This is a genomic window from Streptomyces sp. NBC_01016 (assembly GCF_026341035.1).
Taxonomy (GTDB): Bacteria; Actinomycetota; Actinomycetes; order Streptomycetales; family Streptomycetaceae; genus Streptomyces.
The window spans coordinates 1140947-1253065 of the sequence record NZ_JAPEOQ010000002.1; the positions used below are offsets into that span (position 1 = coordinate 1140947).

105 protein-coding genes, 3 rRNA genes, 3 pseudogenes and 1 riboswitch (2 of these 112 only partly in view) are annotated in these 112119 nt (G+C 70.4%); of the genes and pseudogenes, 61 read left to right on the forward strand and 50 right to left on the reverse strand.

Features of this window, described 5'->3' with window-relative positions:
• On the forward strand, positions 1 to 740 hold the 3' portion of the coding sequence (locus OG746_RS31860) for a pectinesterase family protein (protein WP_266725562.1). 292 nt of this gene lie to the left of the window's left edge; 740 of the gene's 1032 nt are visible here — the last part of the coding sequence; its start codon lies beyond the left edge, outside the window; it ends in the stop codon at positions 738 to 740.
• Entirely contained in the window at positions 733 to 1902 is a 1170-nt protein-coding gene (locus tag OG746_RS31865; RefSeq protein ID WP_266720997.1) for a dienelactone hydrolase family protein, read from the forward strand. The genes OG746_RS31860 and OG746_RS31865 overlap by 8 nt, the downstream gene beginning before the upstream one ends.
• A 34-nt stretch (positions 1903 to 1936) precedes the next feature.
• Here the strand turns inward: OG746_RS31865 and OG746_RS31870 are convergent, their stop codons facing one another.
• Positions 1937 to 2167 carry a hypothetical protein gene (locus OG746_RS31870; protein ID WP_266720999.1) on the reverse strand — a complete coding sequence of 77 codons (231 nt, stop codon included), beginning with the start codon at positions 2165 to 2167 and terminating at the stop codon, positions 1937 to 1939.
• Between the two features lie 250 nt (positions 2168 to 2417).
• Here OG746_RS31870 and OG746_RS31875 point away from each other — a divergent pair, with 250 nt between their 5' ends.
• Positions 2418 to 3212 carry an HAD family acid phosphatase gene (locus tag OG746_RS31875; protein WP_266721001.1) on the forward strand — a complete coding sequence of 265 codons (795 nt, stop codon included), beginning with the start codon at positions 2418 to 2420 and terminating at the stop codon, positions 3210 to 3212.
• Positions 3213 to 3271: 59 nt separating this feature from the next.
• Here the strand turns inward: OG746_RS31875 and OG746_RS31880 are convergent, their stop codons facing one another.
• The 6 genes from OG746_RS31880 to OG746_RS31905 form a co-directional block, all read right to left on the reverse strand.
• The gene (locus tag OG746_RS31880) at positions 3272 to 4099 is read right to left on the reverse strand and encodes a pectate lyase (protein WP_266721003.1); all 828 of its coding nucleotides are present in this window, start codon (positions 4097 to 4099) and stop codon (positions 3272 to 3274) included.
• Between the two features lie 94 nt (positions 4100 to 4193).
• Positions 4194 to 4883, reverse strand: a complete 690-nt coding sequence (locus tag OG746_RS31885; RefSeq protein WP_266721005.1) for a hypothetical protein — start codon at positions 4881 to 4883, stop codon at positions 4194 to 4196.
• Entirely contained in the window at positions 4880 to 5467 is a 588-nt protein-coding gene (locus OG746_RS31890) for a SigE family RNA polymerase sigma factor (RefSeq protein WP_266721007.1), read from the reverse strand. The genes OG746_RS31885 and OG746_RS31890 overlap by 4 nt, the downstream gene beginning before the upstream one ends.
• Before the next feature lie 124 nt (positions 5468 to 5591).
• Complete coding sequence (locus OG746_RS31895) at positions 5592 to 7052, reverse strand: peptidoglycan D,D-transpeptidase FtsI family protein (protein WP_266721009.1); 1461 nt, start codon at positions 7050 to 7052, stop codon at positions 5592 to 5594.
• A gap of 153 nt (positions 7053 to 7205) precedes the next feature.
• The gene (locus OG746_RS31900; protein ID WP_266721011.1) at positions 7206 to 7670 is read right to left on the reverse strand and encodes a GNAT family N-acetyltransferase; all 465 of its coding nucleotides are present in this window, start codon (positions 7668 to 7670) and stop codon (positions 7206 to 7208) included.
• Complete coding sequence (locus tag OG746_RS31905; protein ID WP_266721012.1) at positions 7670 to 8452, reverse strand: IclR family transcriptional regulator; 783 nt, start codon at positions 8450 to 8452, stop codon at positions 7670 to 7672. The genes OG746_RS31900 and OG746_RS31905 overlap by 1 nt, the downstream gene beginning before the upstream one ends.
• A gap of 131 nt (positions 8453 to 8583) precedes the next feature.
• Here OG746_RS31905 and OG746_RS31910 point away from each other — a divergent pair, with 131 nt between their 5' ends.
• The 7 genes from OG746_RS31910 to OG746_RS31940 all read left to right on the forward strand — a co-directional run bounded on the left by OG746_RS31910 (position 8584) and on the right by OG746_RS31940 (position 17437).
• Positions 8584 to 10116: an aldehyde dehydrogenase (NADP(+)) gene (locus OG746_RS31910; protein WP_266721013.1), complete on the forward strand. Its 1533-nt coding sequence runs from the start codon at positions 8584 to 8586 to the stop codon at positions 10114 to 10116.
• A gap of 45 nt (positions 10117 to 10161) precedes the next feature.
• Entirely contained in the window at positions 10162 to 10770 is a 609-nt protein-coding gene (locus tag OG746_RS31915; protein ID WP_266721014.1) for a DUF1349 domain-containing protein, read from the forward strand.
• 2122 nt (positions 10771 to 12892) lie between these two features.
• Positions 12893 to 13366, forward strand: coding sequence for a GNAT family N-acetyltransferase (locus tag OG746_RS31920; RefSeq protein ID WP_266721015.1), 474 nt, complete (start codon positions 12893 to 12895; stop codon positions 13364 to 13366).
• A 178-nt stretch (positions 13367 to 13544) separates the two neighbouring features.
• A complete protein-coding gene (locus OG746_RS31925; RefSeq protein ID WP_266721017.1) occupies positions 13545 to 14261 on the forward strand; it encodes a DsbA family oxidoreductase in 717 nt (238 codons plus the stop codon).
• Positions 14262 to 14382: 121 nt separating this feature from the next.
• Complete coding sequence (locus OG746_RS31930) at positions 14383 to 15525, forward strand: aminotransferase class V-fold PLP-dependent enzyme (RefSeq protein WP_266721018.1); 1143 nt, start codon at positions 14383 to 14385, stop codon at positions 15523 to 15525.
• Between the two features lie 113 nt (positions 15526 to 15638).
• On the forward strand, positions 15639 to 16271 hold the full coding sequence (locus OG746_RS31935) for an RNA polymerase sigma factor (RefSeq protein WP_524540503.1): 633 nt from the start codon (positions 15639 to 15641) through the stop codon (positions 16269 to 16271).
• A complete protein-coding gene (locus OG746_RS31940; protein ID WP_266721021.1) occupies positions 16271 to 17437 on the forward strand; it encodes a maleylpyruvate isomerase family mycothiol-dependent enzyme in 1167 nt (388 codons plus the stop codon). Before OG746_RS31935 ends, OG746_RS31940 begins: the two co-directional genes overlap by 1 nt.
• 93 nt (positions 17438 to 17530) lie before the next feature.
• Here OG746_RS31940 and OG746_RS31945 read toward each other — a convergent pair whose 3' ends face one another.
• Entirely contained in the window at positions 17531 to 18025 is a 495-nt protein-coding gene (locus OG746_RS31945; RefSeq protein WP_266721023.1) for a MarR family winged helix-turn-helix transcriptional regulator, read from the reverse strand.
• A gap of 166 nt (positions 18026 to 18191) precedes the next feature.
• Between OG746_RS31945 and OG746_RS31950 the strand changes: the two genes are divergently transcribed.
• Entirely contained in the window at positions 18192 to 19256 is a 1065-nt protein-coding gene (locus OG746_RS31950; RefSeq protein ID WP_266721025.1) for an alkene reductase, read from the forward strand.
• A 65-nt stretch (positions 19257 to 19321) separates the two neighbouring features.
• On the opposite strand, the gene thpD is transcribed toward OG746_RS31950, so the two are convergent.
• The 5 genes from thpD to OG746_RS31975 all read right to left on the reverse strand — a co-directional run bounded on the left by thpD (position 19322) and on the right by OG746_RS31975 (position 24046).
• Positions 19322 to 20218, reverse strand: coding sequence for an ectoine hydroxylase (gene thpD, locus OG746_RS31955; RefSeq protein ID WP_266721027.1), 897 nt, complete (start codon positions 20216 to 20218; stop codon positions 19322 to 19324).
• Between the two features lie 5 nt (positions 20219 to 20223).
• Entirely contained in the window at positions 20224 to 20628 is a 405-nt protein-coding gene (locus OG746_RS31960; protein ID WP_266721029.1) for an ectoine synthase, read from the reverse strand.
• Between the two features lie 39 nt (positions 20629 to 20667).
• Positions 20668 to 21939, reverse strand: a complete 1272-nt coding sequence (gene ectB / locus OG746_RS31965; RefSeq protein ID WP_266721030.1) for a diaminobutyrate--2-oxoglutarate transaminase — start codon at positions 21937 to 21939, stop codon at positions 20668 to 20670.
• Positions 21940 to 22003: 64 nt separating this feature from the next.
• On the reverse strand, positions 22004 to 22546 hold the full coding sequence (gene ectA / locus OG746_RS31970) for a diaminobutyrate acetyltransferase (protein WP_266721032.1): 543 nt from the start codon (positions 22544 to 22546) through the stop codon (positions 22004 to 22006).
• A 399-nt stretch (positions 22547 to 22945) separates the two neighbouring features.
• The gene (locus OG746_RS31975) at positions 22946 to 24046 is read right to left on the reverse strand and encodes a pyridoxal-phosphate-dependent aminotransferase family protein (protein ID WP_266721034.1); all 1101 of its coding nucleotides are present in this window, start codon (positions 24044 to 24046) and stop codon (positions 22946 to 22948) included.
• Between the two features lie 75 nt (positions 24047 to 24121).
• Between OG746_RS31975 and OG746_RS31980 the strand changes: the two genes are divergently transcribed.
• Positions 24122 to 25216 carry an amidohydrolase family protein gene (locus tag OG746_RS31980; RefSeq protein ID WP_266721036.1) on the forward strand — a complete coding sequence of 365 codons (1095 nt, stop codon included), beginning with the start codon at positions 24122 to 24124 and terminating at the stop codon, positions 25214 to 25216.
• A 303-nt stretch (positions 25217 to 25519) separates the two neighbouring features.
• The gene (locus OG746_RS31985; protein ID WP_266721037.1) at positions 25520 to 26476 is read left to right on the forward strand and encodes an SCO1860 family LAETG-anchored protein; all 957 of its coding nucleotides are present in this window, start codon (positions 25520 to 25522) and stop codon (positions 26474 to 26476) included.
• A 125-nt stretch (positions 26477 to 26601) separates the two neighbouring features.
• Here the strand turns inward: OG746_RS31985 and cobC are convergent, their stop codons facing one another.
• Both cobC and OG746_RS32000 read right to left on the reverse strand, forming a co-directional pair.
• Positions 26602 to 28101: an Rv2231c family histidinol phosphate aminotransferase CobC gene (gene cobC, locus OG746_RS31990; protein WP_524540504.1), complete on the reverse strand. Its 1500-nt coding sequence runs from the start codon at positions 28099 to 28101 to the stop codon at positions 26602 to 26604.
• Positions 28102 to 28171: 70 nt separating this feature from the next.
• Positions 28172 to 28585: pseudogene (locus OG746_RS32000) on the reverse strand (cobalamin biosynthesis protein); the annotation flags it as partial.
• Between the two features lie 6 nt (positions 28586 to 28591).
• Here OG746_RS32000 and OG746_RS32005 point away from each other — a divergent pair.
• Positions 28592 to 29326, forward strand: coding sequence for a ZIP family metal transporter (locus OG746_RS32005; protein WP_266721039.1), 735 nt, complete (start codon positions 28592 to 28594; stop codon positions 29324 to 29326).
• A gap of 5 nt (positions 29327 to 29331) precedes the next feature.
• Here OG746_RS32005 and OG746_RS32010 read toward each other — a convergent pair whose 3' ends face one another.
• The 8 genes from OG746_RS32010 to OG746_RS32045 all read right to left on the reverse strand — a co-directional run bounded on the left by OG746_RS32010 (position 29332) and on the right by OG746_RS32045 (position 38755).
• Entirely contained in the window at positions 29332 to 30684 is a 1353-nt protein-coding gene (locus OG746_RS32010; RefSeq protein WP_266721041.1) for a cobyrinic acid a,c-diamide synthase CobB, read from the reverse strand.
• Positions 30678 to 31277 (reverse strand): cob(I)yrinic acid a,c-diamide adenosyltransferase, encoded by a 600-nt coding sequence (gene cobO / locus OG746_RS32015; protein WP_266721043.1) that lies wholly within the window; start codon positions 31275 to 31277, stop codon positions 30678 to 30680. The genes OG746_RS32010 and cobO overlap by 7 nt, the downstream gene beginning before the upstream one ends.
• Positions 31278 to 33365, reverse strand: a complete 2088-nt coding sequence (locus OG746_RS32020) for a putative cobaltochelatase (protein ID WP_266721045.1) — start codon at positions 33363 to 33365, stop codon at positions 31278 to 31280. It lies immediately after the preceding gene.
• 135 nt (positions 33366 to 33500) lie between these two features.
• Complete coding sequence (locus OG746_RS32025; RefSeq protein ID WP_266721047.1) at positions 33501 to 35048, reverse strand: cobyric acid synthase; 1548 nt, start codon at positions 35046 to 35048, stop codon at positions 33501 to 33503.
• Positions 35045 to 36025, reverse strand: coding sequence for a cobalamin biosynthesis protein (locus OG746_RS32030; protein WP_266721049.1), 981 nt, complete (start codon positions 36023 to 36025; stop codon positions 35045 to 35047). Before OG746_RS32030 ends, OG746_RS32025 begins: the two co-directional genes overlap by 4 nt.
• Before the next feature lie 58 nt (positions 36026 to 36083).
• Positions 36084 to 36157, reverse strand: a riboswitch (cobalamin riboswitch).
• Between the two features lie 124 nt (positions 36158 to 36281).
• The gene (locus OG746_RS32035; RefSeq protein WP_266721051.1) at positions 36282 to 36503 is read right to left on the reverse strand and encodes a hypothetical protein; all 222 of its coding nucleotides are present in this window, start codon (positions 36501 to 36503) and stop codon (positions 36282 to 36284) included.
• 22 nt (positions 36504 to 36525) lie between these two features.
• Positions 36526 to 37800: an inorganic phosphate transporter gene (locus OG746_RS32040; protein ID WP_266721053.1), complete on the reverse strand. Its 1275-nt coding sequence runs from the start codon at positions 37798 to 37800 to the stop codon at positions 36526 to 36528.
• Between the two features lie 205 nt (positions 37801 to 38005).
• Complete coding sequence (locus OG746_RS32045; RefSeq protein WP_266721054.1) at positions 38006 to 38755, reverse strand: lysozyme; 750 nt, start codon at positions 38753 to 38755, stop codon at positions 38006 to 38008.
• Positions 38756 to 38955: 200 nt separating this feature from the next.
• On the opposite strand from OG746_RS32045, the gene OG746_RS32050 reads away from it, so the two are divergent.
• From OG746_RS32050 to OG746_RS32060, 3 genes are all read left to right on the forward strand, one after another.
• The gene (locus tag OG746_RS32050) at positions 38956 to 39627 is read left to right on the forward strand and encodes a class II aldolase/adducin family protein (RefSeq protein WP_266721055.1); all 672 of its coding nucleotides are present in this window, start codon (positions 38956 to 38958) and stop codon (positions 39625 to 39627) included.
• Positions 39628 to 39703: 76 nt separating this feature from the next.
• Positions 39704 to 40831 carry an alpha/beta hydrolase gene (locus OG746_RS32055; RefSeq protein ID WP_266721057.1) on the forward strand — a complete coding sequence of 376 codons (1128 nt, stop codon included), beginning with the start codon at positions 39704 to 39706 and terminating at the stop codon, positions 40829 to 40831.
• Between the two features lie 57 nt (positions 40832 to 40888).
• Complete coding sequence (locus OG746_RS32060) at positions 40889 to 42331, forward strand: hypothetical protein (protein WP_266721058.1); 1443 nt, start codon at positions 40889 to 40891, stop codon at positions 42329 to 42331.
• Between the two features lie 18 nt (positions 42332 to 42349).
• Here the strand turns inward: OG746_RS32060 and ypfJ are convergent, their stop codons facing one another.
• A complete protein-coding gene (gene ypfJ / locus OG746_RS32065) occupies positions 42350 to 43237 on the reverse strand; it encodes a KPN_02809 family neutral zinc metallopeptidase (RefSeq protein WP_266725566.1) in 888 nt (295 codons plus the stop codon).
• A 223-nt stretch (positions 43238 to 43460) separates the two neighbouring features.
• On the opposite strand from ypfJ, the gene OG746_RS32070 reads away from it, so the two are divergent.
• The 3 genes from OG746_RS32070 (at position 43461) to OG746_RS32080 (ending at position 46617) form a co-directional block, all read left to right on the forward strand.
• Positions 43461 to 45059: an ABC-F family ATP-binding cassette domain-containing protein gene (locus OG746_RS32070; protein ID WP_266721060.1), complete on the forward strand. Its 1599-nt coding sequence runs from the start codon at positions 43461 to 43463 to the stop codon at positions 45057 to 45059.
• Positions 45060 to 45463: 404 nt separating this feature from the next.
• Positions 45464 to 45688, forward strand: a complete 225-nt coding sequence (locus tag OG746_RS32075) for a helix-turn-helix domain-containing protein (RefSeq protein ID WP_266721062.1) — start codon at positions 45464 to 45466, stop codon at positions 45686 to 45688.
• Between the two features lie 137 nt (positions 45689 to 45825).
• Positions 45826 to 46617, forward strand: coding sequence for an enoyl-CoA hydratase/isomerase family protein (locus OG746_RS32080; RefSeq protein ID WP_266721064.1), 792 nt, complete (start codon positions 45826 to 45828; stop codon positions 46615 to 46617).
• Between the two features lie 157 nt (positions 46618 to 46774).
• Here OG746_RS32080 and OG746_RS32085 read toward each other — a convergent pair whose 3' ends face one another.
• Positions 46775 to 47515: a flagellar biosynthesis protein FlhF gene (locus OG746_RS32085; RefSeq protein ID WP_266721066.1), complete on the reverse strand. Its 741-nt coding sequence runs from the start codon at positions 47513 to 47515 to the stop codon at positions 46775 to 46777.
• A gap of 107 nt (positions 47516 to 47622) precedes the next feature.
• Here OG746_RS32085 and OG746_RS32090 point away from each other — a divergent pair, with 107 nt between their 5' ends.
• Genes OG746_RS32090 through amaP form a run of 5 tightly spaced genes read left to right on the forward strand, consistent with a single transcriptional unit; the run spans position 47623 to position 49904 of the window.
• Positions 47623 to 48093, forward strand: a complete 471-nt coding sequence (locus tag OG746_RS32090) for an Asp23/Gls24 family envelope stress response protein (RefSeq protein ID WP_266721068.1) — start codon at positions 47623 to 47625, stop codon at positions 48091 to 48093.
• 43 nt (positions 48094 to 48136) lie between these two features.
• Positions 48137 to 48322, forward strand: a complete 186-nt coding sequence (locus OG746_RS32095) for a hypothetical protein (protein ID WP_266721070.1) — start codon at positions 48137 to 48139, stop codon at positions 48320 to 48322.
• Between the two features lie 3 nt (positions 48323 to 48325).
• A complete protein-coding gene (locus OG746_RS32100; protein WP_266721072.1) occupies positions 48326 to 48670 on the forward strand; it encodes an Asp23/Gls24 family envelope stress response protein in 345 nt (114 codons plus the stop codon).
• Positions 48667 to 49320: a DUF6286 domain-containing protein gene (locus OG746_RS32105; RefSeq protein ID WP_266721074.1), complete on the forward strand. Its 654-nt coding sequence runs from the start codon at positions 48667 to 48669 to the stop codon at positions 49318 to 49320. Before OG746_RS32100 ends, OG746_RS32105 begins: the two co-directional genes overlap by 4 nt.
• A gap of 5 nt (positions 49321 to 49325) precedes the next feature.
• Positions 49326 to 49904 carry an alkaline shock response membrane anchor protein AmaP gene (gene amaP, locus OG746_RS32110; RefSeq protein WP_266721076.1) on the forward strand — a complete coding sequence of 193 codons (579 nt, stop codon included), beginning with the start codon at positions 49326 to 49328 and terminating at the stop codon, positions 49902 to 49904.
• 85 nt (positions 49905 to 49989) lie between these two features.
• On the opposite strand, the gene OG746_RS32115 is transcribed toward amaP, so the two are convergent.
• The 6 genes from OG746_RS32115 to OG746_RS32140 all read right to left on the reverse strand — a co-directional run bounded on the left by OG746_RS32115 (position 49990) and on the right by OG746_RS32140 (position 55540).
• Positions 49990 to 50745 (reverse strand): SDR family oxidoreductase, encoded by a 756-nt coding sequence (locus OG746_RS32115; protein WP_266721078.1) that lies wholly within the window; start codon positions 50743 to 50745, stop codon positions 49990 to 49992.
• A 4-nt stretch (positions 50746 to 50749) separates the two neighbouring features.
• Positions 50750 to 52543, reverse strand: coding sequence for a glycoside hydrolase family 15 protein (locus OG746_RS32120; protein ID WP_266721080.1), 1794 nt, complete (start codon positions 52541 to 52543; stop codon positions 50750 to 50752).
• Between the two features lie 83 nt (positions 52544 to 52626).
• A complete protein-coding gene (locus OG746_RS32125; RefSeq protein WP_266721082.1) occupies positions 52627 to 53421 on the reverse strand; it encodes an SURF1 family cytochrome oxidase biogenesis protein in 795 nt (264 codons plus the stop codon).
• 77 nt (positions 53422 to 53498) lie between these two features.
• Positions 53499 to 53732 (reverse strand): metallothionein, encoded by a 234-nt coding sequence (locus tag OG746_RS32130; RefSeq protein ID WP_266721084.1) that lies wholly within the window; start codon positions 53730 to 53732, stop codon positions 53499 to 53501.
• Between the two features lie 115 nt (positions 53733 to 53847).
• Positions 53848 to 54834 (reverse strand): DEDDh family exonuclease, encoded by a 987-nt coding sequence (locus tag OG746_RS32135; protein ID WP_266721086.1) that lies wholly within the window; start codon positions 54832 to 54834, stop codon positions 53848 to 53850.
• A 79-nt stretch (positions 54835 to 54913) separates the two neighbouring features.
• Entirely contained in the window at positions 54914 to 55540 is a 627-nt protein-coding gene (locus tag OG746_RS32140) for a TetR/AcrR family transcriptional regulator (protein ID WP_266721088.1), read from the reverse strand.
• 153 nt (positions 55541 to 55693) lie between these two features.
• Between OG746_RS32140 and OG746_RS32145 the strand changes: the two genes are divergently transcribed.
• The 8 genes and pseudogenes from OG746_RS32145 (at position 55694) to OG746_RS32180 (ending at position 62845) form a co-directional block, all read left to right on the forward strand.
• The gene (locus tag OG746_RS32145) at positions 55694 to 56491 is read left to right on the forward strand and encodes an acetoacetate decarboxylase family protein (protein WP_266721090.1); all 798 of its coding nucleotides are present in this window, start codon (positions 55694 to 55696) and stop codon (positions 56489 to 56491) included.
• 1 nt (position 56492) lies between these two features.
• Positions 56493 to 57377: an SDR family NAD(P)-dependent oxidoreductase gene (locus OG746_RS32150; protein WP_266721092.1), complete on the forward strand. Its 885-nt coding sequence runs from the start codon at positions 56493 to 56495 to the stop codon at positions 57375 to 57377.
• Between the two features lie 52 nt (positions 57378 to 57429).
• Complete coding sequence (locus OG746_RS32155) at positions 57430 to 58722, forward strand: amidohydrolase family protein (protein ID WP_266721094.1); 1293 nt, start codon at positions 57430 to 57432, stop codon at positions 58720 to 58722.
• Positions 58719 to 59963 (forward strand): amidohydrolase family protein, encoded by a 1245-nt coding sequence (locus tag OG746_RS32160; RefSeq protein ID WP_266721096.1) that lies wholly within the window; start codon positions 58719 to 58721, stop codon positions 59961 to 59963. The genes OG746_RS32155 and OG746_RS32160 overlap by 4 nt, the downstream gene beginning before the upstream one ends.
• A gap of 24 nt (positions 59964 to 59987) precedes the next feature.
• A pseudogene (locus OG746_RS32165) lies at positions 59988 to 60125 on the forward strand (VIT1/CCC1 transporter family protein); the annotation flags it as partial.
• 79 nt (positions 60126 to 60204) lie between these two features.
• On the forward strand, positions 60205 to 61089 hold the full coding sequence (locus OG746_RS32170; protein ID WP_266721098.1) for a sterol desaturase family protein: 885 nt from the start codon (positions 60205 to 60207) through the stop codon (positions 61087 to 61089).
• Between the two features lie 14 nt (positions 61090 to 61103).
• On the forward strand, positions 61104 to 61763 hold the full coding sequence (locus OG746_RS32175; RefSeq protein ID WP_266725568.1) for a lysoplasmalogenase: 660 nt from the start codon (positions 61104 to 61106) through the stop codon (positions 61761 to 61763).
• 38 nt (positions 61764 to 61801) lie between these two features.
• A complete protein-coding gene (locus tag OG746_RS32180) occupies positions 61802 to 62845 on the forward strand; it encodes a zinc-dependent alcohol dehydrogenase family protein (RefSeq protein WP_266721100.1) in 1044 nt (347 codons plus the stop codon).
• A gap of 34 nt (positions 62846 to 62879) precedes the next feature.
• Here the strand turns inward: OG746_RS32180 and OG746_RS32185 are convergent, their stop codons facing one another.
• From OG746_RS32185 to OG746_RS32195, 3 genes are all read right to left on the reverse strand, one after another.
• Entirely contained in the window at positions 62880 to 63899 is a 1020-nt protein-coding gene (locus OG746_RS32185; protein ID WP_524540505.1) for a CopD family protein, read from the reverse strand.
• A gap of 145 nt (positions 63900 to 64044) precedes the next feature.
• On the reverse strand, positions 64045 to 65463 hold the full coding sequence (locus OG746_RS32190; RefSeq protein ID WP_266721102.1) for a CoA transferase: 1419 nt from the start codon (positions 65461 to 65463) through the stop codon (positions 64045 to 64047).
• A 111-nt stretch (positions 65464 to 65574) separates the two neighbouring features.
• Entirely contained in the window at positions 65575 to 67131 is a 1557-nt protein-coding gene (locus tag OG746_RS32195; RefSeq protein ID WP_266721103.1) for a S8 family serine peptidase, read from the reverse strand.
• A gap of 270 nt (positions 67132 to 67401) precedes the next feature.
• Between OG746_RS32195 and OG746_RS32200 the strand changes: the two genes are divergently transcribed.
• The 3 genes from OG746_RS32200 to moaA all read left to right on the forward strand — a co-directional run bounded on the left by OG746_RS32200 (position 67402) and on the right by moaA (position 70534).
• Positions 67402 to 67770 carry a DUF485 domain-containing protein gene (locus OG746_RS32200; RefSeq protein ID WP_266721105.1) on the forward strand — a complete coding sequence of 123 codons (369 nt, stop codon included), beginning with the start codon at positions 67402 to 67404 and terminating at the stop codon, positions 67768 to 67770.
• Positions 67767 to 69392, forward strand: coding sequence for a monocarboxylic acid transporter (locus OG746_RS32205; protein ID WP_266721107.1), 1626 nt, complete (start codon positions 67767 to 67769; stop codon positions 69390 to 69392). The genes OG746_RS32200 and OG746_RS32205 overlap by 4 nt, the downstream gene beginning before the upstream one ends.
• Positions 69393 to 69544: 152 nt before the next feature.
• The gene (gene moaA, locus OG746_RS32210; protein ID WP_266721109.1) at positions 69545 to 70534 is read left to right on the forward strand and encodes a GTP 3',8-cyclase MoaA; all 990 of its coding nucleotides are present in this window, start codon (positions 69545 to 69547) and stop codon (positions 70532 to 70534) included.
• Between the two features lie 22 nt (positions 70535 to 70556).
• On the opposite strand, the gene OG746_RS32215 is transcribed toward moaA, so the two are convergent.
• Together OG746_RS32215 and OG746_RS32220 are read right to left on the reverse strand one after the other, a co-directional pair.
• The gene (locus OG746_RS32215) at positions 70557 to 70826 is read right to left on the reverse strand and encodes a hypothetical protein (RefSeq protein WP_266721111.1); all 270 of its coding nucleotides are present in this window, start codon (positions 70824 to 70826) and stop codon (positions 70557 to 70559) included.
• A gap of 251 nt (positions 70827 to 71077) precedes the next feature.
• Entirely contained in the window at positions 71078 to 71428 is a 351-nt protein-coding gene (locus OG746_RS32220; protein ID WP_266721113.1) for a DUF3099 domain-containing protein, read from the reverse strand.
• Between the two features lie 225 nt (positions 71429 to 71653).
• Between OG746_RS32220 and OG746_RS32225 the strand changes: the two genes are divergently transcribed.
• Positions 71654 to 71929 carry a GlsB/YeaQ/YmgE family stress response membrane protein gene (locus OG746_RS32225; protein WP_266721115.1) on the forward strand — a complete coding sequence of 92 codons (276 nt, stop codon included), beginning with the start codon at positions 71654 to 71656 and terminating at the stop codon, positions 71927 to 71929.
• 48 nt (positions 71930 to 71977) lie between these two features.
• Here OG746_RS32225 and tyrS read toward each other — a convergent pair whose 3' ends face one another.
• The 3 genes from tyrS to OG746_RS32240 form a co-directional block, all read right to left on the reverse strand.
• Positions 71978 to 73255: a tyrosine--tRNA ligase gene (tyrS, locus tag OG746_RS32230; protein ID WP_266721117.1), complete on the reverse strand. Its 1278-nt coding sequence runs from the start codon at positions 73253 to 73255 to the stop codon at positions 71978 to 71980.
• Between the two features lie 89 nt (positions 73256 to 73344).
• Complete coding sequence (locus OG746_RS32235) at positions 73345 to 74745, reverse strand: metallopeptidase TldD-related protein (RefSeq protein ID WP_266721119.1); 1401 nt, start codon at positions 74743 to 74745, stop codon at positions 73345 to 73347.
• Positions 74742 to 76265 (reverse strand): TldD/PmbA family protein, encoded by a 1524-nt coding sequence (locus OG746_RS32240; RefSeq protein WP_266721120.1) that lies wholly within the window; start codon positions 76263 to 76265, stop codon positions 74742 to 74744. The genes OG746_RS32235 and OG746_RS32240 overlap by 4 nt, the downstream gene beginning before the upstream one ends.
• A 175-nt stretch (positions 76266 to 76440) precedes the next feature.
• Here OG746_RS32240 and fabG point away from each other — a divergent pair, with 175 nt between their 5' ends.
• From fabG to OG746_RS32255, 3 genes are all read left to right on the forward strand, one after another.
• Positions 76441 to 77160 carry a 3-oxoacyl-[acyl-carrier-protein] reductase gene (gene fabG / locus OG746_RS32245; RefSeq protein WP_266721122.1) on the forward strand — a complete coding sequence of 240 codons (720 nt, stop codon included), beginning with the start codon at positions 76441 to 76443 and terminating at the stop codon, positions 77158 to 77160.
• A gap of 4 nt (positions 77161 to 77164) precedes the next feature.
• Positions 77165 to 77941 (forward strand): enoyl-ACP reductase FabI, encoded by a 777-nt coding sequence (fabI, locus tag OG746_RS32250; protein ID WP_266721124.1) that lies wholly within the window; start codon positions 77165 to 77167, stop codon positions 77939 to 77941.
• Positions 77942 to 78020: 79 nt separating this feature from the next.
• Positions 78021 to 78392: a hypothetical protein gene (locus OG746_RS32255; RefSeq protein ID WP_266721126.1), complete on the forward strand. Its 372-nt coding sequence runs from the start codon at positions 78021 to 78023 to the stop codon at positions 78390 to 78392.
• Here OG746_RS32255 and OG746_RS32260 read toward each other — a convergent pair.
• Entirely contained in the window at positions 78367 to 79062 is a 696-nt protein-coding gene (locus OG746_RS32260; RefSeq protein WP_266721128.1) for a FadR/GntR family transcriptional regulator, read from the reverse strand. The genes OG746_RS32255 and OG746_RS32260 overlap by 26 nt on opposite strands.
• Before the next feature lie 82 nt (positions 79063 to 79144).
• On the opposite strand from OG746_RS32260, the gene OG746_RS32265 reads away from it, so the two are divergent.
• From OG746_RS32265 to OG746_RS32280, 4 genes are all read left to right on the forward strand, one after another.
• Positions 79145 to 80461 carry a CynX/NimT family MFS transporter gene (locus OG746_RS32265; RefSeq protein ID WP_266721130.1) on the forward strand — a complete coding sequence of 439 codons (1317 nt, stop codon included), beginning with the start codon at positions 79145 to 79147 and terminating at the stop codon, positions 80459 to 80461.
• Between the two features lie 38 nt (positions 80462 to 80499).
• A complete protein-coding gene (locus tag OG746_RS32270; protein WP_266725572.1) occupies positions 80500 to 80610 on the forward strand; it encodes an SGM_5486 family transporter-associated protein in 111 nt (36 codons plus the stop codon).
• Positions 80611 to 80802: 192 nt separating this feature from the next.
• Entirely contained in the window at positions 80803 to 81009 is a 207-nt protein-coding gene (locus OG746_RS32275) for a hypothetical protein (RefSeq protein ID WP_266721132.1), read from the forward strand.
• A 111-nt stretch (positions 81010 to 81120) separates the two neighbouring features.
• Entirely contained in the window at positions 81121 to 81639 is a 519-nt protein-coding gene (locus OG746_RS32280) for a SixA phosphatase family protein (RefSeq protein WP_266721134.1), read from the forward strand.
• A gap of 86 nt (positions 81640 to 81725) precedes the next feature.
• Here OG746_RS32280 and serB read toward each other — a convergent pair whose 3' ends face one another.
• Positions 81726 to 82967 carry a phosphoserine phosphatase SerB gene (serB, locus tag OG746_RS32285; RefSeq protein ID WP_266721136.1) on the reverse strand — a complete coding sequence of 414 codons (1242 nt, stop codon included), beginning with the start codon at positions 82965 to 82967 and terminating at the stop codon, positions 81726 to 81728.
• Positions 82968 to 83107: 140 nt separating this feature from the next.
• Positions 83108 to 84580: a streptophobe family protein gene (locus OG746_RS32290; RefSeq protein ID WP_266721138.1), complete on the reverse strand. Its 1473-nt coding sequence runs from the start codon at positions 84578 to 84580 to the stop codon at positions 83108 to 83110.
• A 272-nt stretch (positions 84581 to 84852) separates the two neighbouring features.
• Here OG746_RS32290 and OG746_RS32295 point away from each other — a divergent pair, with 272 nt between their 5' ends.
• Positions 84853 to 87384, forward strand: a complete 2532-nt coding sequence (locus OG746_RS32295) for an ABC transporter ATP-binding protein/permease (protein WP_524540506.1) — start codon at positions 84853 to 84855, stop codon at positions 87382 to 87384.
• 102 nt (positions 87385 to 87486) lie between these two features.
• Here the strand turns inward: OG746_RS32295 and OG746_RS32300 are convergent, their stop codons facing one another.
• The 3 genes from OG746_RS32300 to OG746_RS32310 form a co-directional block, all read right to left on the reverse strand.
• Positions 87487 to 88230 (reverse strand): transglycosylase SLT domain-containing protein, encoded by a 744-nt coding sequence (locus OG746_RS32300; RefSeq protein ID WP_266721140.1) that lies wholly within the window; start codon positions 88228 to 88230, stop codon positions 87487 to 87489.
• A gap of 319 nt (positions 88231 to 88549) precedes the next feature.
• The gene (locus tag OG746_RS32305) at positions 88550 to 89632 is read right to left on the reverse strand and encodes an S-adenosylmethionine:tRNA ribosyltransferase-isomerase (protein WP_266721141.1); all 1083 of its coding nucleotides are present in this window, start codon (positions 89630 to 89632) and stop codon (positions 88550 to 88552) included.
• Positions 89632 to 90327, reverse strand: a complete 696-nt coding sequence (locus tag OG746_RS32310) for an SDR family NAD(P)-dependent oxidoreductase (protein WP_266721142.1) — start codon at positions 90325 to 90327, stop codon at positions 89632 to 89634. The genes OG746_RS32305 and OG746_RS32310 overlap by 1 nt, the downstream gene beginning before the upstream one ends.
• A 184-nt stretch (positions 90328 to 90511) precedes the next feature.
• Between OG746_RS32310 and OG746_RS32315 the strand changes: the two genes are divergently transcribed.
• The 4 genes from OG746_RS32315 (at position 90512) to OG746_RS32330 (ending at position 93204) form a co-directional block, all read left to right on the forward strand.
• Entirely contained in the window at positions 90512 to 91657 is a 1146-nt protein-coding gene (locus OG746_RS32315; RefSeq protein WP_266721143.1) for a GAF domain-containing sensor histidine kinase, read from the forward strand.
• Positions 91650 to 92291, forward strand: a complete 642-nt coding sequence (locus tag OG746_RS32320; protein WP_266721144.1) for a response regulator — start codon at positions 91650 to 91652, stop codon at positions 92289 to 92291. Before OG746_RS32315 ends, OG746_RS32320 begins: the two co-directional genes overlap by 8 nt.
• Before the next feature lie 205 nt (positions 92292 to 92496).
• On the forward strand, positions 92497 to 92742 hold the full coding sequence (locus tag OG746_RS32325) for a chaplin (RefSeq protein ID WP_266721145.1): 246 nt from the start codon (positions 92497 to 92499) through the stop codon (positions 92740 to 92742).
• Between the two features lie 222 nt (positions 92743 to 92964).
• A complete protein-coding gene (locus OG746_RS32330) occupies positions 92965 to 93204 on the forward strand; it encodes a chaplin (RefSeq protein WP_266721146.1) in 240 nt (79 codons plus the stop codon).
• A 78-nt stretch (positions 93205 to 93282) separates the two neighbouring features.
• Here the strand turns inward: OG746_RS32330 and OG746_RS32335 are convergent, their stop codons facing one another.
• Positions 93283 to 94065, reverse strand: coding sequence for an Rv1486c family protein (locus OG746_RS32335; protein ID WP_266721147.1), 783 nt, complete (start codon positions 94063 to 94065; stop codon positions 93283 to 93285).
• 165 nt (positions 94066 to 94230) lie between these two features.
• Between OG746_RS32335 and OG746_RS32340 the strand changes: the two are divergent.
• The 3 genes and pseudogenes from OG746_RS32340 to OG746_RS32350 all read left to right on the forward strand — a co-directional run.
• Positions 94231 to 94761 (forward strand): annotated as a pseudogene (locus OG746_RS32340) (ABC transporter ATP-binding protein); the annotation flags it as partial.
• 335 nt (positions 94762 to 95096) lie between these two features.
• Entirely contained in the window at positions 95097 to 95531 is a 435-nt protein-coding gene (locus OG746_RS32345) for an NfeD family protein (protein ID WP_266721149.1), read from the forward strand.
• A gap of 136 nt (positions 95532 to 95667) precedes the next feature.
• Positions 95668 to 96627 (forward strand): SPFH domain-containing protein, encoded by a 960-nt coding sequence (locus tag OG746_RS32350; protein ID WP_266721150.1) that lies wholly within the window; start codon positions 95668 to 95670, stop codon positions 96625 to 96627.
• A gap of 71 nt (positions 96628 to 96698) precedes the next feature.
• Here OG746_RS32350 and OG746_RS32355 read toward each other — a convergent pair whose 3' ends face one another.
• From OG746_RS32355 to OG746_RS32365, 3 genes are all read right to left on the reverse strand, one after another.
• Positions 96699 to 97205, reverse strand: coding sequence for an HNH endonuclease (locus OG746_RS32355; RefSeq protein ID WP_266721151.1), 507 nt, complete (start codon positions 97203 to 97205; stop codon positions 96699 to 96701).
• 180 nt (positions 97206 to 97385) lie between these two features.
• A complete protein-coding gene (locus tag OG746_RS32360) occupies positions 97386 to 97928 on the reverse strand; it encodes a YbhB/YbcL family Raf kinase inhibitor-like protein (RefSeq protein ID WP_266721152.1) in 543 nt (180 codons plus the stop codon).
• A gap of 66 nt (positions 97929 to 97994) precedes the next feature.
• Complete coding sequence (locus OG746_RS32365; RefSeq protein ID WP_266721153.1) at positions 97995 to 98777, reverse strand: sporulation protein; 783 nt, start codon at positions 98775 to 98777, stop codon at positions 97995 to 97997.
• Between the two features lie 114 nt (positions 98778 to 98891).
• Between OG746_RS32365 and OG746_RS32370 the strand changes: the two genes are divergently transcribed.
• The 6 genes from OG746_RS32370 to OG746_RS32395 all read left to right on the forward strand — a co-directional run bounded on the left by OG746_RS32370 (position 98892) and on the right by OG746_RS32395 (position 107380).
• Positions 98892 to 99533: a DNA-3-methyladenine glycosylase gene (locus tag OG746_RS32370; RefSeq protein WP_266721154.1), complete on the forward strand. Its 642-nt coding sequence runs from the start codon at positions 98892 to 98894 to the stop codon at positions 99531 to 99533.
• A 554-nt stretch (positions 99534 to 100087) separates the two neighbouring features.
• Positions 100088 to 101613 (forward strand): 16S ribosomal RNA (locus OG746_RS32375).
• Between the two features lie 314 nt (positions 101614 to 101927).
• Positions 101928 to 105050, forward strand: a 23S ribosomal RNA gene (locus OG746_RS32380).
• 134 nt (positions 105051 to 105184) lie between these two features.
• A 5S ribosomal RNA gene (rrf, locus tag OG746_RS32385) occupies positions 105185 to 105301 on the forward strand.
• The 16S, 23S and 5S rRNA genes sit together here, the layout of an rRNA operon.
• 289 nt (positions 105302 to 105590) lie before the next feature.
• Positions 105591 to 106700 carry a hypothetical protein gene (locus OG746_RS32390; RefSeq protein WP_266725574.1) on the forward strand — a complete coding sequence of 370 codons (1110 nt, stop codon included), beginning with the start codon at positions 105591 to 105593 and terminating at the stop codon, positions 106698 to 106700.
• Positions 106601 to 107380: a tetratricopeptide repeat protein gene (locus OG746_RS32395; RefSeq protein WP_266725576.1), complete on the forward strand. Its 780-nt coding sequence runs from the start codon at positions 106601 to 106603 to the stop codon at positions 107378 to 107380. The genes OG746_RS32390 and OG746_RS32395 overlap by 100 nt, the downstream gene beginning before the upstream one ends.
• A 68-nt stretch (positions 107381 to 107448) precedes the next feature.
• Here OG746_RS32395 and OG746_RS32400 read toward each other — a convergent pair whose 3' ends face one another.
• The gene (locus OG746_RS32400; protein WP_266721156.1) at positions 107449 to 108750 is read right to left on the reverse strand and encodes a DUF1015 family protein; all 1302 of its coding nucleotides are present in this window, start codon (positions 108748 to 108750) and stop codon (positions 107449 to 107451) included.
• Between the two features lie 72 nt (positions 108751 to 108822).
• Between OG746_RS32400 and OG746_RS32405 the strand changes: the two genes are divergently transcribed.
• The 3 genes from OG746_RS32405 to OG746_RS32415 all read left to right on the forward strand — a co-directional run.
• The gene (locus OG746_RS32405; protein ID WP_266721158.1) at positions 108823 to 109890 is read left to right on the forward strand and encodes an HAD hydrolase-like protein; all 1068 of its coding nucleotides are present in this window, start codon (positions 108823 to 108825) and stop codon (positions 109888 to 109890) included.
• A 204-nt stretch (positions 109891 to 110094) separates the two neighbouring features.
• Positions 110095 to 111141 carry a FecCD family ABC transporter permease gene (locus OG746_RS32410; RefSeq protein ID WP_266721160.1) on the forward strand — a complete coding sequence of 349 codons (1047 nt, stop codon included), beginning with the start codon at positions 110095 to 110097 and terminating at the stop codon, positions 111139 to 111141.
• Positions 111138 to 112119: the 5' portion of a FecCD family ABC transporter permease gene (locus OG746_RS32415; RefSeq protein ID WP_266721162.1), read on the forward strand. 98 nt of this gene lie beyond the right edge of the window; the window shows 982 of its 1080 coding nt (coding positions 1-982); its start codon is at positions 111138 to 111140; its stop codon lies off the right edge, out of view. The genes OG746_RS32410 and OG746_RS32415 overlap by 4 nt, the downstream gene beginning before the upstream one ends.

Below are 112119 nucleotides of genomic sequence, written 5' to 3' on the forward strand. Positions count from 1 at the left end.
AGCCCGACGGCTCCGGAACCTACGGCACGGCCGGCTCCGCCACCTTCAGTTCCGCCGCGCCCGGCCTCACCGTCCGCGGCCTCACCCTCGCCAACGACTGGCTGCGCGCCGACCACCCGGAGATCACGGGCACCCAGGCCGTCGCCGCGTATGTGACGGGCGACCGGACCCTCTTCGAGGACGTGCGCCTCCTCGGCCACCAGGACACGCTCTTCGCCGACACCACCACGCTGGATGCCTTCGACCGGCAGTACTTTCGCGACTGCTACGTCGAAGGAGACGTCGACTTCGTCTTCGGGCGCGGCACGGCCGTCTTCGAGCGCTGCCACTTCCGCACCCTCGCGCGCGACGTCGACTTCACCCCGAAGGGCATGGTCTTCGCCCCGGCCACGGCCCGCGCCAACCCGCACGGATTCCTGGCCGTGAGCTGCCGCTTCACCTCCGGCGCCGAGGACGCCGCGTACAAACTGGCGAGGCCGTGGGTGCCCTCGTACGAGACGACGGCCCGGCCCTCCCTCGTCGTACGGGACTCGTGGCTCGGCCCCGGCATCGACCCGGCCGCGCCGTACACCAACATGCGGGACGCGTATCCCTGGCAGAGCATGCGGTTCGCCGAGTACGCCAACTCCGGTCCGGGCGCCGCGATCTCGGTTCCGGAGAACCGCCCGCAGCTCACCGCGGGGCAGGCCGCCTCGCACACCCGGAAGACCTACCTCGGTGACTGGAGGCCGTATGCGTGAGGTTCCGATGGGGCGCCGCCGGTTCGTGACCGGGGCCGCGGCGGCGACGCTCGCCACCACCGCAGGGGCGGGCGGAGCCGGCGAGGCGCAGGCCGCCGAACTCGTCGGCGGCAACCTGCCGGACTTCCACCCACTCCTCAAGCGCGAGCTCGACTACCCATTGGCGTGGGGGAATTCACCGGTCCGGGACTTCGGAGCATGGCGGCGGGCCGCACGCGCCAAGGTCGAGGAACTGCTCCTCGTCGACCGGCAGGACGACGTTCCGTACGCGCCGCGCTTCGGCGAGGCCTCCCAAGGCGACGGATTCACCCGCCAGTTGGTCGACGTCTCCCTCACCCGCTACGAGCGGGTGCGGGGCGCCCTGCTCACCCCGGCCGGCCGGGGTCCCTTCCCGGCCGTGCTGCTCCTGCACGACCACGGCGCCAAGTTCGACATCGGAAGGGAGAAGTTCGTCCGCCCCTGGTACGACGACACCCGCCTCGCCTCCGCGCGGGCCTGGGCCGAGAAGTACTTCACCGGCCGCTTCGTCGGCGACGAACTCGCGCGCCGCGGCTACGTCGTGCTCTGCCTCGACGCGTACGGCTGGGGCGACCGCGGACCCGTCACGTACGAGGAACAGCAGGCCCTGGCCAGTAACTTCTACAACCTCGGCTCGTCACTGGCCGGGCTCGTGGCCCGCGAGGACGCCCGCGCCGCCGCCTTCCTCTCCGGGCTCGACCGCGTCGACAGGCACCGCGTGGCCGCCGTCGGATTCTCCATGGGCGGCTACCGCGCCTGGCAGACGGCCGCGCTCAGCGACGCCGTCGCGGCCGCCGTGAGCGTGTGCTGGATGACCGGCCTGAAGGAAATGATGGTGCCCGGCAACAACACCCTGCGCGGTCAGTCCTCGTACTACATGCTCCACCCGGGGCTCGCCCGGCACCTCGACATCCCCGACGTCGCGAGCATCGCCGCGCCCCGGCCGATGTACTTCCTCGACGGCGCGGACGACACGCTGTTCACCGCCGAGGGCGTCGAGGCGGCGTACGACGGGATGCGCGCGGTGTGGCGCTCCCGGAACGCGGACGACCGGTTGCGGACGGAGACGTGGCCGGGGCTCGGGCATGTCTTCGTGGAGCCGATGCAGGAGGCGGTCTTCGGCTGGCTCGACGACGTGCTGTAGCCGCCCGTCGGCCGAGGTGCCACAACGCGCAGGTTCAGCCCAGATGCCACAACGCGTAGGTGACGAACAGCAGCACCAGACCCGCGAGGGTCAACGCGGCGCCCAGGACGCGGAGGTAGCCCACCGGGGCCAGGCCGCGGACGTCGAACGCCCAGCTCAGACCGGCCGCCATGGCGATGAGGCCGCCCACGGCGAAGAGGCCGAGGAGCACCGGTGAGGTGGCGCGGTCGCCGGCGGCGAGGGGGAGGAGACTCGTCGGGGTCACGGTCACGGTGGGAGCCCGCATTCTGTGGGTCGAAGCGCTTCCTCCGACCCTAGAAGGGCCCCCTTCAAGGCACGGTCAACAAGGCGCCATGCAGGAGCAATGGTGCGGCCATATCGGCGTCGGGTATCGATCGGGTAAAGCCGGTCGCGGGACTCATGTGATGCGCGTAGACATGCATTCACCTGCACGGAGTCCCCCCGACCCCGACGGTTGCCACAGCCGTCACGGCCAGAATTGGATCACGTCACCGATGCGTAAGCGCCATCTCGCCGCCGCCACAGCGACGGTCGCTTCCCTCGTACTCGCCGGCGTCGTCACCGCCGGCTCCGCCGACGCGGGCGGAGCGAACGACAAGTCCACCGCGGAGCCGCACAACATCGGCCTCCTCACCAAGGAGATCGACTCCTACTACGGCGCGCAGCAGGACGCCGACGGCGTCTGGCAGGCCTCGCCCGACAGCCCGTACGCCCAGGACCTCGCCCGCATCGAGAAGGGCGCGAAGCGGCAGATCGCCGCGGCGGCGAAGAAGCACCACGGCAAGGGCGACAGGCCCGCGATCGTCTTCGACATCGACGACACGCTGCTGCTCAGCCTCGACTACGAGAAGAAGACCAACTACGTCTACAACGACGCCAGTTGGAAGGAATACGTGGGCAAGGCGAACCGCCCCGCCGTCTTCGGCACGCCCGCGCTCATCCGCTACGCCGAGTCCAAGGGCGTCGAGGTCTTCTACAACTCGGGGCTCGGTGAGACGCAGCGCTCCGCCGCCGTGGAGAACCTGAAGAAGGTCGGCATCGACGTCAACCTCGACGCGGACCACGTCTTCCTCAAGGACAAGGCCGACCCGCCCGCGTACCTGGCCGACTGCGCCACGGCCGCCGCCTGGAACTGCACGACGGTGCAGTACAAGGCGGGGACGCGGAAGCACATCGAGTCCCGTGGCTACGACATCGTCGGCAACTTCGGCGACCAGTACTCGGACCTGGAGGGCGGCTACGCGGACAGGACGTACAAGCTCCCGAACCCGACGTACTACGTGGACTGACGTCGGTGGGGCCGTGGGACGTGGCCGCCGCCGGGCGGCCACGTCCCACGGACGCTCGGTCAGTCGTACGTCAGGTCGGAGGCCGTGTACCGGCAGTACGTGCCGTCGGGGCCGCTGCCCAGCTCCTTGGGCTCGGCGCCGGTGTTGTTGCCCTCGTACCGGACGCACGGCTTGATCTTCTTGCTGCTGTCGCCGTGGATGCGCACGTTGCGCAGGGCCGCCGTGTCGCCGTAGTTCGAGTTGATGCCGACGAGCGACTTGCCCGGCGCCGTCACGTCGACGTCGTTGATGGTGATGTTGCGGTTCTTGTACTGCGTCGAGCAGTTGCCGCAGGAGCGGACCAGCTTGCCGAAGTCGGAGACCTGGAACTTGGTGACGACGAGCTTGCCCGCGCCGTTGAACTGGAACACCTTGTCGTCGGCCTTCTTCGCGCCGCCGCCGTACACCGTGTAGACGGAGCCGGACGACGAGCCCTTGAAGGTGGCCGCGTCCTCGCCGACGTCCTCCCACCACACGTTCTGGAGCGTGCAACTGCCCGCACAGTGCACGCCGTCGGCGGCCGGGGAGCCGATGATCACGTTCTTGAGGGTGGCGCCGTCCTTCAGGTTGAAGATCGGGTCCTGGCCCTCTTCCTGCCCGTCGCCGCCGAGGTCCCCGGAGCCGTAGTGGCGCTTGAGCCCGCCGTCGTACGTGCCCGAGACGGAGATCGAGCTGCTGACGGCCTTGGTGCCGGTGGCCGTCGGCCAGGCAGAGGCGGCCCCCGCCGTACCGAGCATGCCGCTCGCCATGAGAGCGCCCCCGGTGAGCGTGAGCGCACCGAGCCCTCCGAGCAGGGCTCTGCGACGGGTGGTGCGGCGGCGATGAGTGTGTCCTGATGTGTTGGTCATGCCCTTCAGTGGTCACCGACCGAAAAAGGGTTGCCGCGCAATGTCAGCCCCGCCGGCGTTTGAGGCGCGGGGTCCGGGGCGGAGCCCCGAGTCGTCACCCCCGGCGTCCCGAAACCGGAGCGAAGTCCCCATCCACGGAGACCCGTTGGCCTCCACCCGTCCGCCCGGTCACCACATAGTCGTCGTCCCCCGCGTCCCGCCCGCCCTCGGCGTGGTTGTACTGACCGGCGAACACATGCTCACCCACCGGCACGGAACGCCCCGGCCTCAGCACCCACCGGTACACGAGGAACCCGTCCCGCTCGGTGACGGACTCCGTGAAGTCGCCGGCGGGCAGGGAGCTCCAGTGGCCCGTGCTGTTGACCTTCCCGGTCTGCGCCACCCGCAACTCGACCGTAAGACCGGCGAGTTGGCTCTTTGTCTTGAACGTGACGTTGGACTGGGCCCAGTAGGCGTTGGAGCCGGGGTCCACCGAACCGTCCGCCCACAGCGGGTTGCCGCCGCGGGGCGTCTGCGTCGGTGACACGGCGACCTGCTGCTGCCGCGGCGCCGGATCGGGGCGCAGCGCCGAGCCGACCGCGAAGCCGCCCACGGCGAGCGCCCCCACGACACCCGCGGTGATCCCGGCGACCCGCACCCAGCCCACCGCGGGCCGCCGCTCGGGCTCGTCCGTGGCGGATTGCTCGTGCATGCCGCGCTCGACGCGGGCGAGCATCCGCGCACGGTCGGGCCGGTGCGCGTCGGCGGCCTCGCGCAGCTGCTGCCGAAGGTGCTCCTCGCTCATCCACGCCCTCCTTCCGTGGCATCGAGTGCGGCGCCGACCGAGCGTACGTGCCCGGGCGTCCGGCCGTTCAGTTCGCCGTGTCCCAGTCGTCGTTCCAGCTCGGCCATGCCCTTCGAGGTCTGGCTCTTCACCGTACCGACCGAGACGCCGAGCGTGAGCGCGGTGTCCTTCTCCGAGAGGTCGAAGGCGTGCCGGAGCACCACGCAGGCCCGCTTGCGGAACGGGAGTTCGCGCAGTGCGTCCTGCATGTCGACGACCGCCGGCACGTCGGGCCCCTCGGTGCGGTCCTGTCGGCCGGACCAGAAGAGGGCCACGCGCCGCCGCTCGCGCACCGCGCTGCGGATCCGGGTGCGCGCGAGGTTGGCGACGACGCCGCGCGCGTACGCGACCGGGTGCTCGGCGTCCCGCACCCGGTCCCAGCGGTGCCAGAGCGCGAGCAGGGCGTCCGCCGCGAGGTCGTCCGCGGCATCCGCCTCTCCCGTCAACAGGTGGGCGAGGCGGGCGAGTTCACGGTGGTGCCGTTCGAAGAAGGCATGAAACTCGGCGGAAGCGGAATCGTCCCGGGTGTCCACAACCGTGCTCACGCGATCCCTCCCTCACAGTGGCGGCCCGATGGGGGAGGCGTGAGCGTACCAGCGTTGTGTACGAAGCACCGAAGGGTGTCCGTGATACCGGACACCCTTCGGTGGAACTGTGATTGATGAGTCGTCAGTTCTTCAGTGCCGCCTCCATCATCGCCTTGGCGACAGGACCCGCGAGGCCACTGCCGCTGACCTCGGAGCGGGCCGCGTCCGACTGCTCGACGAGCACCGCCACGGCGACCTGCTTGCCGGTCGAGTCGTCCTTCGCGTAGGAGGTGAACCAGGCGTACGGGGTCTCGCTGTTGTTCTCGCCGTGCTGCGCCGTACCGGTCTTGCCGCCGACCGTCGCGCCGTCCATCTGCGCGACCGTGGCGGTGCCCTTGGAGACCACGGTCTGCATCGCGGACTGCAGCTGCGAGGCGGTCGACTCGCTGATCACGCGGGTGTCGTCGCCGTCCTCGAAGGACTTGACCGCGTCGCCGTCGGCGTCCGTCACCTGCGACACCATGTGCGGGGACGCCTGCTCGCCACCGTTGGCGATGGTCGCGGAGACCATCGCGATCTGGAGCGGCGTGGCCGTCACGTCGAACTGGCCGATGCCGGACAGAGCCGTCTGAGCGTCGTCCATCTTCGACGGATAGTTGCTCTTGGCGGCCCGCACAGGAACGTCCGTCTTCTCGTCGTTGAAGCCGAACTTCTCGGCCATCGCCTTGACCTTGTCCTGGCCCAGTTCGTCGGCGAGCTTTCCGAAGACGGTGTTGCAGGAGTACTGCAGCGCCGTGCGGACCGAGGCGTTCTCGCAGGGCATCGAGGTGGTCTCGTTCTTCAGGTACGTAGCTGTACCCGGCAGCTTGTACGGGTTCGGCGTGTTCGTCTTCTGGTCGATCGACGAGACCAGGCCGTCCTCGAGCGCCGCCGCGGCGACCACCAGCTTGAACGTCGAGCCGGGCGGCAGCGCCTGCTTGAGCGCCCGGTTCGTGGTCGGCGTTTCCTTGTCCTTGGCGAGCTTCTTCCACGCCGCGGCGTCCGAGGAACCGGAACCGCTGATCTTCGACGGGTCGAAGGACGGCGTCGACACCATGCCGAGGACCTTGCCGGAGTCCGGGTCGATGGCGACGGCGGCGCCCTTCTTGTCGCCGAGCGCGCTGTACGCGGCCTTCTGCACGCCCGGGTCGATCGTCGTGATCACGTCACCCGGGTCGCTGCTCTTGCCGGTGAGCGTGTCCAGCGGACTCTTCAGCTGCGTGTCGGTGCCGTCGAGCACGCCCTGGTAGATCCCCTCGAGCTGGGTGGCTCCGTACACCTGTGAGGTGTAGCCGGTCACCGCCGAGTACAGCGAACCGTCCGTGTAGGTCCGCTTGTACTTCAGGTCGCTGGATTCGCCCGTCTTCTTCGAGCCGGTCACCGCCTTTCCGCCCACGATGATGTCGCCGAGCGGATTCGCGTACTGCGAGATCGTCTTCCGTCGGTTGTCGTCGCTGTTGGCGAGGGCCTGGCCGTCGTAGAACTGCACCCAGGTCGCCCTGATCAACAGGGCGAACACGAGGAGCAGCGTGAAGACGGAGGCGCGCCTGATCGTCTTGTTCATTGCGTACGAAAAGACGAGTGGCCCGGCGCAATTCGTTCCTGACCGTGCGATTTCTCACCGTACGTTCATGTGGAGAACCGGCCGGCCGGGCCGGTCATGTGGGGAACGGGGGGGGGCGGGCCAGTCATGTGGGGAACCGGACGGCCGGCCCGGTCAGTCGAGCCGCAGCACGACCTCTTCGATCTCCTCGCCCCGCGCGTGCGCGAAGCCCCGGTCGTGCCCGGTGACGACGAACCCGCACTTCTCCAGGACGCGGATCGAGCCCTTGTTGTCGGCGGCGGCACGGGCGTGCAGGGGACGCTCGGTGACCTCCGCGAGCAGCGCCCGCAGCGCCGCCGTCGCCACGCCGCGACCCCAGTGCGCGCGGTCGATCCAGTACGTGATCTCCAGCTCGCCGGGTTCGCCGTAGACCGCCGCGCTGCCGGCCACGGCGCCGTCGAGCAGCACGGTCCGTACGACGTACTGCTCGCGGATCCGGTGCCAGTGCGCTTCGAACAGGTCCCGGTCCGCCGACTTCGGCGAGACGAACGCGGCCGTGCGCATCGACTCGGGGTCGTTGTGCTGACGGAAGAGGGCCGGCAGGTCGCCGGGGAGGACAGGGCGCAGGGCCAGGTCCATCAGAGCCTCCGCGTCGCCAGGGTCAGCCGGTCGCGGGCGTCGAACAGCGCGTCCTTGACCATCTGCTCGTGGGCGGGCGTGAGGCGCGCCACCGGGACCGAGCAGGAGATCGCGTCACGGGCCGGGGTGCGGTACGGGATCGCCACGCCGAAGCAGCGCAGGCCCAGCGTGTTCTCCTCGCGGTCGACCGCGAAGCCCTGCTCCCGGATCTGGTGCAGCTCCTCGATGAGCTTCTCGCGGTCGGTGATCGTGTGCTCGGTCAGCGACGGGAGCGTCTCCGGGAGCAGCTTGCGGACCTGCTCGTCGGTGTGGGTGGCGAGCAGCGCCTTGCCGAGCGACGTGGAGTGCGCGGGCAGCCGGCGGCCGACGCGGGTGAAGGGGCGAAGGTAGTGCTGCGACTGGCGGGTGGCGAGGTAGACGACGTTCGTGCCGTCGAGCCGGGCCAGGTGGATGGTCTCCGTCGTGTCGTCGGAGAGGCGGTCGAGGGTGGGGCGGGCCGACGCCACGACCTCGTCTCCGTCGATGTACGAGGTGCCGACGAGGAGGGCGCGGACGCCGATGCCGTACCGCGTGCCGGTCGCGTCCGTCTCCACCCAGCCGAGGTCGACGAGCGTGCGCAGCAGCATGTAGAGGCTGGACTTCGGGTACCCGACGGCCTCCTGGACCGCGGCAAGGGAGTGCATCCCGGGGCGGCCCGCGAAGTACTCGAGCAATTCCACGGTCCGCACCGCGGACTTGACCTGTCCGCCGCCTGCCGCGGCCCCCGTCTCGTCTGCCGACATCGCCCTTGACCCCTTCGTTCGACGAGAAATAGTCTCGGTGAGTAGTTCATCATCAGAGACAGCGTTCAGTATATCGAACGATCCTCGTTGCTCACCCTGGTGCGCGGCGAGAAAAGCTGGAGGAATGTGCCGTGGCAGCAACACCAGTCTGGAGTGTCGACCCCCGAACCGGGAAGCAGCGGGAGCAGGTCGCGGACGAGGCCACGGCGCAGGAAGTGGACGAGGCGGTGCGCGCCGCGCAGGCCGCCCGTGCCGCCCTCGCCGACCGTGCCGTCCGCGCCGCGTTCCTGCGCACCGCGGCCGACCGCCTGGAAGAGGCCAAGGACCACCTCGTCGAGGCGGCGGACGCGGAGACCGCGCTCGGCCCGGTCCGGCTCACCGGTGAACTCACCCGCAGCTGCTTCCAGTTGAGGAAGTTCGCGGAGATCGTCGACGAGGGCGCCTTCCTCGGCGTCGTCATCGACCACCCGGACGACACGGCGACGCCGCCCATCCCGGACCTGCGTCGCTACAAGATCCCGCTGGGCGTCGTTGCGGTCTACGCCGCCTCGAACTTCCCGTTCGCCTTCTCCGTGCCCGGCGGCGACACGTCGAGCGCCCTCGCGGCCGGCTGCCCGGTCGTCGTCAAGGCGCACCCCGACCACCCGGCCACCTCCGAGCTGGTCGCCTCCATCATCCGCCGGGCCGCCGCCGAGCACGGCATCCCGGAGGGCGTGCTCGGCCTCGTGCACGGCTTCGACGCGGGCGTCGAGCTGGTCAAGCACCCGCTGGTGTCCGCGGCCGGCTTCACCGGTTCCGTACGCGGTGGGCGCGCGCTCTTCGACGCCGCTTCCTCGCGTCCGGTGCCGATCCCGTTCCACGGTGAGCTGGGCTCGCTGAACCCGGTCGTGATCACCGAGGCCGCGGCCGCCGAGCGCGCCGACCAGATCGGCACGGGGCTCGCCGGTTCGATGACGCTGGGCGTCGGCCAGTTCTGCGTGAAGCCGGGCCTCGTCTTCGCGCCGAAGGGCGAGGCGGGCGACACGCTCGTCAAGTCCCTCACGGCCGCCGTCAGTGACACCGCCTCCGGCGTGCTGCTCGACCACCGCATGCGCGACAACTTCATCGCCGGTGTCGCCGAGCGGGCCGAACTCCCGGACGTGGACGCCCCGGTGACCCCCGGCGCGGGCAGCGAGCACACGGTGGCGCCCGGCTTCCTCACGGTTCCGGCCACGCGCCTCGCGACCGAGGGCGGCGCGCACGACCTCCTCCTGGAGGAGTGCTTCGGCCCGGTCACGGTCGTCGCCCGCTACGAGACGGCCGACGAGATCACGGCGGTCCTGAACCGTCTCCCCGGCAACCTGACGGCCACCGTCCAGCTGTCCTCGTCCGAGGCCGCCGGCGAGGGCCGCGGCGCGGAGATCCTCGCCGAGCTGACGCCCATCGCGGGCCGTGTCCTCGTCAACGGCTGGCCGACCGGTGTCGCGGTCGCGCCCGCGCAGCACCACGGCGGCCCGTACCCGGCGACGACGTCGACGTCCACGTCGGTGGGCGGCACCGCGATCGAGCGCTGGCTGCGCCCGGTCTCGTACCAGACGACGCCGGAGGCGCTCCTGCCGCAGGAGCTGCGCGACGACAACCCGCTGGGGCTGCCGCGCCGCTTCAACGGCCGCCTGGAGAACTGAGGCTCCGACCGGACGGGGCCCGCGGGCCCCTGCGAGACTGGCGGCATGGATCTCGAAATACCGCCCCTGCCCTTCCCGTTGCGCACGTACGGACCCGACGGCCACTGGTCGTACGAGGACGGGGTGCTCACCGGGTGGGCGGGGCCCCGCCAGGACCGCTTCGTGCCGCCGACGGGGTCCTCGCTCGAACCGGCGTCGGACGCGCCGCGCCTCCTCGGGGCTCCCGACGGGGACTTCCAGCTGATCGCCCGCGTCACGGTCGGCTTCGCCGCGGCCTTCGACGCGGGGGTGCTCTACGTTCATGTGGGCGACCGGGAGTGGGCGAAGCTCTGCTTCGAGCGGTCCCCGGACGAGCCCACCATCTGTACGGTCGTCACCCGCGGCCACTCCGACGACTCGAACGCGTTCGTGGTGCCGGGCTCCTCGGTCTGGCTCCGCGTCAGCCGCACGGGCTCGGCGTTCGCGTTCCACGCCTCGACCGACGGTTCGACGTGGACGTTCATCCGCATCTTCTCCCTGGGCGACGAGAAGTCCGCGTCGGCGGCCCTGATCGGCTTCCTGGCCCAGTCCCCGGTGGGCGAGGGCTGCGTGGTCACGTACGACCACATCGAGTTCCGCCCGACGTGGCCGAGGGGCCTCCGCGACGGGTCCTGACCGGGGGGTTCGGCGGGGTGGGGGTGTCCGGTGGGGGGCCTCGGTCGGTTACCTGTTTGGGGTGGCTGTGGCTGTTGGCCTCGGTCGGCTACCTGTTTGGGGTGGCTGAGGCTGTTGGCCTCGACCGGTGACCCGCTTGATGTGGCTGATGCCCCCGGCCTGGTGCGGCTACCCGCTTGAGGTAGCCAACGGCCTCGGCCCGCTCGACCTGCGCCGTGGCCCAGCCCCGTTCCTCGCCTACCTCCCACCCTCCCGCCCCCTCCGGGGGCTTCGGCCCGGATGCGTTCGGCCCGGGTGGGCGCGGTCCGGTTGGTCCGGGCCGGGGCCTGGCGCGGACGCCGTTCCAGATGGGCGACGGCGCCGACTGACCGCTCCGGAGACGACTGTCGGCCCCGACCGGTCAACTGCCTCTCGGCTCGCGTGGCCTGCGGCTTGGCTTGGCCTGGTCCCGTTCCTTGCTCATCTCCGACCCACCCGTCCCCTTCGGGGGCTTCGGCCCGGATGCGTTCGGGGCCCGGGGGTCCGGAGGTCCGGGTGGTGAGGGTGGTCCGGGCCGAGGTCTGGCGCGGACGCCGTTCCAGGTGGGCAGTCGCCCCGGCCGTCCGCCCCGGGGCGACTGCCCACCCCGACCGGTCAACCGCCTCTCGGCTTGTGTGGCCTGCGACTTGGCTAGGCCGGCTTCCGTTCCTCGCTCATCTCCCATCCACCCGCCCCCTTAGGGGCCCGGGTGGCACCGCCCGGTTGGCCCGGTCCGGATGGGGCCGTCCGGGGGCCATGCCGGAGTCTGGCTCGGCCCCCGTTTCAGAAAAGCGACGGTGCCGGTAGGCCGCCCCGGGGACGGCTGTCGGCCCCGACCGGTCACCCGCTTCTCGGCTTCGCGTGGGCTGCGGCTTGGCTTGGCCTGGTCCCGTTCGTTACTCATCTCCGACCCACCCGTCCCCTTCGGGGGCTTCGGTCCGGGTGGCCTCGCCGGAGTCTGGGCCGGCCCCCGTTGCAGAAGGGCGACGGCGTCGGCAGGCCACCCGGGGACGGCTGTCGGCCCCGACCGGTCATCCGCCTCTCGGCTTCGCGTGGCCTGGCTTGGCTCGGCCCGACTCCCGTTCCGCGCTCACCTCTCACCCACCCGCCCCTCCGGGGGTTTCGGCCCTACGGGCTCGCCGTGGATGGGGGCTGAGGCGGACGGGGACGGGCCCGGTTGGTCCGGGCCGTTGCCTGCTGTGGCTGCCCGCTCGATGTGGCCGACGGTCCCGGCCTCGCGAGGCCGGACGCCACGGGCAACTGTCCACCCCGCCCGGTCACGCCCTTGGGCGGGGCTGTGGATCGGCCGGTTCCCCTCCTCGCTCAGGGGCTTCGGTCCTGCCGCGGAGTGCCCGCTCCTGATAGTCGGCGTCCCTTGCCGCGCGTGCCTGCGGTGTGGGCGCCAGGCGGGGGAGCGCGTTGGGCTTCGGCCCGGGGGCGCCGGGCCCGCGCACTCCGACCGACGCCCCCGGAGGGGGCGGGTGGGTGGGAGATGGGCGAGGAAGGGAGCGGAGGACTGACGGGGTGCACGACCGGGGCGGCTCGCACGGTGCCGTGAGGCGTCTGCCGCCGCTACCGCTGGCCGACCGTTCCCGTTCCCGTCCCCGTCCCCGTCCCCGTCCCCGTTCCCGTCCCCGTTCCCGTCCCCGGTCCCGGTCCCGTTCCGGGAAACCGGCCGCGCGGGGAGGTTGGGGTGCTCCCGACCTGGGCGGTTTGCACGGTGCCGTGGGGGCGCCTGCCGGTCGGTACCGCTTGCCGACCGTGGCGGCTGGCCCTACGCGGGCAACAAGCTGCAGCCCTACCTGGGCGATGGCCCCCGCCCGGCCTGCGCGACAGACCGCCGCCCGCCGCCTGCGCAACAGCCCGCTGCCCGGCGCCTGGGCAAACAGGCCCCGCCCCACCTGGGCAACAACCCCCACCTGGGCAACAACACGGACGCCCCCTTGGGACGTAAAGGCGCTCCCCGGGGCTGGTCAGGCACTACCTCTAGCGCTATCCCCCAAGGGCCGGACGGCCCCCGTCGTCCCACCCACCCGTACAAAAACACGCCGCCCAACCCCACCCCGGTGAAACCCGGAGGTCATCGCCCCGCGTCCTTCGGAGCATGATCCGTACCGCCGTCGCCGCCGACGCCCCCGTTCTCGCCGCCCTGCACCGCAGAGCCCGTGCCACGTACTACCGGGAAGGGTTCCCGGACGAGGGGGACCCGAGCGCGTGGGTCGAGCGGTGGGCGGTGGCCATAGCCCGGCCGCACGGGCACGTACTCGTCTGTGTCAGGGACGGCGTCGTCGTCGGGCTCGCCTCCTTCCGGCGGCCCGACGAGGCCCCGGCCGACACGGCCGTGCTGTACCAGTTCCAGGTGGACCCCGACCACTGGAGCCGCGGCATCGGCACGGAGCTGCACGCCGCCTGCGTCGAGCAGTGGCGGGTCGACGACGTCGCCGAGGTCCATCTCATCGTGCACGGGGACAACACCCGCGCCCAGGCCTTCTACGCCCGGCACGGCTGGGTCGACGAGGGGCCGGAGGGCAGCGGGAGCACACACCGCCGGATGCGGCTCACGCCCGGCAGGGAATGACCGGAGGGACCATCCGGTTATAGCGGAACGCAGGGACACACTCCTGCGCAGCCGTAAGCAGCCGTAAGCAGCCGTAAGCAGCCGTAAGCAGCCGTAACCCGTAACCCGCACACCCGCACACCCGCACCGCCCCCCGTACACGCTCCGTACCCCGGAACGAGAGACCGAGAGAACCTCCATGCGCGTCGAGATCTGGACCGACATCAACTGCCCGTTCTGCTACATCGGCAAGGCCCGCTTCGAGGAGGCGCTCGACGGGTTCGCGCACAAGGACGACGTAGAGGTCGTGCACCGGTCCTTCGAGCTCGACCCGAACGCCAAGCCGGGGGAGACCGGCCTCGTGGTCCCGTACATCGCCAAGAAGTACGGCATCAGCGAGGACCAGGCCGCCGCCAACGAGCAGGGCCTCGGGCAGCAGGCCGGCGCCCTCGGCCTGCCGTACCTCACCGAGGGCCGCGACTTCGGCAACAGCTTCGACCTGCACCGGCTGCTCCACCTCGCCAAGGACAAGGGCGTACAGGACGCGATGATCGACGCCCTGTACCGGGGCAACTTCGCCGAGGAGTCCTCCGTCTTCGGCGACGAGGAGACCGTCGTGCGGCTCGCCGTCGAGGCCGGTCTCGACGAGGGCGAGGTCCGGACGATGCTCGCCGACCCCGACGCGTACGCGGACGCGGTGCGCGCCGACGAGCGCGAAGCCGCGGAGCTCGGCGCGAACGGCGTGCCGTTCTTCGTGCTCGACCGCAAGTTCGGCGTCTCCGGCGCCCAGCCCGCCGAGGTGTTCACGCAGGCGCTGACCCAGGCGTGGGCCGACCGTTCCCCGCTCACCGTCATCGACAGCGCGGACGGCGGCGACGCCTGCGGCCCCGACGGCTGCGCGGTGCCGCAGGCCTGAACCACCCAGCACTCGGCCCCCGCCACGCACCCACCCGACCTGCGCACATAAGCAGCGCTTAGGCGTACTCCGTAATTATTCGCAATGGACGGGTAGTTGGTGGCGGGGCACAGTGGGTGCCATGGAGACTTCCGGTGAGCACCAGGCCCAGGTCAAGGCCCAAGCCAAGGCCCAAGCCAAGGCCCCGGCCACAGCCCAGGTCCTCGACGCGGAGCTTGTCCGCGCGCAGTACACCCCCGCCACCACCTACCTGAACACCGCGAGTTCCGGACTGCTCCCGGTGCGGGCCGGGGAGGCGATGCGGGCCGCGATCACCGACATGACCGAGGGCCGTTCCCCGGACTCGCTCTTCGCCGACGTCGAGGAGGCCCGGGCGGCCTTCGCGCGGATCGTCGGCGTGCCCGTGAGCCGGGTCGCGACCGGCGGGTCCGTCGCCGTCTACAGCGGCCTGATCGCCTCGTCCCTGCCCGCCGGGGCCGAAGTCCTCACGGCGGAGGGCGACTTCAGCTCCACCGTCAACCCCTTCCACGTACGCGGCGACCTCAAGGTCCGCGCCGTGCCGCTCGACGCGCTGCCCGACGCCGTACGCTCCGGTACCGCGCTCGTCGCGGTGAGCGCGGCCCAGTCGGCCGACGGCAGGGTCGCCGACGTGCCCGCACTGCGCGCCGCCACCCGCACGCACGGCGCCCGGCTCTACGTCGACGTCTCGCAGGCGGCGGGCTGGTACCCGGTCGCCGCACAGGCGGCCGACGCCGACTATCTGGCCTCCGTCGGCTTCAAATGGTTGACCTGCCCGCGCGGCGCCGTCTTCTTCGTGGGGCCGCGGGACCCCGAGGGCTTCGACGCGCTCACGCCGGTCTTCGGCGGCTGGGTCTCGGGGGAGAACCCCTGGGACAGCTGCTACGGGCCCGTCACCGAACCCGCCCGCTCGGCCCGCCGGTTCGACGAGACCCAGAGCCTCGTCGCGTACACAGGGGCCCGCCAGTCCCTCGCCCTGATCGAGGAGTTGGGCCCGGAGGCGATCCACGCCCACGACCTGGCGCTCGCGGACCGGTTCCGCGCGGGCCTCGCGCGGCTCGGGCACGAGCCGGTGCGCTCGCCCGGCTCCCCGATCGTGTCGGTCCCCGAACTCGGCGTGAAGCAAGTCGAATTGCAGCGCGCAGGCATCGAACTCTCCAACAGAGCAGGGAACTTGCGGGCTTCATTCCACCTCTACAACACGCCCGCCGACGTCGACCGCCTCCTCGACGCGCTCTCCTCGTGAAGCGACGCGCTCTCCTCGTGAAGTCCGGCCGGACCCTGGCGCCCGGCTCCCCAGGACGCTAGGAAGGCACTAGGCCCTGCCGCCGGACTCCCGTCCGCGGACAGGACCCGGAGGTGGTGGTGCCGGTGGCCCGTACGGGTGCGTACGACCCCAAGGAACGGGTCGCGGACGACGCCGACCTGCACCGACGTCTCGTCTACGGTGACGAGGCCGCGCTCTCCGAGGCGTACGACGTGTACAGCGGGCTCGTCCGTGGCGTCGCCGTGCGTGTGACCCGCTCGGCGGGGGCGGCGGACGACGTGGCACAGGAGGTCTTCGCGCATCTGTGGGCGCGGCCCTATGCCTTCGACGCGCAGCGCGGCTCGCTCCGTACCTGGCTGAGCATGCTGGCGCACCGCCGCGCCGTCGACTGGGTGCGCAGCGAGGCCCGGCACCGCAAGGCCGTCACCGCGGACGACGCGGCGCTGCACGCCATCCCGGCCCCCGATCCGGGGCCCGACGAGCGGGTCGTCGACCGTGAGCGTTCGCTGCTCCTTCATTCGGCCCTGGCTCAACTCCCGCTGCATCAGCGGCAGGTGGTGCATCTGGCGTACTTCGCGGGCCGGACGTACCGTCAGGCGGCGGTGGAACTCGGCATCCCGGAAGGGACCGCCAAGACCCGCCTGCGCACGGCACTGCACCGCCTGGCCGAAACCCTGGCGGACCCGGCGGAGCCGGGCTACGAGGCCCATGAAAGGGGTGCCTGATGGCCACGGACGCGCGCGACCACGCGACAGTGAGCGAACTCCTGGGCGCCTGGGCCCTTCAGGCCCTCCCGGCCGACGAACAGCGCGCCGTACCCGCCCACTTGGCGGACTGCGAGGAGTGCGCCGCCGAGGCCGAAAGGCTGAGGGCGACGGTACGGACCCTGAACGGTCCGAACGGACACGGGACGAACGGACACGGGACGAACGAACACGGGACGAACGAACACGGGACGAACGGGAACGAGAACGGGACCGGAGTCGGAATCGGGGCGAACGGGCACGGCGCGGCCGGAGTGCCGCAGGACGACGCGGCAGGGCACCCGCCGCTCCGGATCGACACCGGACCGCTCGCCGCGGCCCTGGCCCGCCGCCCGCCCGCACCCCGTGCCGCCCCCACCACCGCCCCGCACGCCCAGCCCTACGCGGCCACCGTCGCCGCCCTCCAGGCGCTGCTCGCCGAGGCGGACGACGCATGGTCCACGGAGGTGGTCCACGGCTGGACGGTGCGCGACACGGTCGCGCACCTCATCGCGGCCGACGAGCCGCTGGCCGTCCACCTGGGGCTGCCGGCCCACGAACCGCCCGCCGACGCGGCGGGCGACGGCGACTGGCGCACGGTCTGGGAGGCCCGCACCCGAACGGTCATCGCCCACGAACACGCGCGTGACCCGCACGCCACCGTCGCCGTCTGGCACGCCCGGGCCGCCGAGCTGCTCGCCGCTCCGGCCGCCCGCGACCCCGAACTCGCCGCGCAGGCCGCTACGTTGATGGGGGCGCGGCTGCCCGTCGCCGAGCACTATCTGGTCCGCGCCTTCGAGACGTGGATCCACGGTTACGACATCGGCCGCGCCCTGGACCGCCCCGTGCCCCCGCCGCCCGCCGGTCATCTGTGGCAGCTGGTCCGGCTGGCCGTGCGGATCCTCGGCCAGGCGCTCGGCCCCAAGGCCCCGCCCGTCGCCCTCACCGTCACGGACGCGAGCCGCACCACGGAGTGGATCCTCGGCTCCGAGGACGAACCGGTGCGGGCCGAACTCGCCCTGGACCCGGTCGACTTCTGCCTCCTCATCGGCGGCCGCACCACCCCCGACGCCCTCCCGCCGGGCACCGGCGACCCGACGGCGGCCCGCACCCTCCTGGACCGGGCGGCCCGACTGGCCTGGCTGTGACGAACCGGGCGCCCGCAGGGCGCAGTCCCGTCCGGCACAGGCCCACCGAGCACAGGCCCACCTGCCGCAGGCCCATCGGCCCCTGAGTAACCCCTACGGGCACTCCTCCGCCCCGGCCTCCGCGCACAGATTGCCCTCGACGACGCCCAGTAGCCGCGCGAACTCCGCCCGGTCCCGCTCGGAGAGCCCCGCAAGGGTCTGCTCCTCCAGTGCTCCCCACACCCCGGCCACGTCCTCCAGGAGCCCGCAGCTGCGGTCCGTGGCCTCGACGAGGGACGCGCGGCGGTCGCCCGGGTCGGGGGTGCGGCGCACGTGCCCGGACTGTTCCAGGCGCTGCAGCATCTTCGTGACCGTGGACGGATCCAGGTCGAGCGTCTTGATCAGCTCGGACTGACGCACGGGCCCCTTGTCCCACAGGTGCATCATCACGAACTCCTGCCCCGGATAGAGGCCGAGCCCGCGCAACCGCTGCCCGGCGGCGATCCGGTGCAGCCGGGCGACGCGGGAGAGGGCCAGGCTGACGGGGCCGCTGCGGGCGGCGACCGGGATCTGACCGGTACAGGCGGGGTCGTCGGCGGTGGGGGACATGAGGGCTCCTTTCGGCTTGTCCGCAACATTACCTTGGCCGGCCAACTAATGAGCTACAGTGAAGTCGGCTCAATTGCTTGGCCGACCAATGTTTTATTGCCGCCTTGTGTCGCCTACGTGTCGTCCTCTTGTCGACCTGTGTCGCATCCCGTTGAACGGAGTAGCCATGACCACCGCTTTCGACCCCATCGACCTCCCCGGCACCCGCCTGGCCAACCGCATAGCCATGGCCCCCATGACCCGCAGCCGGGCCGGCGACGGCGGCACAGCCACCGCCCTGACCGCCGAGTACTACGCGCAGCGCGCCTCCGCGGGGCTCATCGTCACGGAGGGAATCCAGCCATCGGCCGTGGGTCAGGGTTACGCCTGGACGCCGGGCCTGCACACCGCGGAGCAGGTCGCCTCCTGGCGCCCGGTCACCGACGCCGTGCACGCCGAGGGCGGCAAGATCTTCGCCCAGGTCATGCACGCGGGCCGGATCGGCCACCCGTCGCTGCAGCCGGACGGCGGCGCTCCGGTCGCCCCGTCCGCCGTCGCCCCGGAGGGCCAGGCCTTCACGAACGAGGGCTTCCAGGACTTCACCACCCCGCGCGAGCTCACCTCGGACGAGGTCCGCGCGACCGTGGCCGACTTCGCCGAGGCCGCCCGCGGCGCCGTCGCGGCCGGCTTCGACGGCGTCGAACTGCACGGGGCCAACGGCTACTTGATCCACCAGTTCCTGTCGCCCGGCACGAATCTGCGCACCGACGAGTGGGGCGGCAGCGTCGCGAACCGGATCCGGTTCGCCGTCGAGGCGGTCAAGGCCGTCGCCGACGCCATCGGCGCCGAGCGCACCGCCATCCGCCTGTCGCCCGGAAACCCGTACAACTCCATGGGGGACCACGACACGGTCGAGACCTACACCGCGCTCGTCGACGCCCTGGAACCGCTGGGCCTCGCCTACCTGCACGTACTGGAGGTGGGCGAGCAGAGCCGCGAGGTGACCGTCGATCTGCGCAAGCGGTTCAGCGGACCCTTCGTGCTCAACGCGCACACCGATGGCCCCACCGACCACAGGGCCCTCGGTCTGGTCGAGGAGGGAGTCGCCGACATCCTCAGCTTCGGCGCCCTCTTCCTCGCCAACCCGGACCTGCCGGCCCGCCTCAGGAGCGAGGGCCCGTACAACGCCCCGGACCCGGCGACCTTCTTCGGCGGCACGGAGAAGGGCTACACGGACTACCCGGCCCGGTAATACCCGTAACAGCAGTTGGGGCGGGACCGATCACGGTCCCGCCCCAACTCGTGCGCCTACGAGGATCACTTCACCGGAGTGAAGTCCCGCGCCCCGATGAACTCGGGTCGCCTTACCGGCGCCGCGAACGGATCCACCGCCGTGTTCTCCACGCTGTTGAACACGATGAACACGTTCGAGCGCGGGTACGGGGTGATGTTGTCGCCGGAGCCGTGCATGGCGTTGCAGTCGAACCAGGTCGCCGAGCCGGACTTGCCGGTGAACAGCTTGATGCCGTGTGCGTCGGCGAACTTGCCGAGGGCCTCGTCCGAGGGCAGGCCCGCGTCCTGCATCTGCAGCGACTTCTTGTAGTTGTCCTTCGGCGTCTCACCCGCGCAGCCGAGGAACGTCTTGTGCGAGCCGGGCATGATCATGAGCCCGCCGTTGGTGTCGTAGTTCTCCGTCAGCGCGATGGAGACGGACACCGTCCGCATGTTCGGCAGGCCGTCCTCGGCGTGCCAGGTCTCGAAGTCCGAGTGCCAATAGAAGCCCCGTGCCCCGAAACCGGGCTTGACGTTGATCCGCGACTGGTGGACGTAGACGTCCGAGCCGAGGATCTGACGGGCCCGACCCACGATGCGTTCGTCCCGCACCAGGTTGGCGAAGACCTCGCTGATCTTGTGGATCTCGAAGACCGAGCGGATCTCCTGCGACTGCTTCTCGACGATGGAACGCTCGTCGGCGCGCATCGCAGGATGGGTCACCAGACGGTCCAACTCGGCCTGGTAGGTGCCGATCTCGTCCGGGCCGATCAGCTCGTCGATGGCGAGGAAGCCGTCCCGCTCGAAGGAAGCGAGGTCCGACTGGCGAATCGGCCCTCGCGCTCCCTCCGCCGACCAGACGACCGGGTCGACACGCGGCGTGGCCACCTCGGAGGCGCCTCGCGTCGGGTACAGGTCCGTGATGTCGGGTGCGGTCGTCATCGGGATCAGGCCTCCTCGTCCTCTGTCAGCAGCGGGTAGACGCCGTTCTCGTCGTGGTCCTCCCGTCCGGTCACCGGAGGGTTGAACACGCAGACGCAGCGGAAGTCGGTCTTCGGGCGCATGGTGTGCTTCTCATGACCGTCCAGGAGATACATCGTCCCCGGCTCGATCCAATGCGTCTCACCGGTCTCCCGGTTGGTGAGCTCGGCCTCGCCCTCCACGCACAGCACGGCCTCGATGTGGTTGGCGTACCACATGTCGGTCTCGGTGCCCGCGTAGAGGATCGTCTCGTGCAGAGAGAAGCCGACCTTCTCCTTCGCAAGCACGATGCGCTTGCTCTCCCAGGTGCCGGTCGCCGACTTCACGTGCCGGTCGGTGTTCTCTATCTCCTTGAACGAACGGACAATCACGGTGAGTTGCTGCCTTTCCTCGTAACTTTGTGGTGCGTGTCAGACGGTCTCGCGCACGGCTCGGGTGAGCGTGCGCAGCCCCTCGTCCAGCTCCTCCGGCGTGATCGTCAGTGCCGGAAGCAGCTTGACGACCTCACTGTCGGGGCCGGAGGTCTCGATGAGCAGGCCCAGCTCGAAGGCCCGCTTGGCGACCTTGTTGGCACGGTCCTTGTCACGGAACTCGATGCCCCAGACCATGCCGCGGCCGCGGTACTCGACGATCTCTTCGTGGTACTCCGTGCGCAGGGCGGCGAGGACCTCGTCGATCTGCTCGCCGCGCTCCAGGGTCTGCTTCTCCATGGCCGCGCCGTCGGTCCAGTACGTCTCCAGGGCAGCGGCGGCCGTCACGAACGCGGGGTTGTTGCCGCGGAACGTGCCGTTGTGCTCGCCCGGCTCCCAGACGTCGAGCTCCGCCTTGAACATGCACAGGGACATGGGCATCCCGTACCCACTGATGGACTTCGAAACGGTCACGATGTCCGGCGTGATGCCCGCCTCCTCGAAGGAGAAGAAGGCACCGGTGCGGCCGCAGCCCATCTGGATGTCGTCCACGATGAGGAGCATGTCCCAACGTTCGCAGACATCCGCCAGTTTGCGCAGCCACTCGGCGCGGGCGACATTGATGCCACCCTCGCCCTGGACCGTCTCGACGATCACGGCGGCCGGCGTGTTCAGGCCGGAGCCGGAGTCCTCCAGGAGGCGCTCGAACCAGATGAAGTCCGGCGTCTGCCCGTCGAGGTAGTTGTCGAACGGCATCGGCGTGCCGTGCACCAGCGGGATGCCGGCGCCCGCGCGCTTGAACGCGTTGCCGGTCACCGCGAGCGAGCCGAGCGACATGCCGTGGAAGGCGTTGGTGAAGGACACGATCGACTCGCGGCCCTTGACCTTGCGCGCCAGCTTCAGCGCGGACTCGACGGCGTTGGTGCCCGTCGGGCCCGGGAACATGACCTTGTAGGGCAGGTCGCGCGGGCGCAGGATGATGTTCTGGAAGGACTCCAGGAAGTTGCGCTTCGCCGAGGTCGACATGTCGAGCCCGTGCACGACGCTGTCGCGCTCCAGGTAGTCGATCAGGGCGCGTTTCAGGACCGGGTTGTTGTGGCCGTAGTTGAGCGATCCGGCACCGGCGAAGAAGTCGAGGTACTCGTGGCCGTCCTCGTCGTACATACGGCTGCCCTGGGCCCGATCGAAGACGGTGGGCCAGCTGCGGCAGTAGCTGCGCACCTCCGACTCAAGGGTCTCGAAGACGCTCAGGTCCGGCTGGGTGATGGTCACAGCAAAAACTCCTCTAGGGAGGGGAGATGAGGGGGGTTCGGGATGAGTGGGGTCGAGGGCGCGCTCAGGCCAGTGGGCCTATGCGGTACAGCTCCTCGGGCAGGTGCCCGTCGTCAGGGAACAGGCCCGCGTCGAACAGCACCGTGCGGGCTACACCGACGCGGTGCCGGCGGGCGAACGAGGTGAACAGGGCCTGGGACGCGGCGTTGTCGGGCGTGATGGTGGTCTCGAGGGTGGTGACCGGACGCGCCGCCGCGACCCGCGCGGCCAGCCCGTCGAGCAGCGCGGCCGCCAGGCCGCGCCCACGCTGCGCAGCGTCCACGGCGACCTGCCACACCACGAGGATGTCGGGTCGGTCGGGACGTACGTAACCGGTGATGAAACCGGCCACCTCGCCCTTCTCGTCGCGGGCGATCACCGACGTGGCGGCGAAGTCGCGACACCACAGCAGGTAGCTGTAGGAGGAGTTGAGGTCGAGCACCTTCGAGTCGCGGGCGATACGCCAGATCGCGGCACCGTCGGCCACCTCGGGGTGGTCGATCTTCAGTCCGTCGGGGACCGGGGCCACTTCGGCGACTTCCAGGAATTGCGCTTGTGCGGCGGTCATGCAAATTGAATTTACCGAGCAATTTCCGGGATTGCACCCGCGGAAGGGGTTACGTAACGAGGGCTTCTGTGTTATCGCGCGCAGGTGAGCGCGCGCACGAAATCGCGGCGGTATGTCCCGGTTTGAGCCGGACAAAACGGGCGTATCTAAATTCGTGTGGAGTACGTCACAGCGTCGTAATCGCTACGAGACGAGTCCGAATTACGTCGGTTCCCGTTGACGAAACCTGAGTGTTTACGGTGCGGGAAAGCGGGCAGAAGCAGAACAGGAAGCCTCGCCGGATGGCTCTGATAAAACGCGGGACAATTCTGTCTGAACAATTTCTCGATAAAAACAAAGGCGCCGCCCCGAAAAGGGCGACGCCTAGTGGTGAGTGCGCGGGTTCGCGCGCCGGGGCGCTTATTCCCAGGCGGCCGCGACCGCCTTTCGCGCCCCTTCCAGATCGACCTCGAACCCGGCCTCGGCGAGCGCCCCGCCGAGTGCGGCGAGCGAGGACTGCACGACGCCGCGGGTCGCCTGCGGACCGTAGTGGTTGACCCGGATCATCTCCTGAGCGAGCGCGCCACCACCCGCGACCAGCGGCAGGACCGGGTCCACGGCCAGCGCCTTCGCCACCAGCTCACGGGCGTCCGTACCGGCCGGCGCGCGCAGTGTAGTGGCGACAGGGGCGGCGTCCCGGGCTTCGTGGACGTATGGCTCAAGTCCACCGCCCAGCGCGAGCGTTCCGGCGCGCGTGGCGGCCGCGGCCGAGGCGTGCCGCGCCATCAGGGCGTCCAGGCCCTCGCCCTCGATGCGCTCCACGCACGCCTCCAGGGCGAGCATCTCCAGCTGCGCCGGAGCATGCAGCAGCGCCTTGCGGCCGCCGTCCACCCACCGCTGCTTCCAGTCGAGGAGCGAGAGGTAGGAGTGGCGCGGCGCGTTCGGGTTGGCGGCCATCCGCTCCCAGGCCCGCGCGCTCACCGACACGGCCGAGACACCGGCCGGACCGCCCATCGCCTTCTGCGCGCCGATCACGCACAGGTCCACGCCCCAGGCGTCCGGGAGTACCGGCTCGGCGGCGATCGACGCGACGGCGTCCAGGTAGAACAACGCACCGTGCTTGCGCACCACTTCACCGATCTCGGCGACCGGGTTGGTGTTGCCGGTCGCGGCCTCCGCGTGCACCAGGGACACGAAGTCGATCTCGGGGTGCTCGGCGAGCGCCTGCCCGACCTGCTCGGCGGTGACGGCCGTGTGGAAGGGCACCGCCAGGTCGTGCACGGTGGCGCCGCAGTCGCGCAGCCAGTCGCCGAAGGCCTGCCCGTACGGGCCGGTGATCACGTTCAGCGCCACCGTGCCGGGGCCCGCGGCGGCACGGATCGCGCCCTCCAGCGGAAGCAGCGCCTCACCCTGCATGATCACGACGTTCTGCGAGGTGTCCATCAGCCGGGCCACGCGGTCCTCGATGGAGGCGAAATGCTCGGCGCTCAACGGGGCCAGGTCGAGAAACGGATGCGTCACGGTGGTGCTCTCTTCGCTCACGGGTTCGTACGGGTGCCGGTGTCGAGCGTACCCACCGCCTCATAGGCTGCGCGCATGAGTATTGGCGGGGTACTGCACGTGAAGGGACGGGTCCTCGTCGGGCCCGACGACGTACGCGACGAACTGTGGGTGGTGGACGGCCGGATCGCATACGACCGGCCCGTGACGGCGGGCCCCGACGTCACCACGGTCGAGGGCTGGGCGCTGCCGGGCCTGGTCGACGCGCACTGCCACGTCGGGCTCGGCACACACGGCCCCGTCGACGCCGAGACCGCCGAGAAGCAGGCCCTGACCGACCGCGACCACGGCACGCTGCTGCTGCGCGACGCGGGCTCCCCCTCCGACACCCGCTGGGTCGACGACCGCGAGGATCTGCCGCGCATCATCCGCGCCGGCCGCCACATCGCCCGCACGCGTCGTTACATTCGCAATTTCGCGCACGAGATCGAGCCCGATGAGCTCGTCGCGTACGTCGCCCAGGAGGCGCGGCGTGGCGACGGCTGGGTCAAGCTCGTCGGCGACTGGATCGACCGGGGGACGGGCGACCTCGGCGCCTGCTGGCCGCGCGACGCGGTCGAGGCGGCGATCGCCGAGGCGCACCGCCTGGGCGCCCGCGTCACGGCCCACTGCTTCGCGGAGGACTCGCTGCGCGATCTCGTCGAGGCGGGCATCGACTGCATCGAGCACGCCACGGGCCTGACCGACGACACCATCCCGCTCTTCGCGGAGCGCGGCGTGGCGATCGTCCCGACCCTCGTGAACATCGCCACGTTCCCGCAGCTCGCGGCGGGCGGCGAGAGCAAGTTCCCCGACTGGTCGGCCCACATGCGCCGCCTGTACGACCGCCGCTACGACACCGTCCGCAATGCCTACGACGCCGGGATCCCGGTCTACGTCGGCACGGACGCGGGCGGCTCCCTCGCGCACGGCCTGGTCGCGGGCGAGGTCGAGGAGCTGGTGCGGGCCGGCATCCCGCCCGTCGAGGCGCTCGCGGCGACGGCGTGGGGCGCGCGCTCCTGGCTCGGCCGCCCCGGCCTGGAGGAGGGCGCGCCCGCGGACCTCGTGGTCTACGGGTCCGATCCGCGCGACGACGTACGGGTGTTGGCGGCGCCGCGCAGGATCGTGCTGCGGGGCAACGTGGTGGGTTGACGCAGCGTTACTCCCGCGCCCCGGGGCTCGTTGCACACCACTTGGCGGCGCCCGCGCGGTCAACCCGCGTACGAGCGGCGCATCGACAGTACGAGCGACCTGTGGGCGACAGCGGTGGGGCGGATGGGAACGCGCGAGCCCGAAGATTCGAAGACGTGCGCGGAAACGCCCCGTTGGGGTGAACTCACGCCTCGGTGCTGACCGTTCACTCTCAGTGCGTAAAGATTCCCTCAACGATGACCAGCCGGGACCGTCCCGTCCCGGCGCTGTCCCGGTTCAGCTCTCTATGGGGGTCCCACCAGCATGCCCAGCTCCACCCTGACCACCGTCCTGCGCACGCCCGCCCGTCGCGTCGCCGCGACCGCCGCCGTCACCGCGCTCGCCCTCGGCCCCACCGTGCTCGCGACCGCGGGCCCGGCCGCGGCCACCGAGCACAGCGGCGGCAAGGCCGGCGCGGTCGTGCTCCGCACAGGACTCGACGTATCCCTCCTCAACAAGACCGTGAACGTCCCGCTCAAGGTCTCGCTGAACGAGGTGCAGGCGCCCAAGAGCGCCGACCAGACCGCGCTGACCGCCCAGCTGGACGGGGTCGACGGCGGACAGCCGTTCAGCGTGCTGCGCGCCGACGTGGCGCGGACGAAGGCCACGGTCGAGGGCGACACGGCGGAGGGCTTCACGGAGCTCGCCCACGCCAAGGTCCACGTCCCGGGCCTTCCGCTGCTCTCCCTGATCGAGGTCGGCCAGGTGACGTCCAAGGCGACGTGCGTGGCGGGCGAGAAGCCGGTCGCCGAGTCGAACCTGCTGGGCGGCGTCACCGTCCTCGGCAAGAAGATCACGCTGTCGACCGGCGGCACGACGTCCATCAAGGTCCCGGGGGTCGGCGAGGTGACGCTCGGCCTCTCCAACCGGTCCACGACGGACACCACGGCGGCGGCATCCGCCCTCCAACTCAAGGTGCACGTCAACCCGTTGAACCTCAACGTGGCGGAGGTCGACGGCGAGGTCACGCTCGCGGAGGCCACGTGCGAGACGCCGAAGGCGGCGGAGGCGCCGGCGCCCAAGCCGAAGCCGGAGCCTCAGGGTGAGAAGGCCGACACCCCGGTCCAGAAGACGCAGGCGCAGCCGGCGGCCGACAAGCAGGACCTCGCGGAGACGGGTGGCAACGAGATGACTCCGTACATCGCGGGCGGCGCGATCGTGCTGCTTGCCGCCGGCGGTGGAGCGGTGGCGATGGCCCGCCGGGGCCGCAGCCGGGCGTAACTGTTCGGGCCGCCTGCGGCACTTTCAGCCCCTGCGGCGATTGAGCAGCGGGGTATGGGGCGGAGCCCCAATCTTTTCGCCCCTCCGGCGCTGAGGTCACGGGGCTCCGCCCCGGACCCCGCTCCTCAATCGCCGGAGGGGCTGGAATTGCCGCAGCGGCGAACGGTCCCGGGGCCCTGCCCCGAGGCGAGCACGTCGCGCAGCGCCTCCACGAAGCACCCGCTCGTCGCCCGGTCCCGGACCGCGAGGCGGACCCAGTCCGGGCCGAGGCCCGGGAAGGTGTCGCCGCGACGCACCGCGAAACCGATACCCCGCAACCGCTCCCGCACGGAACCCGCGCCCGGGATCCGCACCAGGACGAACGGGCCCTCCGCGGGCCCGGCCACCGACACCCCGTACGACGCCAACCCCCGCAGCAGGCCCACCAGATACTCCCGGTCCGCCGCGACGGCAACCGCCGCGTCCGCCGCCTCCGCCACCCCGCGGGCGGACACGCACGCCTGCGCGGCGACGAGCGCGGGCGAGGACACCGGCCACAACGGCTGCGCTTGCTCAAGCGCCGCCACCACCTCCGGCTCCGCCATCACATACCCGACCCGCAGCCCGGCAAGGCCCCACGTCTTCGTCAGGCTCCGCAGGACGATGAGCCCCGGCACGTCCGTCCGCCCCGCCAGGGACTCGCGCTCGCCCGGCACGGCGTCCATGAACGCCTCGTCGACCACCAGGAACCGTCCCGGGCGCGCCAGCCGGGTCAGCGCGTCCGCCGGGTGCAGCACGGAGGTCGGGTTCGTGGGGTTGCCGACGACCACCAGATCCGCGTCGTGCGGCACGAGCGCCGGATCGAGCCGGAACCCGTCCTCCTCCCGCAGCAGCACCCGCCCCACCGCGTGCCCGGCATCCTCCAACGCCGCCTCGGGCTCGGTGAATTGAGGGTGTACGACCACAGGCCTGCGCACCCGCAGCGCCCGCGCGAGCAGCACGAACGCCTCCGCCGCCCCGGCCGTGAGCAGCACCCGCTCCACCGGCACCCCGTGGTGCGCCGCCACCGCGGCCCGCGCGGCCCGCCCGTCCGGATACGCCGCGAGCCCTTCCAGGGACCCGGCGATGTGCTCCCGCAGCCAGGACGGCGGCGTGCCCGTGCGCACGTTCACCGCGAGATCCGTCAACTTCTCGCCGTCGTCGCGGACTTCGGCGTCCCCGTGGTGCCGTAGATCGGGCCCGCCGATCGGGGCCGCCACGTCCGGGGCGGCCGCGCAACGCACGTCCACCTCCGGATGCGCCGCGGCCCACCCCACGGCCTGCGCGTGGAGCCGCTGCGCGGGCAGGGTTCCGTAGGGCAGCACGACGACCCGCCGCGCGCCGAGCGCCGCACACCGGTCGAGCCCCGCGGGCACGTCGGGCGCCGCCGACACATACGCCGGTTCCACGCCCGCGTAGCCGCTGCCCTCCCACAACAGCCGTGCGGCGGCGGCGAGTTCGGCGTTGGCCGCGGAGTCGGCCGAGCCGGCCCCGACGAGCAGCACGGTCACATCGGCCCGGTCGCGCGGTGTGCGGGGGCCGCCGCCCAGAACGTCGTCGAGCCGTTGCTCCAGGGCGGCGAGCAGGGCCGGGGGAGGGGTGTGCATGGGGACGGGCTCCTTGCGGGGAGGTCGAGAGGGGGAATCCAGGAGGAGGGAGAAGCAGGGCCGGTCCCTACCCCGGCCGCGCCACCGCACACGTCACCCGGCCCGGACCCCCGCCCGCCCCGGCCGACGTCCGCTTCGGGACGAGCAGTTCACCGCCCCGTACGAGCGCGGCGGCCTCGGCGACCGACGGGGTGCCCACCGCGTCGCGGGCCCGCGCGGACGGATGCGGCACGGGAACGGCGGCGAGCCGCTCGGCGTCGTACGTCTCCAGGGGCACGCCCAGCGCCTCTGCCGCCGCGACGATGCCGGGCTCCCGGCCCTTGGCGTCGACCGTCGCGAGCGCCAGGACGTCCGTCGCGCCCGCCTCGGCCAGCGCGGCCCGGACGAGCCCGAGAACTTCGTCCGCCGGGGCGCCGGACCGGGCCCCGACACCGACGACCACGCCCCGCAGGATGTGCGCGGAGGCCCCCGGATGGGTTAGCAAGGGGCCATGGCCGTGATCGTGGCGCTGAGCGCCTTCTTGATGACTTTGGTCGGCGGCTGGACCGCGCAGCGGGTCACCGACCGGCGCCACCTGGTGCTCGGCCTCGCCGGTGGCCTGATGCTCGGCGTGGTCGGCCTCGACCTGCTGCCCGAGGCACTGGAAGCGGCGGGCGGCGAGGTGTTCGGGGTGCCGGCGGCGCTGCTGCTGTTCGTGGCCGGATTCCTCGGGGCGCACATCATGGAGCACCTGCTGGCCCGCCGCCAGGCCGCCCACGGGGCGGAGGAAGGGGCGTCGGGCGGCCGGGCCCCCGAGGTGGGGATCACGGCGGCGTCCGCGATGGTCGGGCACAGCCTGATGGACGGCATGGCGATCGGCGCCGCCTTCCAGATCGGCGGCGGCATGGGCACCGCCGTGGCGCTCGCCGTGATCGCCCACGACTTCGCCGACGGCTTCAACACGTACACGATCACCCGGCTCTACGGGAACGCCCGCCGCAAGGCGTTGATCATGCTGTTCGCGGACGCCGCGGCGCCGGTCGTGGGCGCCGCGTCCACGCTCCTGTTCACCATTCCGGAGCAATTGCTCGGCGGCTATCTCGGCTTCTTCGGCGGCGTGCTGCTCTACCTGGCCGCCGCCGAGATCCTTCCCGAGGCCCACCACGAGCACCCGGCCCGCTCGACGCTGCTGTGCACCGTCGCGGGCGCGGCCTTCATCTGGCTCGTGGTGGGGCTCGCGGGGTGACCCGTTCACCGTGCGCCGCTCCACTGGACCAGGCGGTGCGCGATGTCCGGCAGCGCCGCCCAGTGCGTGTGCAGATAGCTGGCGTGCACGCCGCCCTGTACGAAGCCCTCGACGCGCGGCGTCGGCAGCCGCATGCCCCAGGCGGGCGTGGGCCCCGCGCCCGGCTTGAGCACGGTCCGGTGGAACTCGTGGCCGCGCAGCCGGGCCCCTGCCGGGGTGAGCGGGCTGTCGGTCAGGGCCACGGCGTCCCGGTAGCCGAGGGTGAGGCGGCCGGACATCTTCGCGTCCGCGTCGAGCACCCCGCACATCGGCCGGCCGTCGAGCGAGCGGGAGAGGTAGAGCAGGCCCGCGCACTCGGCGATCACGGGGGCGCCGCCGCGGGCCAGCTCGGCCACGGCCTTGCGGAGCTGTTCGTTGGCGGAGAGCTCGGGGGCGTAGACCTCGGGGAAGCCGCCACCGATGACGATCGCCGCGGTGTCCTCCGGGAGGGCCTCGTCGTGCAGCGGGTCGAACGTGACGACGTCGGCGCCGGCCGCGCGGAGGAGTTCCGTGTGCTCGGTGTACGAGAAGGTGAACGCGGCACCACCCGCGACCGCCACGACGGGCCTGTCCCGCATCGCGGCGGCCTCCGGAAGGCTCCACGCCTCCGTCGCCAGCGGCGGGGCCGTGCGGGCCAGGGCCAGCAACCCCTCCAGGTCACACCCCTCCCGCACCATCGCGGCAGCGGCCCGGACCGAGTCCACCGCCTCCGTGCTGCGCTCGGCCACCGGGACCAGGCCCAAGTGGCGTGACGGCGTGGCTACTTGGGGGGTGCGGCGCAGGGACCCGAACACCGGGACGCCGACCTCCTCCATGGCCTCGCGCAGCAGCTCCTCGTGGCGGTCGGAGCCGACCTTGTTGAGGATGACGCCCGCGAGGCGCACCTCGGGGTCGAAGGAGGCGAAGCCGTGCACGAGCGCCGCCACCGACCGCGACTGCGAGGAGGCGTCGACGACGAGTACGACGGGAGCCTTGAGCAGCTTCGCGACGTGCGCCGTCGAGGCCAGCTCGCCCTCTCCCGACGCACCGTCGAACAGGCCCATCACGCCTTCCACGACGGCGAGTTCGCACCCCGCCGAGCCGTGCGCGAACAGCGGGGCGACGAGCTCGGGCCCGCACATGTACGCGTCGAGGTTCCGCCCGGGACGCCCGGTCGCGAGCGCGTGATAGCCGGGGTCGATGTAGTCGGGCCCCACCTTGTGCGGCGACACGGCGAGCCCGCGCTCGGCGAACGCCGCCATCAGGCCCGTCGCCACGGTCGTCTTGCCGGTGCCGGAGGCGGGCGCGGCGACCACCAGGCGGGGAACGTCGACTACCACTCGATGCCCCGCTGGCCCTTCTGGCCCTCGTCCATCGGGTGCTTCACCTTCGACATGTCGGTGACGAGATCCGCGAACTCGACCAGCTTCTCAGGGGCGTTGCGGCCGGTGATGACAACATGCTGCTGCCCGGGACGGTTCCGCAGCGTCTCGATGACGTCGTCCACGTCGATCCAGCCCCAGTGCATCGGGTAGGCGAACTCGTCGAGCACGTACAGCCTGTACGTCTCGGCGGCCAGGTCCCGCTTGACCTGCTCCCAGCCCTCGCGCGCCTTCTCCTCGTTGTCGGCCTGATCGTCGCGCTGCACCCACGACCAGCCCTCGCCCATCTTGTGCCAGGCCACGGTGCCGCCCTCGCCGCTCGCGCCGAGCGTCTTGAGCGCGTTCTCCTCGCCGACCTTCCACTTCGCCGACTTGACGAACTGGAACACCCCGATCGGCCAGCCCTGGTTCCAGGCGCGCAGCGCGAGCCCGAACGCGGCCGTCGACTTTCCCTTGCCGATGCCGGTGTGCACGAACACCAGTGGACGGTTGCGACGCTGACGTGTCGTCAGCCCGTCGTTCGGTACGACACTCGGCTGTCCCTGCGGCATTTAAGCGGCCCTCCTGATGGTGTTCTGCGTTCCAGTGACGTCCTTCACGAGCCCGGCGATCGAGTCCGCCCGCAGCTCGTCCAGCGTGACGGCGGTGCCGCCCAGCCGACCCGCGAGTTCGGTGGCGAGCCCGAGCCGCACCATGCCGGTCTCGCAGTCGACGACGACGCTCGCCGTCCCCTCGGCCGCGTGCAGCCCGGCCGCGCGGCCCGCCAGCTGCACGGGCTCGGGGCCGCCGGTCGCCCGCCCGTCGGTCACGACGACCATCAGCGGCCGCCGCGCCGGATCCCGCAACCGCTCCACGCGCAGCACCTCGTGCGCCTTGAGCAGACCGGCCGCCAGCGGGGTGCGCCCGCCGGTCGGCAGCGACTCGAGGCGGCTCGCCGCCGCGTCCACGCTCGACGTGGGCGGCAGGGCGACCTCGGCCGCCGACTTCCGGAAGGTCACGAGCCCCACCTTGTCCCGCCGCTGGTACGCGTCGAGCAGCAGCGAAAGCACGGCGCCCTTCACGGCGGTCATCCGCTGCCGCGCCGCCATCGATCCCGAGGCGTCGACCACGAACAGGACGAGATTCCCCTCGCGCCCCTCGCGGGTCGCCTGCCGCAGGTCGTCGCGGCGTACGACGAGCCCCCGGCCCGAACGGCCGCGCGCCCGCTGGTGCGGGGCCGCGGCCTGCACGGTCGCCGCCAGGTGCAGCTTCGTCAGGGCGCCACGGGGCCGCGTCGCCCCTGTGGTGCGGCCGTGCTCGGTACGCGCCCGGGACCGCCGCCCCGAGGCTCCCTCACCGAGGCCGGGAACGCTCAGCATCTTCGTACGAAAGGGCTCGCCGGCCGACACGGGCTTCTGCTCGGGGGCTCCGCCGCCGGACGCGGGGGCGGCGGCGGGCTCCTCGGGGGAGTCCTCCCGGTCGTCGTCACCGGCCGGAGCGTCGTCCTGCGGGTCCTTGGTCTCCTGCGGGGCGTCGTGCGGCCCGTCCTGCGGCGGCACGCCACCACCGGGGCCGCCACCGTCGGGCCCCCCGTCGGGATCGTCGTCCCCGTCTCCGTCGCCCTCGGAGTTCCCTTCAGGCTCGTCCTCGGGTGCGAACTCGTCCAGGGTCTCGTCGAGCTTGTCCTCGTCGAGACCCGGCGCGTCGAAGGGGTTCCGGCGCCTGCGGTGCGGGAGCGCGAGCAGCGCGGCCTGCCGCACGTCCTCCGCCAGCACGTCGGTGCGCCCCGCCCAGGCGGCGAGCGCGGTGGCGGTGCGCGCCATCACGATGTCGGCGCGCATGCCGTCCACCTCGAAGGCCGCGCACGTCGCCGCGATCTGCGTCAACGCCCGGTCACCGAGCCGTACTTGGGGGAGCAGTTCACGCGCGGCGACAATCTTGGCCCGTACTTCGGCCTCGTCCTCGGCCCACCGCCCGGCGAACTCCTCCGGGTGGTCGTCGTAGGCGAGCCGCCGCTTGACGACCTCCACCCGCTGCTCCGGCTCACGCGAAGCCGCGACCTCCACGGTCAGCCCGAACCGGTCGAGCAACTGCGGCCGCAGCTCGCCCTCTTCGGGATTCATCGTCCCAACGAGCAGAAAACGCGCGGCATGCCGCACGGAGACACCCTCACGCTCTACGTAGGAGGCCCCCATGGCAGCAGCATCAAGCAGCAGATCAACGAGATGGTCATGCAGCAGATTCACTTCATCCACATACAGAATCCCGCGATGGGCGTCGGCAAGCAGCCCCGGCTCGAAGGCCTTCACGCCCTCGGAGAGCGCCCGCTCGATGTCGAGCGCGCCCACGAGCCGGTCCTCGGAGGCCCCGACGGGCAACTCGACCATGCGCGCGCCGCGTTGAGCACCAGGCGTCTCGGCGTGCGGCCCGTCCGGGCACTGCGGATCCGGCCCCGCCGGATCACACGAGAACCGACACCCGGCGACGACATCGACATCCGGCATCAACGCGGAGAGCGCCCGCACGGCGGTGGACTTGGCAGTCCCCTTCTCCCCACGCACGAGCACACCGCCGACGGCGGGCGACACAGCATTCAACAACAGAGCAAGCCGCAGATCGTCCTGCCCGACGACAGCGGTGAACGGAAAGGGGGTAGGCATCAGCCAACAACCTCCAGCGAGTAAAACGTGTCCAGGGGCACGATCAGGGGCGCGGGGAACTGCGCAATCTTTTGGGGGGCAAGGGGGCGCAGCCCCCAGGGACGGGACGGGAAGGGGCGGCGGGGGCGACTCCCATCACGGCGCCCCGGGCGGCACAAACGGCAACCCCCCAGGCGCACCCCCCTCGATCAACCGCCACAACGCATCCGTATCGGCATGCCGCTCAATCAGATCCCCGAGCCGATCAAGCTGCTCCTCCCGCAACGCCTCGAACGACGTATCCGCCGCCGGAACGAACCGTCGACCGGCCCCCGCCGCGACCTCCCGAAGGAACGCCCGCCGAAACCCGTCCGCCTCAAGCGACCCGTGCCAGTGCGTCCCCCACACGGAACCAACCCGGCACCCGTCCAAGAACGCCTCGCCGCCCCGCACATCGGCGACCCCGTGATGGATCTCGTACCCCTCGACGTACTCCCCGAGCGCCTCCCCGACCGGCCGCGCAAGCGTCTTCTCGGCCTCGAACCGCACCCGTACGGGAAGCAGCCCGAGCCCGTCCACGACGCCGGCCCGCGACTCGACCTCGTCCTCGATCGTTTCGCCGAGCACCTGGAACCCACCGCAAATACCGAGCACCGGACGCCCCTCGGCGGCCCGCCGCGCGAGCGCGTCCGCGAGCCCGCGCTCGCGCAACCACTCCAGCGCCCGCACCGTCCCCCGCGTCCCCGGCACCACGACCAGATCCGCGTCGACGAGCTCCTCGGCCCGGTCCACGAACCGCACGACGACACCGGGCTCGGCGGCCAGCGCGTCCACATCGGTGAAGTTCGACATCAGCGGCACCGCACACACGGCGACCCGCAGCACGTCCTCACCCACGGGCGGCGCCACGACCGACTCCCGTACGGCCCCCCGCAGGGACACCCGGAGCCCGTCCTCCTCGTCGATCCCGAGCCCGTGCTGGAACGGCAGCACGCCGTAAGTGTCGCGCCCCGTAAGGGACTTGAGCATGTCGAGCCCCGGCTCCAACAGGCTCACGTCACCCCGGAACTTGTTCACCAGATACCCGGCAAGGAGCTCCTGGTCCTCAGGCGCCAGCAGCGCAGTCGTCCCGAAGAAGGACGCGAACACCCCGCCCCGGTCGATGTCCCCCACGACAAGCACCGGCAGCCGCGCCGCCCGCGCAAGCCCCATGTTCACGATGTCGGTCCGCCGCAGATTGATCTCGGCGGGCGACCCGGCGCCCTCACAGATCACGGCGTCATGGGTGGCCCGCAGCTCCTCCAGGCACCCCACCACGGTGTCGAGCAGCGCCGCCTGCCGCCCCCCGTGCAGCCTTTCCCCGGGGGACGACCCCCCAGACCCCCCGAAGAACCCGCGCGCACTCAGCTCGCCCACGGGCTTCCCCATGAGCACGACCTGGCTGCTGCGGTCACTGCCGGGCTTGAGCAGCACCGGATTCATCAGCGCGCTCGGCTCGGCCCGCGCGGCCTGCGCCTGCATCGCCTGCGCGCGCCCGATCTCGGCGCCCTCCCTGGTCACGAACGAGTTCAGGGACATGTTCTGCCCCTTGAACGGCGCGACCTTCACACCTTGGCGCGCCAGCCACCGGCAGATCCCGGCGGTGACGACACTCTTGCCCGCGTCGGAGGTGGTCCCCGCGACGAGCAGCCCTCCGCCCGTCATCGCCGCCCCCGCGCTCGTATCCGTCGCGCACCCACACAGACTCGCGCACCCACACAGACTCCCAACGCCAACAGAGACACCCGCCGCGACAAGCGCACGGCCCGATCCACATCACGCACCTCGACCGCGCGCCCCGGCGCGTTCAGCACCGGCCGGTGCTCGACCCGGCCGCCGTACGCCAAGGTCCCGCCGAGCCGCACCCCGAGCGCCCCCGCGAAGGAGGACTCGACGACGCCGGCGTTCGGACTGGGGTGGCGCCGCGCGTCCGCCCGCCACGCGTCGAGCGCCTGCCGGGGGCGGCCGCCGGCGAGGACCGCGAGGGCGCCGGTGAGGCGCGCCCCCGGCCAGCCGGCCACGTCGTCGAGGCGGGCCGAGGCCCAGCCGAACCGCCGGTACTTCACGGACTTGTGCCCGACCATCGCGTCGAGCGTGTTCACGGCGCGGAAGGCGACCAGGCCCGGCACCCCGCCGAGCGCGCCCCACACGAGCGCGCCCACGACGGCGTCGGAGGTGTTCTCGGCGACGGACTCGACGACGCCGCGGGCGATCCCGTCGGCGTCGAGCCCCTGCGGATCACGGCCGCACAGCCGGGGCAGCAGCTCCCGCGCGCGCTCCACGTCCCCGGCCTCAAGCGCGTCCCCTACGCCGCGTGCCTCCCGGCCCAGCGAGGTGCCACCGACGACGGCCCAAGTGGCTGCGGCCGTCAACGCGACGGAGGCGACGGGGGAGCGACGTACGAGACGGGACGCGAGGGCCGCGCCACCGGCGGCGCCACCGGCACACACCACGGTGTGCAGGGCGCCCACTCCACGGTGGTCCCGCCAGAGCCCGCGCTCGACGGCCGCGGCTGCGCGTCCGAAGCCGGCGACGGGGTGCCCACGGCGCGGATCGCCGAGAAGAAGGTCAGCGAAGATTCCGGCGGCGGCACCGCACGCATACACGCGCTCGTGCCGCCAAGTGCCGCGCGGGGCGAGCATGGCGGTAGGTGTCCTCACTCAGGGTGTCCACGCCCTGGTTCGACGAGACCGGCAGCAAGAGTTCCTGGCTCACCCCTTTGGAGAAGGGGGTTCACAGTGGCGGGACCGCGCCGGATTCGCACCGGCTTCCTCAGCTGCTGCCGTATATGGCGGGGGAAGTCCACCACGCTCCGAGTTGGCACGTCAACTTGCTGTTGATCACGCAAGCGGGGTGCGGGACGTCGCGTCCCGCACCCCGCTCACGTATGACTGCGTATCAGGCCACGATCAGATAGATCCCGTAGGCCACGGCCGCCGCGCACAGTGCGAAGCAGGCATACGCCCCGGACGTCGCGACCGCCGCCGAGCCACCGTCACGCGCCGCCGACTCCCGCTTGGAGAGGCCCACGATGCCGAGGGTGAACAGGCCGACGAGGGCCACGGTGATGACGAGAGAGACACCGAAGACGGAGCCGAGGGCCGCCCAGTCGATCTTCATTCCTGTCCTGCTTCCTTCTGCGCTACAGCGTGACGCCGGCGGGGCGCGCGGGGTCGCTCACCGCACCGGCCTTCGGCTGGGCGGGTATTTTCGCCTCCGGCTCGACCGTCTCGACCGTGCCCACCGGCGGCGGGGAGACCGAGGCGATCGCGGTCGTCACGACACCCGGGGCCTCCTGCGCGGGGGCGGTGTGCGGCTCGTCCGCCGTGACGTTGGTGTGGTCGATGGAGTTGCGGCGCGACAGCTTCCAGATGATCGCCGAGCCGGTCACGAGCAGCGCGGCGGTGAGGCCGATGCCCCACGGGCCCTGCTTGGTCAGGAACTCGGCGCCCGCGCCCACGAGGCCCGCGGCCGGCAGGGTCAGACCCCACGCCACGAACATCCGGGTGGCGGTGGACCAGTGGACGACGCCGCCCTTGCGGCCGAGGCCCGCACCCATCACACCGCCGGAGCAGACCTGCGTGGTGGAGAGGGAGAAGCCCAGGTGGGAGGAGGCGAGGATCGCGGTCGCCGCACTGGTCTGCGCCGCGAAGCCCTGCTGAGGCGCGAGCTCGGTGAGGCCCTTTCCCATGGTGCGGATGATGCGCCAGCCGCCCAGGTAGGTGCCCAGCGCGATGGCCATACCGGCCGAGACGATGACCCACAGCGGCGGGTCGGCGTCGTGCCCGAGCACACCGCCGGTGATCAGGGCGAGGGTGATGATGCCCATCGTCTTCTGCGCGTCGTTCGTGCCGTGCGCGAGGGAGACGAGACCTGCGGAGGCGATCTGCCCGGCGCGGTAGCCCTTGGCGGTCGCCTTCTGGTCGGTCTTCTTGCTGATCCGGTACGTGAGGCGGGTGGCCAGCATCGAGGCGATGCCGGCGACGAGCGGCGCGGCCACCGCGGGCAGCAGCACCTTGGTGACGACCGTGCCGCCGTTGACCGAGGACCAGCCCATCGACATGACCGCGGCGCCGATGAGGCCACCGAACAGGGCGTGCGAGGAGCTGGACGGCAGGCCGAGCAGCCAGGTCAGCAGATTCCAGAGGATGGCGCCTACCAGCGCCGCGAAGATGACCTCTGTCTTGAGGCCGTCCTCATTGATGATGCCGCCGGAGATCGTCTTCGCGACTTCGACGGAGAGGAACGCTCCGACGAGGTTCAGCACGGCGGACATGGCCACCGCCGTCTTCGGCTTGAGAGCGCCAGTCGAGATGGTCGTCGCCATCGCGTTGGCGGTGTCGTGGAAACCGTTGGTGAAATCAAAGACCAGCGCGGTAACGATCACGATCGCTAGGAGCAGCGTGATGTGTTCCATTTACCCAGGCTTCGGTTGGACGTCAGTGGTTCTTTGGAACGTAAAGAGCCCGAGTGAACGGAAGATGAACTGGGCCGGGCGCCCCGGTGACCCGATCCGGAGGGGTCCTGCTCGGCTTGTCACGAGGCGGCGCCGCCGGTTCCGGTTCGAGGTCGCCACGGCCCCGGAACCAAGGGCTCCGGGGGTCTTCGGCCGGGCCTTTCGACTACCCCTTCGCGAACCGCTTGAGCTGGGCCATCGAGCCGTTGAAGAGATTCTGGTCACCCGGCAGCCGGCCGCTGTCGGCGTACTGCCAGAACGTCCAGTAGGTCCAGCCTGCCGGTAGTGCGCCGGCGCGCTCGTCGTACCGGGCGAGCCACAACGCATGGTTGGCGGCGAAGGCCCGGCTGTTGCCGGTGCACTGCTTCCACCATCGCGCGTTGGTGTAGATGACCGGACGGCGCCCGGTGCTGCGGACGATCTCGTTGCTGAAGGAGCTGATCCAGGACACCAGCGTCGACTTCCGCAGCCCGTAGCAGGGGTGCTTGCCCTTGCCGTACGGGTTGTACTCAATGTCGAGCGCGGGCGGCAGCGTCCAGCCGTCGCGCCGCCAGGCCCCGCCGTTGCGTACGAAGTACGAGGCCTGTGCCTTGCCGGAGGACTTCTGCGGCAGCGCGAAGTGGTAGGCGCCGCGGACGATGCCCGCGTTGCGGGCGCCCTTGTACTGCCGGGAGAAGTAGGGGCTCCGGTAGTTCGTGGACTCGGTCGCCTTGACGTAGACGAACCGGGCGCCCTTGTTCTTCGCCTTCTGCCAGTTCACGTTCTTCTGGTGCGACGAGACGTCGTGCCCGCGCGGCTTGTCCGCGCCCTGGGCCGGCAGCTCCGCGAGCAGGGTGCCGCCGATGGTCAGTGCGGCGACGGACGTGAGTGCGGCGGCGCGGCGGCGACGCGAGGACGCTGTGCGGCTGCGAGCCATGGTGACCCCCGAAAGTGACGACGTACATGACAAATCCCCAGGGAACTCCCAGAGAGTAGCGAGAGATCATCAATTACCCGTCCAAGGTCGGCCAGATAACACCAGAGGGTGATCAATGCCCATATGGGGGATTCCGGAGGGTCGGACTCCACACCCATCCGCTCCGGCTGCCGCGCCAAGAGGCTGGCAGGATGCGCGCCATGACACAGCTTCAGGAACTCGACGAGGCATGGCAGGAACTGGTGCTGACGGCCCGTCGGACGGTGGCCGACGGCCTGGTCGTCGGGACCTCGGGCAATGTCTCGGTGCGGGTGCGCGGGGACGAAGGCGACCTGGTCCTCGTCACGCCGACCGGCGTCCCGTACGAGGATCTCGGCCCGGACGATCTCGTCGCCTTCGGCCTCGACGGGGAGCGGCGGGTCGGCACCCTGAAGCCGACCAGCGAGCTCCCCATGCACCTCGCGGTCTATCGGCACACCGACGCCCGCGCCGTCGTGCACACCCACGCCGTGCATGCCACCGCGGTCTCCACGCTCGTGGCCGAGCTCCCGCCCGTGCACTACATGACGGCGGCGCTCGGCGGCCCCGTCCGGGTCGCCCCCTACGCCACGTACGGAACACAGGAGTTGGCCGAGAACATGCTGCGCGCCCTCGCCGGGCGCACGGGTTGCCTACTTCAGAACCACGGCGCCCTCACATACGGAGACACCCTCGCCGCTGCCTACGACCGCACAGCCCAACTGGAGTGGATGTGCCGCCTGTGGCTCACCGCCCACTCCGTCCCCGGCCTGACCCCGTCGCTGCTGACCGGAGAGCAGTTGCGCGAGGTGGGGGAGCGGCTGAGCGGGTACGGACAGCAGGGTGCGCGGTGACCGGTCCGCGCTGTTTGCGTCACTCGTACCCGTCGCCCCACTGGCCGGGGCGGGCGCGGGCCAGGACACTGGACGGGTGCGCACCGCCAAAGCGACGGCCGCTGCCGTCACCGCCGTCCTAGGGGCCTCGGCCGCCGCGATCGCCGCGGGCCGTCTGGCCAGCGACGCAGCGCTCAAGGCGCCCGCAGGCCGCCCGCTGCCCACCGAACCCCGACTCACCGTGCACGCCACCGCCGCGGGCCAGGTCACCCTGACCCGCGACCTGGCCTCGCTGCGCCCCGGCAGGTACGGGTTGCAGGGCGACGGCTACCACGCGGTGGTCGGTCCGGTCGTCGAATCGGCCACGACCTCCGCCGATACCGTCGTACGCCGCTTGGAGCGGGTCACCCACGGCACCCTGGAGCCCGGCGCCAAGGCCTGGCTCACGCCCCAGGTGCACATCGGTGACCCCAAGGCCGCGCTCGGCCTGGACCACGCCGACGTCGACGTGCCCGGGGAACTCGGCGCGCTGCCCGCCTGGTTCGTGCCCGGCACCCGGGACACGTGGGTGATCGCCGTGCACGGCCTCGGCACCACCCGCGAACACCCCATGAACCTCATGGAGTTCCTGCACCACCACCAGTTCCCTGTGCTCGACCTCGCCTACCGCGGCGACCTCGGCGCGCCCCGCTCTCCGGACGGCCTCGGCCACCTCGGCGAGACGGAGTGGCGCGACCTGGACGCGGCGATCCGCTACGCCGTGCGCTACGGCGCCCGGGACGTCATCGTGCTCGGCTGGTCGACGGGCGCCGCGATGGCCCTGCACGCGGCGGCCCACTCGGCGCTGCGCGACCGCGTCAAGGGCCTCGTCCTGGACTCGCCGGTGCTCAGCTGGGAGGCGACGCTGCGCGCCCTGGCCCGGGCCCGCCGCACCCCGGGCCCGCTGCTCCCGCTCGCGGTCCGCGCCGCCCAGGGCCGCACCGGCCTGCGCGGCGACCGCCTCTCGGAGGCCGCGGACCCGCACGCCCTCAAGGTCCCCACGCTCCTGATCCACGGCCCCGGCGACGAGGTGTCCCCGTGGGCGCTCTCCCGCCGGCTCGCGGACCACCGCCCGGACCTGGTCACCCTCCACGAGGTGGACGAGGCCCCGCACAACGCGATGTGGAACGCGGACGCGAAGGGCTACGAGGAGGCGTTGAGAAGGTTCCTGACGCCGTTGATGTAGCGGCTCCACAGGGCGCCCGTTTGGGAATTGGCAGGGTCAACCGAGAGACTGCCCTTCGTGACGTCCCGTACCCCGCGCGACTCCCGGCTCCGACTCGTCAGCCCGCGCCGCCAGCCCCTGGCCGCCCCGACCCCGCGGCCGGTCGCCGCACGCCGTCCCGCACCCCGCCCACCGGAGGGCACCCCACCGCCCGCGGAGCTCGCCCGCGCCGCGCGCCGCGACCTCGCCGCGGCGGTCCGCGTGGCCCGCTGGGCGGACACCAGGATCGGCCCCGGCAACAACATGGCCGCCCGCGACGGCAAGGGCACCCTCTCCGACGTGACCGCCCTGCGCGCCGCGGAAGAGCTCGGGCTGACGGTCGATCAGGTCCGCGCGGACTGGGACACGGCCCGCCTCGCCGGACTCGTCGAGGTGCACGGAGCCAGCGCCCGGCCCGGCTGGCGGCTGCGCGCCTGGGACCGCGACGACACCGCCGTTCTGCGCGGCTGGGTCGCCCTGTTCGACGCCTGGTCGCTGGTCCACCCGGCGCCCGAGGAGGTCGGCCCCGCCGCGGTGGCCGAGGTCGTCGAGGCGATGCCGCAGTTGCTGAGCTTCCTTCAGCTGATGGCGGACCGGGTCGCCGCGGCCCAGCTCCTCGACCTGCTCGACCAGCGCGTCACGGAACTGCGCACGGAACGCTGCGAGATCCCCTACGTCCCGCCCGTCGCCCACCACCGCCCTTCGGACGAGGCGCTGCGCGCCGCCCCTGCTGATTCGGAACCGACGCCCCCGCAGGACACCCCGCTCCGCCCGCTGCTCGACTGGTCCCTGCAAGGCCTCGCCGCCGTGGGCGCGCTCACGTACGACGACGGGCACGCCACCCTCACCCCGCTGGGCAGCTGGGCGGTGTGGGTCAAGCTGGAGCAGATCTGCGTCGCAGCCCAGTCGCCCGCGGGCAACATCGAGGTGTCCGCCGAGGACATGCTGCGCGGCTGCGCGCGGCTGCGCCCGAAGGCCGCACGCGACGAGTACCGGGCCTGGCTCGCCGCCCGCGACATCGGCACCGCCGTCACCGACCTCCTTGACGCCGCCCGCGGCGAGGACGCCCTGCTGCGCGGCCTCGCCTTCGAGGCGCTGCGGGTCGTCGGCGCCCCCGCAGAGCCCGAGGTCCGCCGCGCCGCCGACGACCCGCACCTGCGGCCCTACGTCCTGCTGTGGCTCGCCGAGTACGAGGGCGCCGACCCCGAGGACGTGCACACGGTGCTCAGCCGCGAGGAGGCGACCTGGCTGTGGGTGGACACCGCCGCAGCCGTCGCCGACCACGGCGAAGCCCCCCTCCTCGTACGGCACTTGGAGGCCGCGGTGCAGCCGACCGTGCCCGCGCTGATCGAGGAGGTGCGCGCCGTCGGGCACCCGCGCACGGTGCAGGTGCTCGTCGCGCTCGCCGCCGCGCACCCCGACCCGGCCCTCGCGAAGGCGGTCCGCAGGGCGGCCTTCCAGGTGCACACCGGCGGCGTGTAGGACGTCAGCGGCCCGGTCTCACCGGAAGGTGTTGCACTGGGCCATGTCGCCGCTCTCGAAGCCCCGGTAGAACCACTGCTGGCGCTGCTGGGCCGAGCCGTGCGTCCACGTCTCGGGCGTCACCTGCCCCTGGTACCGCTCCTGGATCCGGTCGTCGCCGACCGCCGCGGCCGCGTCCAGGCCGTCCCGGATGTCCGCGTCGGTCAGGCTCGTGATCAGCGGCCGGCCCGTGGACTCGGTGGGCGTCTTCGTCGCGTGCCGCGCCCACACGCCCCCGTAGCAGTCCGCCTGCAGCTCGACCTTCACCGCGTTGCTGTTCTCGCCCGTGCGCCCGTCCTGGGCGCGCGTCAGCGTGCCCATCAGGTTCTGCACGTGGTGCCCGTACTCGTGCGCCACGACGTACGCCTGCGCGAAGGGCCCGCCGCTCGAACCGAACTTGGTGCGCAGCTCGTCGAAGAAGCCGAGGTCGAGATAGACCCGCCGGTCGCCGGGGCAGTAGAACGGCCCGACCGACGAGGTCGCCGAGCCGCACGCGGTGGCGACCTGGTTGGTGAAGAACACCGTCGACGCGGGCGTGTACGTGGCGTTCCTGCGCCCGAATTCCGCGCCCCAGAAGTCCTGCACGCTGTTGACCACGGCGACCGTCCGGCAGTCCTGCCTGCTGTTCGCGTCCGAGCCCGTCCGGCACTGCTCCTGGACCTGCGCCTCGCTGGACATCGTCGCCACAGGGGCACTGGTGTCCTCGGCGGAGAGCCCGAACTGGTCCGTGCCGAAGAGCAGCCCGAGGACGAGCGCGATCACACCCGCGAAGCCGCCCCCCATGGCCGCCTTGCCGCCCGGAAGCCGGCTGCCGCGCACGTCCTGGACCTCCGATGTGTCCAGACGCGCGTCGTCGTCGAACTGCATGCGCACCGCCTTCTCGCCGGTCATCGACCCCCTCATCCTGTTACGTCCCTGGTCAGAGAGGTCGGATCCGAGGGCCGAACGGGGGACACGCACACCTGGGAAAAGAGCTTGCACGTCACCGGTAAACTGGTTCGTATGACGTTCCTTCTCTGGGTGCATTAGCGGCGCTGATTGGCCCCCCGCCCTGTCAACCAGCCGTTAATCCTGTCCTGGAGTACCTCCCTTGATCACCGCATCCGGCATCGAACTGCGCGCGGGCGCGCGCATGCTCATCGAGAACGCCAATTTCCGTATCGCCAAGGGCGACCGCATCGGTCTGGTCGGCCGCAATGGAGCGGGCAAGACGACCCTCACGAAGTGCCTGGCCGGCGAGGGCATCCCGGCCGGCGGCACCATCAGCCGCTCCGGCGAGGTCGGCTACCTCCCGCAGGACCCGCGCACCGGCGACCTCGACGTGCTGGCCCGCGACCGCATCCTCTCCGCCCGCGGTCTGGACACCCTGATCCGCAAGATGCGCGAGAACGAGCAGCGCATCGCGAACGGCTCGGGCGCCACGCAGGCCAAGGCGCTGCGGCAGTACGAGCGCCAGGAGACGGAGTTCCTCACCAAGGGCGGATACGCCGCCGAGGCCGAGGCCGCCACCATCGCCGCAGCCCTGAACCTCCCGGACCGTGTGCTCGGCCAGCCCCTGCACACGCTCTCGGGTGGTCAGCGGCGCCGTATCGAACTGGCCCGCATCCTCTTCTCGGACGCGGACACCCTGCTCCTCGACGAGCCCACGAACCACCTGGACGCGGACTCGATCGTCTGGCTGCGCGACTACCTCAGGACGTACAGCGGCGGCTTCATCGTCATCTCCCACGACGTCGAACTCATGGAGACGGTCGTCAACAAGGTCTTCTACCTGGACGCCAACCGCTCCCAGATCGACGTCTACAACATGGGCTGGAAGCTCTACCAGCAGCAGCGCGAGGACGACGAGAAGCGCCGCAAGCGCGAGCGTCAGAACGCCGAGAAGAAGGCCGCGACGCTGAACGCGCAGGCCGACAAGATGCGTGCCAAGGCGACCAAGACCGTCGCCGCGCAGAACATGGCCAAGCGCGCCGACAAGCTCCTCGCGGGCCTCGAAGAGGTCCGCCAGTCCGACAAGGTCGCCAAGCTGCGCTTCCCCGAGCCCTCGCCGTGCGGCAAGACGCCGCTCATGGCCGAGGGCCTGTCGAAGTCGTACGGCTCCCTGGAGATCTTCACGGACGTCGACCTGGCCATCGACAAGGGCTCGCGCGTCGTCATCCTCGGCCTCAACGGCGCGGGCAAGACGACCCTGCTCAAGCTCCTCGGCGGCGCGGAGAAGCCCGACACGGGGCAGGTCATCGAGGGCCACGGCCTCAAGCTCGGCTACTACGCGCAGGAGCACGAGACCCTCGACCCGGAGCGCACGGTCCTGGAGAACATGCGCACCGCGGCCCCCGACCTCGACCTGATCCAGGTCCGCAAGACGCTCGGCTCGTTCCTGTTCTCCGGTGACGACGTCGACAAGCCGGCCGGGGTCCTGTCCGGCGGCGAGAAGACCCGTCTCGCGCTCGCCACGCTCGTCGTGTCGTCCGCGAACGTGCTGCTCCTCGACGAGCCCACGAACAACCTCGACCCGGCCAGCCGCGAGGAGATCCTCGGCGCGCTGCGCACCTACAAGGGCGCCGTCGTCCTCGTCACGCACGACGAGGGCGCCGTCGAGGCCCTCCAGCCGGAGCGGATCATTCTGCTTCCGGACGGAATCGAGGACCTGTGGGGCCAGACGTACGCGGATCTCGTGGCCCTCGCATGATCAACTCGGTGATCACCGGGTGGTCGACTCGGTGATCACCGGGTGATCCACTCGGTGGGCACCGGTTGATCCATTGAATGATCCACTCCGTCTGGATCATTCGGCCGATCCGTGATCCTTCATCTGGGTGAGATCTCCTCGTACCCAGGTGTGTCGTGCACGGAATTCGGGGCCTCGTCGTGCATGGCGCCCTTGCGGCGCCTGGGCCGTGGCTGACCTGCCAGTTCTGTCGCGCAGGCGTTTTCCGGGGCCGCGAAAACCCGCCGGAATTCTCGATTCCACTCGTGTGGATCCCCGTCGCGCCCGTAATTGAGGGTCTATGGACCTTGCCGAATGGGTGGCCAGGAAGCCCGCAAGGGGTGATCATGGGAAATCCAGAGCGCACTTCCCACGAGGAGGCACGGGTGGCCGAGACTCTGAAGAAGGGCAGCCGGGTAACCGGCGCCGCGCGCGACAAGCTCGCGGCAGACCTGAAGAAGAAGTACGACTCCGGTGCGAGTATTCGGGCATTGGCCGAGGAAACCGGTCGCTCGTATGGCTTTGTGCACCGGATGCTGAGCGAATCCGGGGTCACGCTGCGGGGACGCGGCGGGGCCACGCGAGGCAAGAACAAGGCCACGTCGGCCTGACCCTCGCAGGGCTCGCCCAGCTCACTGGCTCCAACTGACCACCCGGTCGGTCCGCTGTCCGGCCGGGTGGTTACTGTGCAGTCACTTACGTCTCGTGCGACTACGTGCCGTACGGCTGCGCAGACCCGGAGGTCCAGATGAACCTGCCCGCACCGCTGCTCGACAAGGACGGCGTCCGGCTCACCGTCGACGATGCGATCGCCACGGTCAGCCTGACCAACCCGGACAAGCGCAACGCCCAGAGTCCCGCTCTGTGGCGGGCGTTGGGCGAGGCCGGGCGTGCTCTGCCGGGGTCCGTGCGGGTCGTCGTGGTGCGCGGTGAGGGCAAGTCCTTCTCCGCGGGCCTCGACCGTCAGGCCTTCACGCCCGAGGGCTTCGACGGTGAGCCGTCCTTCCTCGACCTGGCGCGCGGCGACGACGACGTCCTCGACGCGACGATCGCCGAGTACCAGGACGCGTTCACCTGGCTGCGGCGCAGCGACATCCTGTCCGTCGCCGCGGTGCAGGGGCATGCCATCGGGGCCGGGTTCCAGCTCGCCCTCTCCTGCGATCTGCGCGTCGTCGCCGACGACGTGCAGTTCTCCATGCGCGAGACCAGCCTCGGCCTGGTGCCGGACCTGACGGGCACGCATCCGCTCGTCTCGCTGGTCGGATACGCGCGCGCCCTCGAAATCTGCGTCACCGGCCGCTACGTCCACGCCGACGAGGCCGTCCGCAGCGGCCTGGCCAACGTGTCCGTCCCCGCGGCCGAGCTCACGGACGCGACCCAGGACCTGGTCGCGGCCCTCGTCGCAGCGCCCCGCGACGCCGTGATCGAGACGAAGGCACTGCTCCAGGGAGCGTCCGACCGCACCCTCGACGACCAGCGCACCGCGGAGCGCGCGGCCCAGGGCCGCCGCCTCCGGGACCTGGCGGGTCTCGGCGACTGAGAGCCACTTCAGCCCGTCCGACGTCTACTGACGCCACTTCAGCCCGCCCGCCGCCTTTCAGCCCGTCCGGCGCCTTTCAGCCCGTCCGGCGTTTGAGGACAGGGGGTCTGGGGGCGCAGCCCCCAGGGACGGGACGGGAAGGGGCGGCGGGGGCGATCTACGTCGTGAGCTCCGTGACCAGCACCGCAACGGTCGGATTGTTCGGAAGCGCCCTGGCCACGGCCGCCCGGACGGCCCCGGTCACCTCGATCGCCCGCGCGTCCGCGGACACCCCCAACTCCACGCGTACGTGACGGCGGGGGAGGGACGCCTCGCCGGAGTGGTCCTCGATGTGGACCGCGCGACCGAGACCACCGAGCGCCCCGGTCAACCGCGTCACCCCCGGCACCCCGAGCACCGCCTCCGCCACCCGATCCGCGTCCCCGGAGGCGCCCGCCGACTTCGGAGCGGGCGCCGGCTCCGGCTCATCCGAGGCACCGGGATCCGCGTCCGCCACCTGATCGGCCTCATCGAGCAGCGCCGTGACCTGGAGGTCGACCTCCGCCACCACCAGGCCGACCCGATCCGCCGCCCCCGCGAGCGCCTCCCTCAGCCGATCGGCGGCAACCGGCAGCGGTTCCTCCGCCGTCGCCGCACAGTCCGCCGTGAGCCGCAAAGGCCCCGGCGGCAGCGCGCTCGGTGGGGCCGGCACCGCGGGCTCCTCCGCCGCGTCGGGGTCGGCGAGCCCGAGACGCAGGGCGCCGAGACGTACGCCGCGCACCCCTTGTACCGCACGGCGCAGCGCCTGTGTCGCCGCCGGTTCCGTGATCCACGCACCGTCACCGGGCCCGCCGAGCGGCAGCAGCCTGCCGAGCCCCAGCTGCGTACGCACTGCCTGTGTCCATCGATCAGCCGTCATTGCCCCAGGCTGCCCCATAGCGGGCGCGCCTTCGGGTAACCGCACTTAATGTGGGCAAAAGAAAGCAGCACCCCACCGAGATCCCACCTCACCGAGGGGACGGCCCGATGAGTGACACCGCGCAGAAGCCGGGCGAGACGCCCGGTTCGACCGCAGCCAGGACCAATGTGACCAAGCGGGGCAGTGGCGACCCCGCCAGCAGGGGACGGACCACCATCGCCGACGGCGTCGTCGAGAAGATCGCGGGTCTCGCGGCGCGCGACGTCGACGGCGTCCACGCCATGGGCAGCGGCATCTCCCGCACGTTCGGCGCGGTGCGCGACCGGGTTCCCGGCGGCACCAAGTCCGTGTCGCGCGGGGTGAAGGCCGAGGTCGGCGAGGTGCAGACGGCGCTCGATCTGGAGATCGTCGTCGAGTACGGCGTGTCGATCGCGGACACCGCGCGCGCCGTCAGGGAGAACGTGATCGTCGCCGTCGAGCGCATGACCGGGCTCGAGGTCGTCGAGGTCAACATCGCCGTCAGCGACGTGAAGCTGCCGGACGAGGAGGACGAAGAGCCGGAGTCACGACTCCAATGAGATCTGTGGGCGTAGCTACGGGCTTCCCTAGGAGGAGCGCACGATGAATCTGGCCGTGGTCGGCATGATCGCCGGCATGGCCCTCGGATTCGCCGGATACTTCGGCGGCTTCGGGGCCTTCCTGCTGGTGGCGGCGCTCGGCGCCATCGGTTTCGTCGCGGGCAGGTTCCTGGAAGGGGACCTGGAAGTCGGCGAGTTCTTCCGTTCGCGCGGCGATCGGCGGGGGTGACCGATGGCGGCACAGGTCGCGCCGGCCGAGCGCGGCGCGACCCGGATCGCCGACCGGGTCGTCGCGAAGATCGCCGCGCACGCGGCACGAGAGGCACTCGACCGGATCCCCGAGGACGGGGCGGCGCCGGGCGCCACGGTCACCGTACGACAGGACAGCGCGCGGGTCCGGATCAGCCTTGAGCTGGAGTACCCGACGGACATCGGCCGCCAGTGCGGTGCCGTGCGTCGTCAAGTGTCCCAGCGGGTAAGGGAGTTGGCGGGAATGGAAGTGCCCGAGGTGGCCGTCCAGGTCGAGCGGCTGCACTCGGCGCACACCCGTGGAACGGACCGGGGGAGGATCCGATGAGCGAACCCACCCGGCCGATTCCGGTGGTCGAGCGGGAGGAGAGCGAGCTCGACCAGTCGGCGTCCGCCGCTTCGTACGAGCCGCACCCCACGCTGGACAGCGAACAGAAGGCGAGCCGTTTCTGGTCGGGGCGGCGCGTCCCCGCCGCGATCGTGGCCCTGGTGATTCTGGCCGCCGCGGGACTGCTGCTCTACGACGTGGCAGCGGTGCGGGCGGGGCACGGGTCCATGCAGTGGCGGCGGACGCTCGCCGACGAGCTCTCCACGCGGACCCTCGACGACACCGCCGTCCTCATCGGCGCGGGCGTCGCGGCCGCGCTCGGCCTGTGGCTGATCGTGCTCGCGGCGACGCCGGGACTGCGCGCCCTGCTGCCGATGCGCCGTACACATCCGGAGGTTCGCGCGGTGCTGCACCGCGACGCCGCCGCGATGGTGCTGCGCGACCGGGCCATGGAGGTGGCGGGCGTGCAGTCCGCACGGGTCCGCATGAAGCGCCGCAAGGTGGACGTGCGGGCGCTCTCGCACTTCCGTGAACTCGACGACGTACGGGCCGACTTGGACGCCACACTCGGCGACGGGATCAAGCAGCTCGGGCTCGGCAAGGCCCCCGGCCTGTCCGTGCGTGTCGCACGGCCGGGGAAGAAAGGGTGAGCGGCGTGCTCAGGACCGTCAACCGGATCGTGCTCGGGTTGCTCGGGCTCGTCCTCGTAGTCGGCGGCGGCTCGGTGCTCGCCGTCGGGCTCGGGGTGAAGCCGCCGTCGTGGTGGATCCACGACGGCCCGGACGACGTGCTGGTCAGCGATGCCGACCGGGCGCGCTGGCACGACGAGGGCTGGTTCTGGCCGACGGTGATCGCCGTGCTCGGCGTCGTCGTGCTGCTCGCCCTGTGGTGGCTGGTGGCCCAGCTGCGGCGCCGCAGGCTCGCCGAGGTGCTGGTCGACAGCGGCGACGGCGAGGGGGCGCTGCTGCGGGGCCGGGCCCTGGAGAACGTCCTCGTGAGCGGTGCGGAGTCCCTGGACGGGGTCGACCGGGCCCATGTGCGGTTGACCGGCCGCCGCTCCACTCCGCAGGCCCGCGCGACCCTCACCCTGGAGCCGCACGCGGTTCCCGGCGAGGCGCTCCGGCTGCTGAGCCAGGACTCCCTGAGGCAGGCGAGGGAATCGGCGGGCCTGGAGGAACTCCCGACGGAGGTCCGCCTGCGGGCGGTCAAGCACCGTGCGGAACGGGTGAGTTGAGCCGGTTTCGAGCCCGCCCAGCGTTTGAGAACGAGCACATTTCGAGCCCGTCCGGCGATTGACGCCGGGCGGGCTCGATTTCATTTCAGAATCCGTGCCGGAAGCCGCCGTCCACCGGCAGCATCACACCGGTGAGGTACGACGCGGCGGGTGACAGGAAGAACGCCGCCGCCCGCCCGAACTCCTCCGGAGTTCCGTACCGACGCAGCGGGATACGGGACTCCTGCGCCGTCCGCGCCGCCTCCGGATCCGCCGCCATCCCGTCCAGCTCGCGCACCCGATCCGTGTCGATGCGCGCGGGCAGCAGCCCCACGACGCGGATGCCCCGCGGCCCCAGCTCGTTCGCGAGGGACTTGGCGAAACCGGCGAGCCCGGGACGAAGGCCGTTCGAGATGGTCAGCCCGGGGATCGGCTCGTGCACCGAGCCGGACAGCACGAACCCGATGACCCCGCCCTCGTCCAGCTGCGCCGCGGCCGCCCGCGCGAGCCGCACCGCCCCGAGAAACACGGACTCGAACGCGGCCGTCCACTGCTCGTCCGTGTTGTCGGCGACAAAGCCGGGCGCGGGCCCGCCGACGCTCACCAGAATCCCGTCGAAGCCGCCGAACTGCTCGCGGGCCGCCCCGATGAGGCGCTCGGCGACGTCCGGGTCGGCGTTGTCGGCGGCGACGCCGTACGCGTTCGGCCCGAGCTCGGCCGCCGCCTCCTTGGCCTTCTGGTCGTCGCGCCCGCTGATGACGACCTTGGCGCCGTCGGCGACCAGCTCGCGCGCGGCCGCGTTGCCGAGGCCCCGCGTCGCGCCGGTGACTACGTACACACGGTTCTTCAGTCCAAGATCCATGGCCCTATCCTCCCTCTCCCTCGTCCGCCGCGCCGAACAGGGTCAGTGCCGTGCCCACGAGGCCGATATGGCTGAACGCCTGCGGAAAATTACCGAGCAGCCGGCCCGCCGCGGGGTCGTACTCCTCGGCGAGCAGCCCCACGTCGTTGCAGAGCGCCACGAGCCGTTCGAACAGCTCGCGCGCCTCCTTCGTGCGCCCCGTCATGTGCAGCGCGTCCGCGAGCCAGAACGAGCAGACCAGGAAGGCGCCCTCCTGGCCCGGAAGCCCGTCGACGCCGGACTCGTCCGCGCTGTAGCGGTGCACGAGACCGTCGTACGACAGCTCGTCGCGGACCGCGTCGACCGTGCCGCGCACGCGCGGGTCGTCCGGTGGCAGAAATCCCACGCGCGGGATGAGCAGCAGCGCGGCGTCCAGTTCGGACGAGCCGTAGAACTGGGTGAACGTGCCGCGCTCCGCGTCGTAGCCGCGCTCGCACACCTCCCGGTGGACGGCGTCGCGCAGCTTGCGCAGCCGGTCGATGTCGCCGGGCAGCCGCGGGTCGTCCTCCATGGCGCGCACGGTGCGGTCGACGGCGACCCACACCATCACCTTCGAGTGCACGAAGTGCCGGCGCGGCCCGCGCACCTCCCACAGCCCTTCGTCGGGCTCGCGCCACGTCTCCTCCAGGAAGTCGAGCAGCGCCAACTGCAGCCGCCAGGCGTGCGGCCCGGCCTCAAGGCCCTCGCGGCGGGCGAGCGCGAGGGAGTCGACGACCTCGCCGTACACGTCCAGCTGGAGCTGGTGCGCGGCGTCGTTGCCCGCGCGCACGGGGCGGGAGCCGTGGTAGCCGTCCAGCCAGTCGAGCTCCTGCTCGGGAAGGCGCCGCTCGCCCGCGAGTCCGTACATGATCTGCAGGTCGGCCGGATCGCCGGCGGCGGCCCGCAGCAGCCAGTCGCGCCAGGCCTCGGCCTCGTCGAGATAGCCGGCCGAGAGCAGCGCGCCGAGCGTCAGGGTCGAATCGCGCAGCCAGCAGTACCGGTAGTCCCAGTTCCGTACGCCGCCGATCTCCTCGGGCAGCGAGGAGGTGGGGGCGGCCACGATGCCGCCGGTCGGCGCGAAGATGAGGGCCTTCAGCGTGAGGAGGGAGCGGAGCACGGCCTCCCGATGCGGGCCTTCGTAGCGGCAGCGGTCCGCCCACGCCTGCCAGTCCTCCAGGCTGTGCCGCAGCGACTCGTGCGGGTCGACCGGCTGCGGGCGCTGCTCGTGCGAGGGGTGCCAGGTCAGGACGAAGGCGACGGTCTCGCCGGCCTCGACCGTGAACTCAGAGTGGGTGCCGAAGTCCTCGCCCCACGTGTGGACGTGCGGTTCGCTGCGCAGCCATGCGGAGTCCGGGCCCGCGACGGCGACCCGGTGCCCGTCGACGCGGCGCATCCACGGCACGACGGAGCCGTAGTCGAAGCGCAGGCGCAGCGTGCCGCGCAGGGTGACGCGTCCGCTGAGGCCCTCGACGATGCGGACGACGTCCGGGGCCCGGTCGCGCTGCGGCATGAAGTCGGTGACGCGGACGCTGCCGTCCGGCGTCTCCCACTCGGTGTCGAGCACGAGGGAGCCGGGGCGGTACGCGCGCGTGGTGCAGTGTTCGGCCCCTTTGGGCGCGAGCCGCCAGTGGCCGTTCTCCTCGCTGCCGAGCAGCGCGGCGAAACAGGCGGGGGAGTCGAAGTGGGGCAGGCACAGCCAGTCGATCGACCCGTCCCTGCCGACGAGTGCGGCGGTCTGGTGGTCACCGATGAGGGCGTAATCCTCGATATGTGGGCGCACACGCCATGGGTTCCCCGTCATCGGCCCGGGGTTGCATCACATTTCGGGTGGGCCACATTTTGGGGGCCCCGCGCGGCGCCCGGTCAGGCGACGGCGGCCGGCGTCTCGGCCTCGGACGTGGCTGTCTCTTCCTTGCGACGCCGCTCCCGCAGCTCGCGCCGCACCAGCACCACCCAGCCCACGGGCACCGCGGCGGCGAACAGCCACCACTGGATCGCGTACGCGTAGTTCAGCGCGGAGTCCTCCTTGCCGGGGGCTCCGACCAGCTCGGGGGTTCCGCTCTTCGATTCGGGCGCGGTCTGGGCGACGTAGCCGCCGAGCACCGTCCTGCCGAGGCGCTCGGCCTCCTGCTTGCTGTTGATCAGCATGACCTGCCGGGCGGGCAGGTCCTTGATGTCCTTGATGCCGCTGGCCGCGGTCGTCTCATTGGGCATCAGACGGCCGGTGACGGTGGTCTCGCCGCGCGGCGGGGCGGGGACCTTCGGGAAGGAGGTCTGCGCCCCGTTCGCCGGGATCCAGCCGCGGTTGATCAGCAGGACCTTGCCGTCGTTCAGGACGAACGGGGTCAGGACGTGGTAGCCGACCTCTTCGTTGGCGTTGACGCGGCGCCGCACCACGAGCTCGTCGTCGGTGTCGAAGCGCCCCTTCGCGGTCACCGAGCGGTACCGCTCGTGGCTGTTGACGACGTGTCCGGGGGACGCCAGGTCCTCCACGGGTACGGGCTTCGCGTTGAGCGCGTCCGTGACCAGCTGGTTCCTGGCGTCGCGCTCCTCGTAGCGGTGCATCTGCCAGATGCCCAGCCGGATCATCGTGGGGATGAGGACGAGGGCGACCAGGGTGAGGATCACCCACTGCCGGGTCAACAGGAAGCGGTACACCCCATGACCGTACAGCGGCGGGCATGGGGTGCTTTCAGTGGGGTGTGCCCGATTGTGGCGGGCGTGTGCCGAAGGGTTCAGACGTTGTCGACGATGCCCACCTTCCCCTCCGCGCGGGAGCAGTGCGCCCCGCAGAACCAGTGCCCGTCGACCTCGACGCCCTGCCCGATGATGCGGCACCGGCAGTGCTCGCAGATCGGCGCCATGCGATGGATGGCGCAGCTGAAGCAGTCGAAGACGTGGACCGCTCCCTGGGCATGGACCTCGAAGGACATGCCGTAGTCGTTTCCGCAGACTTCACAACGTGCCATGCGCCACAGGGTGGGTGTCCGAAGCGGCGCCGGGCGAGCGGTGACGGGGCGAGTCGCCCCGCGTTCACCCGTCTGCCAGGACCGGTGGCCTCCGCGAGTGGCCCCCGCGTGTGGCCTACGAGCCGTCCGCCGGTGCCACGTCCTGCAACAGCTGTCCGAACGCCGCCTCGTCCATGACCGGCGTCCCGAACTGCTTCGCCTTCACGACCTTCGAGGTGTACGAGTCCGGGTCATTGGTCACGAGGAGGCTGGTGAGCCGGGACAGGCTCGTCGCCACATGGAGGCCCGCGTCGACGGCCCGGTCCTCCAGGAGCTCACGGTCGACCGAAGTGTCCCCGGAGAACGCCACCCGCATGCCCTGCTTGAGCGGCTTGTCCGGCTCGTAGCGGCCCGGGTTCGGGTACGGGCAGGCGGGGCGCTTGCGCGAGGCGCGCCAGGTGCCCCCGCCGCCTCCCCGGTAGGAGGAGGACCCGGGCTGACGCGGCACCGACCCCTCCGCCCACTCGGTGAGCGGGCGGCATTCGAGCAGCGGAAGCCGCACATTGTCCGCCGCGGCCGTGCGCAGGCTCGGGCGGAACGCCTCCGCGAGCACGCGCGCGTCGTCCAGCGCGTTGTGCGCGTGCTCCTGTACGACGCCGAAGTGCGCCGCGAGGGACTCCAGCTTGTGGTTGGGCAGCGGCAGGCCCAGCTCCTTGGAGAGCGCGATGGTGCACAGGCGCTGGCGGACCGGAGCGGTGCGCTCCGCACGCGCGTACTCGCGGGCGATCATCGACCAGTCGAAGACCGCGTTGTGCGCGACCAGGACGCGGTTGTCCAGGCGCGCGGCGAACTCCTCGGCGATGTCCGCGAACAGCGGGGCGGCCGTCAGCACGTCCGTCGTCAGGCCGTGGATCCACACGGGTCCTGGGTCGCGCTGCGGGTTGACCAGCGTGTACCAGTGGTCCTCGACATCGCCCCGCGCGTCCAGGCGGTAGACGGCGGCGGAGATGATCCGGTCGTCCCGGGACAGGCCGGTGGTCTCCACGTCGACGACCGCGTATCCCTGCGGATACGCGGCCGGCCAGGAGGCTGCGGACGCTGCGGTCGGATGGTCTTCGAGCATGGTCCCAGAGGATACGGGCCGTGACTGACACTCCGGTCGCCGCCTGCCCCGCAAGCCGTGTCGCGGATCACCTCACGGCTCAAGTGGGCGGGTCCAGGAGCGACTTCACCAGGGCGCGTACCGAAGTTGTGAAGATCCGCTCCGGGTCGGCGGGCGCGGCGAGCGCGCGGGCCAGCACCCGGTCCTCCTCCGCCGTGCCCGCGCCCCAGAGTTCCTCCTCGCGCGGGTGCTGCGCCGGGGCGCGCTCCCTGTTCCGCTCCACGAGGACGTGGCCGACGACCTGGAAGAGGACCGCGCGCACGGCCTCGGCGGCGGGCGCCCCGCGCAGTCCCGCGGCGTGCACCTCGTGCACCAGCGCCTGCTGTGCGGGCAGGAACATCCGCTCGGTGAGGCCGCGTTCATGGACCATCGCGATCAGATGCGGGTGGGCGCGCAGCCGGCGGCGCAGTGTGCGGGCGACGGAGAGGACGCGGTCCTGTGGCGTGGCCCCGCGGGGCCGGAAGCCGCCGAGGTCGGCGACGGTCCGCTCCACGAGGGCGTCGAGCAGGGACTCGCGGTTGCCGACGTGCCAGTAGATCGACGTGACGGCCGTGCCCAGTTCGGCCGCGAGCTTGCGCATGGTGAGCGCCTGCGGGCCGTGCTGCTTGACGAGACCGGCGGCGACCGCGACGACCTCCTCGCGGGTGAGCGGCGCGCGTGCCGTCATGCCTCGCCCTCCCCGTCTCCCGCGGTCTGTCGTGTCATCGACCGGCCGGTGCATGTGTCTTTACCCTTCATCGCCTCCGGTGTAACTGTGTTACAGGCGCCTCGCGAACGACCGAACGACCCCCATCACGTCTCGTACGAAGGGTGGTACGACATGGCACGCGTACGGTACGGAGCGCGCAGTGAGGCGGAGATCGCCGCTTCGCGCTCGGCGAGCAGCAAACTTCCCGACATCTGGTCCACCGGTGTGGTGGCCGTGTGGGAATCCGATCCGGACGCGGTGGCCGCGGTGCTGCCGCCGCCGCTGAAGCCCACGGGCCGGCCCCTCGTGCGGGCCAACATCAGCAAGGTCGACCTGCCGGGCTATCCGCTCGGCGCGGGCTCGGTGGCCGTCGCCGCCGAGCACGGTGGAGTGCAGGGCTGGTATCCGCTCGTCATGCCGATGACGCACGAGCGGGCGCTGATCGGCGGGCGCGAGGTCTTCGGCGAACCGAAGAAGCTCGGCGAGGTCACGGTGGAGCGCGAAGGGCTCGTCGTGAAGGCGGCGCTCGCGCGGCACGGCATCGCGTTCGTCGAGGTGCGCGGCGCGGTGAGCGAGAGCCTGCCGCTGCCCGAGCCGTCACAGAAGACCGACTTCTACTTCAAGTTCCTTCCAGGAGTGGACGGTTCGGGCTTCGACGCGGAGCCGGTCCTTGTGCACTGCCTGCGCAACGAGAAGGTCAGGAAGCTGGAGCGGATCACCGGGGACATCGTCCTGCGGGAGTCCATGTACGACCCGATCGCCGACCTTCCTGTGCGCTCCCTGGTGGAGATCACCATCGGCGAGAAGACCACCGACCAGAAGGGCAAGGTCGTCGAGCGGGTCAGCGCCGAGGCCCTGCTCCCGTACATCCACCAGCGCTACGACGACCCGCAGCAGATCCACGACGGCCCGCCCGAGGGGAGCGCCTGACATGGAGCTGCGTGAGGGACAAGTAGCCGTCGTCACGGGCGCGGCGAGCGGGATCGGGCTCGCCATGGCGCGGCGGTTCGCGGCGGACGGCCTGAAGGTCGTCCTCGCCGACGTCGAGAAGGGCGCCCTGGAGACGGCCGCCGCCGAACTGCGCGACACCGGGGCCACCGTGCACGCGCGCGTGGTCGACGTCGGCGAGCGCGAGCAGGTCATGGACCTGGCGGCGGACACGTACGCGACGTTCGGCGCCTGCCATGTGCTGTGCAACAACGCGGGTGTCGGCTCGGGCGCCGAGGGCCGCATGTGGCAGCACGAACCGAACGACTGGAAGTGGGCGTTCAACGTCAACGTGTGGGGTGTCTTCCACGGCATCCAGGCCTTCGTGCCGCGCATGATCGAGGGCGGCGAGCCCGGCCACATCGTCAACACGTCCTCCGGGGACGGCGGCATCGCGCCGCTGCCGACGGCGTCCGTGTACGCGGTGACGAAGGCGGCCGTCGTGACCATGGCCGAGTCGCTGTACGCGCATCTGAAGGCGGAGCACGCGCGCGTGGGCGCGTCCGTGCTGTTCCCCGGGCCCCACATGTTGCGCACGGGCCTGTGGGAGTCGCACCGTAACCGGCCCGACCGGTTCGCGAAGGAGCGTCCCCGTAAGACGCCCTACCGCAGCCTCGACCAGTGGGAGGCCGCCATGAAGGAGGCCGGGAACGAGATCGCGTTCACACCCGTGGAGGAGGTCGCCGACTTCGTCGCGGAAGGCATCGCGGCGGACCGGTTCTGGCTGCTTCCCGAGAGCGAGCACAGCGACAAGCAGATCCGGGGGCGGTCGCAGTCGATGCTGGACCGGGCGAACCCGGCGTATCTGGAGAGCTTCATTCTCGACTGAGTCCGAATTCTCGACTGAGTCCGAGTGACCTTCCCTTAAGGAGGGACGCACGATGAGCAATCAGGACCACCAGGACCCCTATCTGATCATCTCCTCCGACTGCCACGCCGGGCTGCCCACCGAGGAGTACCGGCCCTACCTGGACAGCCGTTTCCACCGCGACTTCGACGAGTTCCTCGGCGAGCGGGACAAGCGCCGCGAGGAGGCGACCCGGCTCGGCATCCGCAACGACGCGTTCGCCGCCAAGTGGTTCGAGGACAACGAAGAGGGCCTGCGCGGCGGCTGGGACTCCGCGCAGCGTCTCAAGGAGCTCGACGGCGACGGGGTGGCCGCAGAGGTCGTCTTCCCCGACGCGGACGCCGTGGACAGCCAGACGGCGGCGCCCTTCGGTGTCGGCCTGGGCCTCTCCGGCGACCAGGACCCCGAGCTCGGCATGGCGGGCGCGCAGGCACACAACCGCTGGCTCGCCGAGTTCGTCGGGCAGAACCCCGAACGGCACTGCGGCGTCGCCCTGTTGCCCGTCACCGCGGACCCGGACAAGGTCGTCGCCGAGATCCACCGCGCCAAGGAGTCGGGGCTCGGCGCCCTGATGATCCCCTCCATGTGGGTCGACCAGGACCCGTACCACGCGCGCCGCTACGACCCCGTGTGGGCGGCGGCGGCCGAGTGCGAGATGCCGGTGGTGACGCACTCGGGGGCGGCTCCGCGGCACGAGTACGGAGACCATCTCGGCATCTACGTAAGCGAAGTGACGTGGTGGCCGGCCAGGCCGCTCTGGTTCCTGCTGTGGTCGGGCGCCTTCGAGCGGCATCCGGGGCTGAAGTTCGGTGTCGCCGAGTCCGGCTGCTGGTGGCTGCCGAACCTGCTGTGGTTCATGGACCGCCTCTACCTGGGCGCGCACGGCGGCAAGAAGCTGTCCCCGTTCGCCGAGCTGAAGCGCTCCCCGGCGGAGTATCTGGACCGGCAGGTCTTCGTCTGCGCCACCAACACCAAGCGCCGCGAACTCGCCCAGCGCTATGAGATCGGCGTCGACAACATCCTGTGGGGCAGCGACTTCCCGCACCCCGAAGGGACGTGGCCCGACACGCGCGCGTGGTTGCAGAAGACCTTCCACGACATCCCGGTCTCCGAGACCCGGCGGATGCTCGGCCTGTCCGCCGCCGAGGTGTTCGGCTTCGACACCGCCAAGCTGGCGCCGCTCGCGGCCCGCATCGGCCCGACACCGGCCGACCTCGGCCAAGACGCCGACCAGAGCGCCGTGGAGGCGTCCTGGGCGCGCTCGCGCGAGGTGGGCAGGCACTGGCTGACCGAGCACGACTTCCCGAACATCGGGGTGACCCCATGAGCCCTACGCACCCTTCCGACGACCGGTACACCGTCATCTCCGCGGACTGCCACGCGGGCGCCGATCTCCTCGACTACAAGCCGTACTTGGAGGCGCGGCACCACGACGCGTTCGACGCGTGGGCGGCCGGCTACGTGAACCCGTACGCGGACCTGCTCGCCGACACCGCCGACCGGAACTGGAACTCCGAGAGGCGCGTCGAGGAGCTGGAGCGGGACGGCATCGTCGCCGAGGTCGTCTTCCCGAACACCATCCCGCCGTTCTTCCCGTCGGCCTCGCTCATGGCGCCCGCGCCCACGCGTGAGGAGTTCGAGCAGCGCTGGGCGGGGCTGCGGGCCCACAACCGGTGGCTGGCGGACTTCTGCGCCGCCGCCCCCGGCCGCAGGGCGGGCGTCTTCCAGATCCTCCTCAACGACGTCGACGAGGCCGTCAAGGAGATTCGCTGGGGGGCCGAAGCGGGTCTGAAGGGCGGCCTGTTGCTGCCCGGTACGCCGCCGGGCTCGGGCCTCCCGGAGCTCTACTCGTCGACGTACGACCCGATCTGGCGGACCTGCGCCGAGCTCGGCGTCCCGGTCAACCACCACGCGGGTTCGGCGTCCCCGCCGCTCGGCGAGGAACCGGCCGCCCGCGCGGTCTTCATGGTCGAGACGACGTGGTTCTCGCACCGCGCCCTGTGGCACCTCGTCTTCGGCGGCGCCTTCCGTAAGCACCCCGACCTGAGGCTCGTCCTCACGGAGCAGGGCTCGGGCTGGATCCCCGGCGTCCTGGACATGCTGGACTACTACCACGCGCGCCTGGTCAGGGCGGCCACGAAGGCCAACACGGCCGAGGCCAAGTTCGGTGCGGGGCTTGCCGATTCGATGGGCAAGGGCCCCTCTACTGTGTGGCGCGAGAACTGCTACGTAGGCGCGAGTTTCATGCGCCCCCACGAAGTGCCCCTACGGGACCGGATCGGCCTCGACAAGATCATGTGGGGCAGCGACTACCCGCACGACGAGGGCACGCACCCGTACACGCGCGAGGGCCTGCGCATCGCCTACGCGGGGCTCCCGAAGGACGAGATCGCCGCGATGGTCGGCGGCAACGCGGCCCGGGTCTACGGGTTCGACCTCGGCCTCCTCGATCCCATCGCGGCCCGCGTGGGCCCCACGGTCGCGGAGATCGACGAACCGCTCAAGGAGCCGCCCGCGGACGCGACGAGCCCGGTGTTCGCGCCAGGGGCGTCGGTACGCGTGTGGTGACGCGCCGGGCGGCATGCTCACCGCGTGACGGAACCCGGAGCGCAGTCCACCCATGACGAGTCCCACGGCGGCGCGCTCGGCTCGCGACTCAACTGGCTGCGCGCCGCCGTGCTCGCGATGGCCGTCACGTATGCGGCGGGTTCTTTGTTGGGTGCGGCCGGAGTTTGACCCTTTACCGGGGGTAATACTTGTCAGTAACTACCTCTAGCCGGGGCGCCTTGCACGCCCTTACGGTGCACGCATGCCGTCCCCGAACCTGCCCGATGCCGTGCTGTGGTCGATCCCCGCCTTCGTGCTGCTCACGATCGTGGAGATCATCAGCGTCCGGATCCACCCCGACGAGGATGCCGCCGGCTACGAGACCAAGGACGCGGCGACCAGCGTCACCATGGGGCTCGGAAGCCTGGTCTTCGACTTCCTGTGGAAGATCCCGATCGTCGCCATCTACACGGCGGTCTACGAACTGACGCCGCTGCACGTGCCCGTCCTGTGGTGGACGATCCCGCTGATGCTGCTCGGCCAGGACTTCTTCTACTACTGGTCGCACCGCGGGCACCACGTGATCCGCATCCTGTGGGCGTGCCACGTGGTGCACCACTCCAGCCGCAGTTTCAACCTCACCACGGCGCTGCGGCAGCCCTGGACGAGCCTGACCGTGTGGCCGTTCTACCTGCCGCTCATCGCGTTGGGCGTGCACCCGGCGGCGCTCGCGTTCTGCTCCTCGGTCAACCTCGTGTACCAGTTCTGGATCCACACGGAGCGCATCGACAAGATGTGGCGTCCCTTCGAGTTCGTCTTCAACACGCCCTCCCACCACCGCGTCCACCACGCCTCCCAAGGCGGCTACCTGGATCGGAACTTCGGCGGGATCCTCATCGTCTGGGACCGGCTCTTCGGGTCGTGGGTGGCGGAGGTCGAGCGCCCCGAGTTCGGGCTCACCAAGAACATCGGCACGTACAACCCGCTGCGCGTCGCCACCCACGAGTACGCGGCCATCGCCAAGGACTTGAGGGCCGCGACCGGTTGGCGTGAGCGGGCCGGGAGGGTCTTCCGGGGGCCGGGGTGGAAGCCGGAGCCCGTCGGCGCCACGAACGCCCCGCAGAAGGTCACCGAGGGCGCCGCGTGAGGCCTGCCGCCCCGATGTGGCGCGCCGCGTTCTTCGTGGCGTGCGCCGCCGACCTCGTCGCGCTGCTCGCGGGCGCGGAAGGCGCGCACGTCGTCCTCAAGCCCCTGCTCATGCCGCTGCTCGCGGCCTACGTGATCGCGTGCCGCGGCCCCCGGCTGCTGTGCGCCGCCCTGCTGCTCGGGTGGTGCGGCGACGTGCTGCTGCTGTTCGACCAGGACACCGTGTTCCTCGCCGGGATGGGCGCCTTCGCCGTCGGGCACGTCTGCTATCTGGTGCTGTTCAAGCGGCAGGGGACGGTACGCGCGCGTGGTGCGCTGCTCGGGGCCGCCTACGGCGTCGCGCTCGTCGTGACGGTGGCCGCCCTGTGGCCCGATCTGCCGGCGGACATGCGCGTACCCGTCGCCGCGTACAGCGTGCTGCTGACCTGTATGGCGTTCGCGTCCTCCCGGCTCGGGGTGGCGGCGGGCGTCGGCGGCGCGCTGTTCCTGCTCTCGGACTCGCTCATCGCCACGGGCATCGCCGACTGGCCCGCCCTGCCGCGCCCCGACTTCTGGGTCATGGGCACCTACGTAGCGGCGCAGTACCTGCTCGCCCGTGGCGTGCTCGGGGAGCGGGCCACGGCCCCTTCGGCGTACCGTGAAGGACGCGTCGAAACCCGGCGCATCGCTCACTGACCTGCATCGATTGCGGGACCTGCACGAAGGAACAGCCCATGCGCGCCACCACCATCCACGCCCCGTACGACATGCGCGTGGAGGACGTTCCGGACGCCGCCGTCGCGCTGCCCACGGACGCCGTGGTGCGTGTCCTGCGCGCCTGCATCTGCGGCAGCGACCTCTGGGCCTACCGGGGCGAGGCCGCGCGGCAGCCCGGGCAGCGCATCGGGCACGAGTTCCTCGGCATCGTCGAGGAGACCGGCTCCGAGGTGTCCGTCTTCAAGCGCGGAGACCTGGTCGTCGCGCCCTTCATGTGGTCGGACGGGGTGTGCGACTACTGCCGCGAAGGCCTGACCACGTCCTGCGAGCACGGCGGATTCTGGGGCGCGGTCGGCCACGACGGAGGCCAGGGCGAGGCCGTGCGCGTCCCGTACGCCGACGGCACGCTCGTCGCGCTGCCCGCCGAGGCCGCCTCCGACGAGCGTCTGCTGACCGCCCTCCTGACGCTGTCCGACGTGCTGGGCACCGGCCACCACGCGGCGCTCGGCGCGGGCGTGCGCAAGGGCTCGACCGTCGCCGTCGTCGGGGACGGCGCCGTGGGCCTGTGCGGGGTCCTCGCGGCCCACCGGCTCGGCGCCGAGCGGATCATCGCGCTCGGCCGCCACCAGGTACGTACGGACATCGCGCGGAGCTTCGGCGCCACGGACGTCGTCGCGGAGCGCGGTGAGGCGGCGGTCGCGGCGGTCCGCGAACTCACCGGCGGGCAGGGCGCGCACTCCGTCATCGAAGCCGTCGGCACCGAGCAGTCCATGAACACCGCCGTGAACATCACCCGCGACGGCGGCGCCATCGGCTTCGTCGGCGTCCCGCACGGCAGCGGCAGCGGAGTCGACCTGCGCGTCATGTTCGACCACAACATCGCGCTGCGCGGCGGCGTCGCCCCCGTCCGCACGTACATCCCCGACCTGCTGCCCGACGTCCTGGACGGGACCATCGACCCGTCGCCCGTCTTCGACATGACGGTCGACATCGAGGGCGTGCCCGGTGGTTACAAGGCGATGGACGAGCGCACCGCCCTCAAGGTGATGGTCACCAACTAGGGCCTGTACGGGGCGCCTCTACGGAGGCGCCGGCTCACCAGCGGATCGGCACCGGCAACGCCGTCAGCGCCGCCGACACCGCCACCACGACCGCCAGGACCACGACCTCCGCACGCGCGGGCGCGTAGGCGTTCGTGCGGTCAGGGGCGCGGCGCAGCCGCAGCCGCGCCACCAGGGCGAGGGCCGCGACGACGGCGACGAGGAGCACCTTCGCGAGCAGCACGCGCCCGTAGGCCGTCGTCGTCAGCTGGTCGACGACCGTGCTCGGCGGCATCCTGCGCAGCGTGCTGCACACACCCGTCGCGGTGATGGCCGCGAGCAGTACCGCGGCCACGCGCGCGTAGAGGCCGAGCAGCGCCGTGCCCGCCTCCGGGGCGGTCGTGCGCCAGGCGTGCGTCGTGCGCAGTACGTACAGCAGTCCGCCCACCCACAGGGCGGCGCAGACCAGATGGACCAGGGTGAGACCCGAGCCGAGCAGCGCGCTGTCCTCGGCCGCGGGGTGCGCCCGCAGCGCCTCCGCCACGGCCACGGCGGCCAGCGGGAGGAGCGCCGTCGTGGGACGCCGCCAGCGGGCGCACAGGGCCGCGAGCAGAAAGCCGTTGACCTCCACGAGCGCGAGCGTGCCGTCACGTGTGCCGCCCAGGCCGCCGATGTCCAACGCCGCGACGCTGTGCGGGATCAGATTCCCGGAGGCCACCACGGAGGCGAGCCCGAGCGCTGCCGCGAACCCCGCCCACGGCGCGTACGCCGACCAGGTGCGGGGCGGCTCCCGCATCGGGTCCACCCTGCGCGCGAGGAACCCGGCGAACACCTCGCCCGCCTGGACGCACAACGCCGCGAACAGGACCGTGCGCAGGAGCGCGATCACGCCGACGCCGGGCGCCGACGCCTCACCGGTGCCGTCGAGCGCGGCGCGCGGTCCGAGCATCGGGATCAGTGCGGCCACGGCCACGAGTACGAGCAGGGCGACGGCGCGCCCCGCGCCGGGTCTGCGCAGGGAGACATCGGCCCCGACGGAAACGGGCGCCTCGGTGGGCGGCGGTATGGAACTCACCACTGGATCTTCACCAGGCGGCACGGATCCCGGCAAGCGCAGACCAACAAGTGGGTCATACGGGTCCGGACCAGGTGCGGCCGGGTCCGGTGCTGCGCTGCGTCGGTTCACGTCTACGTAGGACGCGATTTCGCGGCCCCGCGGTTCACCCCGCCGGCAGCCACCCGGCCTCGTCCGTGCCCCAGTACCCCGGAGGGCGCGCCCAGTTCGCCGGTCCGCCGTCGAACGACAGGGGCGGCAGGGCGTGCCGCAGGCGCCCGACCGGGCTGTCCGCCTCGGTCAGCCAGGCGGCCGGATCGTCCGCCTCGTACGGCTCCGCGCGCTCGTCATACCCACTCGGGCTCGGGCGCGCCCCCTGCACGAGCCAGGCCGCCGTCTGCGCGAGCGCCAGCCGCACCACCCGCGAACCGCCCTGCGCCGTCTGCTCGGTGAGCGCGCGCAGCACCGCCGCCGCGAGCAGATAGCCCGTACCGTGGTCGAGCGCCTGCGCGGGCAGCGCCCCGGGGCGCTCGGGGGAGCCCTCCGTCGCCGCGATGCCCGCCGCCACCTGGACGAGGCTGTCGAAGCCGCGCCGCCCGTTCCACGGCCCGTACCCGCCCCAGGCCGACAGCGCCGCCACCACGAGCCCGGGCCGCCGCTCGGCGAGCGCCTCCGGAGCGAGCCCGAACCGGTCGAGCGCGCCCGGCCGGTACCCCGTGACCACCACGTCCGCGTCCGCGAGCAGTTCGTCGAACGTGCGCCGGTCCGCCCCGTCCGTCAGGTCGAGCCGGGTCGAGCGCTTGCCGAAACCGGTGTCGGCGTGCGCGTCCGCCGCCTCGGGCAGCTGCGGCGTGTCCACCCGCAGCACGTCCGCGCCGAGCAGCGCCAGGGTGCGCGTGGCGACAGGACCCGCGATGACGCGGGTGAGGTCGAGGACCCGGATCCCGGCCGCGGGCGAGAGCACCCCGCGCGACAGCGCCCTGGCCGGCGCCGCGTCGACCCGGTCGAGTGCCAAGAGCGGACGGGCCGCCACCTGAGCGCCTTGCGGATGCGCGGCCCACTCCTCGGGCGTGCGCAGCGCGACGGCCAGGCCTCCGGCCGCGTAGACCGTCTCCTCGACCTCGAGCGCGGAGCGCTCCGCGAGCAGCGGCGCCACCTCGTCCACGGTCGCGTCCATGCCGACCCCGAGGGCCGCGCACAGCCGCGCCCGGTGGTGCGGATAGTTCGCGTGGGTGCGCAGCCAGCCGTCCCGCGTGCGCCAGAAGCGCGACAGCGGCGCGAAGTTGACCGGCACGCGCCCGTCGATCAACAGGTGCCGCTCGCTGGTGAACGCGGTGGCCACCGCGCCGTCGTCGACCCGCACCCGTATGGCGCCGAGGGAGTGCCTCGCGCGCGTGGCGGCCAGTTCGGCGGCGGCGAGGGAGCAGCAGCCGACGACGGCTCTTGCCAGGTCGACGGCGGGGAGGCGGGCGGGCAGCGCACCCGCGCGCGTGCGGTACGAAATGCGGGCGAGCAGGGCGGGGTCGCCGCCGAGCGCCGCCCACGCGGCCCGGGTGTCGACCGGCAGATGGGGCGCATGTGTCATGTCCGCACTATCGCGCAGCACCTGGCCCCGGCACACGGGCGGCACACACAGGGGACGGGTGGCGTGCGCCACCCGTCCCCTGCCCGCCTCACATGTTCCGTACGGCGTACGTCACTTGACGGCCTTCAGCGCGTCGACGATCCCGTACCCGTAGAAGCCGTTGCGCCGCTCGGGGCCCTCGCAGACCGCGTCGACCGTGCCGTCGCCGTCCCCGTCGTACGCGGTCGGGCACGGCTCCTTGTCGGCCTGCGCCTTCATCAGGGACTGGAGCTGCGCCGGAGTGGCCTTCGGATGCGTCGACTTGAGGAGCGCGGCGACGCCCGCGGCGTGCGGCGAGGCCATCGACGTGCCCTGCAGCCAGCCGTACTGGTTGCCCGGCAGCGTGGACAGGATGCGGCCGTCCTTCGACGGGGTGTCGGCCGGCTTCTGGTACTTGTCGCCGCCCGGCGCCGCGATGTCGATGACACCGTTGCCGTACGTCGAGTAGTACGACTTGGCCTTGTTCACGCCCGTCGCGCTCACCGTGACGACACCCGGCAGCTGGGTCGGGATGTCGAAGCAGGTGTGCGGGTCGATCGTGCGGTTCACCGGCGTCGAGTCGTCGGGGCTCGAGTCGTCCACGATCGCGTCGGAGTCGAGGTCGTGGTTGGAGTTGCCCGCCGACGCCAGGTTCAGGGTGCCCTTCTTCTGGGCGTACAGCTGGGCCCGGTTGACCGCGTCGACGATGGCCCGCTGGTCGGGGTCGTCCATGCAGTTGTAGAGCCAAGGGTCCACGTAATAGCTGTTGTTGGTGACCTCGATGCCGTGGTCGGCGGCGAACACGAAGGCGCAGACCACGCTCTCCGGGTAGAACAGCTCGCTGACCGGGTCGGCCACCTTGATGCCCGCGACCTTCACGCCCGGGGCGACACCGGCGACGCCGATCCCGTTGCGCGCGGCCGCGATCTCACCGGCGACGTGCGTGCCGTGGTAGTGGTCCGGGTTCGCGGGCCGCCAGGCGCCCGGCGAGGTGTCCGCCTTGCCGCCGACACAGTTCGCGGACTGCGAGGCGGAGAAGTTCGGGGCGAGGTCGGGGTGGGTGTCGTCCACGCCGGTGTCGATGACGCCGACGGTGACCTTCTTGCTGCCGGGGTTGATCTTCGCGGCCTTGTCGGCGCCCATCGCCCGCAGGTCCCACTGGTCGGCCTCGAGCGGCTCCTGGGCGGAAGTGGCCTGCGCGGCAACGGACTTGGCGTCCGCCTTCGACAGCTTCTGGACGGCGCCCTCCTCGGTGGTGCCGGCCGCGCTGAACGGCGCGGTGCGGGTCGCGCCCGCCGTGGCCACCCCCTTGGCCGCGCGTACCTGCTTGCCGAAGTCGGGGTTCGAGGAGTGCACGACGAAGACGCCGATCTTCGCGTACGTCTCGACTATGGAGCCGTCCGCCGCGGTTATCGCCTTGGTCACCGAGGAGATCGTGCGGGCATCGGTGCCGCGCGTGTTCACCACGTACGCGAGTGAGGAGGCCGAACTGGTCGCCACCGAGGGCGAGTCGGCGACGGGAGTCGCCGACGCGGACGGCAGGAAACCGAAGGAGGCCGTCAGCGCGATACCGACCGGCAGGGCGAGCGCCAGGCGGCGCCGGGACGACAGGCGTCCGGCGGGCAGGCGTCTGGAAGGCAGATGAGCCATGGGGTCTCCACATCATCCGTCGTTTATGGAAATGCCCGGTACACGAGTGGGTTCCGGGCAGGTACATGACGCGTGGTGCGGTGTGAACGTATCCCTGGTTGCCGCAGGTCATCAACGAGTTCCGAAAGAAACAAGGCGAGTTGAACCGCGTCGACCGTGCTCCCGTGCCGTTGTGCAGGGGGTCGGGGAGCTCTACCATCGCGACCCGGCCCACGTGATCCAGATCACGTTGAGGTTTGAGAGACAGCACCCCCATTGCGAGGAGAGTCCGTGGCCACCGACGCACCAACACCGCAGCAGGGCAGCCCGCACGACGGGCCCGCGCTGCCCTCCACCGAGAAGTTCATCGAGGTGCAGGAGGGCGCGGAGTTCGGTGAACTGCGCCGCGCGCACCGCTCGTTCGCCTTCCCGCTGACCGTCGCCTTCATCGCCTGGTACCTCCTGTACGTGCTGCTGTCGAACTACGCGGGCGACTTCATGGGCACCAAGGTGTTCGGCAACATCAATGTCGCCCTCATCCTCGGGCTCGCCCAGTTCCTCACCACGTTCCTCATCGCCTGGTGGTACTCGCGGTACTCCGCCGCGAAGCTCGACCCCAAGGCCGAGGCCATCAAGTCCCGTCTGGAGGGCGGCGCATGAGCCCCGCACTGCACGTACTCGCCGCCGGTGAGGCCAGCGAGCACCGGCCGCTGATCATCAGCCTGTTCGCGGTGTTCGTCCTCGCGACCCTCGTCATCACCGTCTGGGCCGGCCGCCAGACCAAGAGCGCGTCCGACTTCTACGCGGGCGGCCGCCAGTTCACCGCCTTCCAGAACGGACTCGCGGTCTCCGGCGACTACATGTCCGCCGCGTCGTTCCTCGGCATCGCGGGCGCCATCGCCCTCTTCGGTTACGACGGCTTCCTCTACTCGATCGGCTTCCTGGTCGCCTGGCTCGTCGCGCTCCTCCTGGTCGCCGAACCGCTGCGCAACTCCGGCCGCTACACGATGGGCGACGTGCTCGCCTACCGGATGCGCCAGCGCCCGGTCCGCACGGCGGCCGGCACCTCGACGATCGTCGTCTCGATCTTCTACCTGCTCGCGCAGATGGCGGGTGCGGGCGTCCTCGTCTCGCTGCTGCTCGGCATCACCTCGGACGCGGGCAAGATCGGCATCGTCGCGCTCGTCGGCGTCCTGATGATCGTGTACGTCACCATCGGCGGCATGAAGGGCACCACCTGGGTGCAGATGGTCAAGGCGGTGCTCCTGATCGCGGGCACGATCCTGCTCACCTTCCTGGTGCTCCTGAAGTTCGACTTCAACGTCTCGGACCTGCTCGGCACGGCCTCCGAAACCAGCGGCAAGGGATCGGCGTTCCTGGAGCCCGGCCTCAAGTACGGCATCACCGCCACGTCGAAGATCGACTTCATCTCGCTCGGCATTGCGCTCGTGCTCGGCACGGCGGGCCTGCCGCACATCCTGATCCGCTTCTACACGGTGCCGACCGCCAAGGCGGCCCGTAAGTCGGTCAACTGGGCTATCGGCATCATCGGCGCCTTCTACCTGATGACGATCGCGCTCGGCTTCGGCGCGGCCGCGCTCATCAAACCGGAGGAGATCATCGCCTCCAACCCGGCGGGCAACACGGCGGCGCCACTGCTGGCGCTCCATTTGGGCGGCGTCGACTCCAGCTGGGGCGCGATCCTGCTCGCCTCGATCTCTGCGGTCGCCTTCGCCACGATCCTCGCGGTCGTCGCGGGCCTCACCCTCGCCTCGTCCTCCTCGTTCGCGCACGACATCTACGCGAACGTCATCAAGAAGGGGCAGGCCACCGAGAAGCAGGAGATGAAGGCGGCCCGCTGGGCCACCGTCTTCATCGGCATCGTCTCGATCGCCCTGGGCGCGCTCGCCCGCGACCTGAACGTGGCGGGTCTGGTGGCCCTGGCCTTCGCCGTCGCGGCCTCGGCGAACCTGCCGACGATCCTGTACTCGCTCTTCTGGAAGCGGTTCAACACCAGCGGCGCGCTGTGGTCGATCTACGGCGGCCTGTTCACTGCGGTCTTCCTGGTCCTCTTCTCGCCCGTCGTCTCGGGCAACCCGAAGACCTCCATGTTCAAGGGCATCGACTTCCACTGGTTCCCGCTGGAGAACCCCGGCATCATCTCGATCCCGGTCGGCTTCCTGCTGGGCGTCCTCGGTACGTACATCGGCAAGGAGAAGGCCGACAAGGGCAAGTACGCGGAGCTCGAGGTCCGCTCCCTGACGGGCACCGGAGCCCACTGACCCGCTCTGTTCCCCGTGTGCCGTGCCCCGCGTCGTAGATCCCTACGACGCGGGGCACGGCACACTCGTCGGTTTGCAGGCCTGCCGCTGTCATACCTGTCACGTAGGCTCGGGATCAGTAGGGAAAGAACACGCCGAGGGAGGGGGCCCACGTGCTCATCGACACATACGGCCGAGTGGCAACCGACCTGCGGGTCTCGCTGACCGACCGGTGCAATCTGCGGTGTACGTACTGCATGCCCGAGGAGGGCCTGCAGTGGCTGTCCAAGCCCGACCTGCTGACCGATGACGAGATCGTCCGCCTCATCCGCATCGCGGTTACCGACCTCGGCATCACCGACGTCCGCTTCACCGGCGGCGAGCCCCTGCTCAGGCCCGGTCTGGTCGGCATCGTCGAGCGGGTCGCGGCCCTGGAGCACCGCCCGAAGATGTCCCTGACGACGAACGGGATCGGGCTGAAGCGCACGGCGCAGGCGCTCAAGGAGGCGGGCCTCGACCGGGTCAACGTCTCGCTGGACACGCTCCGCCCCGACGTCTTCAAGACCCTGACCCGGCGCAACCGGCACAAGGACGTCATCGAGGGCCTCGAAGCGGCGCGCGACGCGGGCCTGACCCCGGTGAAGGTCAACTCCGTCCTGATGCCGGGGCTGAACGAGGACGAGGCCCCCGACCTCCTCGCCTGGGCCGTCGAGCACGACTACGAGCTGCGGTTCATCGAGCAGATGCCGCTCGACGCCCAGCACGGCTGGAAGCGCGAGGGCATGATCACCGCGGGCGACATCCTCACCTCGCTGCGTACGCGCTTCGAGCTCACCGAGGAAGGGGACGGTGAGCGGGGCTCCGCGCCGGCCGAGCGCTGGATCGTGGACGGCGGGCCGCACCGCGTCGGCGTCATCGCCTCGGTGACCCGCCCGTTCTGCTCGGCCTGCGACCGCACGCGGCTCACGGCGGACGGCCAGGTCCGCACCTGCCTGTTCGCCACGGAGGAGACGGATCTGCGGGCAGCCCTGCGCTCCGACATGCCGGACGAGGAGCTGGCCGCCATATGGAAGCGCGCCATGTGGGGCAAGAAGGCGGGCTCGGGTCTCGACGACCCGTCGTTCCTTCAGCCGGACCGCCCGATGTCGGCGATCGGCGGCTGAGGGGGGGGCGAGGGCCGAGGCCTCAGCCCTCGGTCCCGCTCTCGTTCTCGTTCTCGTTCTCGGAGGCGTCCCACTCCGCCAGCGCCACGACATCCTTCAGGAACCCGCGCAGGTCGAGGAACTTGGTCAGGTGCTCGCGGTGCTCGTCGCACGCCAGCCACGTCTTGCGGCGCTCCGGAGTGTGCAGCTTCGGGTTGTTCCACGCGAGCACCCACACCGCGTCGGCGCGACAGCCCTTGGCCGAGCACTGGGGAGTTTCGGGCGACGGTCCGGAGAGGTTCGCGAGGTTCACGCGTCAACCTTAAACGCCCTGGAACGCGCCCCGAAAAGGCCCTTGGAAGACCCCGGAAACGGCGACAGAAATGGCGACGCCGAGCAGCCACGGGGGGAGCTGCCCGGCGTCGGTCCGTCGCTCCGACGGGGGATGCGGAGCGCTCACGCAGTATGTCACGGGGGACCCGCTGCCCGGCACCGGAACAACATGATTGATCTGAGCTTTTCTTGAGCTTTGTCGACCGATTGTGCACCCGGGTCGGACCTCGCTCAGACCCGGTCCTCCGGGGCGGATTCCGCGGCGTCGGCGGCCGGTACCGGCGAGATCATGGGGCGCGAGGGCGCGGGCACGAAGGTCGACGGAAGCGAGGGGGCGTTCTCCCGGCCCGCGTTGGCGAAGACCACGGCGACGTAGGGGAGGAGTACGCCGAGCACCAGCGTCACGATGGCGACGTGGCGCTCCACGTTCCACAGCACTGCGGTGAGGATCACGGAAATGGTGCGGACGGACATCGAGATGATGTAACGGCGCTGCCGGCCGCGGATGTCGTCGGCGAGCCCTTGCCGGGCGCCCGTGATCCGGAAAACCTCGGCCCCACCGTTGTCCTTGCGCTTCCGCATCACACTCCACCACCCGCCAGCTAGCCGGCATCTCCCCGGACCGGACTGCGTCCACGGTACGCCCGGTATGCGTCGGCTACGAGACCGGGGGCGGGCCCGACCTGGGGGCGTGGCCTGCGCAGTACCACGTACGGAGCTGTCCGACATGCGCCGTATGGCGTACGCGGTGACACTGATCGCGTGGGTGGCCGTTCGGCATCCCGCACCGCGCGAGGAGGCGACGACATGAGCTGGTTGTGGGCGATCATCGTGGGCCTGGTGCTCGGTCTGATCGCAAAGGCGATCCTGCCCGGCAAACAGCAGATCCCGCTGTGGCTGACGGTGGTCTTCGGCATCATCGGCAGCGTCCTGGGCAACTGGGCGGCCACAGGGATGGGCGTCAACGACACCGGCGGCATCGACTGGATCCGCCACCTGCTGCAGTTGATCGGAGCGGTGGTCGTGGTCGGCGTGGGCGACCGCTTGTGGGTGGCGCTGCGCGGGAACAAGAGCAAGGCCTAGACGCGCGAGTGCCCCGCACCCCGAGAGGGGTGCGGGGCACTCGCGCGTCTAGGCCTTGCTCTTGACCTCCACGGCCGCGAGGTTCTTCTTGCCGCGCCGCAGCACCAGCCAACGCCCGTGCAGCAGCTCGTCCGCGCCCGGTACGAAGTCCTCGGCGGCGACCTTGACGTTGTTCACGTACGCGCCGCCCTCCTTCACGGTGCGGCGCGCGGCCGACTTGCTGGCGACGAGGCCGACCTCGGCGAACAGGTCGACGACCGGGCCGAGCTCGGCGACCTCGGCCTTCGGCAGCTCGGAGAGCGCCGCGGCGAGGGTGGCCTCGTCCAGGTCCGCCAGGTTCCCGTCGCCCTGACCGAACAGCGCCTTCGACGCGGAGATCACGGCGGCCGTCTGGTCGGCGCCGTGCACCAGCGTCGTCAGCTCCTCGGCAAGCGCGCGCTGCGCGGCACGCGCCTGCGGCCGCTCCTCGGTCTGCTTCTCCAGCTCTTCGAGCTCCTCGCGGGACTTGAAGGACAGGATCCGCATGTACGTCGAGATGTCCCGGTCGTCCACGTTCAGCCAGAACTGGTAGAACGCGTACGGCGTCGTCATCTCCGGGTCGAGCCAGACGGCGCCGCCCTCGGTCTTGCCGAACTTGGTGCCGTCGGCCTTCACCATCAGCGGCGTCGCCACGCAGTGCGCCACCGCGTCCGGCTCCAGGCGGTGGATCAGGTCGAGCCCGGCCGTGAGGTTGCCCCACTGGTCGGAGCCGCCCTGCTGGAGCGTGCAGCCGTAGCGGCGGTACAGCTCCAGGAAGTCCATGCCCTGGAGCAGCTGGTAGCTGAACTCGGTGTAGCTGATGCCCTCCTGGGACTCCAGGCGGCGGGCCACGGAGTCCTTGGTCAGCATCTTGTTGACCCGGAAGTGTTTGCCGATGTCACGCAGGAACTCGATCGCGGACATCCCGGCGGTCCAGTCCAGGTTGTTCACCATCGTCGCCGCGTTCTCGCCCTCGAAGTCGAGGAACGGCTCGATCTGCGAGCGGAGCCGGGAGACCCACTGGGCGATCGTCTCCGGGTCGTTCAGCGTGCGCTCCGCCGTCGGGCGCGGGTCGCCGATCTGGCCCGTGGCCCCGCCCACCAGGGCGAGCGGGCGCAGGCCCGCGTGCTGGAGCCGGCGCATGGTGAGGACCTGCACCAGGTGTCCGACGTGCAGGGAGGCCGCGGTCGGGTCGAAGCCGCAATAGAACGTGACCGGACCGTCCGCGAGCGCCTTGCGCAGTGCGTCCTCGTCAGTGGACTGGGCCCACAGGCCACGCCACTTCAGCTCGTCGACGATGTCGGTCACGGTTCTTGGTCTCCTTGAACAGGTCTGCTGGAACCCTGCCAGTCTATGGGCGCCCACCGACAGCGCCGTACCGAGTTGTCCGGGACGGCTCAGACGCCCTGGCTGACCGAGCTCATGTTGAAGTCCGGCACCCGCAGCGCGGGCATCGCGGCCCTGGTGAACCAGTCGCCCCACTCCCTGGGCAGCGTCTTTTCCGTGCGCCCCGCCTCCGTGGCCCGGCCGAGCAGGCCGATCGGCGACTCGTTGAACCGGAAGTTGTTCACCTCGCCCACGACCTCGCCGTTCTCCACGAGGTACACGCCGTCGCGGGTGAGGCCGGTGAGCAGCAGCGTCGCCGGGTCGACCTCGCGGATGTACCAGAGGCAGGTGAGCAGCAGCCCGCGCTCGGTACCGGCCACCATCTCGTCGAGGGACTTCGCGCCGCCGCCGTCGAGGATCAGGTTGTCGATGGCGGGCGCGACGGGGTGCCCGGTGAGCGCGGCGCTGTGCCGGGTCGTCGTGAGGTGCTTGAGCTCTCCCCGGGAGATCCAGTCGGTGGCGCCGACCGGCAGCCCGTTGTCGAACACCGAAGACGCGTCGCTGGAGGCGTGCGCGAGGACGAACGGGGCCGATTCGAGCCCCGGCTCCCGAGGGTCGCTGCGCAGGGTCAGCGGCAGCTCGCTGAGCCGCTCGCCCACCCGCGTACCGCCGCCCGGCTTCGAGAACACGGTGCGGCCCTCGGTCGCGTCCCGCGCCCCCGACGACCACATCTGGTAGATCAGCAGGTCCGCCACGGCGGTCGGCGGCAGCAGCGTCTCGTAGCGCCCGGCGGGCAGGTCGATACGCCGCTGGGCCCACCCGAGCCGGGTCGCGAGCTCCGCGTCCATCGCCGCCGGGTCGACGTCCTTGAAGTCCCGCGTCGAGCGCCCCGCCCACGCGGACCGCCTGCGGCCGTGCGACTTGGCGTTCAGCTCAAGCGTCCCGTTGGGCTGGTCGTGACGCAGCCGCAGCCCCGCCGACGTACCGAGATAGCTGCTGGTCAGCTCGTGGTTGGCGAAGCCGTACAGCTCCCGGCCGCCCGCCCTGGCCCGCGCGAACGCCTCGCCGAGCGCCGGCGCGAAGTCCGCGAAGACGGCGGACGAGGTCTCGGCGGGCGCGTCCGTGAAGTCGGGGGAGTGCGCCACGTCGCCGACCAGCGGCTGCGCGTCCTCGGCGGGCCCCGCCTTGGCCGCGGCCTCCTCGGCGGCGCGCACCAGCGACTCCAGGTCGTCCGCGGTCACGGCCGACCGGGACACGACGCCGGACGCCGTGCCCTCCTTGCCGTCGACCGTCGCGACGACGGTGAGGGTGCGCCCGCGCGTGACGCCGTTCGTGGTGAGCGCGTTGCCCGCCCAGCGCAGATTGGCGGTGGACGTCTCGTCGGCGATGACCACGCAGCCGTCGGCCCGCGACAGCTCGAGGGCGCGCTCGACGATCTCGTACGGCTTGGTCCCGGGCGTACGGGGGCTCATCGACCGGCCTCCTGCGTGGTGTTGAGGATGTTGACGCCCTTGAAGAGGGCCGATGGGCAGCCGTGCGAGACGGAGGCGACCTGGCCCGGCTGGGCCTTGCCGCAGTTGAAGGCGCCGCCGAGTACGTACGTCTGCGGGCCGCCGACCGCCGCCATGGAGCCCCAGAAGTCGGTCGTCGTCGCCTGGTACGCGAAGTCCCGCACCTGCCCGGCCAGCTTCCCGCCCCGGATCGCGTACGCGCGCTGCGCCGTGAACTGGAAGTTGTAGCGCTGCATGTCGATCGACCACGACCGGTCGCCCACGAGGTAGAGCCCCCGGTCGACCCCCGCGATCAGGTCGTCCGTCGCGAGCCCGCCCGGATCCGGCTGGAGCGACACGTTCGCCATCCGCTGCACGGGGACGTGCCCGGGGGAGTCCGCGTAGGCACACCCGTTGGAGCGCTCGAAGCCGGTCAACTTGGCGATGCGGCGGTCGAGTTGATAGCCGGCGAGGGTCCCGTCCCTCACCAGGTCCCAGGACTGTCCCGCCACGCCCTCGTCGTCGTACCCGATGGTGGCGAGCCCGTGCTCGGCCGTCCGGTCACCGGTCACGTTCATGATCTCGGAGCCGTACTTGAGCTTCCCGAGCTGGTCGAAGGTGGCGAAAGAGGTGCCCGCGTACGCCGCCTCGTAGCCGAGCGCGCGGTCCAGCTCGGTGGCGTGCCCGATCGACTCGTGGATGGTCAGCCACAGGTTGGACGGGTCCACGACCAGGTCGTACGCGCCCGCCTTGACGCTCGGCGCGCGCATCTTCTCGGCGAGCAGCTCGGGGATCTCGGCGAGCTCCCGGTCCCAGTCCCAGCCGGTCCCGGTGAGGTACTCCCAGCCGCGCCCCACCGGCGGCGCGATCGTGCGCATCGAGTCGAACTCGCCGCTGGAGTCGTCCACGGCGACCGCCGTCAGCTCCGGGTGCAGCCGCACGCGCTGCTGCGTCGTGACGGTCCCCGCCGTGTCCGCGTAGAACTTGTTCTCGTGGACGCAGTACAGAGAGGCGTCCACGTGGGACACCCCGTCCGCCGAGAGCAGCCGCGCGCTCCAGTCGGCGAGCAGCCCGGCCCGCTCCTCCTCCGGGACGGTGAAGGGGTCGACCTCGTACGAGGAGATCCAGGTCTTGTCCGCGTGCACCGGCTCATCGGCCAGCTCCACGCGCTCGTCGGACCCGGCCGCCTTGATCACCTGCGCGCTCAGCTTCGCCATCGCCACGGCCTGCGAGGCCACCTTCGCCGCGCCGCCCATCGTCAGATCGACACCGGAGGCGAACCCCCAGGTCCCGCCGTGCACCACGCGTACCGCATAGCCCAGGTCCGTACTGTCGGAGGAACCCGAGGGCCTCGCGTCCCGCAGCCGCACGGACGCGCCGCGCACCCGCTCGAGCCGGAAGTCCGCGTGGTCCGCTCCCAGCGCGCGTGCGCGCGCGAGGGCGGCGTCGGCGAGTGCCCTCAGGGGCAGTGCGAGGAACGACTGATCGATCTCGTGGGCCATGGGCGGCTTCCCCTTCTGTCGCGGCGCAGTGCGTGTGAGTGAACCACGACACGTGCTGTCTGTGGGAACCCCACAGACAGCACCCCCTCGCCCTGTCGCCCCCGGATTCGGCACCCGGTGCCGGGGCCGGATAGGTTCAAGGCGTACCTGACCGCCGAAACGAAAGGGTGATCCGTTGAGCCGCTCGGTTCTCGTCACCGGGGGAAACCGGGGCATCGGCCTCGCCATCGCCCGCGCCTACCTGGAGCAGGGCGACAAGGTGGCCTTCACCTACCGCTCCGGAGAGCCCCCCAAGGAGCTCGTCGACGCCGGCGCTCTCGGCGTCCGCTGCGACATCACGGACTCCCAGCAGGTGGACGCCGCCTACAAGGAGATCGAGGAGAAGCACGGCAACGTCGAGGTCCTCGTCGCCAACGCGGGCGTCACCAAGGATCAGCTCCTCATGCGCATGTCCGAGGAGGACTTCACGTCCGTCCTCGACACCAACCTCACCGGCACCTTCCGGGTCGTGAAGCGTGCCAACCGCGGCATGCTGCGCGCCAAGAAGGGCCGCGTCGTGCTGATCTCCTCCGTGGTCGGCCTGCTCGGCTCGGCGGGGCAGGCGAACTACGCCGCTTCGAAGGCGGGTCTGGTCGGCTTCGCGCGCTCCCTCGCCCGTGAGCTCGGGTCGCGCAACATCACCTTCAACGTCGTCGCCCCCGGTTTTGTCGACACCGACATGACCCAGGCGCTCACCGACGAGCAGCGCAAGGGCATCGTGTCGCAGGTGCCGCTCGGCCGGTACGCGCAGGTCGAGGAGATCGCCGGAGTGGTGAAGTTCCTGACCTCCGACGACGCCGCGTACATCACTGGAGCCGTCATCCCGGTTGACGGCGGACTGGGAATGGGTCACTGACACCATGGCTGGAATCCTCGAGGGCAAGAAGATCCTCATCACCGGTGTGCTGATGGAGTCCTCCATCGCCTTCCACACCGCGAAGCTGGCCCAGGAGCAGGGTGCGGAGATCATCCTCACCGCCTGGCCGCGGCCGACGCTCACCGAGCGCATCGCCAAGAAGCTGCCGGAGCCCGACAAGGTCAAGGTCCTGGAGCTCGACGTCTCGAACGACGAGCACCTCGCCCGCCTGGAGGGCCAGGTCCGCGAGCAGCTCGGCGGCCGCCTCGACGGCATCGTGCACTCCATCGGCTTCGCGCCGCAGGACGCGCTCGGCGGCAACTTCCTGAACACGCCGTTCGAGTCCGTGTCCACCGCCATGCACGTCTCCGCCTTCTCCCTGAAGTCGCTGACGATGGCGCTGCTGCCGCTGATGAACGAAGGCGGCTCCGTCGTCGGCCTCACCTTCGACGCGCAGTTCGCGTGGCCGCAGTACGACTGGATGGGCCCGGCCAAGGCCGCTCTCGAGGCGACGAACCGCTACATGGCGCGTTACCTGGGCGAGCAGAACATCCGCTGCAACCTGATCTCGGCGGGCCCGATCGGCTCCATGGCCGCGAAGTCGATCCCCGGCTTCAGCGAGCTGGCGTCGGTGTGGGACAACCGCTCCCCGCTGGAGTGGAAGCTCGAGGACCCGGAGCCGGCGGGCAAGGGCATCGTCGCGCTGCTCTCGGACTGGTTCCCGAAGACGACGGGCGAGATCGTGCACGTCGACGGCGGTCTGCACGCCATCGGGGCCTGACACCTAGCTCACTCGTTCGGCCCACCGGCCGGGCGGGCCGTAGGGACCTCCGCGCACGCTGGTGCGAGGAGGTCCCTACGTGCGTCTGCACCCCCGTTTCACCGCCGCCGTCGTCCTGTTGCTCTCGCTGCCGTACGTCGCCGCGTGCGCGCAGGCGCAGGGGGCGACGGCCGAAAAGGGCGGCCACGCGCGCGTGGCCGAGAAGAAGCGGGAGCATTTCGGCGCGGACTGCCGGATCGACATCGACCGGGATCTCGTGAGCGCGACCTGTCACAACCCGTATCCCACGATCGACCGAGTCGCCCTGCACATCGAGTGCGACGAGTGGTGGGACATCGACACCGATTCACGCCCGAAGGCGGTGTTCCCGGCCGAGACCCTGCGGCTGGACGGGCGGTGCTGGAAGAACGTGCGGACCGCGTGGGTCAGTCACCGGAAGCCGGCGCGGTGAGCCGGCCGGGGCGGCAGTCGAACGGATAGCGCGCGGCCTCCTTGGCGGCGGCCTCGGCATCGCCCACCCGGATCGCGTCGACGAGCGTCGTGTGGTCCATGTGGTTCTCCGCGGTGAGCCGCTCGCCGACGTCCTCGCGCAGCCAGTCCCGCATGACCTCGCCGAGGTCCGCGTACATCGCCGTCAGTACGTCGTTGTGGGACGCGGCCACCACGGCCAGGTGGAACGTCGCGTCCGCCGACACGAACGCCTCCGTGTCCCCGGACGACCAGGCCTCCTCGCGCCGCACGAGCAGCGCGTCGAGCTGCTTCAGGTCGCGCTCGGTGCGCCGCTCCGCAGCGAACTTCGCCGCGCTCGACTCCAGCGTGGCGCGCAGCTCGGCGATGTCCTGCGGGGCGGCCTCCGCGAACCGCCGCTGCATGACGCCCGCCAGCTCACTCGTCGCCACGACGTACGTGCCCGAGCCCTGCCGGATGTCAAGCAGGCCGTTGTGCGCGAGGGCGCGCACCGCCTCCCGCACCGTGTTCCTGGCCACACCCAGCTGTTCCACGAGCTCGGGCTCCGTCGGGATGCGGGAGCCCACCGGCCACTCGCCCGAGGAGATCTGGGCGCGCAGGGCGGAGATGACCTGCTCGGACAGGGCCGAGCGCTGGGGCGAGGTCAGCGGCATGACATTCCTTCGTGCAGGCGGAGGTCGTACGGTAGCGAACCGATTGGACAACCAATCATCCCATGATTCTAAGATGGGTCTCATGGCTAGTGAGGAAACCCCGACGATGGCACCACCGAGCGCCGCCCCCGAGACCCCCGTGCAGGCCGAGAAGCCCGCCCCGCGCGCGTGGGTGGTCCGGCTGGTCGTGGTCGGCATCGTGCTCGCCGCGGTGAACCTGCGGCCCGCCATCACCAGCCTCGGCGCCCTCCTCGAAGAGGTCCGCGACGGGCTCGGGATGAGCGGCAGCGTCGCCGGCCTGCTCACCTCCGTGCCGCCGCTCTGCTTCGCGATCTTCGGCGTGATGGCGCCCCGGCTCGCCAGGCGCTTCGGCCCGAGCGCCGTCGTCTGCGCCGGCATGTTCGCCATCGCCGCGGGCCTCGTCGTCCGCCCGTTCACCGGCGGCACCGCCGGCTTCCTCGTGGCCAGCGCGCTCGGCCTGATGGGCATCGCCGTCAGCAACGTGCTGATGCCGGTCATCGTCAAGCGCTGGTTCCCCGACAAGGTCGGCACCATGACCGGCCTGTACTCGATGGCCCTCGCGCTCGGCACCTCCACCGCGGCCGCCGCGACGGTGCCGGTGACCTCGGCGCTCGGCGGGAACTGGAAGGCCGGGCTCGCGGTGTGGGCGGTGCTCGCCGTCGCGGCGGCGCTGGCCTGGTTGCCGCTCGTGGGCAAGAAGGACACGTCCACCCTGGCGGCCGCCGCCTCACCCGCCGCCGAGTCCGCCGCGGCCTCCGAAGGAAGCGGTCTGCGCATCGCCCGCAGCCGTACCGCCTGGGCGCTCGCCGTCTTCTTCGGGCTCCAGGCCACGGCCGCGTACATCACGATGGGTTGGATGGCGCAGATCTTCCGCGACTCGGGGGTCTCCGCGTCCACCGCGGGCATACTGCTCGCCGTCACCATGGCGATGGGCATCCCGCTCGGCTTCGTCATCCCGCGGATGGCCGCCCGGCTGCCCAGCCAGGGGCCGATGGTGATCGCCCTCGGCCTGTGCGGTCTCGCCGGTTACGCGGGCCTGTACTTCGCCCCGGCCTCCGGCGCCTGGGCGTGGGCGGTGCTGCTCGGCATCTCCAACTGCGCCTTCCCGCTGGCGCTCACCATGGTCGGGATGCGTGCCCGCACGGGCGTGGGTGTCGCCAAGCTGTCCGCCTTCGCGCAGTCCACCGGCTACCTGATCTCGATCCCCGGGCCGCTGCTCGTCGGCGTCCTCAACCAGCACAGCGGCGGCTGGGGCGTCCCGATCGCGTTCATGGCCGCACTGATGGTGCCGCAGATCGTGGTGGGCGTGTTCGCGGGCCGCAACCGCACCGTCGAGGACGAGGCGGGCGACACGACCAAGGCCGCCCCGGCGTCCTGAGGGACGGGGACAGGTGCGACACTTGGCGCATGTCGCCTGTGCTCGAGCCGAATCCCCAGAACGGCCAGAAGAAGCTGCTCCTCGTGCTCGGCGCGATGCTGGCCGTCACCGTCGTCGTCGGCATCATCGCGTCCATCGCCGCACCGTAGGGCGGGGCCGCGGGGGCAGGGTGGGGTTAACTCCACCATCCCCTAGGGGGCCAGTGTCAGGGTGAAGTGGGTGGATCACCGGATGGGCCCGAGGCCCCCGGTTCCGTAGCTTCGAAGTGTCGCCGAGAGAGTCGGCGCACCGGACGAAGCGCCACCCACGGAACACGGCCCCCGGAGGCAGCAGCCATGTCGATGTCAGCCCCCACACACACCCGGCCCGACGTGGCAGCCACGGGTCGCGTCGACGTCCGGCTGCCGTGGTGGGCGATCGTGCTCCCGGCCGTGGCCTTCGTGGCACTGCTCCTGCTGATCCTCAACCCGGCCGACGCCCAGGCCGTCGCGGGTGAACCGAGCCTGGTCGACATCCTGGGCCGCGCGAAGGACCTGGTGCTCCGCTAGGGCCTGATCCAAACGACAGGCCCCAGGGCCCATACAGGGCCGTTCACTCGTGCCGGGTGACCCCGTCAACTCCCTGCGCCCGGCCGAGGGTTTCATGCGAAGCTGGGACACATGAGCGTCGCAGAACCCCGCAGGATTGTCCTTTTCCGGCATGCCAAGGCGGACTGGCCGCAGGTCTCCGATCATGAGCGGCCGCTCGCCGAGCGGGGGCGCAGGGACGCCCCCGTCGCCGGCCGCAAGCTGGCCGACGCAGGCATCTCCTTCGACCTGGCCCTGTGCTCGACCGCCACGCGTACCCGTGAGACCTGGAAGCTCGCCGTGCAGGAGATGCCGGAGCGACCGAAGACCGTGTACGAGGAGCGGATCTACGAAGCATCGCCCGGCGAACTGATCGCCGTGCTGAACGAGACCCCCGACGACGTGCACAATGCCGTACTGATCGGCCACAACCCCGGTGTGCAGGCCCTCTCCGAGATCCTCGCCGCGGACGCCGACGAAGACGCCCGGCAGCGGCTGGACCGACGTGGCTTCCCGACCGCCGCGTTCTCCGTGCTCACGTTCACCGGACCGTGGAAGAGCCTGGAGCCCGGCACCGCCACGCTCGTCGACTACTGGGCGCCGAGCGAGTAACCGCCACCGCCCGTCCTTCATACGTACGACGTGGGGCCCGGTACCGACGACCGGTATCGGGCCCCACGCACGACGTCCTAAGCGCTCTAAGCGCCCTGCGCGTCCGCGGCCTCGACCTCTTCGCGCGTGACGCCCAGCAGGTACAGCACCGTGTCGAGGAACGGTACGTTCACCGCGGTGTGCGCGGCCTCGCGCACGACCGGCTTGGCGTTGAAGGCGACGCCGAGCCCGGCCGCGTTCAGCATGTCCAGGTCGTTCGCGCCGTCACCGATCGCCACGGTCTGCTCGAGCGGCACCCCGGCCTCGGTGGCGAACCGCCGCAGCAGGCGCGCCTTGCCCGCGCGGTCCACGATCTCGCCCGTGACCCTGCCGGTCAGCTTCCCGTCGACGATCTCCAGGGTGTTCGCCTGGGCGAAGTCGAGCCCGAGGCGCTCCTTCAGATCGTCCGTGACCTGCGTGAATCCGCCGGACACGACGCCCACTTGGTAACCGAGGCGCTTGAGCGTACGGATCAGGGTGCGCGCGCCCGATGTCAGCCGGACCTCGCTGCGCACCTTCTCCACGACCGAGGCGTCGAGGCCCGCGAGCAGCGCCACGCGCGCGTGCAGCGACTGCTCGAAGTCGAGTTCGCCGCGCATCGCCGCCGCCGTCACCTCGGCGACCTTGTCCTCGCAGCCCGCGTGCGCCGCGAACAGCTCGATCACCTCGTCCTGGATGAGCGTCGAGTCGACGTCCATCACGACGAGCCGCTGCGCGCGCCGGTGCAGCCCGGCCGAGACGACCGCCACGTCCACGCCCAGCTTCGCCGCCTCGGTGGCGAGGGCCGTGCGCAGCTGCTCGGTCGGGGTGCCGGACACCGCGAACTCGACTGCCGTCACGGGGTACTTCGCGAGCCGGAAGATACGGTCGATGTTGCCACCGGTGCCGGTGATGGCGGCCGCTATCGACGCGGCCGACTCGGCGGTGAGCGGGTGACCGAGGACGGTGACGTGGGAGCGTCCGGTGCCGCGCGGACGGTTGTCGCCGATGCCGGAGATGATCTCCGCCTGCATCTTCATCGACTCGGCCCAGCTGTGGACGGTCGACCGGAGATCCCCCTCGAGCCCGGCCGGCGGCTGGGTCACCAGGGCACACAGGACGATGCGGCCGCGCGTGACGACCTGCTCGATGTCGACGACATCCACTGAGTAGGCGGCGAGGGTGTCGAAGAGCCCGGCGGTGATGCCGGGCCGGTCCTTGCCGAAGATCTTGACCAGGAGAGTGGGGACATCCGCCGGAACGTCCACGGGAGGGGCATCAGCGGTGGGCTGGGGCTGCGAAGCGCTCATGATGGCGCCTACGTTATCGGTCCTGTGTACGGCCCCCGCAATCACGCCCACTATGTAGGCCCCTGCCCTTCAAACCCCGCTTGTGGACGAGAGCCCGCGGGGTCCGGGGCAGAGGCCCCGCGACCGCTCCACGGCCCCCGTCACGGGTCGTACGGCCGCAGATACGGATTCGTATCGGGGTTGGCGGGCCGATACGGGCTACTGGGCCGATACGGCCCCGCCGCCCCCACTGTCCCGTCCCCCGGCGGAGCCGCCCGCGCCGCCCCGGTCACATACGCCAGCACCGCGCCCAGCGCCCCCGCCCCCGCCCCCCACGCCGCCCCGAGCAGCACCGCCATCCCGATCTGCCCGTGCAGTTCGATCCCCGCCCCGAACGCGTCGAAGCCGAGGACCGAGAGCGAGGCCCCCGCCGACACCCCGGTGAGCCACACAAGGAGCGGCAGCGCGAGCGCCGTCACGCCCCCCAGTCGCAACGCGCACCGCCCCGCGAACCCCAGGACGCCCTTCGTCACGGGTGAGCGCACGGCCGTCAGCACCCCGGCGAGCAGCATCATCACGGCCGCCGCGACGCCCAACAGCCACACCCTGCCGTCGAGTTCCGCGAGCCGCCCCAGCGTCATCGGCTCGTCGGACGACACCCTGAGCAGCTCGTCCAGCGGATCCGGCAGCAGCTTCGCGAGCTCACCCGTGGCCTTGCCGTCCCAGGGCACGAAGAGGCCGAGGGGGATGCCGAGCCACACCCCGTTGGGCGCCCCGAGCAGCGCGGCGCCCGCGATCCGCTTCGGATGGTCGTCGCCGATCGCCGCGTACGCCGCCGCTGCCAGGCCCGCGACGACCGCCATCAGCAGCACCGCCACGAGCGCCGAAGCGGCCGGGCGGACCGTCCGGTTCAGCGGGGCGAGCACGCGCGGCAGCGGAGTGCGCCGCGACGCGAGCAGGGCGATCACCAGAACACCCACGACGAACGCCGCGGCGCCGAGCAACGAAGGGACCGTCTCCACGGTGAACCCGACGGAGGCCTTCGCGTCGACCAGGTCGCCGATCCGGTCGGGCAGCGCGTCACCGATCCCGCCCGGCAGCTTGTCCGCTATGCCCCCCGGAAGTTTGTCCCCGCCGCCCGGAATCTTGTCGAGCCCCAGCTGCGAGCCGTCGATCGTGATGACGTCGTGACCGGCCCAGGCGAGGCCGCCCATCATCGCCACGAAGAGCGCCACCACGGTGCCCGCGCGCGCGAGGAGTTCGCCGGGCGCCACCTCAACTCCGGCCGCGCGCAGGGAGCGTAGAAAGAACCAGCTGATTGCGAGCGCGCCCACCAGACCCACACCGAGCGGCGCGATGTCGATCGCGGCGTCCGCCTGCGCGCCCTCGATTCCGAAGGCCGAGACGTCCCCGGAAGGCGTCACACGGCCGCCCGCCGCGAGCGCCACCACGGCGGCCGTCATCGGCCCGAGCGAAGCGGCCGTATCCGCCTCCAGCAAGTGCAGGCCGAGCGCCGCGACTCCGGCCATCGCGATGAACGCCCAGCTCACCGCGGCCACGGCGGACAGCAGGACATCGCCGACGGGCAGGCGCGCGCGCCGCTTCGCATCTTGGCCGCTGTCCGCCAAGGCCATCAAGGACCCCCCGATCCGCCCCGCCTCGCCCCCTGAGATCCCAGTTGCTCATGATCCGTGGGGAGTTGTGGGCTCTTACCACTCTCCGGGGCCGCATCCGTACCGTCAACGGGGCGGGAGCCAAGGGGTGTGCGGGAGGTACGAACGGGCTTCGCGCAAGGCCCGCCTTTCGGTCACGGAGGGCTTCCTGAAATAGTTCCTCACGATGTTCGACATCCCTAGACTCCCCATGTCGGGGGAAAAACTCGGGGGACAACTCAGTGGGGCATGGAGTGCCTGATCTCGTACTGGAATTGAATGGCAGGACCTGGACGCTCGACGCGTCCAGGCCGTACACCCTCGGACGTGATCCGCAGGGTGACATCGTGCTCGACGACGCCCGGGTGTCCTGGCGTCACGCCACGATCAGCTGGGGCGGCCGCAGTTGGGTCATCGAGGACCACGGCTCGACCAACGGCACCTTCGTGCAGGGGCAGCGGATCCACCAGATGGAGATCGGCCCCGGTTCGTCCGTGCACCTGGGCAACTCCACCGACGGCCCGTGCCTGAACGCGCAGGGCAGCGCCCGCGCCGCCGCCGTTGCCACGCCGCACCAGGCGCAGCAGCAGGCCGCGGGCCTCGCGCAGCAGCCGTCACCACAGCAGTACCAGCAGCAGCCGAGCTGGTCCCAACAGGCGTCCCAACAGGCGCCCCAGCAGCGCGAGGCGCCACGGCAGCAACAGCCGCCGCAGGCGCAGTGGGTGCCGCAGCAGCAGGGCGCCGGCGGGGTCGCGGGGGCCCCGCCCGTGTACGGCGACCGCAGCCCCACCACGTTCCACCAGCTGTCGCTCGGCCGCGTCATGCGCATCGGCCGCTCCCTGGAGAACGAGCTGGTGGTCTCGGACCTCCAGGTCTCGCGCCTGCACGCCGAGTTCCACGCGTCGCCCGACGGCCGCTTCGAGATCCACGACCTCGGCTCGCACAACGGCACGTACGTCAACGGCCAGCCGATCCCCAAGGGCGGCACGACCCTCCTTGGGCCGAACGACATCGTGGGCGTGGGCCACTCCACGTTCCGCCTGGTCGGCGACAGGCTCGAGGAGTTCGTCGACACCGGTGACGTCTCCTTCTCCGCGCGCCATCTGACGGTCACCGTCGAAGGCGGCAAGCAGATCCTCAAGGACGTCTCGTTCGGCGTCCCGGAGAAGTCGCTGATCGCCGTCATCGGCCCGTCGGGCTCCGGCAAGTCGACGCTCCTGAAGGCGCTCACGGGCTACCGTCCGGCCAACGAGGGCGACGTCCTCTACGACAACCGGAACCTCTACAAGCAGTTCGCCGAGCTGCGCCAGCGCATCGGTCTGGTCCCGCAGGACGACATCCTGCACAAGGAGCTGACCGTCAAGAAGGCGCTCAAGTACGCCGCCAAGCTGCGCTTCCCCGCGGACACCAGCGAGCAGGAGCGCCAGCAGCGCATCGACGAGGTGCTGCGCGAGCTCAAGCTGGACATCCACAAGGAGAAGAAGGTCACCTCCCTCTCCGGTGGCCAGCGCAAGCGCGTGTCGGTGGCCCTGGAGCTGCTGACCAAGCCGTCGCTGATCTTCCTGGACGAGCCGACCTCCGGCCTCGACCCGGGCATGGACCGCGACGTCATGCAGCTGCTTCGCGGTCTCTCCGACGACGGGCGCACGGTCCTCGTGGTCACCCACTCGGTGGCCGAGCTGGCGCTCTGCGACAAGCTCCTTGTGATGGGTCCTGGCGGCGCCGTCGCCTACTTCGGCCCGCCGGAGGAGGCGCTCAACTTCTTCGGCTACAAGACGTGGGCCGACGTGTTCTCGGCGTTCGAGAACTACCGCGACTACGACTGGGCGGGCCGCTGGAAGGGCTCGCAGCACTACCAGATGTACGCGGCCGACATCGACGCCGTCGCCGCGCAGTCGGATCCGGTGGCGCCGCCCTCCGCGATCAAACCGCCCAAGACGCAGCCCTGGGGCTCCCAGCTGTTCACGCTGATCCGCCGCTATGTGTCGGTGATCGCCTCCGACCGGGGCTTCCTCGGCCTGATGGTGATCCTGCCCGCGGTCCTCGGCCTCGTCTCGGTGGTCATCCCGGCCGACTTCGGCCTGGGCCCGCCCAAGCCACCGGCCAAGTTCAACGGGGACGCCGGCACGATCATGCTGATCATCGCGGTCGGCATGTGCTTCTCCGCGGCGGCCAACTCGGTCCGCGAGCTGATCAAGGAGCGGGTCATCTATGAGCGAGAACGGGCCACCGGCCTGTCCCGCTCCGCGTACCTGATGTCCAAGGTCATCGTCCTCGGCGTGATCACGGCGTTCCAGGGCGTCATCATCTGCGCCATCGGCTTCATCCCGCGCGAGCTGCCGAAGGAAGGCCTCGTGCTGCCGCCGGCCGCCGAGCTGTGCATCTCGATCATCGCGCTCGGCTTCGCGTCGATGATGTTCGGCCTGGTGATCTCCGCGCTGGTGAAGACGTCCGAGAAGACGATGCCGCTGCTGGTCATGTTCGCGATCGTCCAGGTCGTGTTCACCGGTGTGCTCTTCCAGATCTACGGCACCGTGGGCCTCGAGCAGTTCGCCTGGCTGATGCCGTCCCGCTGGGCGGTGGGCGCCGCGGGCGCCACTCTGGACCTCAGCAAGCTGATGCCACCGTGGGACCCGCAGAACCCGAACGACCTCGACCCGCTGTGGGAGCACTCGGTCACCCAGTGGGGCATCAACCTCACGGTCCTGATCGTGCTCGCCGTCGTCTGCGGCTTCGCCGTCGCGCGCCTGCTGCGCCGGCACGAGCCCGAGGTCATGCGCAAGTAGGAGAGTCCGTAGGGACACACGAAGGGCGGCACCCTGTGGGTGCCGCCCTTCGTGCCGTGGGGGTTCAGCGTGTGCCGGACCTGGAGGTCCCGACTACAGGAATCAGTACGCGCTGTCCACGTTGTCGATGGAGCCGTACTTGTCGGCCGCGTAGTTGGCCGCGGCCACGAGGTTGGCGACCGGGTCGGTCAGGCTGTTGGCGGTGCCGTCGACGTGGTACGTGTCGAAGGTCGGCTGGATGACCTGCAGCAGGCCCTTGGAGGGCGTGCCGTTCTGGGCGTTGACGTCCGTGCCGTTGACCGCGTTCGGGTTGCCGCCCGACTCACGCATGATGTTGCGGTGCAGGCCGTCGTACGAACCCGGAATGCCCTTGTCCTTCATGATGGCGAGGGATTCCTTGATCCAGCCGTCCAGGTTGTTGGCGTAGACCGGCTTGCGGGCGGCGGCACGCGCGGCGGCCTGCTTGGCCTCGCGCTCCTTCTTCGCCTGCGCCTCGGCCTTCGCCTTGGCCTCGGCCTGGGCCTTCTTCTCGGCCTCGGCCTTCTTCTTCGCCTCGGCCTCCTTGCGGGCCTTCGCCTTCGCCTCGGCCTGCTTGGCCTTCTCGCTGGCGGCGGCCTGCTGGTCGGTGACGCTGGCGTGGACGTCCTTGATCTGCTTCGCACCGGCGTCGGTAGTGAACGCGACCGGGGCGGCGGCGACCGTCTCGTCCTTCGCCTGGGCCTGGGTGTCCTGACCCGGAACCAGCGTCACCGCGAGGGCGGCGGCGCCGAGAGCGGCGACACCGGCGAGCGAGAACTTGTGGGTGCGGGTCAGCTGACTATGGCCGGCGTTGGCGTGCTTGGACATGAGATGGGGACCTCTCTAAGAACGGAAGTCGCTCGCGGGCCGGGGGACCGGACGGTCGTGTTTGGGACACGAACGCCGCGGGTAGGACCCCGCGGCGCCGAACAACGATGGACATTCTTAGCGGCCGCAAAATGCCGAGGCAAAGGTGTGACCTACGAACCCGGGTAGTGGGCCGGGGAGGCGCAAAAAGGGGCAAGAAGTCAATGTCCGACTTCCTGCCCCAGTGCAGCAACGGACCAAAGTCCCTTACTCATCCACTACGGACCTTCGTACGTGACGTGGGCCCTATGCGCGGCGTCACACGCGCCCCCTCCCGAACTCACTCGTGGTTGCCACTGCAACGCACAGCGTGAGGCCTCTCCTCCGGCAGGATGAGGTGCACGTCGCCGAACTCGTGCCAGAGGTAGCGCCCCCTCAGCGCCTCCTCATACGCACGGTCCACAGCGGCCCGCCCCGCCACCGCCTCCAGCATCAGAAGGTGGGAGGCCTCCGGCTCGTGCAGCCCCGTCAGCAGCCCGTCCACCACCCGCACCCCGCGCTCGGGCGTCACGACGAGATCCGTCCAGCCACGCGCCGCCCGTACGGCCCCGTCGCCGTCGACGGCGGACTCGACGGCCCGCACGGCAGTGGTCCCGACGGCGATGACGTGCTGCCCCGCGGCCCTCGCGGCGTTGATCAGGCGGGCCGACGCCTCGGGCACCTCGAAACGCTCCGCATAAGGAGGCTCGTGCGACTCGGCGGACGCCACCCCCGTATGCAGCGTGATCGGCGCGAACTGCACCCCCCGGCTCACGAGCCGCGACACGATCGACTCCGTGAAGGGCCGCGCGGCACTCGGCATCTCCGCGCTGCCCGCCCCCGCGACGTACGGCAGCGCGAACACCGTCTGGTAGGCGGCCAGCGGCTGATCCCGCTCCGTGTAGGAGTAGCGGATGGGCCGCCCGCGCCGGCCGAGCAGCGCGAGCACGTCCCCGGTCGCCCGCACCCACCACAGCCGCTCGCTCCCGGCCGCCAGCGGCTCCTCATAGGTGAGGCGTACGTCGCCGGGGAGCGCGACCACGGACCCCGGGGGCCCTCCGGCGCGCGGCAGCGTCGTGCCCCGGTCGTCCGGGTCCCGCAGCTCGACCGCCCAGCGCCCGTCGTCGCCGCGCGTCGAGAAATGCACGACTACACGCGCGTGCCCCACCGTCCCGTCCACGGCGGCCGCCAACGTAGGAGACGTATTGACGACGAGCAGATCCCCGGCCCGCAGCACGGACGGCAGCTCGGGGAAGCGGTGATGGGCGGCATCGGTGCCGCGCGACACCAGAAGGCGTACGGACGATCTGTCCCGGCCGGGCCCCCGCTGCTCGGCCGGGACCCGCGCCGACAGCTCCTCGGGCACCCGCAGCGCGAGCGCCATCACGCCTCCAGGAGGGACGGGGCCGAGTAGCGCCCGCTCGCGGGGCGCCGGTCAAGGAGGCTCAGGAAGGCGGGGACCACGTCCTCGGGGCGCGGCACCTCGCTCAGATCCTCGTCCGGCTCGGCCGCCGCCAGCATGTCCGTCCGCATCCCGCCCGGATCGACCGCCCACACGCGCAGGCCCGGCTCCTCCACCGCGAGCACGGCCACGAGCTGGTCGAGGGCCGCCTTCGTCGACCCGTAGCCGCCCCAGGTCGGATACGCCTCCGTGGCCGCGTCCGAACTCATGCTGATCACCGTCCCGGCCGGCGCTTCGCGCAGCAGCGGCAGCGCCTCCTGGAGCAGACCGAGCGGCGCCACCACATTGACCTCCAGCGCCGACCTGAAGTCGTCCAGCGAGTGACGGCCGAGCGGCACCAGGGGCTCGGCGCCCAGCACGCTCGCGTTGTTCACCAGCAGATCGAGCCCGCCCAGCTCCCATGCCGCGGCGATCAGCTCCACCCGGTGCCCGCCGTCCGCGACATCGCCCGGCACGGCCGTCACCGCCCCACCGTGCTTGCGCAGCCGCTCCGCCACGTCCTCCAGCGGCCCGGCGGAGCGCGCGTCCAGGACCAGGTCCCAGCCCCGCTCGGCCAGAGCCGTCGCCAACGCCCTGCCGAACCCCCGCGAAGCCCCCGTGATGATCGCTACCGTCATGACAACCGTCCCCTTGAGTACGTCACCGTTGTGCGTCGTGTCCTCAACGTAGGAACGCGGCGGCCCTCGGCACCTCGTACGCGAGCAGCAACAACGCAGGGCCCTTCGCCCTACGCCGACCGACCTAGGCGGAGGGCGCCATGGGTCCGATCCGGCTGTCACACCCCGCCGGTACGGTGAGGCCATGAGTCAGGGTCCACGTACAGGCTTGGCCGCGGTGAGTGCCGCGCTCCTCGCCATGAGCAGGCATCTCGAGGTGCGCGACGTCCTCAAGACGATCGTCGCCTCGGCCCGCGAGCTGCTCGACGCCGAGTACGCGGCGCTCGGAGTGCCGGACGACCACGGGGGCTTCGCCCAGTTCGTCGTCGACGGCGTCAGCGAGGAACAGTGGAAGGCCATCGGCCCGCTGCCGCGCCAGCACGGCATCCTCGCCGCGATGCTGCACGACGCGAAGACGGAGCGCCTCGCCGACGTCCGCGAGGACCCCCGCTTCGAGGGCTGGCCCTCCGCCCACCCGGACATGTCCGACTTCCTCGGCCTGCCCATCAAGGACGGCGAGGAGACGATCGGCGCGCTCTTCCTGGCCAACAAGAACTGCCCCAAGCCGCAAGGCGGTTGCGGCTTCACGCAGGACGACGAGGAACTGCTCGGGATCCTCGCCCAGCACGCGGCCATCGCGCTCACGAACGCCCGCCTCTACGAGCGCAGCCGCGAGCTCACCATCGCCGAGGAGCGCTCCCGGATCGCCCACGAACTGCACGACGCGGTGAGCCAGAAGCTCTTCTCGCTGCGCCTCACCGCACAGGCCGCGGCGACCCTGATGGACCGTGACCCGGAGCGCGCCAAGGGGGAGTTGGGCCACGTGGCGGAGCTCGCGGCGGAAGCCGCGGACGAACTGCGCGCCGCCGTCGTCGAGTTGCGCCCCGCGGCGCTCGACGAGGACGGCCTGGTCGCCACCCTCCGCACCCAGATCCAGGTGCTCGACCGCGCCCACGCGGCGCACCTCACCTTCACCACCAGCGGCATAAAGGCGCTGCCCGCCGCCCAGGAGGAGGCGATGCTGCGCGTCGCCCAAGAGGCGCTGCACAACGCGCTGCGCCACTCCGGAGCCGAGAAGATCCGGGTCTCGCTCGACAAGCGAGGCCAGGGCGCCGTGCTGCGCGTCACCGACGACGGGGCGGGCTTCGACCCGAAGGCGATCCGCAGCGCGGGCCGCCACCTGGGCCTCGTCTCCATGCGCGACCGGTCCAGCGGGGTCGGCGGCAGACTCACAGTGGAATCGGAGCCCGGCAAGGGCACCACGATCGAGATGGAGGTCCCCGGTGGCTGACCAGATCAAGGTACTGCTGGTCGACGATCACCAGGTCGTCCGCCGGGGCCTGCGCACCTTCCTGGAGGTGCAGGGCGACATCGAGGTCGTCGGCGAGGCGGCGGACGGCGCCGAAGGAGTCGCCCGCACCGAGGAGTTGAAGCCCGACGTCGTCCTGATGGACGTCAAGATGCCGGTGATGGACGGAGTCGACGCCCTGCGCCGGCTCCGCGAACTCGACAATCCCGCCAAGGTGTTGATCGTCACCAGCTTCACCGAGCGGCGCACCGTCGTCCCCGCCCTGCGCGCGGGGGCAGCCGGTTACGTCTACAAGGACGTGGACCCCGACGCCCTGGCCGGCGCCATCCGTTCCGTCCACGCGGGCCACATCCTGCTGCAACCCGAGGTCGCTGGTGCCCTGTTGGCCCAGGAGGAGACCAACAGCGGGCAGGGGAGGGGCGGTTCCCTCACGGAGCGCGAGCGCGAGGTGCTCGGCCTGATCGCCGACGGCCGCTCGAACCGGGAGATCGCCCGCGCCCTCGTCCTCTCCGAGAAAACGGTGAAGACCCATGTCTCGAACATCCTGATGAAGCTCGACCTGGCGGACCGTACCCAGGCCGCCCTGTGGGCCGTGCGACACGGCGCCGCGGGCTGAGGCACGGCGTAGCGGGCCGAGTCCCGGGCTGAGGGGCACGCGCGGGCGCACGGACGCGACGGCAACACGGAGCGTCGCACTCCGTTCTGGAATTCATACCGTCGTGTGGATGTCCCCCGGACGGCGTATCCCTTCCGGCGGTGGCGCGTTCTCCAATGCGTGCTGCGGCGGTCATGTCGCGGCGACCGCTGAGGAGGATCCAGAAGTGAAGAACCTGAAGAAGGCCGCGGCCGTCACCCTCGTGGCCGGCGGCCTTGTCGCCGCCGGTGCGGGCCTCGCCTCCGCCACCGACGGTGCGCAGGCCCACGGCCACGCCGTGAAGTCCCCGGGCGTCGGCTCGGGCAACCTGATCCAGGCCCCGGTCCACATCCCGGTGAACGCCGTGGGCAACACCGTCTCGGTGATCGGCGCGCTCAACCCGGCGTTCGCGAACGACGGCTACAACGGCTGACGTGTGCTCAGGGTTCGCCGGCCCCCGGGGTTTTCCCCGCGGGGCCGGTCCGCGTTTTGGGGCGGCTCCCCTGTTCGATAGCGCGGCTGGTCGATTCGTCGGCCTATTGATCCAATCGGGCGGATCGGGCGTTCACCCCGTGTCCACCACGCGCCCCACGCGTTTCTCAGCGTGCGACCCCGCGGCTGGGGTCGGACCGCAATATCTGGAGGAACGCTTCTCATGAACATCGCCAAGAAGGCCGCCGTGGCCGTCGCCGTCGCCGGTATTGCCGCGAGTGCCTCCGCCGGTGCCGCCTTTGCCGACTCGAGCGCCGACGGCGTGGCCGCGAACTCCCCGGGCGTCGGCTCGGGCAACAACGTGGGCGTTCCGGTTCACGTCCCGGTGAACGTCGACGGCAACTCCGTCAACGTCATCGGCCTGCTGAACCCGGCGTTCGGCAACACCGCGGCGAACAACTGAGGTTCGCTGCCCCCGAGGCACAGGAAGGCCCCCACGGACCCGGTCCGTGGGGGCCTTCCCTCGTTCCCGGCCCTGCGCTCAGCCCCGCTCCCGCTCCTCCACGAACGCGTTGTACGCGGCCACCTGCGCGCGCCGGGCCGTCCGCTCCACCGGGCGCAGCGCGAGCGCCCGCGCCCCCATCTCCGACGCGCTCACCGCGCCCCCGTGCCCGCTCTCGTACGCCACGGAGATCAGCAGCCCCACCCGCTGCGCCAGCTCGAGCACCCGCACCGCCCGCCCCGGATACCCCGGAGCCAGCGCCTCGCGCCCCCGCTCGGCCCGCGCCCGGTACGCGTCCACGGCGGCCTCGGACACCGGCCCCGACCCGGCCACGTCCAGCCGCGTCAGCACCTCGGTCGCGTCCCGCAGCGCCTCCGCCAGCTCCCGCTCCGCCTCGCCGAGCGAGGGCACATCCGCCGGCGGCGCCTCCCGCACCGGCAGGCAGTGCCACGTCACCGAGACGTGCAGATCGCCCTCGGGGCCGACCTCGTAGACGTCGGGAACGAGCCCGAGCGCGGCGCCGTGACAGACCACCGCCTCCTCGGCCTCCAGGGCCCGCGCGTTGAACTCCGGCGGCCCGCTGAGCCCCAGGGGATGGCCCGGCGCGGGCAGCGCCACGCGCAGCCCGCCGACGCCGAGCGCCCGCAGGCGGCCGAGCGCCAGCGTCAGGCCGACGGGCCCGTCCTCGCCCGGAAGCCCCGCCACACGGTGCGATGTGTCCTCGGCGACAATCGCGAGCGCCGCGTCATCGGGCGCGACAAATCCGCCAAGAAGGGCATTTCCCCAGGCCGCCAGGCGTCCGGAGCGTGGTTCAGTGAGCATGCGCCCCACCTTAGAAGCCCGCAAAGCTGCCAAAAGCCCGACCGATGGAATGGACCGTGGGGGCGGTGGCGTAAGTTTTCCCTGGGGGCCGTGCCGAGCAGGAACTATGCGAAGGCATGACGGACGCGGCGAACAGACGAGACTGCAATGGGAGACAACGCGCTCATGAGCGATGTACTGGAGCTGGAGGACGTATCCGTGGTCCGCGAGGGCCGGGCTCTGGTGGACCAGGTCTCCTGGTCGGTGAAGGAGGGGGAGCGCTGGGTCATCCTCGGACCGAACGGCGCGGGCAAGACCACCCTCCTGAACGTCGCCTCGAGCTACCTCTACCCGAGCAGCGGCACCGCCACGATCCTCGGTGAGACCCTCGGCAAGCCCGGCACGGACGTCTTCGAACTGCGCCCGCGCATCGGCGTCGCCGGTATCGCGCTCGCCGACAAGCTGCCCAAGCGGCAGACCGTCCTGCAGACCGTGCTCACCGCCGCGTACGGCATGACGGCCGGCTGGCAGGAGGAGTACGAGGAGATGGACGAGCGGCGCGCCCGCGCGTTCCTCGACCGGCTCGGCATGAGCGAGTACCTGGACCGCAAGTTCGGGACGCTCTCCGAAGGAGAGCGCAAGCGCACGCTGATCGCCCGCGCCCTGATGACCGACCCCGAGCTGCTGCTCCTCGACGAGCCCGCGGCGGGCCTCGACCTCGGCGGCCGCGAGGACCTGGTGCGCCGCCTCGGCCGCCTCGCCCGCGACCCGATCGCCCCCTCGATGATCATGGTGACGCACCACGTCGAGGAGATCGCCCCCGGCTTCACGCACGTCCTGATGATCCGCCAGGGCCAGATCCTTGCCGCCGGCCCGATCGAGCTCGAGCTCACCTCCCGCAATCTCTCCAAGTGCTTCGGCCTCCCGCTGGTCGTCGAGGAGAACAACGGCCGCTGGACCGCCACCGGCCTGCCCCTCAGCTGACCCTTCGCGCTCCCGCGCAGGCCGGACGTCCCCTGTCCGCGCGGGAGTTGCGGATCTACCATGGCCATGTGGCAGACATCGACGCATGGGTGTGGTGGCTGATCGGGGCGGCCGCACTGGGAATCCCGCTCGTCCTCACCGCCATGCCCGAGCTGGGCATGCTGGCCGTCGGCGCCGTGGCGGGCGCCGTCACGGCAGGCCTCGGCGGCGGTGCCGTCCTCCAAGTGGTGGTCTTCGCCGCCGTGTCGTGCGCCCTCATCGTGGTCGTACGCCCCATCGCCAGGCGCCAGCGCGCGGAACCACCCCAACTGGCCACCGGCGTGGACGCCTTGAAGGGCAAACAGGCCGTCGTCGTCGAGCGCGTCGACGGACAGGAGGGCGGCCGGATCAAGCTGGGCGGCGAGATCTGGTCGGCCCGCGCCCTCGACGCCGACGCGGCGTTCGAGCCTGGCCGGCAGGTCGACGTGATCGACATCGAAGGCGCCACCGCGATCGTCATGTGAACCGACAGGTGATCCGAACCAGCCCCGCCACGTGGGCAGTTCTGACACACTCGACTGCGCAAGACCTCATGATCTTCCGGCGCGAGGGCGCCGGGACCACGACGGTACGAACGGTACGAGGGGCACGGGAGACTCGATGTCAGCGATCATCATCGTCCTGATCATTCTGGTGGTGTTGGTCTTCATCGCGCTGATCAAGACCATCCAGGTCATCCCGCAGGCGAGCGCTGCCATCGTCGAGCGCTTCGGCCGCTACACACGCACGCTGAACGCGGGCCTGAACATCGTCGTCCCGTTCATCGACTCGATCCGCAACCGCATCGACCTCCGCGAGCAGGTCGTGCCGTTCCCGCCGCAACCGGTGATCACCCAGGACAACCTGGTCGTCAACATCGACACCGTCATCTACTACCAGGTGACGGACGCGAGGGCGGCCACGTACGAGGTCGCCAGCTACATCCAGGCCATCGAGCAGCTCACGGTCACCACCCTGCGAAACATCATCGGTGGCATGGACCTGGAGCGGACCCTCACCTCCCGCGAGGAGATCAACGCGGCGCTGCGCGGCGTCCTCGACGAGGCCACCGGCAAGTGGGGCATCCGCGTCAACCGCGTCGAGCTCAAGGCGATCGAGCCGCCCACCTCCATCCAGGACTCGATGGAGAAGCAGATGCGCGCCGACCGTGACAAGCGCGCCGCGATCCTCACCGCCGAAGGTATCCGCCAGTCCCAGATCCTCACCGCCGAAGGTGAGAAGCAGTCCGCGATCCTCAGGGCCGAGGGTGAGGCGAAGGCCGCGGCCCTGCGCGCGGAGGGTGAGGCCCAGGCCATCCGTACGGTCTTCGAGTCCATCCACGCCGGAGACCCGGACCAGAAGCTGCTCTCGTACCAGTACCTGCAGATGCTCCCGAAGATCGCCGAGGGCGACGCCAACAAGCTCTGGATCGTCCCCAGCGAGATCGGCGACGCCCTCAAGGGCCTCTCGGGCGCGTTCGGCAACTTCGGCGGCTCCATGCCGGGCGCCAGCGACGCGAAGACACCGCCGGTCATGCCGACGCCGCCCCAGCCGCGCCGCGAGCAGCCGCCGATCGACTAGTCATCGAGCAGTACGTCGAACAACGCGAGGGCCCGCCGACCATCAGGTCGGCGGGCCCTCGCGTCATGTCCCTACGCGGCGGTCTGCGCCAGCCACTCCGGCAGTCCGGCCCGCCCGCCGGCACCGAGCGACAGCAGCATCGCATCGGCGGGAGTCGGCTCGAACGGCTGCCGCAGCAGCGGCATCCCCGCCTGCTCGGGCGTCCGGTTCGCCTTGCGGTGATTGTCGGCGGCGCAGGACGCCACCGTGTTCAGCCACGAATCAGCACCGCCGTGCGACCGTGGCACCACGTGGTCGACGGTCGTCGCCCGCTTGCCGCAGTACGCGCACCGGTGCTGATCCCGAATGAGTACGCCCCGCCTGGACCACGGCGCGCGTCTTCGGAACGGCACCCGGACATACCTGCACAGCCTGATCACCCGGGGCACCGGAATATCGATCGCGGCACCACGCATGCGCAGCTCGGGGTGGACCTGCTCAACGACGGCCTTGTCCTGCAGCACCAACACGACGGCTCGATTGAGCGTCACCGTGGAGAGCGGCTCGAAGCTCGCGTTCAGCACCAGTGTGTCCCGCACCCTGCCCACCTCCCGTACACATACGCACCGGATCACCCCTCGGCGTCCGTGCGTCAACTCTGGCCGTGCACGCCGAGATGGACAACGCAATATCTGTAGCCCCAGGCAGAAAAAATGCCCGCCCCTGATCAATTCCATGACCAGAGGCGGGCAAACGTTCCATGAACGCTGAGGTTTGGCTCAGCCCTCGGCGGGCGCCCCGTACTCGGCGATGACCTGGGCCCGGGCGATCGTGTGGAACCGCAGGTTGAACCCGACGAAGGCCGGCGTGCCATCGGAGTCCGGGCCGAGCTTCTCCTGGTCGACCGCGTACACGGTGAACACATAACGGTGGGCGGGGTCCCCGGGAGGCGGCGCGGCGCCCCCGAATTCCTTCGTCCCATAGTCGTTGCGCACCTGCACGGCGCCCTCGGGAAGCCCCTCGAACTTGCCGCTGCCGGCACCCACCGGCAGTTCGGTCACCGAGGCCGGGATGTCGAACACGCTCCAGTGCCAGAACCCGCTGCCGGTCGGCGCGTCCGGGTCGAAGCACGACACGGCGAAGCTCTTGGTCTCCGCCGGGAAGCCCTCCCAGCGCAGGTGCGGCGAGGTGTTGCCGGCCGCGTACACCTGCGCGTCGTCCAGCGTCCCGCCCGGCTCGAAGTCCTGGCTCACGACGGTGAACGACGGCACCTGCGGATGAAAGTCATGAGGAAGCGAAGCCCTCTGGGGCTGCTCGGTCACAACGACACCTCCTGGATCTACGGAAACTCTGGTTCCACAGAGTCTGTCGACCCTGCTCCTGAAACCCTAGAACCAGTTCCGCTTGCTGCCGACCTCGGACAGCCACTGGTGCAGATACGCGGACCAGTCCGTGCCCTGGAAGTCCTGGTGCCCGACGACGAACGACCGGAACGTGTCGCTGCCCTCGCTGAACAGCCCCGGCTTCTTGTCCATCTCCAGTACGACGTCCATCTCCCGGTCGTCGGCCACGAAGCTCAACTCCACCTGGTTGAGCCCCCGGTACTGCTGCGGCGGGTGGAACTCGATCTCCTGGTAGAACGGCAGCTTCTGTCGCGTACCCCGGATGTGGCCGCGCTCCATGTCCGCGCTCTTGAACCGGAAGCCGATGCGGATGAAGGCGTCGAGAAGCGCCTGCTGGGACGGCAGGGGGTGCACATTGATCGGGTCGAGGTCACCCGAGTCGATGGCCCGGGCGATCTCCAGCTCGGTCGTCACCCCGATGTTCATGCCGCGCAGCTGCTGCCCGTCGATCATCGTGACGGGCGTCTCCCACGGGATCTCAAGCCCGAACGGAACGGCGTGCACGGCCTGCGCCTTGAGCTCGAACGCGCCCCCGAGCCGCACCTTGGTGAACTCGATGTCCTGCTTCGTCTCCTGGTCGTTCCCCTCGACCTCGACCCGCGCCTGCAGACCGACCGAAAGGCCCTCGATCTCCTGGTCGACGGACCCGCCCTGGATCCGCACCTCACCCTGAACGACACCACCGGGCACGACATTGACCTCGGTGAGCACCGTCTCCACGGACGCCCCGCCCGCGCCCAGACTCGCCAACAGCCGCTTGAACCCCATGCCTCGATCTCCTCCGTGTGCGAACCACTGCTGATACTGCTCACTACATACGCGGGACAGCTGCGCCCGGTTCCGCGAGCGCCTGTCCCGACCGCTCCACTACCCTCGGAGGGCATGATCGCGGCCCCTGACCGTACGCCCCTTGTACGCGAGTTCTTCGACCGACCTGTACTGGACGTCGCCCCCGACCTACTCGGACGCACGCTGGTCCGATCCACTCCGGACGGACCGATCGAGCTCCGCCTCACAGAGGTCGAGGCCTACGACGGCGCGAACGACCCCGGGTCCCACGCATACAGAGGCCGAACCGCCCGCAACAGCGTGATGTTCGGGCGCCCCGGACACGTATACGTCTACTTCACCTACGGCATGTGGCACTGCATGAACCTGGTCTGCGGTGAGGAGGGCAGGGCGAGCGCCGTGCTGCTCCGCGCCGGCGAGATCATCGAGGGCGCCGAACTGGCCCGCAAACGTCGACTATCGGCCCGGAACGACAAGGAACTGGCCAAAGGCCCGGCCCGCATGGCCACGGCCCTCGGCGTGGACCGATCCCTGGACGGCACCGACGCCTGCGCCCGAACGGACTCCCCGCTGAGAGTCCTGCACGGCACCCCCGTCCCCGCTGACCAGGTACGCAACGGTCCACGCACCGGAGTGTCCGGCGAGGGCGGCGTCCACCCCTGGCGCTTCTGGGTCGCCAACGACCCGACGGTGAGCCCTTATCGGGCCCATACGCCCCGCCGCCGCACAACTTGACGCACCCCTACGGGATCCGTAATGTGGCCCGAGCCGCTGAAGCCGGATCAGGCGCTCAGTCAACCTCCGGAAGCGGCCAAACCACTCATTACGACTTCCCTCGGCGGGGTCTTTTCGGCGTGCTCGCATGCCGAAATTCGAACCCGCGAAACTCGATTATGAGTTGCCGGGAGATTCGGCTAATGTGGTGGACACGCCGAAAGGCAAAGGCCCTCCAACGGCCACCGAAAATGAAATCCGAACCGGAAACGGAACGGAAAACGGATCTGGTAGAGTTGGAAACGCAAAACAGCAAGACCGAAGGGAAGCGCCCGGAGGAAAGCCCGAGAGGGTGAGTACAAAGGAAGCGTCCGTTCCTTGAGAACTCAACAGCGTGCCAAAAATCAACGCCAGATATGTTGATACCCCGTCTCCAGCATCTGCTGGGGCGAGGTTCCTTTGAAAAGTCCTGCAGGCCTTATGGCTGGCAGGCGCACAGCGAGGACGCTGTGAACGGTCGGATTATTCCTCCGACTGTTCCGCTCTCGTGGTGTCACCCCGATTACGGGGAAACATTCACGGAGAGTTTGATCCTGGCTCAGGACGAACGCTGGCGGCGTGCTTAACACATGCAAGTCGAACGATGAAGCCCTTCGGGGTGGATTAGTGGCGAACGGGTGAGTAACACGTGGGCAATCTGCCCTTCACTCTGGGACAAGCCTTGGAAACGAGGTCTAATACCGGATAACACTCCCATTCTCCTGGATGGGGGTTAAAAGCTCCGGCGGTGAAGGATGAGCCCGCGGCCTATCAGCTTGTTGGTGAGGTAATGGCTCACCAAGGCGACGACGGGTAGCCGGCCTGAGAGGGCGACCGGCCACACTGGGACTGAGACACGGCCCAGACTCCTACGGGAGGCAGCAGTGGGGAATATTGCACAATGGGCGAAAGCCTGATGCAGCGACGCCGCGTGAGGGATGACGGCCTTCGGGTTGTAAACCTCTTTCAGCAGGGAAGAAGCGAAAGTGACGGTACCTGCAGAAGAAGCGCCGGCTAACTACGTGCCAGCAGCCGCGGTAATACGTAGGGCGCAAGCGTTGTCCGGAATTATTGGGCGTAAAGAGCTCGTAGGCGGCTTGTCACGTCGATTGTGAAAGCTCGGGGCTTAACCCCGAGTCTGCAGTCGATACGGGCTAGCTAGAGTGTGGTAGGGGAGATCGGAATTCCTGGTGTAGCGGTGAAATGCGCAGATATCAGGAGGAACACCGGTGGCGAAGGCGGATCTCTGGGCCATTACTGACGCTGAGGAGCGAAAGCGTGGGGAGCGAACAGGATTAGATACCCTGGTAGTCCACGCCGTAAACGGTGGGCACTAGGTGTGGGCAACATTCCACGTTGTCCGCGCCGCAGCTAACGCATTAAGTGCCCCGCCTGGGGAGTACGGCCGCAAGGCTAAAACTCAAAGGAATTGACGGGGGCCCGCACAAGCAGCGGAGCATGTGGCTTAATTCGACGCAACGCGAAGAACCTTACCAAGGCTTGACATACACCGGAAACGTCTGGAGACAGGCGCCCCCTTGTGGTCGGTGTACAGGTGGTGCATGGCTGTCGTCAGCTCGTGTCGTGAGATGTTGGGTTAAGTCCCGCAACGAGCGCAACCCTTGTTCTGTGTTGCCAGCATGCCCTTCGGGGTGATGGGGACTCACAGGAGACCGCCGGGGTCAACTCGGAGGAAGGTGGGGACGACGTCAAGTCATCATGCCCCTTATGTCTTGGGCTGCACACGTGCTACAATGGCCGATACAATGAGCTGCGATACCGCAAGGTGGAGCGAATCTCAAAAAGTCGGTCTCAGTTCGGATTGGGGTCTGCAACTCGACCCCATGAAGTTGGAGTTGCTAGTAATCGCAGATCAGCATTGCTGCGGTGAATACGTTCCCGGGCCTTGTACACACCGCCCGTCACGTCACGAAAGTCGGTAACACCCGAAGCCGGTGGCCCAACCCCTTGTGGGAGGGAGCTGTCGAAGGTGGGACTGGCGATTGGGACGAAGTCGTAACAAGGTAGCCGTACCGGAAGGTGCGGCTGGATCACCTCCTTTCTAAGGAGCATCTAGGCCGCCAGACTTTGTTTGGTGGTCCAGGGCCATTACGTCGGCAAATGTTCGACGGTGGTTGCTCATGGGTGGAACGTTGATTATTCGGCACCGTCAGTCATCTCGGGCTGCAAGTACTGCTCTTCGGAGCGTGGAAAGCTGATCACGAGTGGCGAGGGTGTCGGGCACGCTGTTGGGTGTCTGAAGGTACGGCCGTAACGGTCGCCTTCAGTGCCGGCCCCGGTAAAAATCCGCTTCGGTGGGTTGTGACGGGTGGTTGGTCGTTGTTTGAGAACTGCACAGTGGACGCGAGCATCTGTGGCCAAGTTTTTAAGGGCGCACGGTGGATGCCTTGGCACCAGGAACCGATGAAGGACGTGGGAGGCCACGATAGTCCCCGGGGAGTCGTCAACCAGGCTTTGATCCGGGGGTTTCCGAATGGGGAAACCCGGCAGTCGTCATGGGCTGTCACCCGCTGCTGAATATATAGGCAGTGTGGAGGGAACGCGGGGAAGTGAAACATCTCAGTACCCGCAGGAAGAGAAAACAACCGTGATTCCGGGAGTAGTGGCGAGCGAAACTGGATGAGGCCAAACCGTATACGTGTGAGACCCGGCAGGGGTTGCGTGTGCGGGGTTGTGGGATCTCTCTTTTACGGTCTGCCGGCCGTGAGACGAGTAAGAAACCGTTGATGTAGGCGAAGGACATGCGAAAGGTCCGGCGTAGAGGGTAAGACCCCCGTAGTCGAAACATTAACGGCTCGTTTGAGAGACACCCAAGTAGCACGGGGCCCGAGAAATCCTGTGTGAATCTGGCGGGACCACCCGTTAAGCCTAAATATTCCCTGGTGACCGATAGCGGATAGTACCGTGAGGGAATGGTGAAAAGTACCGCGGGAGCGGAGTGAAATAGTACCTGAAACCGTGTGCCTACAAGCCGTGGGAGCGTCGCGCATTGAGTTTACTCAATGCGTCGTGACTGCGTGCCTTTTGAAGAATGAGCCTGCGAGTTTGCGGTGTGTTGCGAGGTTAACCCGTGTGGGGAAGCCGTAGCGAAAGCGAGTCCGAATAGGGCGATTTAGTAGCGCGCTCAAGACCCGAAGCGGAGTGATCTAGCCATGGGCAGGTTGAAGCGGAGGTAAGACTTCGTGGAGGACCGAACCCACCAGGGTTGAAAACCTGGGGGATGACCTGTGGTTAGGGGTGAAAGGCCAATCAAACTCCGTGATAGCTGGTTCTCCCCGAAATGCATTTAGGTGCAGCGTCGTGTGTTTCTTGCCGGAGGTAGAGCACTGGATAGGCGATGGGCCCTACCGGGTTACTGACCTTAGCCAAACTCCGAATGCCGGTAAGTGAGAGCACGGCAGTGAGACTGTGGGGGATAAGCTCCATGGTCGAGAGGGAAACAGCCCAGAGCATCGACTAAGGCCCCTAAGCGTACGCTAAGTGGGAAAGGATGTGGAGTCGCAGAGACAACCAGGAGGTTGGCTTAGAAGCAGCCACCCTTGAAAGAGTGCGTAATAGCTCACTGGTCAAGTGATTCCGCGCCGACAATGTAGCGGGGCTCAAGCGTACCGCCGAAGTCGTGTCATTGCAGCTATAGGGCCAACGCCCGCTGTGATGGGTAGGGGAGCGTCGTGTGCCGGGTGAAGCAGCACCGGAAGGTAGTTGTGGACGGTTCACGAGTGAGAATGCAGGCATGAGTAGCGATACACACGTGAGAAACGTGTGCGCCGATTGACTAAGGGTTCCTGGGTCAAGCTGATCTGCCCAGGGTAAGTCGGGACCTAAGGCGAGGCCGACAGGCGTAGTCGATGGATAACCGGTTGATATTCCGGTACCCGCTGTGACGCGAAAGACATCGAATCCAGTGATGCTAAGGCCGTGAAGCCGTTCCGGACCCTTCGGGGAATGGAAAGTGGTGGAGCCGCCGGCCCAAGCTGGTAGTAGGTGAGCGATGGGGTGACGCAGGAAGGTAGTCCAGCCCGGGCGATGGTAGTCCCGGGGTAAGGGTGTAGGGCGCTGTCCAGGTAAATCCGGACAGCTTGTGCCTGAGACCTGATGCCGAGCCGATTGTGGTGAAGTGGATGATCCTATGCTGTCGAGAAAAGCCTCTAGCGAGTTTCATGGCGGCCCGTACCCTAAACCGACTCAGGTGGTCAGGTAGAGAATACCGAGGCGTTCGGGTGAACTATGGTTAAGGAACTCGGCAAAATGCCCCCGTAACTTCGGGAGAAGGGGGGCCATTCCTGGTGATTGGACTTGCTCCATGAGCTGGGGGTGGCCGCAGAGACCAGCGAGAAGCGACTGTTTACTAAAAACACAGGTCCGTGCGAAGCCGTAAGGCGATGTATACGGACTGACGCCTGCCCGGTGCTGGAACGTTAAGGGGACCGGTTAGTCACATTTCGGTGTGGCGAAGCTGAGAACTTAAGCGCCAGTAAACGGCGGTGGTAACTATAACCATCCTAAGGTAGCGAAATTCCTTGTCGGGTAAGTTCCGACCTGCACGAATGGCGTAACGACTTCTCGACTGTCTCAACCATAGGCCCGGTGAAATTGCACTACGAGTAAAGATGCTCGTTTCGCGCAGAAGGACGGAAAGACCCCGGGACCTTTACTATAGTTTGATATTGGTGTTCGGTTCGGCTTGTGTAGGATAGGTGGGAGACTTTGAAGCGGCCACGCCAGTGGTTGTGGAGTCGTCGTTGAAATACCACTCTGGTCGTGCTGGATGTCTAACCTGGGTCCGTGATCCGGATCAGGGACAGTGTCTGATGGGTAGTTTAACTGGGGCGGTTGCCTCCCAAAGAGTAACGGAGGCGCCCAAAGGTTCCCTCAGCCTGGTTGGTAATCAGGTGTTGAGTGTAAGTGCACAAGGGAGCTTGACTGTGAGACCGACGGGTCGAGCAGGGACGAAAGTCGGGACTAGTGATCCGGCGGTGGCTTGTGGAAGCGCCGTCGCTCAACGGATAAAAGGTACCCCGGGGATAACAGGCTGATCTTCCCCAAGAGTCCATATCGACGGGATGGTTTGGCACCTCGATGTCGGCTCGTCGCATCCTGGGGCTGGAGTCGGTCCCAAGGGTTGGGCTGTTCGCCCATTAAAGCGGTACGCGAGCTGGGTTTAGAACGTCGTGAGACAGTTCGGTCCCTATCCTCTGTGCGCGTAGGAATATTGAGAAGGGCTGTCCCTAGTACGAGAGGACCGGGACGGACGAACCTCTGGTGTGCCAGTTGTCCTGCCAAGGGCATGGCTGGTTGGCTACGTTCGGAAAGGATAACCGCTGAAAGCATCTAAGCGGGAAGCCTGCTTCGAGATGAGTATTCCCACCCCCTTTGAGGGGTTAAGGCTCCCAGTAGACGACTGGGTTGATAGGCCGGATCTGGAAGCACCGCAAGGTGTGGAGGTGACCGGTACTAATAGGCCGAGGGCTTGTCCTCAGTTGCTCGCGTCCACTGTGTTGTTCCCAGACAACGAACAGTTGTGCGGGCTGAACAGTTTCACTTATCAATTGAAAAGTGTGCTAGTTCGCCGCCCTGTTCACATGTCCCTTTTGAGGGATGTCTGAAAGGGTTTCGGTGGTCATAGCGTGAGGGAAACGCCCGGTTACATTCCGAACCCGGAAGCTAAGCCTCACAGCGCCGATGGTACTGCAGGGGGGACCCTGTGGGAGAGTAGGACGCCGCCGAACTATTTTTGAGAGGACCCTTGGTCCCGGCACACATGCTGGGACCAAGGGTCCTTTTTGTATTTCCAGAGCTTTTCTCGGAGCGCGCCGGCACCCCGGTTGCGCGAGAATGACTGCGGTACCGAAGACAGGAGTCAACCGATGGCCACCAACTCTCCCGATGAGCGTCCGGAGCGCGATCAGCGCCGACGGGACAGTGGTGACCGGGGGGATCGGGGCGGGTTCCGCGGCAACAGCGGGGCCCCGCGTCGGGACCGTCGGGATGGCGACCGGGAGCGTCCGCCCTTCCGGCGTGACGACCGGCGTGATGACCGTTCGTTCGGTGATCGGGACCGTGACCGTGGGCCGCGTCGTGATGACCGGCGGGACGACAATCGCGGTGGTGGCTTCCGTCGCGATGACCGTCGGGACGACACGCGTCGTGATGACAACCGTGGCGGCGGCTTCCGGCGCGACGACCGTGACCGTGGGCCGCGTCGTGACGATCGGCGCGACGACAACCGTGGCGGTGGGTTCCGTCGGGACGACCGTCGGGACGACACGCGTCGTGATGACAACCGTGGCGGCGGCTTCCGCCGTGACGATCGGCGTGATGACAACCGTGGTGGCGGCTTCCGTCGTGACGATCGGGACCGTGGGCCGCGTCGCGATGACCGGCGTGACGACAATCGCGGTGGTGGCTTCCGTCGCGATGACCGTCGGGACGACACCCGTCGCGATGACAATCGCGGTGGCGGCTTCCGGCGCGACGACCGTGACCGTGGGCCGCGTCGTGACGATCGTCGCGATGACAACCGTGGCGGTGGGTTCCGGCGGGACGACCGTCGGGACGACACCCGTCGCGATGACAACCGTGGCGGCGGCTTCCACCGTGACGACCGTCGCGATGACCGTTCGTTCGGTGATCGGGACCGTGACCGTGGGCCGCGTCGTGATGACCGTCGCGATGACAACCGCGGTGGTGGCTTCCGGCGCGATGACCGTCGCGATGACAACCGTGGCGGTGGGTTCCGGCGCGATGACCGTCGGGACGACAACCGTCGTGATGACAATCGCGGTGGCGGCTTCCGGCGCGACGACCGGGACCGTGACCGTGGGCCGCGTCGTGATGACCGGCGCGATGACAACCGCGGTGGTGGCTTCCGGCGCGATGACCGGGGCGGGCGTCCCGGTGGGTTCCGTGGGCGCGACGACCGGCGTGACGACGGGCGGGACAACCGCCGCGACGACCGCCGTGACGACCGGCGTGGTGGGCCCCGGGTCCGGGACGACCGGGAGCGGGACCGTGAGCCGATCAAGCGGCTGCCGATCCCGGACGACGTCTCCGGTGCCGAGCTCGACAAGAGCGTGCAGCAGGAGCTTCAGTCCCTGCCGCGGGGGCTCGCCGAGGATGTCGCCATGAACCTCGTGATGGTGGCGCGGCTGATCGACGAGGACCCGGAGCGCGCGTACGCGTACTCCAGGATCGCGCTGCGTCTCGCGTCGCGCGTCGCCGCCGTGCGGGAGGCCGCTGGCTTCGCCGCGTACGGGACCCAGAAGTACAGCGAGGCGCTCGCCGAGTTCCGGGCCGCGCGGCGGATGACCGGGAGCGCGGAGCTGTGGCCGCTCATGGCCGACTGCGAGCGTGGGCTCGGGCGTCCCGAGAAGGCGCTGGACATGGCCGGCGCCCCCGAGGTGTCGAAGCTGGACAAGGCCGGACAGGTCGAGATGCGGCTCGTGGCCGCCGGTGCGCGACGGGACATGGGGCAGCTGGACGCCGCCATCGTGACCCTGCAGAGCCCCGAGCTCGCCTCGAACGCCACGCAGCCGTGGACCGCGCGTCTGCGCTACGCGTACGCCGACGCACTGCTGGAGGCCGGGCGCGAGGACGACGCGCGGGAGTGGTTCGCCAAGGCCGTCGAGTCCGACAAGGACGGCAGCACGGACGCGTCCGACCGGCTCGCCGAGTTGGACGGTGTCGAGTTCGTGGACGCCTTTGACGACAGTGCCGAGGACGGCGCCCCGGCGCCTCAGGACGACAGCGACGCCGACAGCGACGGCGACAACGCCGGTGTCGAGCGTGAAGAGCGCGACGAGCGGTAGAGCGTGACATGAAGAACGGGCGGGCTCCCTGAGGGAGCCCGCCCGTTCGTCGTTGTCGGCCGTCGTTCTCAGTCGTCCGTCAGTGTGCGCAGTACCAGGCCCGTGGCCGGCTTCGGGCCGAACGACGTGGACTTGCGGGGCATCGTCACGCCCTGGCGGGCCAGCTCGCGGACGACCTCCTCGCGGACCGGGTGCATCAGGACCGCCGTGCCGCCGTCGTGGCGCGCCTTGTCGACCGTCGCCTGCGTGTCGTGGATGTACGTGACGTCGGCGGGGGAGTCCTCCGGGATGCCCCAGACGTCACCGAGGAGCGTGGAGTGCAGCACCGTGGCGTCGAGGGTGCGCCAGGCCTCGGGGCGATCGGCCGGAATCGTACGGTCCAGGAGCGCCGGGTCGGGGCGGTCCAGGAGGTGGTACGTGTCCTCGGTGCCGGTGAGGAGGAAGGCGTTGCCGTGGGACGCCGCCTTCGCCAGGGCTTCCATCGCGTGCGGGAGCGGGCCGGCGACCTCGCGTACGCGGAAGTGCGGGCCGGCCGCCGCCAGTGCCCGGTCGAGGGGGAGGCGGCCCAGCAGGCGGTGGATGGCGCGGACCCGGAGGGGGTAGCGGGCCGTGTCGACCAGGAGGACGAGGCCGTAGTCCCAGGGGGTGCGGCCCGGCGAGCTGTGTTCGGTGCGCAGACGCAGGTAGGTGGCCCAGCGGTGGTGGCCGTCCGCGATCAACGCCTGGTGGGTGGCGAGACCGTCCTGGACCTGGCGCTGGTCGGCGGGGTCGGTGAGCGCCCAGAGGCGGTGGCTGTAGCCGTCCTCGGTGGTCGTGGCGAGGAGCGGGGCGTGCTGGACCGTGCGCTCGATGACGGCGGTGGCGCCGGTCGCGTTGCCGTTGCCCCGGTAGGTCAGCAGGAGCGGTTCGAGGTTCGCGGCCGTCGTGCGCATCAGCCCCGCCCGGTCCTCGACCACATGCGGCATGACGTCCTCGTGGGGGAGGACCACACCCTCCGAGGCCTCGGAGAGGTGGAGGGCGCCGATGATGCCGCGCTGCAGCATGTCGCCGTTGCGCTGCTCGTATACGTAGAAGGCTGGTTCGGCGTCGGGGGCGAGGACGCCTTCGGCGAGCCAGCGGTGCAGGGTGGCGGCCGCCAGTTCGTTGCGGGTCCGGGGCTCCACGGCCTGCGGCAGGATCAGGCGGACGATGTTGTGCGGGTCCGCGTTCTCCAGGTGCAGCAGACCGTCAGGCCGTACGACTACGTCGTACGGGGGCGAGGTCACGGCGGCGAGGCTGCCGACCTGTTCGGGGACGTAGCGGACGCCCCTGAACGGGATCAGATCCAGGCCGTTGGTGCCCGACTGTGCCGTGCGACCTGCAGTGTTCATCCCCGCATCGTACGAGTGTCAGTGCCGTGAGGGATGATCGGGGGAGTGGGATCGACCGAGGAGAGATGCGGAATGAGCCAGGGCCACAGTGCGAGCGGGACGGCCGACAGTGGGGCCCGGCTGCGGCCCGGTGGTAGCGCGCGGGAACTGAGCGAGGCATATGACACGGCGCTGCTGGATCTCGACGGGGTCGTGTACGCGGGCGGGCAGGCCATCGCGCATGCCGTCGAGTCGCTGGCCGTGGCGCGCGACGGCGGGATGGGGCTCGCGTACGTCACGAACAACGCGCTGCGCACGCCGGACGCCGTGGCCGAGCATCTGACCGAGCTCGGGATCCCGACCGGGGCCGCCGATGTCATCACGTCGGCGCAGGCCGTCGCGCGGCTCATCAGCGAGCAAGTGCCCGAAGGGGCGCGGGTGTTGGTGATCGGGGGCGAAGGACTGCGGGTGGCCCTGCGTGAGCGGGGGCTCGTGCCGGTGGACTCCGCCGACGAGGATCTGGCCGCGGTGGTGCAGGGGTACGGCGGGCCGGACATGGCGTGGGGGCGGTTCGCCGAGGCCTGTTACGGGATCGCGCGCGGTGTGCCGTGGTTCGCCTCCAATACGGACCTGACGATTCCGAGTGCGCGCGGGATCGCGCCGGGGAACGGGGCGGCGGTCGAGGTCGTCCGGATCGCGACGGGTGCCGAGCCGCAGATCGCGGGGAAGCCGTTGCCCCCGATGCACCGCGAGACGATTCTGCGGACCGGCGCGAAGACCCCGCTGGTGGTGGGCGACCGGCTCGACACGGACATCGAGGGGGCGTTCAACGGGGGCGTGGATTCGCTGCTCGTACTGACCGGCGTCACCGATGCCGCGCAGCTGCTCGCCGCGCCGCCGCAGCACCGGCCCACGTATGTGGATGTGGATCTGCGGGGCCTGCTCACCGGGCAGCCGGAGGTCGAGGAGGTTCAGGGCGGCGACGGCGGGTTCCGGTGCGGGGGCTGGACCGCGCTCGCCGGGGACGGGGAGCTGCGCCTCGAGGGGGACGGTGAGGCGATCGACGGGCTGCGGGCGTTGTGTGCGGCGGCGTGGAGTGCGGCCGGGGACGGGGTTTGCGAGCTGGATACGGGGAAGGCGGTGGCACGGTTGGGGCTTTAGCGCGCCCGCGCTTCGGAGCCGCGACGGGGTTGGGGCTGGACGTGTGCTCGCCCCGCACCGGGGTGCCGCCTTGCCCACCCTGCCGCCCCTGGCGGCAGATTGCCCAAGGCGGCGGCGCCCCGCCTTGCCTGCCCTGGCGGCAGGGCGCCCAAGGCGGGTGGGACCGTGATGTCGTGGAGTTGCAGGGTAGGCTAACCTAACTTCGTGTTGGTCGACAGTCCTCCCGAAGCCAGCGCGGTGACCGCTCCCGCGCCCCCCGACCGTCGTGCGGTGATACGTACCGTCGGGCTGCTCGCGTCTGTCCTGGTGCTGGTGGCCGTCCTTGTGGCGAGCATCGCCGTGGGCGCCAAACCGCTCTCCCTGGACCAGGTGTGGCACGGCCTGTTCCAGGACACCGGGAACTACGCGGACGTGGTCGTCGGTGAGAGGGTGTCGCGCACCCTGCTCGGCCTGCTGGCCGGAATCGCGCTCGGCCTCGCCGGCGCCGTCCTGCAGGCGCTGACCCGCAACCCCCTCGCCGACCCCGGCATCCTCGGCATCAACATGGGGGCGTCGGCCGCCGTCGTCTCCGCCATCAGCTTCTTCGGGGTGACCTCGCTCACCGGCTACGTATGGTTCGCCTTCGCGGGCGCCGCCGCCGTGGGTGTCCTCGTCTACGCGCTCGGCGGCACCCGCAACGCGACGCCCGTGCGGCTCGCGCTCGCCGGTACCGCGATCAACGCGGCGCTCTCCGGCTATCTCTACGCGGTGATGATCACCGACGACATGGCCCTCAACCGGATGCGGTTCTGGCAGGTCGGCTCGCTGGCCACGTCCACTATGCACACCATCGAGCAGGTGTGGCCGTTCATCGCCGTCGGCGCCGTCCTCGCGCTGCTGCTCTCCCGCCCGCTCAACGCCATGGCCATGGGCGACGACACCGCCCGCGCGCTCGGCGCCCACCTCGGCCGCACCCGCGCCCTGAGCATGGTCGCCGCGACACTGCTGTGCGGCGCGGCCACCGCGGCCTGCGGCCCGATCGCCTTCGTCGGCCTGATGGTGCCGCACATGGTCCGCTCGTTCACCGGCCCCGACATGCGCTGGATCATGCCGTACGCGGCGGTCCTCTCGCCCGTCCTGCTGCTCGGCGCCGACGTCATCGGCCGGATCGTGGCCCGCCCGTCCGAGCTCCAGGTCGGCATCGTCACGGCCGTCATCGGCGCGCCGGTCTTCATCGTGCTCGTACGTCGCCGAAGGATGGCCCAGCTGTGACCGCGACCGAGACCCGTACCAAGAAGGCCGGGACCAAGAAGACGGGGACCAAGGCGATACGCACCCCGGGCGGCCTCTCCGTCCGGCTCGACGTCCGATCACTCGTCGTCGTGGCGATCCTCCTCGTGGCGGCGCTCGCCGCGAGCGTCTTCCTCATCGGCACCGGCGACTTCCCGATCCCGGTCTCCGACGTGCTGCGCACCCTCGTGGGCAATGGCGACGCCGGCCAGGAATTCATCATCAACGACCTGCGGCTTCCGCGGGTCCTCGTCGGCCTGCTCGTCGGCGCCTCGCTCGGCCTGTCCGGCGCGCTCTTCCAGTCCGTCTCCCGCAACCCGCTGGGCAGCCCGGACGTGCTCGGCCTCGGGCAGGGCTCGACCGCGGGCGCGCTCGTGATGATCGTGATCTTCGGGGGCGGCGCGGGGCAGGTCGCGATCGGCGCGCTCGTCGGCGGACTCGTCACCGGGGTCGCGATCTACGTCCTCGCGTGGAAGCGGGGCGTGCACGGCTACCGGCTCGTCCTCGTCGGCATCGGCGTCTCCGCGTTCGTGACCGCGATCAACGGCTATCTGCTCACGAAGGCCGACTTCGTGGACGCCGCCCGCGCGACCGTGTGGATGACCGGCTCGCTCAACGGCCGCGACTGGACGCAGGTCTGGCCGCTGCTGATCATGTTCGTCGTGCTGATCCCGATCGTCGCCGCGTCCGCGCGTCCGCTGCGGATGCTGGAGATGGGCGACGACGCGGCGGGCGGCCTCGGCGTGCGTGTCGAGCGCACCCGGCTGCTGCTGCTCACGGCCTCCGTCGTACTGACGGCCGCTGCCACCGCGGCCGCCGGCCCGGTCACCTTCGTGGCGCTGACCGCGCCGCAGATCGCCCGCCGGCTGACCAAGTCGCCGGGGCCGAACCTGGCGGCGTCGACGATCCTGGGCGCGGCCCTGCTGATCGTCGCCGACCTGGTCTCGCAGCGGGCGTTCG

Excerpts from the sequence above, each read along its gene's own strand:
- OG746_RS32275 (WP_266721132.1), top strand. The coding sequence starts at position 80,803 with ATGTCAGCCCCCACACACACCCGGCCCGACGTGGCAGCCACGGGTCGC.
- OG746_RS31875 (WP_266721001.1), top strand. The coding sequence starts at position 2,418 with ATGCGTAAGCGCCATCTCGCCGCCGCCACAGCGACGGTCGCTTCCCTC.
- ypfJ (WP_266725566.1), bottom strand. The coding sequence starts at position 43,237 with ATGCAGTTCGACGACGACGCGCGTCTGGACACATCGGAGGTCCAGGAC.
- OG746_RS32030 (WP_266721049.1), bottom strand. The coding sequence starts at position 36,025 with ATGCTCGCCCCGCGCGGCACTTGGCGGCACGAGCGCGTGTATGCGTGC.
- OG746_RS32170 (WP_266721098.1), top strand. The coding sequence starts at position 60,205 with ATGCCGTCCCCGAACCTGCCCGATGCCGTGCTGTGGTCGATCCCCGCC.
- OG746_RS32130 (WP_266721084.1), bottom strand. The coding sequence starts at position 53,732 with ATGGCACGTTGTGAAGTCTGCGGAAACGACTACGGCATGTCCTTCGAG.
- OG746_RS31945 (WP_266721023.1), bottom strand. The coding sequence starts at position 18,025 with ATGTCCCCCACCGCCGACGACCCCGCCTGTACCGGTCAGATCCCGGTC.
- OG746_RS32260 (WP_266721128.1), bottom strand. The coding sequence starts at position 79,062 with ATGCCGCTGACCTCGCCCCAGCGCTCGGCCCTGTCCGAGCAGGTCATC.
- OG746_RS32195 (WP_266721103.1), bottom strand. The coding sequence starts at position 67,131 with ATGGCTCATCTGCCTTCCAGACGCCTGCCCGCCGGACGCCTGTCGTCC.
- OG746_RS32045 (WP_266721054.1), bottom strand. The coding sequence starts at position 38,755 with ATGGCTCGCAGCCGCACAGCGTCCTCGCGTCGCCGCCGCGCCGCCGCA.
- thpD (WP_266721027.1), bottom strand. The coding sequence starts at position 20,218 with ATGACGACCGCACCCGACATCACGGACCTGTACCCGACGCGAGGCGCC.
- OG746_RS31930 (WP_266721018.1), top strand. The coding sequence starts at position 14,383 with ATGGAGACTTCCGGTGAGCACCAGGCCCAGGTCAAGGCCCAAGCCAAG.
- OG746_RS32050 (WP_266721055.1), top strand. The coding sequence starts at position 38,956 with ATGACACAGCTTCAGGAACTCGACGAGGCATGGCAGGAACTGGTGCTG.
- OG746_RS32160 (WP_266721096.1), top strand. The coding sequence starts at position 58,719 with ATGAGCCCTACGCACCCTTCCGACGACCGGTACACCGTCATCTCCGCG.
- OG746_RS32005 (WP_266721039.1), top strand. The coding sequence starts at position 28,592 with ATGGCCGTGATCGTGGCGCTGAGCGCCTTCTTGATGACTTTGGTCGGC.
- OG746_RS32330 (WP_266721146.1), top strand. The coding sequence starts at position 92,965 with ATGAACATCGCCAAGAAGGCCGCCGTGGCCGTCGCCGTCGCCGGTATT.
- OG746_RS32080 (WP_266721064.1), top strand. The coding sequence starts at position 45,826 with ATGAACCTGCCCGCACCGCTGCTCGACAAGGACGGCGTCCGGCTCACC.
- OG746_RS32115 (WP_266721078.1), bottom strand. The coding sequence starts at position 50,745 with ATGGATCTTGGACTGAAGAACCGTGTGTACGTAGTCACCGGCGCGACG.
- OG746_RS32090 (WP_266721068.1), top strand. The coding sequence starts at position 47,623 with ATGAGTGACACCGCGCAGAAGCCGGGCGAGACGCCCGGTTCGACCGCA.
- OG746_RS32240 (WP_266721120.1), bottom strand. The coding sequence starts at position 76,265 with ATGGCCCACGAGATCGATCAGTCGTTCCTCGCACTGCCCCTGAGGGCA.
- OG746_RS31950 (WP_266721025.1), top strand. The coding sequence starts at position 18,192 with ATGACCACCGCTTTCGACCCCATCGACCTCCCCGGCACCCGCCTGGCC.
- OG746_RS32150 (WP_266721092.1), top strand. The coding sequence starts at position 56,493 with ATGGAGCTGCGTGAGGGACAAGTAGCCGTCGTCACGGGCGCGGCGAGC.
- OG746_RS32145 (WP_266721090.1), top strand. The coding sequence starts at position 55,694 with ATGGCACGCGTACGGTACGGAGCGCGCAGTGAGGCGGAGATCGCCGCT.
- OG746_RS32350 (WP_266721150.1), top strand. The coding sequence starts at position 95,668 with ATGTCAGCGATCATCATCGTCCTGATCATTCTGGTGGTGTTGGTCTTC.
- OG746_RS31940 (WP_266721021.1), top strand. The coding sequence starts at position 16,271 with ATGGCCACGGACGCGCGCGACCACGCGACAGTGAGCGAACTCCTGGGC.
- OG746_RS32105 (WP_266721074.1), top strand. The coding sequence starts at position 48,667 with ATGAGCGAACCCACCCGGCCGATTCCGGTGGTCGAGCGGGAGGAGAGC.
- OG746_RS32040 (WP_266721053.1), bottom strand. The coding sequence starts at position 37,800 with ATGGAACACATCACGCTGCTCCTAGCGATCGTGATCGTTACCGCGCTG.
- OG746_RS32290 (WP_266721138.1), bottom strand. The coding sequence starts at position 84,580 with ATGGCCTTGGCGGACAGCGGCCAAGATGCGAAGCGGCGCGCGCGCCTG.
- OG746_RS31895 (WP_266721009.1), bottom strand. The coding sequence starts at position 7,052 with ATGAACAAGACGATCAGGCGCGCCTCCGTCTTCACGCTGCTCCTCGTG.
- OG746_RS32265 (WP_266721130.1), top strand. The coding sequence starts at position 79,145 with ATGGCTAGTGAGGAAACCCCGACGATGGCACCACCGAGCGCCGCCCCC.
- OG746_RS31885 (WP_266721005.1), bottom strand. The coding sequence starts at position 4,883 with ATGAGCGAGGAGCACCTTCGGCAGCAGCTGCGCGAGGCCGCCGACGCG.
- OG746_RS32405 (WP_266721158.1), top strand. The coding sequence starts at position 108,823 with ATGAGCCAGGGCCACAGTGCGAGCGGGACGGCCGACAGTGGGGCCCGG.
- OG746_RS31865 (WP_266720997.1), top strand. The coding sequence starts at position 733 with ATGCGTGAGGTTCCGATGGGGCGCCGCCGGTTCGTGACCGGGGCCGCG.
- OG746_RS32305 (WP_266721141.1), bottom strand. The coding sequence starts at position 89,632 with ATGGCGCTCGCGCTGCGGGTGCCCGAGGAGCTGTCGGCGCGGGTCCCG.
- OG746_RS32205 (WP_266721107.1), top strand. The coding sequence starts at position 67,767 with ATGAGCCCCGCACTGCACGTACTCGCCGCCGGTGAGGCCAGCGAGCAC.
- OG746_RS32400 (WP_266721156.1), bottom strand. The coding sequence starts at position 108,750 with ATGAACACTGCAGGTCGCACGGCACAGTCGGGCACCAACGGCCTGGAT.
- OG746_RS32020 (WP_266721045.1), bottom strand. The coding sequence starts at position 33,365 with ATGCCTACCCCCTTTCCGTTCACCGCTGTCGTCGGGCAGGACGATCTG.
- OG746_RS32370 (WP_266721154.1), top strand. The coding sequence starts at position 98,892 with ATGATCGCGGCCCCTGACCGTACGCCCCTTGTACGCGAGTTCTTCGAC.
- OG746_RS32280 (WP_266721134.1), top strand. The coding sequence starts at position 81,121 with ATGAGCGTCGCAGAACCCCGCAGGATTGTCCTTTTCCGGCATGCCAAG.
- cobC (WP_524540504.1), bottom strand. The coding sequence starts at position 28,101 with ATGCACACCCCTCCCCCGGCCCTGCTCGCCGCCCTGGAGCAACGGCTC.
- OG746_RS32235 (WP_266721119.1), bottom strand. The coding sequence starts at position 74,745 with ATGAGCCCCCGTACGCCCGGGACCAAGCCGTACGAGATCGTCGAGCGC.
- OG746_RS32180 (WP_266721100.1), top strand. The coding sequence starts at position 61,802 with ATGCGCGCCACCACCATCCACGCCCCGTACGACATGCGCGTGGAGGAC.
- OG746_RS31900 (WP_266721011.1), bottom strand. The coding sequence starts at position 7,670 with ATGGACCTGGCCCTGCGCCCTGTCCTCCCCGGCGACCTGCCGGCCCTC.
- OG746_RS32300 (WP_266721140.1), bottom strand. The coding sequence starts at position 88,230 with ATGTCCAAGCACGCCAACGCCGGCCATAGTCAGCTGACCCGCACCCAC.
- cobO (WP_266721043.1), bottom strand. The coding sequence starts at position 31,277 with ATGCCGCAGGGACAGCCGAGTGTCGTACCGAACGACGGGCTGACGACA.
- OG746_RS32175 (WP_266725568.1), top strand. The coding sequence starts at position 61,104 with ATGTGGCGCGCCGCGTTCTTCGTGGCGTGCGCCGCCGACCTCGTCGCG.
- OG746_RS31985 (WP_266721037.1), top strand. The coding sequence starts at position 25,520 with ATGCCCAGCTCCACCCTGACCACCGTCCTGCGCACGCCCGCCCGTCGC.
- OG746_RS31905 (WP_266721012.1), bottom strand. The coding sequence starts at position 8,452 with ATGTCGGCAGACGAGACGGGGGCCGCGGCAGGCGGCGGACAGGTCAAG.
- serB (WP_266721136.1), bottom strand. The coding sequence starts at position 82,967 with ATGAGCGCTTCGCAGCCCCAGCCCACCGCTGATGCCCCTCCCGTGGAC.
- OG746_RS32135 (WP_266721086.1), bottom strand. The coding sequence starts at position 54,834 with ATGCTCGAAGACCATCCGACCGCAGCGTCCGCAGCCTCCTGGCCGGCC.
- OG746_RS32095 (WP_266721070.1), top strand. The coding sequence starts at position 48,137 with ATGAATCTGGCCGTGGTCGGCATGATCGCCGGCATGGCCCTCGGATTC.
- OG746_RS32335 (WP_266721147.1), bottom strand. The coding sequence starts at position 94,065 with ATGCTCACTGAACCACGCTCCGGACGCCTGGCGGCCTGGGGAAATGCC.
- ectA (WP_266721032.1), bottom strand. The coding sequence starts at position 22,546 with ATGACCGCCGCACAAGCGCAATTCCTGGAAGTCGCCGAAGTGGCCCCG.
- OG746_RS32365 (WP_266721153.1), bottom strand. The coding sequence starts at position 98,777 with ATGGGGTTCAAGCGGCTGTTGGCGAGTCTGGGCGCGGGCGGGGCGTCC.
- fabI (WP_266721124.1), top strand. The coding sequence starts at position 77,165 with ATGGCTGGAATCCTCGAGGGCAAGAAGATCCTCATCACCGGTGTGCTG.
- OG746_RS32025 (WP_266721047.1), bottom strand. The coding sequence starts at position 35,048 with ATGACGGGCGGAGGGCTGCTCGTCGCGGGGACCACCTCCGACGCGGGC.
- OG746_RS32220 (WP_266721113.1), bottom strand. The coding sequence starts at position 71,428 with ATGCGGAAGCGCAAGGACAACGGTGGGGCCGAGGTTTTCCGGATCACG.
- OG746_RS31915 (WP_266721014.1), top strand. The coding sequence starts at position 10,162 with ATGGATCTCGAAATACCGCCCCTGCCCTTCCCGTTGCGCACGTACGGA.
- OG746_RS32140 (WP_266721088.1), bottom strand. The coding sequence starts at position 55,540 with ATGACGGCACGCGCGCCGCTCACCCGCGAGGAGGTCGTCGCGGTCGCC.
- OG746_RS31980 (WP_266721036.1), top strand. The coding sequence starts at position 24,122 with ATGAGTATTGGCGGGGTACTGCACGTGAAGGGACGGGTCCTCGTCGGG.
- OG746_RS32310 (WP_266721142.1), bottom strand. The coding sequence starts at position 90,327 with ATGACGGTAGCGATCATCACGGGGGCTTCGCGGGGGTTCGGCAGGGCG.
- OG746_RS32085 (WP_266721066.1), bottom strand. The coding sequence starts at position 47,515 with ATGACGGCTGATCGATGGACACAGGCAGTGCGTACGCAGCTGGGGCTC.
- OG746_RS32190 (WP_266721102.1), bottom strand. The coding sequence starts at position 65,463 with ATGACACATGCGCCCCATCTGCCGGTCGACACCCGGGCCGCGTGGGCG.
- OG746_RS32315 (WP_266721143.1), top strand. The coding sequence starts at position 90,512 with ATGAGTCAGGGTCCACGTACAGGCTTGGCCGCGGTGAGTGCCGCGCTC.
- OG746_RS32155 (WP_266721094.1), top strand. The coding sequence starts at position 57,430 with ATGAGCAATCAGGACCACCAGGACCCCTATCTGATCATCTCCTCCGAC.
- OG746_RS31920 (WP_266721015.1), top strand. The coding sequence starts at position 12,893 with ATGATCCGTACCGCCGTCGCCGCCGACGCCCCCGTTCTCGCCGCCCTG.
- OG746_RS31925 (WP_266721017.1), top strand. The coding sequence starts at position 13,545 with ATGCGCGTCGAGATCTGGACCGACATCAACTGCCCGTTCTGCTACATC.
- OG746_RS32100 (WP_266721072.1), top strand. The coding sequence starts at position 48,326 with ATGGCGGCACAGGTCGCGCCGGCCGAGCGCGGCGCGACCCGGATCGCC.
- OG746_RS31880 (WP_266721003.1), bottom strand. The coding sequence starts at position 4,099 with ATGACCAACACATCAGGACACACTCATCGCCGCCGCACCACCCGTCGC.
- OG746_RS32035 (WP_266721051.1), bottom strand. The coding sequence starts at position 36,503 with ATGAAGATCGACTGGGCGGCCCTCGGCTCCGTCTTCGGTGTCTCTCTC.
- OG746_RS32225 (WP_266721115.1), top strand. The coding sequence starts at position 71,654 with ATGAGCTGGTTGTGGGCGATCATCGTGGGCCTGGTGCTCGGTCTGATC.